The sequence below is a fragment of the Streptomyces sp. A0592 genome (genome assembly GCF_004795115.1).
Lineage (GTDB): Bacteria > Actinomycetota > Actinomycetes > Streptomycetales > Streptomycetaceae > Streptomyces > Streptomyces erythrochromogenes.
In genome coordinates this window covers 558,763-660,117 of sequence record NZ_SSBM01000001.1, presented here as the reverse complement: position 1 = coordinate 660,117, position 101,355 = coordinate 558,763, and the positions used below count along the sequence as shown (strand labels likewise).

The following is a 101,355-nucleotide window of genomic DNA, read 5'->3' as shown; positions in this document are numbered from 1 at the left end:
CTTCAACCGGCTCAAGCAGTGGCGCGGCATCGCGACCAGGTACGACAAGACCGCCCAGTCCTACCAAGCAGCCGTCACCCTCGCGTCGCTCCTGATGTGGGCGTGACACTTTGACGACAACTCCTAGCCGGTCGTAGACGGCGGCCAGCGCGGTCCTGGCGTCGGCGTGCGCGGGGTCGGCGAAGACGAGGTGGTTCAGGAGGGTGGCGGCGAAGCGCAGGTCCCCCGCTTCGGCGTACGCCGTCGCTTTGGCGAGCGCCTGCTGCGGGCCGCCGGCGATGTCGACGTACCGCTTGGCCTGTTCGACGGGCGGGTGCTCCCACAGGTGGGCCGGGTTGCCGTCGAACCAGCCGAGGTAGCGCTGGTAGACCGCCTTCACGTTGTGGGAGAGGGAACCGTAGTAGCCGCGGGTGTGCCAGGTACGCTCCAGCGCGGGCGGCAGCCGGAACTCCTCGGCGATCTCGGGTCCGGTGTGGCCTTCGTTGAGCAGGCGCAGGGTCTGGTCGTGCAGGTAGGCGTAGAGGTCGCGCTGGGCGGTGAGGAAGGCGACGGCGTCGGCGTGGCCCCAGGTGGGCCAGTGGTGGGAGGCGAAGGCGACGTCGTAGTCGTCGCCGAAGAAGTCGATGGCCTCGTCGAGGTAGCGCGACCAGATCCGCGCGTCGCGCACGACGGCGCCGCGCAGGGTCAGGATGTTGTGCATGTTGTGGGTGGCGTTCTCCGCCAGGCACAGGGCGCGCAGGTCGGGGAAGAGGAAGTTCATCTCGGCGGGGGCTTCGGTGCCGGGCGTGAGCTGGAAGACGATGCGGACGCCGTCGAGCGTCTCCTCCTGACCGGTGCGGGTGATGTCGAGGGTGGGCGGGATGAGGGTGATCGTGCCGGTGGAGGTGGTCATGCCCAGGCCGGCGCCGATCTGCCCGTCGGGCGCCTTCGGCAGCCGGTCCCCGTACATGAAGACCGCACGGCGCGTCATGGCGTTGCCGGCGTAGACGTTCTCGCTGACGGCGTGCTCCAGGAACCCGGCCGGGGCCAGGACGGGCACGCCGCCCTCGGTGCCGGGCGGGAGGACCCCGCGGGCACCGCCGAAGTGGTCTCCGTGCGAGTGGGTGTAGATCATGGCGGTGACCCGGCGGTCCCCGCGGTGCTGCCGGTAGAGGGCCAGGGCCGCGGCGGCGGTCTCCGCGGAGATGAGCGGGTCGATGACGATGACGCCCCGGTCGCCCTCGACGAGGGTCATGTTCGACAGGTCCAGGCCGCGCACCTGGTAGACGCGGTCGGTGACCTGGTACAGGCCCTGCCGGGCGCAGAGCCGGGCCTGGCGCCACAGGCTGGGGTTGGCGGTGTCGGGGCAGTCGGCCTCGAGGAAGGCGTAGGCGTCGTTGTCGTAGACCACGCGGCCGTCGGCCGCCTTGATCACGGCCGGCGTCAGGGCCGCGATGAAGCCGCGGTCGGCGTTCTCGAAGTCGGTCGTGTCCTCGAAAGGCAGTGCGCTACTCATCCGTGCCGTCCGTTCACAGGGGCGTGGCGGGCAGGACGACGAGCCGGCCGCCGCGGGAGCGGGTGCCGGTCGGCCGAACTCGTCGACGAGCCGCGACAAGGGCGTTAAGGCCACAATCTGGCATATACCCCCACGGATGCCCCGGAGCCACGTCCACCGAGGGGAGCCTCGGTCACGGCTCCGCTCGCGACAGGCGCGCGGGCGCCGCCGATGCTGCCGCGCGGCGGTGCTTGAGGTTGACGGCCGAAGCCTTGGCCACTGCCACGGGGTTCAGGAATCTCAGCGGCGAGATCAATCGGGATCCGAACAGGTGCATGTGCCGCGCCACCGCTTCGTCGCGCGCCGCCGCCGAGAACATCAGCCGCTCCAGGGGGTTGAACGGGCGGGCCCTGGCGAAGTCGGCGGCCAGGTACTGGTGGCCGCGCAGCCTGCGCCGGTGCCGGCGCGCGTACGCCGCCAGGGACGCGTCGAGGTTGCCCGGGTGGCCCGGGTTGCGCCGGTCGCCGCGGTCGCTCCGGCCGGTGAGGGCCGGGGCGACAGCCTCTGCCAGCCACTGCGCGGACTCCAGCGCCCACCCGCAGCCCACACCCCACAGGGGATCGCCGGTGAGGGCGGCGTCGCCGATGAGTGCGACGCCCGGCGCCTTCGGACTGCGGCTGTTCAGCTGGTAGTTGACAGTGCCGGTGATCTTCGTGACGCGCTCGGCGGAGTCGATGGGCGGCGCCTCGGGAAGGGCGCGGACGAACGCGAGGAAGCTGCCCTCCAGGTCGTCCCGGAAGGCCGGCAGCCACTTCTTGCCGGGGAGCACCGCGATCACGGTCACGCCGTCCTCGTTCGGGAAGGCGTACGCCATGTCGGGGTCGAGGAACCACGTGTGGCCGAGCCCGCCGTGCAGCGGGAGGTCGCGGAAGTGCGCGAAGTAGCCGAACCGCCCGTTCTCGTACTCCCGACCGGGCACCCCGGCGTACTTCGCGACGGCCGAGTCCTTGCCGTCGGCGCCGACCACCAGCCGGGCGCGGATCTCCCGCTCGCCCTGCGGCGTCGAGGCGCGCACCCCCACGGTTCGCCCGGTTTCCCGGACCAGCCCGGTCACCTGGTGGCCGAGGAGCAGGTCGACGCCCGGGGTCCGGCCCGCATGGGACCTGATCATCGGGTCGAGGGTGCTGCGCCGGATGTTGTACGCGTACGGCAGCTCGGGGCCGCCGGGCGCGGCCTTCGGCTCGATCCATCCCCAGCGGGTGTACCAGCGGGCCTTGTTGCGTACGGCTCCCGCCTTCTCGATGGCGGGGACGAGACCGAGCTCGTCCAGCACCGGGTGGGCGTTGGCCGTGATGGAGTGGGTGCACAGCACCTTGTACGCGTCGGGGTCCGAACGCCGTTCCAGCAGTGCGACGCGGACACCGCGCCGGGCGAGCAGGATCGCCGCGGCACTGCCGGCGAGGCTTGCCCCGCTGATGACGACGTCGTAGTCGTATCCCGTGCTCTCGGGCTGGGTCATGTACCGATCGCTCCCTTCGGGGTGTGGTGCCGTTCATGGGAGTGGCAGTGGTGCGGTGCCGTTGACGTCGGCACTGTCAGGCACATGACGAATTATGCGGTCCGCGGGCTCAGACGGAGTCCGTCCGCAGGGAGGCCAGGACCCGCCCCAGCGCGTCGTCGGGAGGCTGGGGGGCGCCGTCGGCGAATGCCGCCCGGGCGCGGTCGAGGTCGGCACGCCGGAAGGGTCGGGGCTCTTGCGGGCTCAGCCGGATGACCAGTGGAGACACCCCCTCCCGCTGGTACGCGGCGAGTTTGTGGTGCCCGTCGAGGAGATGGCCCACACCGCTCCCGGCGGTGGGGAACAACGCGACCAGGGCCGGCAGGGCCCCGCCGGCACGGATGCGGTCGCGGTAGCCGCGCACCGCCCGGTGGTCGCGGGGCGGCCAGGCGTCGGTGGTCACCAGCGCGAGCTCCTCCTCCGCGTACCAGCCGTGGACCTTGCGGGCCTGCGGACGGACCACCCGCAGGTGGTGCGGAGCGAGCCCGGCCGTCATCACGTACCGCCCGGGGGCGAGCAGGGACAGCAGCGGCCGCAGGCACTCCGGATCCGGCGGCTCGGCCTGGCCGGTACGGGGATCGGGCACGAGCCCGGGGGCGCCGAGCCACTCGGTGAGGTACTTGACCTCGGCGAGCCCGGGTCCGCCCGCGCCCGCGCGGGCCGCCAGCCAACCCATGCTGCCGCAGCGGTCGTTGGCCTCCAGGACCGCGGGGTCGCCCGCGAGGAGGAGCAGGCTGCCGCCTTCGTCGCCGATGACCTCGATGACGCCGTGCCCGTCGGGCACGTCGATGCATACGGAGCGGGGAGCGGGAGGCGGTCGTCCGATCATCTGCCGATCGTACGGAGGCCCGGCCGCCCAGCAGACCGGAGGGCGGCGGACCGCGTCCGTCAGCCGTGTGCCAGCAGGAGGTGGCGCTCGTCCGGGGTGAGGCCGCCGCGCACACCGTGCGGGACCCGGTCGGCCAGGGCCCGGCGGCGGCACGGGAGCCGAACCGGGCAGCGGCGGCACACCGCCTTGGCAGCCTCCTCGCGCTCCCGGGCAGCCGCGGCCTGCTCGTTGGCGCCCCGCTCGAAGACGTCCCGGGCCCCCGAGCGGCACGGTCCGTCGAACGGCGCGTCGTGGCGGGAGTCGAGGAGTGCGTCCGTACGGGAGGTGTCGGTCACGCCCGGGTTCCTTCCGGCAGCGGCGGTCCGTCGTGACCGCCTGTTCCCCCGCGTATCACCAGATTCCGAGCGTCCATGCATCGTCGCGGTCAAGCGGTGCCGTGTGCTCGTAGCCGCCGTCAGTCCCGCTTGTACCCGTCGCCGAAGTTCAGGGTGTGTTCGAGGACGTCTTCCATGGGGTCGTCGATCTGCCCGATGTTGATCAGTGCGACCACCGGCGCATCGCGAGACTGCCGGTTGTCGTCCGCCATGGCGGTACCTGCGGCAATGACGGTGAGGGCAGCCGCCAGGGCTCCCGTGATGATCTTCCTCATAACCCGGTAACGACACCGGCCCCGGGAGGATGCGGCCCCCAACCACCGCGGCCCGGGAGCCGCGGGGCTTCCACGGTCAGAGCCGCCAGTACGTCCCCGCACGGGAATCGACGTGCACCACGTGCCGGCCGACGCGGACCACGTGGTGGTCCGGGCCGGACCAGGAGCCGGCGCCGCCCTCCGCACCGGGCAGTGGGGTCCAAATCTCCAGGAAGGTACTGCCGTTCGGGTTGGTGCCCCGCTCGACGAGGTTCGCACCGTCCCACCGGAGGGTGCCCGTGTCGTCGCCGGGCTCTCCGGTGAGGTGGTGGAAGCGCACCTGGGAGCCGTCGAATGAGGTCGTTCCGGCGAAACCCCGGCTGTCGGCGTAGTACGGCCCGGCCTGGAGCCACACCACTTCGTCGTCCCGGTCCTCGACGAGCGCTCCGCCGTTGCGGCTGATGCCGCGGCGCAGCCAGGCTCCGCGCTCGGGCACCGCAACGCCGTCCCCCCGCTCCGGGCCCGGCTCCGGCTGCGGCTCCGGCTCAGGCGCGGTCATCGGAGGCGGGGCTGGTGGGGCCGTCCTGGTCGCCCTGGTCGTCCACGGCCAGCAGCGTCAGGGGTACGTTGCCGCGTACCGCCTGCGAGTACGGGCAGACCGCGTCCGCCCGGTGCAGCAGGGGCTGGAGGTCCGCCGCCCGCCACCCCGGCAGGCTGACGGTGACGGACACCGCGAGGCCGTATCCCGCGGGCGTGTCCGTCGTACCGAGCTCCACTTCGCACGCCACCCGCGCGGCGGAGGCGTCCGCTCCGAACTCTGCGGCGACCTCGGCGAACGCGGAGGTGAAGCAGGCGGCGAAACCGGCCGCGAAGAGCTGCTCGGGGTTGGTGGTACCGGGCACCTTCTTGCGCGGCGGCGCGAGGCGGACGTCCAGGCGCCCGTCCTCGGTGCGGACGGATCCGGTGCGGCCCCCGGCGGCGTGCGCGGTCGTCCGGTACAGGCTGCGGGTGAGTGGCACGGTCATGGCGTTCGGCCGATCTTGCTCGACGAGGACGCTGCCCGGGTGCGGACAGCGGGCGGTGCCGCTCGTGCGGCACCTCGCGCGTCGTCGTGCGTAACCGGGTACGGCGCATCTCGTCCGGGGCCTGGGATCCGGCCGCCGGACAATCTAGCACCGGGTACGGGCGGCCGGGTCCCCGCCCGCGGTGCGGTTCCTCACCCCGGGGACTCGGACCGGCACCGGCTGCGGTACGCACCCGGAGGCATGCCCTCCCACCGGGTGAAGGCCCGGACCAGGGCCGTCGCACCGCTCAGGCCGACGAGCGGGGCGATCCGGTCCAGGGGCAGGGCCGTGGTCTCCAACAGCCGCCTGGCCCGGCCGTGGCGGGCGGTGTCCAGGAGCGCACGCCAGGACGTGCCCTCCGCGTGCAGGGCCCTGCGCAGGGTCCGGACGCTGAGGTTGAGCTGCCCCGCGGGACCCTCGGGGCCCGCGTCACCGAGCGGGGCGCGCTCCAGCCACTGGCGGACGCGCTCGGCGACGGTCCCGGCCGCGGACAGCTGCTGCAGGAGGCGGTCGGCGTAGGCCCGGTGCAGGGCGTTGAGTGCCGGATCGTGGAGGGGGCGGCGCCTGTCGAGGTCCGCGTCGGCGACCGTGATCACGTTGTCCGGGGCGTCGAAGGTGACGGGGCAGCCGAAGAAGCGCGCGTAGGGCTCGGCGGAGCCGGCGCGGGGGTGGGCGAACGACACGGTCAGGGGCGTCCAGTCGTCGCCGGCGATCCAGCGGGCCGCGCGCACCATGCTGCTGACGACCGCTTCCACCTGCTGGGGGTGCATGGCGGGCGGGCCGACGGTCGGCCGGTAGCCGATCCGGCCGACGCCGTCGCGGCGGTCCAGGGCGACCGTGCCCGCCTGGCTGATCAGGGGGTGGTACCGCTCGGCCGCCTGCGCGGCGTCCGCGAGGCTGGCGCAGGTGAGGACGAGGTGGCCCAGGATGTGCAGGCCGTCGGGCCGGATGCGGTCGCCGACCAGGAGGCCGGTGTGCGGGCCGGCGTCCCGCGCGGCGAGCACCTCGTCCCACAGGGCGCGCATCTCGCCGTACTCCAGCCGGTCCGTGGGCAGGGCCCAGGGGCCGGACCCGCCGGTGCCCTCGGCGGTCGCGCTCAGGACGGCGAGGGCGTAGGACGCGGTGACGGATGGCGGCCGTTCGGTGGACACGGCCGTCAGTCAATGCGGGCGCACCACACCCGTCAAGGGCATCCGCGGGAGGTCCGCCGGGGCGGGCCGGGTCCGGGGAGTCAACTCGTTGGCCGCGGGGGTGAATGACGGCGCCGCGGGCGGCTCCTAGGGTCGTCCTTCGGACACCAGAGGAGTACGCCGTGATTCTCTTCCTGCTCCCCGCAGGCGACTACGACCCCACCGAGGCGGCGGTGCCCTGGGCGGCATTGCACGATGCCGGCTTCGAGGTGCGGTTCGCGACCCCGGGCGGGAAGGTCGCACTGGCCGACCCCCGGCTCACGGACCTCGGCTTCTCCTGGCTGTCACCCTGGCTGATGACCCGTCGCGCCGAGCTGGCCGCCTACCGGCGCCTCACCGGGGACCCGTCCTTCCTGGCCCCCTCCTCCTACGCGGAGGTCGACCCGACCGGCATCACGGGCCTCTTCGTACCGGGCGGCCACGCCCCGGGCATGCGGACGATGCTCGAGGACTCCACCGCCCAGCAGCTGTTCGCCCGGGCCATTCTCCAGGGGCTGCCGGTGGGGGCCGTCTGCCACGGCGTGCTGCTCGCCGCCCGGGCCGAGGATCCCGCCACGGGGCGCTCGGTCCTCCACGGCAGGCGGACGACGGCGCTGACCTCCTTGCTGGAGTTGACGGGGTGGAACCTCACCCGGTTCTGGCTGGGACGCTACTACCGGACCTACCGCACCACCGTGCAGCAGGAGGTCACGGCGGCCCTCGCCGACCCGCGGCACTTCCTGGCAGGACCGCCCCTGCCCGTCCGTGACACCGCGGCCCGGCCCGGGCGCGGCTTCACCGTCAGGGACGGCAACTACGTCTCGGCGCGGTGGCCGGGCGACTGCCACCGCCTCGCGGCCGACTACCTGGCCCTGGTCCGCTCGCATGCGGCGGCGGGAAGGGCGGACCGCTCGGCACGAGACCGCCCGGATGCGGGGGTCAGATCACTTGGGCGGGCGGAAGGATCCGGGTCACGCGGCACCGAGGACGTTGTCGAGGTGCGCGGCGAGTGAGGATCGCAGCTCTTCGGGAGACATCTTCCGCTCGTCGAGCAGGTGCGCCACGAGGTCGGCCCGGATGGCGGCCAGCAGTGCGTGGGCGGTGAACTCCGGGGCGTGGACGCCGGGAACCCGGTCGAGCGCCGTACGCAGGGTCTCGTGCCACCAGCCGTAGTGCTGGGCCTGGTACGGGCTGCTGATCCCGGCGTCCTCCGCGGCGGACATGAGGTTCCGGTTGTCGATCTTGAAGGTCAGGGCGGTGTCGAGGAGGTCCGCCACCTGCTGCCGCGGTGCGGAACCCGTTGCTTCCTGAACCTCCCGCACCGTGCGCCGGAGCGGTTCGAGGCGGGAGGTGATGACGGCTGCGATCAGGCCGGAGCGGTCGCCGAAGCGGCGGAAGAGGGTGCCCTTGCCCACGCCCGCGGCTGCGGCGATGTCGTCCATGGACACGCCGTGGGGGCTGCTGCTGGCGGCGAAGAGAGCGTCGGCGGCTGCCAGGACGGCCTCTCGGTTGCGCTGGGCGTCCGCGCGCTCGGTGCGCTCCGTACGCTCCGCTCGTTGGGCCACGGGTCCTCCTCGGTCTGCGGCCTCTCCGGCCCCCGGAATGATATTCGGCCGGGCGGTGTCAGTGACTCGCGGCCGCCGCCCGCACCTCCCGTTCGACGAAGGCGCGCAGGGTGCCCGGGGGGCGCCCGGTGAGGCGCTCGACGGTGTCCGAGGTACGGTCCTCGGCACCGTCGGCGATGGCGCGGTCCATGGCCGCCAGCATGGTGGCGAACTCCAGCGGTATCTCGGCCGCCCAGCGGTCGCGCAGCTCCTCGAAGGTCAGCTGCCGGTGCACGACGGGCAGGCCGGTGACGTCGGTGATGATCGCGGCGACGTCGTCGTAGCTCAGCGCCTGCGGCCCGGTGAGGATCAGGTCGGTGTTGGGGGCGTGTTCGTCGGTCAGGGCGTGTACGGCCACTGCGGCGATGTCCTCGGCGTCGATGAATCCGACGCGGCCGTCGCCCGAGGCCGTGAGGATGGCGCCGTCGTTCCGGATGGTGCGTGCGTGGGGGGCGGGACCGGCGAAGTTCTGCATGAACCAGGAGGGCCGCAGCACCGCCCACTCCTCGAACAGGTCGGGCAGTTGCTCGTGCACCCGGCCCACGGCAGGGCCGCCTGCGGGGATCGCCGACGAGCTGAGCAGCACCGCGCGGCGCACGCCCGCGGCGCGGGCCCGGTGGAGGAAGGGCAGCATGACCTCGGCGGGGTCCGGGGAGCCGGTGGGTGGGATGAGGTACACGCGGTCGACGCCGTCCAGTGCCTCGGTCCAGGTAGCTGGTTCGTTCCAGTCGAAGCGGACGGGCTGCGTGCCCGGCTGCGGGGCGGGGGTCCGTCCGGCGGCCTTGACGAGGTGGCCCCCCGCGACCAGTCCGGCGGTGACGCGACGGCCGGTGGTACCGGTGGCCCCGATGACGAGGGCGGCCCGGGGGCCCGGGGCGCCCTGGGTGGCCTGGATGGCCTGGGTGGTCGTCATCGGTTCGCTCCGGTGAAGTCGGCGCCCGGCTGGGACGCGGCGAGGGGGTTCCAGTAGTCGCGGTAGGAGGTGATGAGGCCGTCCTCGACCGTGACCACGGCGATGTAGGCCATGTCGTAGGGGGTTCCGCTCTTCACCAGCCGGCCGACCCCGCGCATCTCGACCACGATCGTTTCGGGGACGGTGCTCTGATGGATCGCCACCTCGGGGAAGTCGTGCAGGTCGACGTGGTCGGGGTAGTGGCGCATGTACGCGCCGACCGCGGCCTTGCCTTCGAGACGCTGCGGCCAGCCGTCGGGGGCGAAGGGGAATTCGAGGACACCGTCGGTGTGCCAGAGGTCGACCCAGGCAGGGATGTCCTTCGCCAGCAGGAGTTGCAGGCTGTGGCGGTACAGCTCCGCCGCCGTCATGGGGGTGGTCATGGTCAAGGCTTCCGTTCCGCTCGAAGTGGCAGCGATGCCGGGCGGCCCGCGAGAACGCGGCGACCGCAAGAAACGGACCATCGGTCCGTATGATCTCGAGCGTACGGACCGGTAGTCCGTTTAGCAAGCGCGAGACCCCGCCCGGCTGAGCGGACGCGGCCCGGGGTCCCAGCCGGACGCCGTGGCCGAACCGCATGAGGGATCGACCACGGCGCCCGCGCGCCCTCAGGAAGTGCGCTTCAGCGTCCAGGTGTTGGGGTTGAAGCTGGGAACGGCGGAGTAGCGACAGCCGCTGGAGTAGTAGGTGTTGGTGATGGTCCAGCCGGCGGGCGGCCACGTGGACGCACAGGCGTTGACCTGGGTGCCGACGGGGTAGCCTCTCAGGTCCTTGATCTGCTTCATGTTGGGCGTGAAGCCGGAGCCGCACCCGGCGCTGTTCCACCACTGGACGTCCACCCAGCCGTCCGGGGTGAGCGCGCTGGCGCACATGTTCACCGTGTCACCGGGCGCCGCCGAGACGGGACTTGCGGTGACGGCCAGCGCAGTGACGGCCATGGTGGCCAAGGCAACGGCGTAGCGAGTGCGGATCACTGGACGTTCCTTCCCGGCGCACTGGGATCGCCGCCGACGGTCGGCAGGCCGTGCCAGGCGCCGCGTCATTGCTATCCGACCGCCCAAGGCCGCAGAAAGTGACCTTTTGGGCATAACCCTGCGATCGTTTAGAGCCGTTGCCCGACCGAGGCGCCGGTGTTCTCGTCCGCCCGGACGGATCAGGCGGCGCGGCAGAGTTCAGCGGCGTTCGCCGGTGCCGCGGCGCGGGACACGGTCGCGGGCAGCGGGCGGGCACCGCCGGGGGCACCCGCGGCGCGCGAGCGGCTCCGGGCGAACACGACGAGGCGGAGCACCGCGAACCGCGCGACGCCCGCAAGGGCGGAGGCCGACAGGTAGACGGCCTGCTCCAGCACCGGATCGGGCGCCGCCACCAGCTGCCGCAGGGCCAGCATCGCCGTACAGGTCACGGCGTACGCGGCCACCGCCGACCCGGCCGACTGCGCGTGCTGGCGCCGGCTCGCGCGACCGCCCGCACCGAAGGTGAAACGGGCGTGGAGCTCCGTGGCGAGGAGCGTGGAGACCGCGGTGATCAGCGCGTTGGCCAGAATCCAGGGAACGAAGGAGGCGAGGGCACCCACGGCGAAGCCGGAGGCGAGTCCCACACCGCCCCCGCAGACCACGAAGCGGACGAAGGCGCTGATGGCGCCGGGCTGCGTCGCCCGCCGCCGACTCCGACTCCGACTCCGACTCCGGCTCCGTCTCCGCACTGTCACCATGATCCGCCCCCTCGACCACCCACCCGCGAACACGCCCACCAGGCCAGGCCGATGGGCGCGCCACCCATGACGCCATAATGGCTCATGAATGGCACCACGTCGAGCCGTGATTGACGCCACATTGGGTCGCGGCCGACGAAAGCGCAGGTCAGCAGGAGCGCCACAGCGGCCATGTTCTTGATGCCCGAGCCCGGTCGTGACCCAGATCCTGAGAGGTGGTCAGCCGTGCTCCTGCACCAGGCTGAAGAGGACCCGCCTGTTCTTGTCGGGGAAGGCGGGGTCGGCCCGTTCGAGTGTGACCCGGGCGCTCGCACCGAGTTCGAGGTCGACGGCGGCGGAGGTCACCCTGCCCAGCACGGCGGGCTCCGCCAGTTGAACCTGACCCTCCCTCGGGTTCGGCTGCGCCCGTTCCGCGTCCGTGTCGATGACCACGGCATCGAAAGTGCTGCCCACCCGGTCCATGAGCAGCGCCGCCTCCACCAGGTCGACGGACTGCCGGTCCGCCGCACTTCCCTTCGCCTTCTCCATCCTGGTCGGCAGGTCCCCCAGCGCCGCCAGCACCCACTCGGGCGCTTCCCGGTCCGCGCATACGGCCACGCACAGCTCGCCGGCGTAGCGGTCGACCAGGCGCCGCAGCGGGGCCGTGCAGTGCGTGTACGGTGCTGCGATCGCCGCGTGGACCGTCTCTGCGGGGATGTGGTCGTGGTCGGGGAAGGACTTGTAGACCGACTTCAGCAACAAGGCGCCGGCCGCCTCGTGGAGGAAGGCCGCGTGCTTCTGCCGGTGCGGGTCCAGGGAGCGGATCAGCTCGGCGTACGAGACGTGGTGCGGCCAGTCGATGCCGAGGCCCTGCGCGATGTGGTGCAGTCGCGTGACCTCGTGGGTCGGGGCCCGGTCCTGGGTCCGCAGGATGCCGGGGCCGCCGTCCAGCATCATCCTGGCCGCGACCATCCCGGTCATGAGGGAGATCTGTTCGTTCCAGCCGTCGACGGCCGACGCGGCCCGGTAGCTCAGCCGGAACGATCCGTCCTCGAAGGTGACCTCCTGGTCGGGCAGGCTGAGCGAGATGCCGCCCCGCTCGGCCTCGACGGCCTCGCGCAGGGTGCCGATGTCGCGCAGCAGGGCGACGGACTCCTCGGCGGTGCCGGAGTCGATGGCCTGCTGCACGCCCGCGTAGTCGAGTTTGGCCCTGCTGCGCACGAGGGCGCGGCTCACGGACGACCGGGTCACTTCGCCGTGGGCGTCGAGGTCGTGCTCCCACAGCAGGGCGGGGACCTTCTGGTCCGGCAGCAGGCTGGCCGCGCCCTCGGAGAGCACGGGCGGGTGGAGCGGCACCTTTCCGTCGGGGAAGTACAGGGTCACGATCCGCTTGCGGGCCTCGGTGTCCAGCGCGTCGCCGGCGGTGACGAAGGCGGCCACGTCGGCGATGGCGTAGTGGACGCGGAACCCTCCTCCGGGCCGCCGCTCCAGGTGCATGGCCTGGTCGAGGTCCTTCGAGCCGGGCGGATCGATCGTGAAGAGCGGCAGGTCGGTGGCGTCCTTGTCGGGGAGCCGGGGCGAGCGGGCCGCGGCTTCGGCCGCCGCGAGCACGGGCTCGGGGAAGCCCGAGGGGGCCTGCAGGTCGGTCCGTAGCTTCTGCAAGGCGGTGGCCAGCGCGGCCTTGGCCGCTTCGGACATGCGCATCGGGCGGCGTGGCATGCCCCGAGCGTAGGGCGGAGGGCGGTCACCGGCACGGCGGGCGGATCCGTCCGGGTGCCGCGGGGCCGGGCGCGCCGCCGCCGGGCTCCGGCCCGCGGCGGCGCGCCCGGCCCGCCCTCGTGGGCCTCGTAGACCGGGCAGGCCTGGCAGGGCCGGTCAGGCGCCCACGCCGAGGACGGTACGGATCAACGTCCGCTGGGCGTCGGACAGGCAGGGGTCCTGGAGGTCGAGCACCTCGTCGTCGACAGTGATCCGGTAGCGGTAGCCGTCGGGTACGGGGGCGACGGCCCGCTGGGCGAGCTCCTCCAGGTCCGCCGCGTCCGCGCGTCCGGTCGTGTCGACTGCGCTGAGCTTCTCCAGGCCGCCGGCGAAGCCTCCGGAGCGGGTGACCGTTATCAGCATGGCCGATCCTTCCTGTTCGCTGGTGTGTCACGCGGTCTGCGCGTCGCAGCCATTGCCGCGCATGCCCCGAACCGCGGCCCGCTGACACGGAGCGCGCCCCGGAGCGTACGAACGTCCGGAAAACGCCGCCGCGGGTCGGCCGCACGGCCCCATGGGGCCGGGGATCAGAGCGAGCGCTCGACGCGCGTGAGCCATTCGGCGAGCAGGGCGCGCAGGACGTCCGGCTGCTCGTGCGGCAGGGCGTGTCCCGCGTCGTCGACCACAGCGAGGGAGGCGTGCGGGTAATGGTGGACGAGGTCGACCGCGGCCGCGTGGCCGACCGTGGAGTCCAGCCGCCCGGCCACGACCACCACCGGCCCGGGGTACGCGGGCGCGGGCGGGCTCGCGGGGGTGAGCGCCCAGTGTTCGCCGATGCGCTCGAGCGCCGCCTCGTCGACGAGGGCCGCGGCCGGCGCCACGTAGCGTCGGTACCGTTCGAGCATCTCGGGTGTCTGGATGACGAAGTAGCTCCGGAAGACGTCGTCGCCGATGTCCCCCGATCCGACGACCACGCGGTGCTCCGGGACCTCGCGCACTGCGGGCAGCAACGGGCATACGAGCGCCAGGCCGGCGACCCGCTCCGGGCGCCGTGCAGCCATCGCCTGCGCGAAGTACGCGCCGGCCGAGTGGCCGACGAGGAGGTACGCGGTCCCGCCCGTGACCTCGTCGGCGAAGCGCAGCAGCGTGTCGACGACGTCGTCCGCGCTGCGCAGTGATGCGGGTGCGGGCGTCCGGCCCGTCCCGGGGAGGTCGGGATAGATCCGCCGCAGCCCCGCGACTCCGTCGAGAGCCGGCTCGAAGCACGCCTCGGCCTCGCGGTGGTCGACGCCGGCGCCGTGGAGCACCAGCACCGGCGGCCCCGCCCCGGCCCCGTGCTCCACGGCGTGAACCGCCACCTGGCCCACTCGAATCTCCATCCCCGCATGCTAGTGCTGTGGCCGGAAAGGTTCGCCGGGTCGCGGTGTCCGGTGCGGTGGATCGCAAGGCGGAGGGCCACGGCCCGTACCGGACGTACGTGCGTGGTCCGACAACGCGGCGAGGTGCCGTGCCGGGCGCCGCGACACGGTGAACCTTTCCGGCCACACCACTAGGTCCTGCCGTCACAGCCCCGGGAGCGGACGGTCCGTGGCCACTTGAACGGAATGGTGTCCTTCACGTTCTGAGTGCGTAACGGTCCCGAGGGATCAGGATTTCGGTCATTCCGCAGGGCAGAACCGAAACGTCGAACGCACCATTCAAGCCATGTGAAGGCACACGGGGGCCACCATGCGCACTGTCCGCAAGAGTTGGAAGACCTGCACCCTCGGGGCCGTGGCCGTCGCCGCGCTCCTTTCGTCCGCGGCCTGCGACTCCGGCGGCGCGGACCAGGGCAAGAGCACGACCGCGTCCGGCGCCGCCACCCCTTCCGGTACCCCGAGCCCTGCGGGAACCACTGCCCGGCCCGGTGGCAGCGAGGGTACGGCCGGCGCCTCTCAGAGCCCGGGCGGCGGCAGCACCGCCATCGCGGCCTGCAACGACAACGACCTCTCGATCGACACGTCGGGATGGCGCCAGGACTCGGGACAGCACCTCCTCATCACGGCCACCAACTTCACCGACAAGGCCTGCACGCTCTACCACTACCCGTATGTCCGCTTCGGCACCGACATCGGCGATCCGATCGCCCCGACGGACTCCAAGCCGCGGGCCGTCGCCACGATCGGGCCCAAGGAGAAGGCGTACGCGGGCGTGTCCGTCTTCCGGGCCGGCCAGCAGACGCGGACCGTCACGTCGTTCTCACTCGGCTACCAGGACCGCGCCCCCGGCAGCAACAGGGACGTGGCATCACTGGACATCCGGCTCTCGGACGAGGTCGGATCCCTGACCGTCGGCCCCAACCCCCGCGTGACGTACTGGAACACCGATCTCCGCGCCGTCGAGGACTTCCTCTTCAGGTCCGGCAACAGCTAGTGCTGTGACCGGGCGGCGAGCCGGCGGGCCGACGAGCCGGAGGGCGCCTTGCCCACCGTCCTCCCAGAACGTCTGGTTTTCGATCTCTCCCGGGGAACACCACGTGCACTCCGGTCAGTTCACCGGAGGGAACGGGGGCGAGCCCGCACCGCCCGTCCCCGACCGTCAGACCATGGGCAAGGAGAAACCGTGCGCGTACTCTTCACCGGTCCGGCCTCGGCCGGGCACCTCTTCCCGATGATCCCGACCGCGCAGGCCTTACGCGCCGCCGGGCACGAAGTGTTGTTCGCGGGCTCGCAGCCGCTGCACCAGCTGCGCCAGGCAGGATTCCCGGTCGTCGAGATAGGCGACGGCCGCACCATCCGGGACGTGTTCGAACAGTCATCGGGCGAGGAGGTGCGTTATGTCACGACCGACATGACGACCGACCAGATCCTCGACCGGGCGGCCAACGGCTTCGCGCTCCTGTCCCGTCCCACCGTGGACGGACTGCTGGACGTTGCCGAGAGCTGGGGCGCCGACCTGCTCGTCTACGACTCCTTCCAGGCCTCGGCCCCGCTGGTCGCGGCCAAGCTCAAGATTCCGTCCGTGATCCAGAACTTCGGCGTCACCTCCGGCCACGACATGGTCGGCCGGCTCGCCGCCAACTTCACCGAGGCGTACGAGACGTACGGGGTGGCCGGCCCCGCCGAGCCCACCGCGCTGAACATCGTCCCCGCCTCCCTCGGCGGCGACCCGAACGGCCTGCGGATGCGCTACCTCCCGTACAACGGCGGCGGGTTCGTCCCCCGCGAGCTGCTGCGCCGCGGCACCCGGCCGCGCGTGACCGTCACCCTGGGCACGGTGCTGACCGAGCTGGACGGCGTCCGCGCCATCGTCCGCCTGATGGAGGCCGCCGCGTCGGTGGACGCCGAGTTCCTGCTCGCCGTGGGCGACACCGACCTCGCGCCGCTCGGCACCCTCCCGGACAACGTGCGCCCGCTTCCCTGGGTCCCTCTCGCCGAGCTGCTGACCACCTCCGACGCGCTGGTCCACCACGGCGGTTCCGGCACCCTGCTCACCGCCCTCCAGGCCGGCCTGCCCCAGCTCCTCCTCCCCCAGGGCGCCGACCACTTCGCCAACGCCGACGCCCTCACCGCGACCGGTGCCGCCCTGCGCTCCACCTCCGACGACGTAGACTCCGCGCTCCTCACCCGGCTGACCGTCGACCCGGACCTGCGCGAGGCCGCCGATCGCCTCCGCGCGGAGAACGCGGCCCTTCCGACCCCGGCCGAGACCGTCCCCGCCCTGGAGGCCCTGGCCTCCGCCTGAGGCGGCCTCACGAGGCGGCCCGGGCACCGGACCTGGGGCCGGAGCCCGGACGGGTAAGCCCGTCCGGGCTCCGGCCGCATCCGCGGCGCGGCGCAACACGTCGATACGCCCCGAGCCTTCGGCACCGCGATCGGGTGGTTCTGCGGCCGGCACGCCGGCAGCGTCGAGCTCAGGCGCAGCCTAGGCCGCGCCCCCGGCCCGTCAGGCCGACACGGTGAGCGCGGCCAGCTCGCCCAGGACCCGGGCCGCCGGTGCCGGGTCGACCAGCCACTTCAGGTGGCTGCCGTCGAGGGTGCGGACGTCGTACGGGTTGTCCGGCGTCAGGGCATCGCCCTCGCGGATCAGCCGGTCCTGCAGGGCGAGCGGCAGACTCGCGTCGTCGGCCAGGCGTACGAAGGTCTTCGGGATGCGGCCCCAGGTCGCGGCCTGCGCCCGGTCGGCCGCGGTGCCGACGTCCAGGTTCTCGTCGGGCTGGAAGGTGTTGAGGAAGGTCAGGAACTCCTCGTCGGTGCCGTCGGCGAGGAAGGACGCCTTGAAGGCGGCGAGGGCCGCGGGGTCCGCCGTACGGAAGTTGACGCGCAGCAGGCCGAGTTCCGCGGGGTTGCCGGCCAGCGCCAGGCTCAGGGAGGCGGCATCGACCTTGGCCATCTCCGGTTCGGCGTAGTAGCCGCCGACCTCCAGGTCGACCGGGGCCCAGGCCGCGACGTAGACGATGCGGTCGATCAGGTCCGGCCGTGCGTTGGCGGCGGCGGTGGCCGTGATGCCACCGCGGCTGTGCGAGACGAGGATCACCGGCCCGTTCTGCTTGGCCCGTTCCAGTACGTCGATCAGGTGCGCGGTGTTGTCGGCGAGCGTGACACCGCGGATCGAGCCGGGCGCGGTGGCGAGCCCTCCGGGGTCCTGCGGCGCCTGGTAGGCGCGGTGGTAACTCGCCCCGAAACCGTGGCCGGGCAGGTCGACGGCTACGGAGCGGTGCCCGAGAAGGCCGAGTTCGGCCTGGAGCGGCGCGAAGGAGAAGGAGTTCGCAAAGGCACCGTGCACCAGCACGAAGGTCGGGATGGACTGCATCTGTCTGCTCTCTCACTCTCTGTCGGACATGAGGCTCCGACGGGACGTCGGTGGCGCGACAGTACGCAGAGAATGATCATCCAACCAATAGGTATGCCCAGTTCCGGTTGGCCGTTCGGCCGACGCCCGGTCAGGGCATCTCGTCCGGGTCGCAGCTGGCCCGCCGCAGGCCGATCGTGCGCAGGGCCCGCATCAGGGCGTCGAAGTCCCCCTCGCGCACGATGTGGACGGCCCCCTCGACCGCGAGGCCGGACACCGCGCGGGGCACCTGGACGGCGGGCGTCCGCAGCACCACTCCGCCCGGCGGGTCCAGATCCCGCACCCCGCGGAACACGCGGAGGACCGCCGGGTCCGCGTCGATGCTGTCGAGCCCGGCCGGCAGGGACATCACGGTGATGTCGGGCAGCAGGACGCGGGCGTGCGCGAGGGCGACGGCGGGGTCGTGGGCGTGCGATACGACCTGGAAGTGCGGGTTGCGCTGGATGCCCGAGCGCAGCAGTTCCAGTTGCTCGCCGTCGGGCACGCCGACCACCAGGACCGTCATCACCCTTCCCATCCTGCTGCGGGGTGCACCGCGGGGCGACCCGAGAGCGGTGGACCTCAGGAGTGGGCGGTCGGCACGGCGGCCTGAAGGTGCCGGGCCGCCTCGGCGGCGGTGTACGAGGAGGCGAAGGTGAAGGCGCGCGGGGACGGCCCGTGCGCCCGCAGGTCGCTCAGCCGTTCCAGGGCCTCCCCGACGGTCGGCAGGTGGCCGGCGGGGACCCACCAGAGCACCAGGTGCGCCTCGACGTGCCGCTCGAACCATGCGCGGCGCCGCCGCATCACCTCCAGGTGCCCGCTGCGGTAGGCGAAGTCCCACAGCGCCTCCCGGGTCTCCCACACGGACAGGTTGACGATGACGTCCTCGCCCGCCGGACGCAGGCCGGTGGCGTCGCCCTCGCCCTCCTCCACGAGGCGCCACACGAAGCCGGGCGCTCCGTCCGCGGCGGCGTTGACCGGAGCGAGCATCTCGACGAACGGCGCGATGCGCGGGTCGTCGAAGGGGTGGAGGAGCGTGGCGATGTTGAGCTGGGCGAGGTGGGCGGCGTGCGTGGGTTCGGTCATGGCCTCATCCCAGCACGGCCCGCTTTTCTATGTCAATGGTGATTGTTTTTAGAAGCTTCGATCACCACGCAGCACTCCCCCGGCCTGGCGTCCATGCGGGCGCGGACCGGCCCGTCGGTACCGATCAGCCCTTCCAGCAGCGCGAGGTTCATGCCGCAGACGAGCGGCGGGAAGCGTTCGGCGACGGCATGGAACGGGCAGTTGCGCATACGGACGACAGCCCCCCGGCCGGCCTCACCCTCCACCCCCTCTCCCCCCTCCTCCGCCTCCTCCAGGTGCGGTTCGTAGCCGCGGGCGGCCAGGAGCTCCACGGCTTCGTCGAGTCCGCCGCAGGGCGCCGCCCCGCCGCGCAGGGACTCGCCCCGGCGGCGCGCGGCGGCGCAGAGCCCGGCGTCCAGTCCGGCCTGCTCGGCGGCCTCGGCGAGCAGCTCGGCGGCGGTGCGGTAGTCACGGGCGGGCAGCGAAACCGACCGCTCGACCCGCGCCCGCGTGTACACCTTGGCCGGCCGGCCCGCCCCCGGCCCCGACCGCCCCGTCAGGCGGCGACTGCCGCTCTCCAGCAGCCCCGCCTCGGCCAGCCGGTCCAGGTGGTGCGCGGCGAGCGTGCGCGCCACTCCGGCCGCCTCGGCGGCCTCGTTGCGCCCGACCTCGCGCCCCTGGGCCGCCACGTACTCGTACAGTCGGCGGCGCACCGGATCCTGCAGCACCGCGATCACGTCGATGTCCTTCACCCGGCCATTCTAGAAACAACCCAGGTTGGAGATAGAAAAAGCACGCCGCCCGCATGCGACACCGCGCGCACCTGAGCTCCAAATCCCGATCGACAGCCCCGCCCGGAGGTCATGGGATCCACAGACGCCGACATCGACTTCACGTTCACGTGCCCGACCACCGTGCGCGACGTTCTGGACGCCCTGGCCGGGGCGGGGTGGTCGGCGCCGATGCCGCTCGAAGGCGTCTCGTTCTCGCCCCGGTTCGGCGGCGGGCGGAGCCGGCGGGTCAGCCGCCGTGCAGGCCCCACTCGTCAAGCCCGTCGTAGACGTGAGCTTCGAGGCATCGAGGTGCGTCAAGGGCGACGGCCTCGCCTCGGTCGACGGCGATGAGCGAGCCCGTCCCCCGCCACCAGTTGTCGGTCGGACCCCGCACTTCAGGCACCGGCTCGTACGCGTCCAGGTCCAGACCCTCCACGGCCTCCTCGCCGGTGATCCTCGTGACGGTCCTGGCCCAGCGTCTCGCGTGGGCGGCCAGTGCCGGCGATTCCACCCAACCGTTCACGCCGGCATGCAGGGGTGTCCAGCGGCCGGTGGCAGGGCGAGGCCGCTCCAGCGGTCCTGGAAGGCCTGCGCCCGATCGATCTGCCCAGCGGGGATGCCGGATCCGATCCACAGGTCGCGGTGGCGTCGGATGTCCGCCGCCGGGACACGTATGCCGTCCGTCTCGACGAACCGCCGGGCTCTGCGGGTCAGTCCGTCGGGCGCGGTGGGGATCGGGCTCGGCGGCACGCAGTTGTCCGCCCTCATCGCTGCGTGCCGTCGGCGGAATGGAGCACCGCCGCCGCGATCTCCCGTACGCGGTCCAGGGTGATCCCCGTGCGCTGTTCCACGGCGAGGGGGTGGTCGGTGGGTTCGAGCTCGACGTAGGGGCGCTCACCCACGGGGCGGGTGTGGACGTTGGTCTTGAGGTTGAGGGTCGTGGCCGAGTAGACCGGCAGGTCGGTGGTGAGCCAGCCGAAGTAGGGCTTCTCGCCCTCGCGGCCGGGCTCGTCCCACAGGTCTGCCGCCCGGGAGAAGTTCTCACGGCTGAGCGAGACCCAGACGCCCCAGGAGAACACGTCGTCGCTGCCGATGACCGGTATCTCGATCAGGCCCTTGACGAAGTAGTGCTGCCCGCGGACCACGCACTGGTCCGGCGAGAGCAGGCAGTCGTCCGCATCGGCGAAGGCCGGATCCCACACGGCAGGGGCCTCGGCCGTGTAGTTCATCGGCAGCTCGGGATGGTGGGCGCCGCAGCACGAGCAGGTGAACCCGAAATCACTGGTCATGGCCCCAGAGACTAGGCCGTCTCCTTCTGATCCTGTCGGCGCGGGCCCGGCAGGATCCGGAAGCAACGGCCTGGCGCGGCTCCGTTCGCGGCGAGCGTGATGGTTCTGCCGAAAGACGAAGGGCCCGACGTGCGCCGTTTCGCGGGGAAGGGTCGTGGGGTCGGTCGGTCGGTTGCGTTGACGTGTGTGGAGGTACCCGTGGGCCCGGACCTGAGCAAGGTGATGCGTTCTTCGCCGTACTGGCCCGTCATCAGTGACCCGACGCTGCGGCGGGTCCTCCCGGGCTTCGCCGTCTCGTCGCTGGGGGACGGCATGGCCGTGGTGGCCGTGAGCTGGCTGGCGATCGAGCTGGCACCGGCCGCGGACCGCGGCTTCTGGGTGGCGCTCGCGGCAGCCGCCTACACCCTCTCCGGGGCGGTGGGCGCTCTGCTGCTCGGCCGTTTCCTCCGCCATCGCCGTCCCAGCCAACTGGTCGGCTGGGACGCCGCGTTGCGGGCGGGCGCATTGGGGGCCGTCCCCGTGCTGCACGCCTTCGGCGCACTCGGCATCGAGGGGTACGTCGCGCTGCTGGCGGTCTCCTCCGCACTGCATTCCTGGGGGCAGGCGGGTGTCTGGACGCTGATCGCCAGGGTGCTGCCGGACCGCGATCACCTGGCGGGCAACGCCGTGCTGTCGGGGGTGGGGGCGATCTCCACGGTGCTGGGGCCGCCGCTCGCGACGCTGCTGATCGCGTTCGGGGGCCCCGCAACGGTACTGGCCGTGGACGCGGCAACGCGCGGTCACCTTCCTGGTCGCGGCCCCCCGGGACGCGGTCCCGGAGCCGGAGGACGACACGGCCTCGCGGACCACCGGATTCGCGGTGATCCGGCGCGTACCGGCGCTGTCCGGCCTGCTCGCGCTCAGCTTCGCGTTCTTCTTCCTCTTCGGCCCGGTGTACGTGGCCCTCCCGCTGCACGTGTCGGACGACCTGGGCTCCTCGGCCGGCCTGCTGGCGGCGTACTACACGGCCTTCGGTATCGGCGCCGTGCTGGGCTCGGTGATCACCGGCTTCCTCGGCCGGTGGCGGATGTGGCCGACAACCGTCGGCATCGTCATCTGCTTCGGTGCACTGATGCTCCCCCTGGGCGTGGGTGCCCCGACGGCCGTGTCGGTCGTCTGCTTCGGGGCGGCCGGACTGCTCTGGCCGCCCTACTCCTCGCTGTCGACCACCCTTTGCCAAAGCGCGGCGCCCGGTGCTCTGCTGCCGCAGGCCCTGGCGGCGAGTTCCGCGGTGCGGGTGCTGTCGGTGCCCCTGGGCACCGCGCTCGGAGGACCGCTGGTGACTGGCTTCGGCGCGGCCGGGGCTCTGCGCCTGTCCGGTGCGGGCATCGCGCTGGTGGGTCTGGTCGCCGCGGCCGCGCTGGCCCTGCGGGCCGCACGGACGCGCCATGCGCGGCCTACGGGCCGCACGGAACCGGCCGGCGCCGAGCCGCCGACGGGGACGGGAGCGGAGGTGGGGGCGCGGCCGTAGGCGAGCGGGCGCCCCGCCTCGCCCGCCGCACGTGCCTGCGGTGCCCCCGTCATCGCCACCCGCGGGCTCGGTGACGTACGGGCGGAACACGTCCGGCACCTCGTCCAGGACCGCCCGGTGCGCGATCGGGTGACCACCGGGCGCGCAACACGCCGTCGCTGTCCGGCAGGGCGGCGACGAACAGCGGGTGGCGTTCGTCGATGTACGCGGCGAGGACCGCGCCGACATCCGAGGTCAGGTCGGGCCGGACGGTCAGCAGGGCCCGCGGGCCGAGTCCGGCTCCGCCGGTTCCCGTTCGCCGAACTCCGCCGCGCAGGGGGAGGCCGTCAGCGGTTCCGGGAAGAGGCCGAGTGCACGGGTACGGGCCACCGCGTCCAAGCCCGTGACCGAGGGCTCGCGGATCTCGAGCCGGTCGATACCCGAGGCCTCCGCGAAGGCCGCGATCGCCGCCAGGTACGCCGCTTCCACCGGCCCGTGGTCACTGTCCGGGTCCTCGGTACCGGCGTAGTGGCCGCGCTCGTCGCGGTCGGCAGGGTCGTACTTGGTGATCCGGTGGACGAAGGCCCGCGGCACGCTGCTCCGTGCTCCCCCTCGGGCGGGGCGGAAGAAGCACAAGCGTTTCATGCCCGGAGCACACGGATGCCGGGAACGGCCCTCAGGACTCGCAATCGGCCCGATGGCGCTGCCGAGCGGAGTGCGACGGTGGTGGTCCTGTTAGGGCATCCCGCCTGCGGGTGAGAGATCAGTGGAGTCGCCCGTTCGCTCAAGGACCTGGAGGGCCTGGCATGAAGTACACCGTCTCGATCGAGGTGGCCCTGCCGCGGGAGAGGGTGGTCCAGCTGCTCGCCGACCCGGCCCACCTGCCGCAGTGGCTGCGGGGACTGGTGCTGCACGAGCCGCTGACCGGCGCGCACGGGCAGGTCGGCACCACGTCGCGAGTCGTGATGCAGATGGACAAGCGGACGATGGAGCTCACCGAGACCATCACGCGCCGCGAACCGCTGGACCTGCACGGGATCCCGAGAGGGAGCGTCGTTCACTTCGACCGCGAGATCGTCGGAGAGGGCATGTGGAGCGCCGTGCGCGACCGGCTGACCGAGGCGGGTCCGGGGGCGACGCTCTGGGTGAGCGAGAACGAGTACCGGTTCAGCGGCGTGCTGATGCGGCTGGTCGGACTCCTGATGCCCGGCGCCTTCCGCAAGCAGTCGCTGCAGCACATGCAGGACTTCAAGGCGTTCGCCGAAGAGGGGAAGGACGTCCGCGAAGCGACGGGCTGATCTGCTCCCGGTCCACCGACGGCGGGGCATGATCCGCGGGCGGATCCGCGCGCACATAAAATCGAACATGTGTTGGAATAGAGGAGTGAGGCCTTCATTCCGGTTCCCCGACGACCTGGTCGCGCTCCAAGAAGCGTGGCTGCGTACGTATGCCGAGCTGGCGCAGCTACCCGCCGAGGGCGGGACCACCGTGTTGCGCCGGCGGCTGATCGCCCTGTCCGGGCGCTTGTGCGCCCATCCCCACTGGACCGCTCCCGAGGGCTGGCGCGCCGGCGGCGTCGAGCTGCGGCGGGCGGCCCGCAGCCGGGCTCGGGCAGGGCGGGAGGCGGCCTGACCGGAGGCGGCCCGACGGCTTCTGCACCCGTTCGGGCGAAAGATCCGGTGAGACCCTGCCGCCCACCCCCCGACGCGGGCCATGGTCTGTCCGTAGACGGGGAAATCGGACGAAGGGTGTGGACCGTTGTACCTGAGGCGCATCGCAGCGATCTTGGCCGCAGCCGCACTGACCGTACTGGCCGTACCGGCCACCGCCGACGCCGCGGCGATCGCCTGCGGCGGCGGGACGTCGACCGGCCGGGTGGCCGTCAACGGGTGCATCAGCGCCGAGCGCGGATCCGCCGGCCGGTTCCCCACGCGCGAGATCACGGCGTACATCAAGGCGCGCAACACCGGGTCGAAGGGACTCAACGTCGCCTACGAGGCCTATTTCCGCGTCGTCGACGGCGGTCACTGGGAGAAGCTGGGCAGCGGGCGCACCCACGTCCGCGCCGGCGAGTCCGTCGGCCCACTCGAGGTGGGGAGCAGCACCCGGGTGTGCGGCCCCGTGAAGGTCGAGATCCGCGTGCACGCGAAGGCCGACGGTGCCGCCTGGAGCGGCTGGTCCCCCGCAGCGACCCGGCAGTGCCAGACCTGAGCGGCGCGCCTCAGCCGCGCCACATCGGCCAGAGGGTCGGCCCGCCGCCCGGGAGGCGGATCTCACCGGTGACGCGGAAGCCCAGTCCCTCGTAGAAGGGGATGTTGGTGATGTTGCTGGACTCCAGGTAGGCGGGTTGCCCGAGCCGGTCGCACTCGGCCAGTTGCTGGCGCAGCAGTGTCGAGCCGACCCCCATCCCCTGGAGTCCCCGGTCCGTCCCCACGGTCGGCAGGTACCAGTGCGGCGTGTCCGGATGGGCCTCGTGCATGGCGTTCTGGACCTCTCCGGCCCGCGGCATCCCACGGAGGCCGAAGACGCGCGCGTACTCGGGCAGCGCCGCCAGTTCCCGTACCGCGGAGACCTTCCAGCACCCGGGCCCCGACCACAGCGCCGCGCCCAGCAGCCGCCCCTCGCCCGTCGCGGCGACCCGGACGCCGCCCGGGCGCGGCCGCTGTTGGCGCTGGGCCAGCCGGAAGTAGCGGGCGATCCTGCGTTCCCGGTCGACGGCGGGGACCATCCATGCCATGACCGGGTCGTCGGCGAAGGCGCGGGCCAGGAGCGCGGCGATCGCCGCGGACTCGGTGGGCCGGGCGGGCCGGATGCCGTACCCGGCCAACGGCTCTGCGGGGCGTCTGCTCATGGGATCACGGTAGGCAGCCCGACCGGGCCGCCCCGGCCGTACGGCGGTGGACACGCCGTAGGAGCCACCCGCTCCGCGTGGAGCGGGCGCCCCGTACGGAGGGCCGCAGCCGTCAGAGGTGGTGGTCCGTCATGTGGGCCAACGACACCCGGGCGAGCGCGGCGAGGGTCTCCGGCGTCGCCTCCGGCGCGAGGGTGCGGAGCGACCGGGCGAAGGCGGCCGACCGCGTACTCAGCGTCCGTACCTCCAGCGCCTGGGTGAGGCGGGGGATCACTTCGTAGTGGCAGTCGGGGTGTTCGGACTCGATGAAGGCGAGCAGGCTCTCCTCGTAGGAGCCGTACTCGGCGTCGTACGCCCAGGAGTCCAGCCCGAACAGCAGGGGAAATCGGGCCCGTACCTCCCACGCCGCCAGCGGGACCTCCTCGTACGCGGCGAACCCCTGCCGGTCCGCGAGCCGCAGCAGCGCCGCGAGTCCGGTCATGAACTCCGGTACGGGCCGGGCCCCCGCGGCCGCGGTCCATGCCCGGCGGGCCTCGTGCGGGCACGTCGCGAAGAACTCCTCGCTGAACGTCGTGGCCAGGTGGTCCAGCCGGGAAGCGAGGCTCTGGGCTGTGTCCCGCCAGGTGGCGTCCCAGTAGTGGTCGGTCCGGATGGTCCGCGCGAGCCGCAGCACCTCCCACTCCAGCGCGTCGGTTCCGCCCGCCGCGAGCCCGACGAGGTGTGCGATGGGGCCGCTGGTGTAGACGCCCTCAGGATGCAGTGCCACTGCTCCCCCTCCCCCTGTGTGGTCCGCGGCTCATTCAACCGCCCCGTGGTGACCGCCGTTGTGGCGGGTGGGGTCAGCGAGGTGGGCGGGACGACGGCGGCCGGTCGGGGAGAGTCCGGCGGCCGTTCGGTGTGTCGGCGCGGCGCGTACGGCCGGGCTCCCTTGAATGGGCAGCCTCCTACGGAAACGGGCACCGTATGACCCTCCCCGCACCGCACCAGGCATCAGCACCGGCACCGGCACCTGCCTCGGCCCGGTACACCCGCCGGTCAGTCCTCACGGGCGCCTTCGCCCTGGCCACCGCGGCGGCCCTGCCCGTCGCCGCGGCCGGGCGCGCGTACGCGGCCGCCGGGCCGAACATCATCGGCTGCGCCGCCTGGGGCGCACGGGCCGCGTCCGAGCCCGTCGTCGTCCTCGCCAACCGCCCCGAGCGGATCGTCGTCCACCACACGGCGACGGCGAACGTGACCGACTACTCCAAGCAGCGCGCCTTCGCCCTGGCCAAGGCCATCCAGACGTACCACATGGACGCGCAGGGCTGGATCGACACCGGGCAGCACTTCACCATCAGCCGTGGCGCCTTCGTGATGGAGGGCCGCCACAACAGCCTGGCGGAGCTGAACACCGGTAGGCGCCAGGTGCGCGCGGCGCACTGCGTCGGGCAGAACACGGTGTCGATCGGCATCGAGAACGAGGGCACCTACACCTCGCAGACCCCGCCCGCGGCGCAGTTCGCGGCGCTGGCCGACCTGTGCGCCCACATCTGCAGCCAGTACGGACTGCCCGCGTCGGAGATCTACGGCCACCGCGACTTCAACGCCACGTCCTGTCCCGGCGACCGCCTGTACGCCCTGCTGCCGACCCTCCGCAGGGACGTCGCCACCCGGCTCGGCACGCCCCTGTCGGAACCGGAAGAGGATCCGGTGTGGGACCTGGTCCGCCAGGCCACCGGCCGCCCGGCCGACGCGTACGGGGAATACCTGCCCGCGGGACTGCTGCCCTGACGGAGCGTCCCGTACGACGACCGCGCCGCCCGGGCCCTCGGCCCGGACGGCTCCGCCCGGTTTCGGGCCGTCACATGTACCCCTCGCGCAGGGCGTACGCCACCGCATGGGCCCGATTGCGCAGGTGCAGGCGGGTGGTGAGCCCGTGCATCACGTTCTTCACGGTGCGCTCCGAGTAGGCCAGCTTCCCCGCGATCTCCTCGGTGCTCAGCCCGTCGGCTACCAGCCGTAGTACGTCGACCTCGCGCTGTGCGAGGCCGGAGGCCGGGGTGCCCGCCACTCCCTCGGCGCTGCGCTGCATGCAGCCGATCTGGGTGATCAGCCGGGCGATCAGGTCAGAGGGCAGGTCTCCGTCGCCCCGGGCGGCCGCGCGGACCGCCTGGAGGATCCGGTCCTCCGTCGCCTCCCGCCGCCAGACGATGGCGCGGACTCCGCATTCGACGACCTGGAGCAGGTCCGCCTCCCGCAGTGCACGCGCGACGATGACCACCCGGGTGCCCTCGGTGCGCGTGAGCCGCCGCAGACGCGACAGCGTCGTCTCGTCCAGTGCGTCGACGAGCAGGATCGCGACCGTCCCCGGGCGCCCGGCAAGCTCCTCGACGAGCTCGACCTCGGGCTGCCGGCGCAACTGGCCGGTCGCTCCGGCGAAGGAGAGCGGGTCCGATGCGTGGACCTCGACCGGGATCCTGGCGCGGGCACTCAGAGCCATGACCGAACATCCTTAAGTGAGCGGAGCGCGTGCAACACGCCGAACGAGCTTCGAGAATCGTCCTGTTGCGGTCGGTCCGCCGACAATCGTGGCTCACCACGAGATCAACCACGAGATCGACCACCAGATCGACCACCAGATCGCCAGGAGCGTGTGATGGCGTCCCTTTTCGAACGTGCAGACGCACTCGCCCTGTTGTCCTCCGAGGCAGAGCGCGCCCGGGCGGGCTCCGGGCGGCTGCTGCTGTTCCGCGGACCCACGGGGACGGGCCGCAGCGCACTCCTGAGGGCCTCCGTACGTCACGGCGCGGACCACGGCATGCGGGTGCTGACCGTCTCCTGCTCCCCGGAGGAGTCCGGCGAACCCCTCGCGCCCATACGCAAGATGCTGTGTCCCGCCGCAGGGTGCGTGCAGGAGGACGACCCCGCGACGGATCCGGACCAGCGCCGTCACGCCGACCGGCTCTGGCGGCTGCTGTGCTCGCGGGCGGTCGACGCCCCGCTCCTGCTCGCGGTCGACGACGTCCACCTCGCCGACCACGCGTCCCGGCGCTGGCTCCTCGACGCCGCCCGGCGCCTGGCCGCACTGCCCGTGCTGATGGTGGTGACCGAGCGCGTCCAGTACGACGTCACGCCGCCGGCTCCCGGCTTCAGCCACGGCCTGGCGCCCTCCCTCGTACGCGTCCACACCTGCGGCCCGCTCGGCCGGCCTGCCGCCGAGTCGATGGTCCACGACGTCTTCGGGCCGGACACGGACCCGGCCTGGACGGACGGGTGCGTCGCGGCGTCCGCCGGCCATCCGCTCCTGCTGCGGGCCCTGTTGGACGACCTCCGCGTCGTGGCCCCGGACGGCGGCCGTTCTGGGAGCGCTCTCCCAGACACCTGCGCCGATCTGTATCCGGGGGCCTTCGTGGCCGCGGTCACCTGGTGGCTCGACAGCGCGGGCCACGAGACCGCGACCGTCGCGCGCACCCTCGCCGAGGTGAAGGGGTGCGCCGGGCGGGCGGACGAACGTGACGTGCCCGGGCGGGAATGCCTGCTCGCCGCGGTCACGGGCTCCGGGCCGGCCCGGGTCCTCGGCTGGGCGACGGCGATGACCCGGCTCGGCCTGCTGCGGCCGGACCCGGTGCAGGGCGACCTGCGGTTCGCCCATCCCCTCCTGCGGGACGCCGTCCTCGACGGCTGGTCCCACGAGCGGCGCGAGGCCGTGCACCGTGCCGCCGCCGACTTCCGCTACCGCCGGGGAGACAGCGCCGAGGAGGTGGCCGGGCACCTGCTGCGGACCGGACCGGTCGGCATGCCTCGCTCGGCGGCCACCCTCCTGGACGCCGCCGCCGAGGCGGCCAGGGCGGGCCGCACCGGCGACGCCGCCGACTATCTGCGGGGCGCGCTGGACGAACCGCTGGCCCCCGCGCGACGCGCCGAGGCCCTCGTCGAACTCGCCACCCTGGAGACGGCCACCGAGCCCTCCGGCGGAGTCCCGCGGCTGACCGAGGCGTTGCGCCTGCGGGAACGTCCCCGCGACCGGGCGCTGACCGCGATCGCCCTCGGCACCGCCCTGACCCGCCGCGGGGAGAGCCGGGCGGCTCTCGACGTGCTGCGCGGTCTCGACGGCGTGCGGGAGGACCCCGTCCTCGCACGGACGGTTCTGGCGGCGTCCGCGCTCTTCGCCGAGCGGGACCCGGGCCTGCGCCGCAGCGTCCGCGCCGAGTTGGGCGCCGCCGGCCCGTCGAGTCCCACCGTGGAGGTCCTGCGCCTGCGGTACGAGGCGGCCGCCGGCCTGGTCTCGGCCGAGGAGGCCCTGCGCCGGCTGCGCAGCCTCACCACGACGCCCGAGGATCCGCTGTCGGCGCCGTACCTGCTGGGCGCCGCCGCCTGCGTGGCGCAGTGGGCCGACGCGCTGGACTGGGCGGACCAGCTCGTCGCGGCGGGCCTCGCCGGACACCGCGTCTCCCCGCTGCATCCCGCCCACGAACTGCTGCTCCACGTACGGATCGACACGGCAGCGGCCCGCGGGGACTTCTCGCGCGTGCTGACGTACGCCGAGGAGAACGGGCTGCCGGTGGACGGTGCGGGGCCCGCGGTCGCCGGCGATCTGGCCGCCCGGGCCGTCCTCGCCCTCGTCCGGACGGACCGGCTGGCCGAAGCCCGTCGCCTCGCCGACGGCGTCGGTGCCGGTGGGGGCGTCGGCGTGGGCGTGGGTATCGGTACCGGTACCGGTGTCGCCGCCGGCGGCGCGGAGGACGACGGGGAGGCAGCCGGCCGTTTCCGCTACGCGCGTGGAGTCCTGCGCGCCGCCTCCGGGGACCGGCACGGCGCCCTCGCGGACTTCCTGGAGTGCGGTCGGCGCGGGTTCGGCGGGGAGCCGGCCGGCCCCGCGATCACGCCCTGGCGGTCGGCGGCCGCCGAGGTCCAGTGGGCTCTGGGCCGCCCCCGGGAAGCCCTCGCGCTCGCCGACGCGGAGTACCGGCTCGCCACGGCCTGGGGAACCCCGCGGGTGGTGGGCCGCGCCCTGCGGGTACTCGGTGAGGTCACCGGCGGGCGTCGCGGCCTGGCGCTCACCGGGCAGGCCGTCGAACTGCTGCGCGGGGCCTCGCCCGCCCCGGGGGCGGTCCCGGAACCGGGGCTGGGGCTGGAACCGGGGTTGGGGCTGGAACTGGCCCCCGCCCTGCTCTCTTACGGCCGGCTGCTGACCGCGGCGGGCCATCCGCGCCGGGCGCGTCCCCTGCTCCGCGAGGCGTCCGTGATCGCGGAACGCCTGGGCGCCACCGGCCTGCTGACGCTGACCCAGGACATGCTGCGCGTCGGCGGCGCCCGCACCGGCTCCGCCCCACTCACCGGCGAGGCCTCCCTGACCGGCAGCGAACGCCGTGTCGCCGCACTGGCCGCTGACGGCCGGACCAACGCCGAGATCTCGGACCTCCTGCACCTGGCGAGACGCACCGTGGAGACCCATCTGACCAGCACGTACCGCAAGCTCGGCATACAGCGCCGCGCGGATCTGGCCGCTGCCATGACCACCGCGTCATCACACCGTGGGCCGGGCCGGTACGGCACGCCCTGACGCCACACGCCGGCGCCGCGATCTGCACGCCTGTCCACCGACCTCGACCACGTCGAGCCGCTGCGGACGGCACTCCGGGAGGCCTGTACCGCTCCCGGTGCCCCGGCACGGGTGGTCGTCGACCTCTCGCGACTCGACTTGTGCGACTCGGCGGGGCTCAACGCCCTCCTCCACGCGCGCTCGCTGTGCGAGTCGAACGGGCGGACGCTGACGCTCGCCGATCCCGCCGCGCAGGTCCACCGCCTGCTGTGCATCACGGGCGCCGACCAGGTGTTCGACCTCACCGTCTCCGGGGCGCCCGACGGACCTCCCGGCACGGGGTCCTGACCGTGGCCGCGGGCTGCTCGCCTCAGCCGGATCTGAGCGTGGCGGAGGGCGCCACGCCGTACTCCTGCCGGTAGGCGGCGGCGAAGCGGCCCTGGTGCGCGAAGCCCCAGCGCCCGGCGATGCCGGCGACGGTTGCGGCGCCCGACGGGTCGGCGGACCGGAGGTCGGCATGGGCGCGGGCCAGCCGGACCCGGCGGAGGTGGCCGAGCGGCGTCGTGCCGGCGTGCCGGGTGAAGGCGTACTGCACCGCGCGCGGCGTGACGGGGACCGAGGCGGCGATGTCGGCGAGCGTGATGTCGCGGTGGGCGTTGGCCTCGATGAACGCGACGGCGCGGCGCAGGGTGTCGCTGTGTGCGTCGCGCGTGTCGCGCGGGGCGTCCGCGTCCTCCCGGGCGGTGTTGGGCAGCGTGCGCAGCACCGTTGCCGCCAGGTGCTGGGCGGCCGTGGAGACCAGCAGCCCGTCGGGGTCCCCGGATGCCGCGTCGTCGTCGAGGACATGGTCGCGGAGGTAGGCGACGGCCGCGCCGAGCCGGCGGTTCTCGGCGGGGCCGACGGCCCGGGGTCCGGTGATGCGTACCGCCCTGCCGGCGGGGGCCGCGGCGACCCGGCCCAGCAGGCGGGGGTCGAACATCGTGATCGTGTACCGGGCTTCGCGCACCCGGCCCTCGTACGGCCGGTCGGGAGGGGCGAGGAGGAAGGTCTCGCCGGGGCCGAAGACCTCCTCGCGTCCGCCGGTGGTGTCCACGATGGTGCCGCTGTGCATCGTCACCAGGCACACCTTGTTGAGGCAGCCCGCGTCGTAGCCCATCGTGTAGCCGAACGACAGCCGGTCCACGCTCAGACCGCCGACCGCGGTACGGGAGATCCGCGCCCGGGTGTCCGCGGGGCGTCCGCCGATCCGCATCGGGGTGTAGGCGGCGGACAGGAACGCCTCCGTGGCCTCCAGGTTCCCGCTCTCGAAGAAGAGCTTCGTCATCAGGCCCTCCCTCGCCCCACCCGCACCCCCGGCACGGCTGCCGGCGACAGGCGCCTCCAGTATGCCGCGACCGGGCTGCCGGGGCTGCTACGCACCGGGGTCGAAGGTCACGGGGAGACTCAGGGGACCGCGCAGTCCGCCCGGCCGCCAGCGGATCCCGTCGGGCTCCACGGCCAGGGCGAGCCCGGGCAGCCGGCGCAGCGCGGTGCCGATCGCGATGTGCCCCTCCAGTCGGGCCAGCGGCGCGCCCAGGCAGTAGTGGACGCCGTGGCCGAACGCGAGGTGGGCGTTGTCCTGCCGGGTGATGTCGAGCCGGTCGGGGTCGGGGAACCGTGCCGGGTCGCGGTCGGCGATGGCCGATGCGATCAGGACGGTCGCGCCGCGCGGGACGGCCGTACCCGCGATCTCGACGTCCTCGCGGGCGAAGCGGGCGATGCCGGGGCTGACCGGGCCGTCGTAGCGGAGGAACTCCTCGATCGCGCTGCCCAGGAGGCCGGGGTCGGAGCGCAGGAGGTCGAGCTGGCCGGGGTGGGCGAGGAGCATGGCGATGCCGCCGCTGATCAGGTTGACCGTGGTGATGTAGCCGGCCGCGAGCAGCAGGAAGACCATGGCGATGAGTTCGTCCTCGCTCAGGCGCCGTTCCTCGTCGCGGGCGGCGATCAGGCCGCTGAGCAGGTCGTCCCCGGGGGCTGCCCGCTTGTCGCGGATGAGGCCGGTCACGTAGGCGCGCATGTGCTGCCACGCCTCGTTCACCACGGCGGGGTCCGGCGGCTCCGCGCCCCGCGTGATCATGCGGTCGGTCCAGCGCTGGAAGTCGAGGCGGTCGTCCGCCGGTACGCCGAGCAGTTCGCCGATGACGGCGACGGGCAGCGGAAGCGCGAGGTCCGCGACGAGGTCGGCGCGGCCGGCGGGGGCGATCGCGTCCAGGAGGCCGTCGGTGAGGGCCTGGATCCGGGGCCGCATCTCGGCGACCCTGCGGGCGGTGAACGCCTTGGAGACCAGGCGGCGCAGGCGGGTGTGGTCGGGCGGGTCGCTGCGGAGCATGTTGCTGAGCATCGACTCGCGTTCCGTTCCGGGCAGCTGGGCCAGGAGCCGGGGGTCCGAGGCGTCGCGTACGTCGCTGCTGAGGCGGGAGTCGGACAGGGCCGCGAGTCCGTCCTCGTAGCGGGTGACGAGCCAGACGTCCAGGCCGCCCGCGGCGACCACGCGGCGTACGGGGCCTTCCTCGCGCAGTTCCCGGTACAGCGGGAAGGGGTCCGCGAGGAAAGCCGGGTCGGCGTAGGGAAGAAGGACCGGCCGCTCACTCATCGTGCCTCCAGGAGTACGACGCCTCTGCCATGGGAAGTGAGGATATGCGTCCGAGTCTCCGCGAATGCTGCTTTTCGGTCATGGCGGACGAGCCGCCTCCCGCTACGACGGCCCGTCAGTTCTCGGTATCAATGGCAACCTGATGGCCTGTCGATTTCCGATGGACGCGTGATCTGGGCCGAGGCCCACTCCGGAAAGTATGATCAAGAAATGGCTGACATGACCGAAACTACGCCAGGCTGGCTGACCAGTGACGAGCTGGACGCGGCCAGGGCCCAGATGCCGATCCTGTACGTCGAGGCCGTTCCCGTGCGCGTCGACGAGACCGGCGAAGTCACCAGCATCGGACTGCTCCTGCGGATCGGCGCGGACGGAACGATCAGCCGGGCCCTGGTGTCCGGCCGTGTCATGCACCACGAGCGGATCCGTGACGCGCTGCTGCGCCACCTGGAGAAGGACCTGGGGCCGGTGGCCCTTCCCCTGGTGCCGGCCTCCCTCCAGCCCTTCACGGTGGCCGAGTACTTCCCCACGGCCGGGGTCACCCCGTTCCACGACCCCCGCCAGCACGCGGTGTCCCTCGCCTACGTCGTACCGGTGACGGGCGACTGCCGCCCGCGGCAGGACGCCCTGGACCTGGTGTGGTTCAGCCCGCAGGAGGCGGCCTCACCCGCTGTGCAGGGCGAGATGCCGGGCGGCCACGCGGTGCTGCTGAAGCAGGCCCTGGCGCACGTGGGACGCGCCTACTGAGGCGCGGCGGCCGCCCCCGCGCGCACGGCCTACGGGGTCTGCGCCGGGGTGAGCCGCGTGAGGATCAGCAGGGTGTCCACGAGGTCCTCGGCGGGTGCCCCGGTGGCCAGGCGGCGCAGCTGCTGCCCGAAGACGAGGGCGACGGCCACGCCCGCCAGCCGTTCGGGGTCCGGGACGCCCAGTTGGGTCAGGATCCGGGTGGCCAGCAGGTCGTAGGCGGCGAAGCAGTCGGCCGCGGCGGCCCGTAGCCGTTCGTCGCGGCCGGCCTGGACGTAGAGCTCGAAGGGCGCTATGTGGCGGCTGTCGAAGGCGTTGCCCCCCGCGACCTGTGCCACCACCTCGGCGGCCTGGCCGATGTCGAAGTGCTCGTCGGAGCACTCGTCGGCCAGTGCCGTGAAGTGCCGGGTCTCCTCGGCCACGAAGTGCAGCAGGCTCTCGCGCAGCAGCTCGTGCTGGGTGGCGAAGTGGTAGGTGACGGAGCCGAGGGAGACCTCGGCCTCTTTGGCGATCCGCCGGTTGGTGACGGCCGCGATGCCGTCCTGCCCGATGATCCGCAGTACGGCGTCGATGATGATCTGGCGGGTGGCGGATGCGTGGGGCATGTCCGCATTCTGCCCCATCGACCTGCGTGGTCGCCCCTGCGGGGGCGGGAGTTGGGGACCGCCGGGGTGTGGACAAGCAGGGACGCGGTCCCTACTGTTCGTTCGAACGAACAGTAGAAGAAGGCCGCAACGCCGCACGGGAGTCGTCGTGGAGATGTCCGGATCGAACGTTCTGCTCACCGGGGCCACCGGAGGCATCGGCTCCACCCTGGCCGCGCGGCTGACCGCGCAGGGGGCCCGCCTCACCGTCACCGGCCGGCAGGAGGCCGCCCTCAAGAGCGCCGCGGACGCCTGCGGCGCCCGGGCCGTGATCGCCGATCTGGCGGTCCGGGCCGACGTCGTGCGCCTCGCCGAGACCTGCGCCGAGACGGACGTCCTCGTCGCGAACGCCGCACTGCCCGCCAGCGGCGACCTCCTGGACTACACGGAGGAGCAGCTCGACCGCGCCCTCGACGTCAACCTGCGGGCACCCGTCCTGCTGTCCCGGCTGCTCGCGGAACGCATGGTGGCCCGCGGCCGCGGCCACATCGTGCTGGTCGGTTCCATCTCCGGCAAGGCGGCCACCAAGTCGACCTCCCTGTACAACGCGACGAAGTTCGGGCTGCGCGGGTTCGCCCTCGCCCTGCGCCAGGAGCTCCGGGGCACGGGCGTGGGGGTGTCCCTGGTCCAGCCCGGCTTCGTCCGTGACGCCGGGATGTTCGCGGCCACCGGCGCCTCGACACCGAACGGCATCAGGACCGTCACGCCCGGCCAGGTCGCCGACGGCGTCCTGCGGGCCGTCCGCCGCGACCTGTGCGAGGTCAACGTCGCCCCGCTGGAGCTGCGGCTGCTCAGCGCCATAGCAGGGCAGTTCCCCGGCTTCGCCGAGCGGATCCAGGCCCGGGCGGACTTCGACGGCTCCGTGCGGCAGATCGTCGACTCCCAGCGCTCCCGCCGCTAGGCCGTCTCTCGACCGTGGCCGGCGGCGGTCCCCCGCCGACGGGACCGCCACCCCCGCCCGCCGCCCCCGCCCGCGGCCACCGCTCCTCGCTCTTGTTCGTCGCTCTTGTTCGTCCTCGCACCTGCACGCCTTCCATGCCACCCATGTGAACGGAGAGCACGGCTGTGCCGAGTGAACACCTTCCGAGCGGCGGGCCCGAACCCGGCCCGCAGGTCGAGCGCAGGTCCCTGCTCCGATGGGGGGCCCTCCTGGCCGCGGGCGGGGCCGCCGAACTGGTACCCGCACCGGTCGCGCACGCCGCGACGCGGGGCCGGGGCACCGACACGGTGACCACCACCTACAAGGGCCGCTCCCCCTACGGCAACGACCAATGGGCGTACGTCGCCTTCGACGTCGCCGCCGGAGTGCAGCGGATCTCCGTCTCCGCCGCCCACGACGCCTCCGCGGGCATCCTGGATCTCGGCATCTTCGACCCGGCCGGCTTCCGCGGCTGGTCCGGCGGCGCGCGGACCGGCTTCACCCTCGCCGCCTCGGACGCGACCCCCGGCTACGTGCCCGGTCCCGTCGGGCCCGGCCGCTGGTCCGTCATCCTGGGGCCCATGGTCGCCAGCCCCGGCGGGATGGACTGGCAGGTCGACGTCACCCTCCACCAGGGAGCCCCGCTGCCCCCGGTGCCGTACGACATCCTGCCCGCCGCGGTCGCCGGACGCGGCCCCGGCTGGTACCGCGGCGACCTGCACCTGCACTCCTGGCACTCCGACGGGCAGCGCTCGGTGGACGAGATCGTCGCGGCCGCCCGCCAGGAGGGGCTGCACTTCATCGCCACCTCCGACCACAACACCAGCTCCACCGGCGTGACGTGGAACGGGAACGTCCCGACCGACCTGCTGGTGATCAACGCCGAGGAGGTCACCACGCGGCACGGCCACTGGCTGGCCGTCGGCCTGCCGCAGGGCGAGTGGGTGGACTGGCGCTACGGCCCCGCGGACCAGGGGGTGTTCGAAGGGCACACCCGGCGCGTGCACAGCCTCGGCGGGCTGACGATCGCCGCCCATCCGCTGACGCCCGCGCCGGGATCCTTCTGGGAGTTCGGCCTGGACCGCGTGGACGCGCTGGAGGTGTGGAACGGCCCGTGGACCCTGGACGACGCGGCCAACATCGCCGCCTGGCACGTCATGCTCTGCCTCGGCAAGCGGGTCGCGGCCGTCGGCAACAGCGACGCCCACAGCCCTGCGGACGCCGTCGGCCGGCCGCACAACGTGGTGCGCGCCGCCGCCCTGTCGACCCCTGCCGTACTGGACGCGCTGCGCACGGGACGCTCGTACGCCGTCGAATCCGCGGCCGTGACCCTGGACTTCACGGCCCGCGCCGGCGCGGCCGTCGCGGGGCCCGGTGAGGAACTGCCCCTGTCGTTCTTCGACGCCGTCGACGTGACCCTGAACGTGACGGGCGCCCCGGACAGCATCGCCACGCTGTACACCGAGTGGGGCATCATGGCCGCGACCGGCATCGACAGCAGTGGCCGGGGGCAGCTGAGGTGGCGCGGCTGGGGCAGGGCCTCGATGTTCGCCCGGGCGGAGGTGCGCCGGCCCAAGCCGGCCTCCACGACGCTGGACCAACTGGTCGCCATCACCAACCCGGTGTGGTTCTACTCCCCTCAACTGCCCCCGTACGACGTGGAGCGGCGCGTGCTGTTCCACACCGAGCGCCGTCCCGACGGGTCGTGGAGCGACATGCGTCCGCTGCCGGGTGCCGCCGGCGCCGCCTCGTTCGCCGGGGTGCAGAGCGCCGCGGCGGGGCTGGCGGACGGCTCGGTGGTGGTGCTGGGCATCGCGCCCGACAACGGCCTGTGGCTGACGACTGCGCGGGGTACGGTCACGCTCCGGCCGTGGCAGCGCGTCGCGGGGCCGGACGGCTCGACCGGGTTCACCGTGCGGGAGGCGGACATCGCGGCCTTCCCCGACGGCACCTGCCAGATCGTGGCGACGGCCATGGACGGCACCACGTACCACCAGCTGCGGCGCGCCGACGGCGGCCTGACCGGGTTCAGGGCGCTGCCGGGCTCCCCCGCGGCGAGCCGCTGGGGTGCGACGAAGGTGGCGATCGCCGCACTGCCCGACGGGTCCGCCCAGTTGCTCAGTTACGGCACGGACGGTGCCATGTACCACTGCGTCCGCGGGCGCACGGGTGCGTGGACGCCCTGGGGCAGGCCGGCCGGCCACGGCGGGGCCCCGGCCTTCGCCGGCCCCGCCCTGGCGATCACCGGGATGCCCGACGGGTCCTCGCAGGTCCTGGCGATCGGACTCGACGGGATCGTGTACCACCAACTGCGGCGGCCGGACGGCTCCTGGACCGGCTTCCGGGCCCCGCGGGGCGTCACCACCGCCACCATGGGGGCCAGCGCCATCGGTATCGCGGGAACGCCCGACGGCTCGGCGCAGGTCGTGGCGGTCGGGCTCGACGGAAAGGTCTGGCACAACGTCCGGAGGCCGGACGGCTCCTGGAGCCCGTTCGGCAGGATCCCCGGCCCGAACGGGAGGGACCCCTTCCCCGCGGGCCAGGTCCGTATCACCGCCCTGCGCGACGGCACCACGCACGTGACGGCCGTCAGCGCGGGCTAGACCGTCTCTCCCGGGGCCGCCCCGCTCTCCGCGCCGCTGTCACCGGGGCGGTGCGGGTCGGTGGAGTGCGGGCGGTGGAGTGCGGGGCGGGACCAGGGGGCGTCGGCTTCGGCGGCCGGTTCCGGGCGCAGGCCCAGTTCACCGAGCGCGTTGAGCGCCATCATGGCGGTGAACACCGGGTTGGGGTTGGCGCCGCCCACCCCGAGCTCGGTCATGGCCTGCGCGTAGCGGGCGGCGAACGCGCTCGGGACGATCGGCCCGCCCCCGCCGGTCAGCCCGAGTGCCGCCTCCTGCAGGGCGGTGGCCTGCTCCAGCAGCCCGTCCAGATGGGACACCGCCTCGGCGCCTCGGCGCAGGGCGAAGGTGTGCCCGTCGGTGAGGATCGCGGCCTCCCCCTCCTCGAAGAGGCCCGCGACGGCGCCGAGCACGGTCTGGATCTTGAGCTGATCGGCGTCGTACATCGCACCGCAGGCGCCGTTGCCCTCGTCGGACAGGTGCAGGACGCCGCAGTCCCTCAGGTGCACGATCACGTGCCCGGCGCAGTGGCCCTGGCTGCGCAGCACCCGGACCGCGCCGTCGGCGAAGGTCCAGCCGGTGAACCGGTGCGAGCCGGTCCGGATCAGCTCCAGCGGCCGTTCCTCGTAGGTCCGGGTCGTCGCGGCGAAGGGCCGCATCGGCGTGAAGAGCGACACCACCCGGGCGGCCAGGGCGGGCGCGGGCAGCGGCGCCGCCCAGGCGATGCGCTCGAAGGACCGCGCCCAGTAGGAATCCGGGTCCCGCATCTGGTCGAGGTCGCGGGCGGGGACGTAGTGCTCGGCGGGTACGCCCAGCTCGTCGGCCAGCTCGTCCGCCAGGTCGTTGTTGCCGACGTGGTCGGGGTGGCCGTGCGTGGTCAGGACCAGCACCCGGGACCAGGGCCCGACACGGTCGGCCGCCGTCCGCAGCGCCGCGCGGAAGGCCGTCGTGACGCCGGTGTCGACGAGCACCAGCGTGTCGCCCGCCCGGTGCACCAGGGCGTTGCCGACGTCCGGCTGATCGTGCGCGAAGTCCAGTTCCCGGCCGAGGACCAGCACGGTCCTGTCGTCGATCCCGATCAGGTCACCCAGCGCGGTCATGGATCCTCCCGCGGTCCGCTCCGGGCCGGTCGGGGCCGGAGCCGCTGCTCAAGGCCGTCCAGCACCAGTCTGCCGCCGCCGGGCGGGCGCCGCACCAGCGCCCCCGGGTGCCCGGAGCGCCCCCGCCGGGCCGCTGAGCGCCCCGGCGGGAACCTCCCTACGCTGGGAAGGGGTACCGGATGGGGTGAAGCCATGGCAGCGCAGCCCGCAGCAGGAGGAGCGCCGCGCCCGGCCCGCCGGATCCGATCCCTCGCCACCGTCCTCGCCGTGGCCTGCGCCTGCCTGGTGTCCGGGTACCCGGATCCGGCCCGGGCGGCGGCCGTGGCCCCGGCCGCCGACTGCGGGACCGCGCTGCCGGACAGCTTCTGGCGTGCGCCCGTGGACACGCTTCCCGTGCACCCCGACTCCGCCCGGTACGTCTCCTCGATCGGCGCCGCGGAGCCCCTGCACCCCGACTTCGGCTCGGGCCTCGTCGACGGCCGGCCGATCGGCATTCCGATCACCGTCTCGGACACGACGGTGCCGGAATCGAAGGTCTCCTTCGACATCGCCGAGGAGAGCGACCCGTCCGGGTACCGGATCCCGCAGAACGCCAGGATCGAGAACGGCCCGGCGAGCGACGGCGACCGGCACGTCATCGTCTGGGACCGCGTCCTGTGCAAGTCCTACGAGCTCTGGAATGCGAAGCGGCAGGGCGGCAACGCCTGGCACGCCGGCGGGGGCGCGGTCTTCGACCTGCGGAGCAACGCGCTGCGGCCCGACGGGTGGACGTCGGCCGATGCGGCCGGACTCGCCATCCTGCCGGGCCTGGTGCGCTACGACGAGGCCGCGTCGGGGCGGATCGACCACGCGATCCGCATCACGGTGCCGCGCTCGGACCAGAGCTACGTGTGGCCCGCGCGGCACCAGGCGGGCGCCGCGGCGGACCCCGCCCTGCCCCCCATGGGGCTGCGGCTGCGCCTCAAGAGCTCCGTCGACACCTCGCAGCTGGCCCCGCAGGCCAAGGCGGTCGCCGAGGCCCTCAAGAAGTACGGTGCCATCGTCGCCGACAACGGCTCGGCCTGGTTCGTCTCCGGTGAGGAGAACTCCCGCTGGGACAACGACCAGCTCGCCGGGCTCAAGGGCTTCAAGGGGTCCGACTTCGAGGCGGTCGACGCGTCCGGGCTGCAGCAGTCGCCGGACTCCGGTGCCGTCGCGCCGAGGTGAACCACCCCCAGGTCGACCGCCCCGCCGGATCCTTCCCCTACTCCTGTCGCAGGGTCGTGACCAGATCGCGCGGCAGACCGTGGGTGTCGTGGAGGTAGTGGAAGTCCTCCTCGGTCAGCAGGCCCCGGAACCGGGGGCGGACAAGCACCTGCCGGCCGCGCTCCAGGAGGCGGCGGAACCGCTGTTCCTCCTCGACCAGGTGGCGAAGCACATCGCCCGGCGGCATGTCCTGCCGGAAGTGGTCCAGGGTGTGCCGGACCAGCTCCTCCGGGAGGTCCCCGACGCCGCGCGAGGGCTCGTCCCGCCACAGCAGGGTGAGCACCCGCCGCACGAGCCGCCGCAGCACATAGCCGCGCCCCGTGTTGGCCGGGCGCACGCCGTCGCCGAGCACGACGACGGCCGAGCGCAGGTGGTCGCAGACGATGCGCAGCGAGGTCTCGTCCAGGTGCCACAGGGGTGGTACGAGGCGCCGCCAGGGATCGAAGACGTCGCACTCGAACACGGACGGCTTGCCCTGGAGCAGGGAGGCCAGCCGCTCCAGGCCGAGTCCGGTGTCGACGTTGCGCCGGGGAAGGGGAACGAGGGAGCCGTCGTCGAGGCGGCGGTGGCTCATCGTCACGTGGTTCCACACCTCGACCCAGCGGTCGTCGCGGGTGGGCGTCGACCGGGGCGGGCCTTCGCCGCTCCACAGGAAGATCTCCGAGTCGGGGCCGCAGGGGCCGACGGGGCCGTTGGACCACCAGTTGTCCTCGCCGGTGAGTTCGACGGGGACCCCCTTGTCCTGCCACAGCCGGAGGGAGGCGGTGTCCTGACCGGTCTGGTCGTCGCCGGCGTGGACGGTGGCGTACAGCAGGCCGGGATCCACGCCGAGCCCCTCGGTGAGCAGCCCGTATCCCCAGTCGAGGCTCAGCGGTCCGTCGTAGTCCCCGAGTGACCAGGTGCCGAGCATCTCGAAGACCGTCAGGTGGGTGGCGTCGCCGACCTCTTCCAGGTCCGTGGTGCGCAGGCAGCGTTGTACGTTGACCAGTCGACTGCCCAGCGGATGGGGGCGGCCCTCCAGGTACGGGGTGAGCGGGTGCATGCCGGAGGTGGTGAACAGCACGGGGTCGCCGGGTGGCGGCAGGAGCGTCGAGCCGACGATCCGGCGGTGTCCGCGCTCCTCGAAGTACTCGACGAACGTGCTCAGTACGCGTTCGGTGTTCATGGGGTGGCTCCTTCGCATCACAGCGGGAAGGGGCGCCGGAGAACGGACCGGGCGATTCTGCGGCCGGGCGGTGACGCCACGGCATGGCCGACGGACCGTTTTCCGGTCGCCGGGGAGAGGGGAAGGTCAGGCGGCGGCAACCGGCGAGCTGGTCGCTCGCGCGGTCGCGGTGGTGCGGGGGCCGTTGACGTTCATGCGGGCAACGGTAGCGCGACCGTGCCTGCCGGGGCACGTGGATTTCGCGGGGCCGCTCGTCGCGCCGGCGGCCCGCCCGCCGTGGCGGGGCTCACGCCCGGATCCGTGTACGGGGCTCCTCCGCCCGCATCAGGAGGTGGCCGCGGCGGAAGCGCTCATCGGGGCCGGGCTCCCGCAGCATCCGCCCGACCTCGGCGAACCCGGCCTCGCGGGCCGTCTCCGCGAGGTCGTCGATCGGCCATCGGTAGGCGGTCGTCACCTTGTGGTCGAACGCCGCGACGGGCCCGCCCTCGGCCTCGAAGAAGGCGAGCAGGAGGTGCCCGCCCGGGGCCAGCACGCGGCGGAACTCCGCGAAATAGGCAGGGAGTTCCGGCGGTGGTGTGTGGATCACCGAGTACCAGGACACGATGCCGCCCAGCACGGCGTCCGCAAGGTCCAGGGCGTCCATGGAACCGACGTCGAAGCGCAGGCCGGGGTGGGCCCCTCGGGCGAAGTCGATCATGGCCGGCGAGAGGTCGACGCCGAAGACGTCCAGCCCCAGGTCGCGCAGGTGCGCCGTCACGTATCCCGGACCGCATCCCAGCTCGGCCACGGGCCCGGCACCGGTGGTGCGGGCGAGATCGGCGAAGGCGGCGAGAACCGAGCGGTCCAGCGGAACGCCGTCGAGATAGTCGCGGGCGAGGTCCGCGTAGAGGACGACGACGGCGTCATAGGCGTCCGACGTCGCGCGGAGGTGGGCGGGGAGTTCGGTCACGGGGAACCACCTTGGAGCGTCACGGGACCCGGGGTCCACTACTGGCCGGCGGCGGTCTCCTTGACCGCCCATGCCAGGTACTGCTCCGAGGTCGCGGCGGCCGGGAGCACGATCCACTGGGGCACGTCGTGGGGGTGGCGCTCGTGCACCCACGCCTCCAGGCCCGCGACGGCGTCCGTGGTCGTCGTGAAGAAGACGCGGTATCCGCGTTCGTGGCGGAGGGCGTCGTTGTTCCAGTGGAAGAGGGTCATCCGGGCCTCGACGTCGGCGGCGGCCGCCAGTCTGGCCTCCACCGCGCCCTGCGCGATCTCGTAGGCCTTCGTCTCGTCGTTCACGGTCGTCAGCGCGATCACCACGTTTGCCACTCTGGTCCTCCTCGATCGGTTTCCCCAACCCTACGGCGGGAGTTCGCGTGCACCGCGCGGCAGGGCAGCTTCGTGCTCATGAAACAGCGGAGCGACAGCGCCACCGACCAGGCACCCGCTGATCCGGCCGCCACCGACGACACGCTGACCGGCTGGCCCGTCGGCTGTTGGACCGGCCGCGCGCATACGGCCGCTGGGAGCCGAACCGGGTCAGCGGCGGGCCGGCGGCACCGGACCGTGCGGAAGTGGTCGCGCGCAGCTCACCCTGCTCGCCGACGGGCCCCGCGAGATCGCCCGGGTCGTCGACCGGTTGCTCCACCGCGGCAGGCTCCGGGCGGACGCCGCGCAGCGCCTGCACCTCACCGACACCGGCGAGGCCGCCAGGATCCGACTGCGGGCGCTGGTGACCGAGGTGCGCGAGGTGCACGCGGTCGTCACGGACGAGGAGTACGTGGCCGCACTCAAGGTGCTGCGCACGATGGTCGCCAACGTCGAGGGCAGCGGGCACGCGCAGTCGGGGCGGAGACGAGGGGGCGGTGCCGCGGTCGCCGCGGTCGCCTCAGCCGGCCAGCGCGACCAGCCTCCGGTACGCCAGTTGGTCCGCGCGCCGGGCGGTCAGGTGGACGTGGACGTCGGCGAGGTACTCCTTCAGGGCGGTGTACCCGGCCGTGTAGGCCTCCTCCTGCTCTTCGGCCGCCGGCGGCATCCAGAGGATCAGCAGGAGCTCGTTCCTCCGCGACCCTTCCGGGCTGGCGAAGGAGAGCTCGTGGACGACCAGCCGGGGCTCGTCCGAGGGGAGGCCCTGCACCAGCTCGTCGTGGGTCAGATTGCCCTCCAGCTCGGCGACCACGACGTCCGGGGGATCCCCGAGGCGGAGCACCGCGGTGTTGACCTCCCGCTGCTCCCTGAGGTGCCGGATCGCGGCGAGGCAGCCTTCCGACAGGCCGATCGCGCTGCTCATGGGGTCTCACCCCTCCGTGCTGGTCGGGTCCGGGCGCCGGCGAACGTCCGCCGGTCGCAGTCCACGACGCCGACCGGCCCGTGCATCCTCACGCCGACGCGCGTGCGGTGCGGCGTACCGGGCCGCGGTACGGGCAGAAGTCACCCGGCCGGCCGCACGCGCCCCCGCGACGCGGTGCCCAGGGTGCGGGGCGCGCGGTTCGACCGTACAGCTGTGCCGAGTCCCGAAGCTGGGTAGGGAGCTGTCTGCCGCGGCGGGCCGAACCTGCCGCACCGGCCGTACGGTTCAGGGGGGACTGTGGCACTGCTCGATCAACTACCCGCGCTCTTGGGCGTCGTGGTCGGTTCACTCGGCTCCTACGCCGTGCAGACGCTGACCGAGCGCCGGAGGTGGACGCGGCAGCGTGAGGAGCGCTGGGACGAGAAGCGCTTCGAGACGTACGGCCGTTACGCCAACGCCCTCAAGGCTCAGCTCCGCCTGACCCAGCGCATCGGCGCCTCGCTCGGGTACTCGGACGTGGTGGACCCGCTGGCCCCCGCCGAGGGCCTGCCGCTGCTCGCCGACGCGGAGTCCCACCGTGCGACGGAGTGGGAGGCCGTCCTCCTCGTGGGGGACGCGGCGACGGTCGCGGCGGCGCGGCGCTGGCACGAGACGATCTGGACCATTCAGCTGCTGATACGGGAGGACTCGGTCGACGGCGAGATGTGGACCAGGGCGCACCGGCTGGCGAGCGCGGCGCGCGACGCCTTCTACGAGAGCGCGCGGCGCGACCTCGGTATAGAAGGCGCTCCCCCGCCGCCGGGGCAGTGGCCGCGGGAATGGCGGGCCGAGCTGTCCGGGTGAGCGTGTTCCGGCCACGTTGCGCGGCGGTTCGCAGAGCGGTCCGTGCCCCCCGCAGCCGTCTCGTCCGCATCGCCCGTCACCCCCGTATCCCGCGTTGTAGCTGCATCGGAGCCGTGCCGGGAGAGGTCGGCAAAAGGCTGCAGCACCCCTGGTCGCATCACTAGAATTCGGCCAAACCGGGCGCTGGGTGGGGGGTCGAGTGGAGGCATTGGTTCCGGGTAATCCCGTGAGGGTCGGGCCGTACCGCGTCGTGGCGCGGCTCGGCAGCGGGGGCATGGGGCGGGTCTATCTGGCCCGGACGCCGGGCGGGCGCAGCGTGGCCGTGAAGGTGGTGCATCCGGAGCTGGCACGGGATCCGGGATTCAGACTGCGGTTCGCCCGCGAGGTCGCCGCCGCACGGGCGGTGGACGGACGGTTCACCGCGCAGGTCCTCGATGCCGGGGTGGATGACCCGACGCCGTGGCTGAGCACCGTGTTCGTACCCGGGATGTCCCTCGCGGAGGCGGTGGCCGAACACGGCCCGTTCCCCGAGGAGTCGGCGCTCGCCCTGGCCCGCGGCCTGGCCGCCGCGCTCGCCGCGGTGCACGCGGCCGGTCTGGTGCACCGGGACCTGAAGCCCTCGAACGTGCTGCTCGGCCCCGACGGACCCAGGGTGATCGACTTCGGCATCTCGCGGGCCACCGGGGCGAGCGCCCTGACCCGGACCGGGACGACCGTGGGGTCGCCCGGCTTCATGTCTCCGGAGCAGGCCGGCGGGGGCACGGTCGGTGCGGCCTCCGACGTGTTCTCGTTCGGTACGGTGCTGGCCTTCACGCTGACCGGTGAGAGCCCTTTCGGGACCGGTGCCACTCCGGCGCTGCTGTACCGGGTGGTCCATGCCGAGCCGCGGCTGGAGGGCCTCTCGGGGGGGCGCGCTGGACCTCGTACGGCGTTGTCTGGCCAAGGATCCCGCCGGTCGGCCGACGACGGCGGCCCTGGTGGCGGAGCTGTCCGCGGGTTCGGGCGGGTTGGGCGGTGCGCGGCCGGACGGTTCGGCGTGGCTGCCGCCCGCCGTCGCGGGCAGCCTGCTCGTGCGGGCCTCTTCGGCGCTCGAAGCGGACACGGGCCCCACCGGCTACGAGCCGACCCGCGTGGACCCCGCTCCGGTACCGGGCCCGGCCGGCGGGCCGAGGGAGCAGGAGCCCCCGGGTACGCCGTCCACCGGGCCGGACGGCCGCACGCCGCGCCCGGCGGGGCCCCGCGCGCGGCTCCGGACGGCGCCCGTCCTGGCTGCCGCCGCCGTGGTGGTGGCCGCGGCGATCGGGGCCCTGGCGTACACGGCCGGCTAGCAGGAGAGGGGGCCCGACCCGGCGTACGCCTCCCAGGACGACAGCGGTGAGAGCCCGTCGGACGACACCGCTGCGCCGGAGGAGACGAGCCCGGAGGCGAGCACGGAGCCGGCCGACGGCGGGACGACGCCCGAGGAGCCCTCCCCCGAGCCGACGGACCCGTTCGACGGCTGGTCCCTGGCCGACGAGGCGGACGTACGGCTGCCCACCGGTCACGGCCTCGATGCCGCGGACTTCAAGGACGCCAGGTCGGGGAGCGGCTTCGACGTCGACCTGCACGAGAACGGGGACCTCGCGGGGGCCGACATCCTGCTGCTCAAGGACGGGGACTCCGAAGTGAACAGCGACTGTCTCGCGGACGAGCGGGCCTCCGGCTACGGAACCCTCGTGGAGGACGCCGAGTGGGACACCGGCGACAGGATCTGCGTCCGCTCCTCCTCCGACGTGCTCCTCGTCCTCCAGGTCACCGACGTCGCGAACGGCCAGGACGGCTCCATGGAAGCCCGCGCCGAACTGTGGAAGCGGCCATAGGCACCCGCTAGGGGGCGGTGGGGCCGGCCTCCAGTTGCGACTTCAGGTTGCGCAGGGTGGTCCGGATGTTCTTCCGCTGGAACTCGGCGAAGGTGTGGCCCCTCGTGGCGAGCCTGTCGAACGTGTTGGCCAGCGGGTCGGGCCAGCCGCGGCGGTCGTCGGTCCATGTCTCCGTCACCTCGGTGCCACCGGGCACGGCGGCGAAACGGTACTCCCACGTGGCGATCGGGCCGGGCAGCCACGGGCGGCGCAGGCCGATGGCGTGGACCCTGAACCGGAAGAGCCGGTCCGGGTCGGCGGCCGTCACCGTGCAGCGGGTCGTCCAGCGCAGCGGTCCGCGCTTGTTGCGGCCGTCGAAGACCATCCCGACCCGGGTCGCGGTACCGGGCCCTTCGGCCGGGGTGGCGCCCAGGTTCTCCGGGCTCCAACGGCCCATCAGGGCGGGGTCGGAGACGTGCTGGTAGACCGTCGACGGGTCGGCCTCGACGAATACGGTGTCGTGGACGCTGAACGTGCGGGGCATGGGGCTCCCTCCTCGGAGCACGACGGTAGCGGTCGCCGTCCCGCTCCCGACCGGCGCCCCTGCCGCCCGCGCCCCGGCATCCGTCAGGCCCGTTCCAGCATGCGCCGCCGCAGGGTGTCGTAAAGGGGTGCGCTCCCCAGCCGGTCGGCCGTCACGGCCGCGGCGAAGCAGGCCGTCAGCAGGGGCAGCAGGAGCACGCCGGCGCCGGTCATCTCCGTCACCAGGACGATGCCGGTGAGCGGTGCCCGCACCACGCCGGTGAAGACGGCGGCCATGCCCACCACGGCGAACGCGGCCGGACCCGCGTCACCGGCCGGCAGCAGAAGGGAGGCGAGCCCGTGGGCGAGCGTCCCCCACAGGGCTCCCAGGGCCAGCAGCGGAGCGAACAGCCCGCCGGGAGTCGCGGCCGCGTAGCTGAGCGGGCCGGCCACGAACCGGACGGCGAGGCATACCGCCAGCGCCGCGGCGCTCAGGCCCCCGCCCGCCAGCAGGCGCTCGCTCAACTGGTCGCCGCCGCCCGTAAGGAGCGGGTCGAAGGCCATCAGCGCACCGACCAGGGCCCCGATGACGGCCGCCCGGACGACGAGGGGCACACGGGTCAACCGGTCGCACGCCTCCAGGGTCCCCACCACCAGCGCGCTGTACGCCGCTCCCAGCGCCCCGGCGGTCACCCCGCACAGCAGGAAGACCGGCAGCATCCACAGCGGTGGGGCGGGGAGGGCCGACAGGGGAAGGACGAGCGCGTCGCCCACGATGAGCCGGGAGGAGGCCACCGCGGTGACCGTGCCGACGAGCGTCAGCAGCACCAGGCGGGGCCGTACGGTGCCGGTCACCTCCTCGCAGACGAACACCAGCCCGCCCAGCGGGGCGGTGAACGCCACCGCCAGACCCGCCCCACCGAGCGCGGAGTGCAGCATGCGGGCGTCCTCGGCGCCCAGCCGTCCGCGCCGGCCCGCTCCGGACCCGATCGCGGCACCCATGTGGACGATCGGCCCCTCCCGGCCGAGGACCAGGCCGGAGCCGATCGCGACGAGCCCGCCCACGAACTTCGCCGGCAGCAGCCAGGCCGACCGGACCTCGGCCTCCTGCCGCCACACGGCCTCCACGTGCTGGATCCCGCTGCCCGCGGCGTGCGGGACCCGTCGGGCGATCGCGCAGGCCACCGCCGCGCCCGCCGCGGTGAGGGCGACGGGGATCAGCCGGCCCGCCCCGCCCAGCCCGGCGGCCGCCTCCAGAACCGAGGCCCGCAACAGGTCGGCGTGCTCCAGACACCACCGGAAACCACCGCCGACCAGCCCGACCAGGCACCCCGCCAGCGCCGCGGCCACGAAGGCGCGGCCGTCTCCCCACCTCCGCCCGGGAGACACCCGCTAGTGCTGGGGCAGGTGGGTCTTGGCGTCCTCGTACGTCCCTTCGCCGGGTGCGGCGGCCACGGCGTAGAGGAGGTTCAGCACACCGGTCCGGAAGATGTCGGCGGACAGCAGCTCCAGCGGGACCGGGGCCGCCTCCCGCTCGAACAGGCGCATGCCGCCGCGCACGGCGATCGGGTGCAGCAGGAGGTTCAGTTCGTCCAGGAGCCCGGCGGCCATCAGCTGGCGTACGACGGAGACCGAGCCGCTGATCCATACGGGCGCGTCCGTGCCGGGCTCCTCCTTCAGGGCGGCGACCCCCGCGGCGAGGTCGCCGCCGAGCTGTTCGGAGTTGCGCCAGGTGAAGGCGAGCGGGCTGTTCGAGACCACGATCTTGCGGGCGTCGCCCAGCACCCCGGCGAACGGCGCGTCCTCCCCGCCCGCCGCTTCCCGCTCCGGCCAGGCGCCCGCGAAGCTGTCGTACGTCCTGCGCCCCAGCAGCAGGGTGTCGGCCCGGCCGAGGGTGGCGTCGACGGCGGCTCCCATCTCCTCGTTGAAGTAGGGGAAGTGCCACTGGTCGGGCGCCTCGACGACCCCGTCGAGCGAGATGAACAACTGCGCCTTGATCTTCCTCATACCGGTCTCCGGGAGCTGGTCGTCGGGTCGTCGGGTCGTCGGAGTGTTCCGTCCGCGTACGGGCCCATCCAAGGCACCCGGCGGCCGGTACCCGGTGCATTCACCCGCACGGCGGCTGCGTCGCGCGCCCCGGACCGCGCAGGTCACCGGCGACTCGCGATCGACTGCGAAGAAGTGCAACCCGATCGGGTCCTCGGCCGGAAGTGGGGGTGAGGGACCGGCGTGGTCGGGCCCCTCGGCATGGATGCTGTTCGTCCGCCCCACTCACACGACACGGCCAAGGACTCTCATTGAGAAACGCACCGCGCTGGGCCCGCTGGATCGTTCCGCTCGCGCTGCTGCTCGTATGGCTCGGCATCGGCGGGACGCTCGGACCGTACGCGGGCAAACTGCGCGAGGTCGCCACGAACGACCAAGCGGCGTTCCTGCCGCGCAGCGCCGAGTCGACGAAGGTCCTCGAAGCCCGCAAGGCGTTCGAGGGGGCGCAGTCCGTCCCGGCCATCGTGGTGTGGACGTCCAACGGGGCGCGGGTGACCGTCGGGCAGCAGGAGGCAGCCACGCGGGCCGTCGGGGACCTCGCCGGCCGGCCCGGGATCACCGCCCCGCCGTCGCCGGCCGTCGTCTCCGACGACGGGCTGGCCGTGCAGGCCGTCGTACCGCTCGCACCCGACCTGGGCGAGGAACTCCCGGCGGTCCTGGAGGAGGTGCGGCGGGCGGCGCAGCAAGTGCCGGGCACCTCGGTCGGGATCGCCGGTCCGGCGGCCACCCAGGCGGACCTGTCCGACGCGTTCGCGGGGATCGACGGGCTGCTGGTGGGTGTGGCCCTCGGAGCGGTGCTGTTGATCCTGCTGCTGGTCTACCGCAGCGTGCTGCTGCCCCTGGTGATCATCATCAGTGCGGTGTTCGCCCTGGGCCTGGCCTGTGCGGTGGTCTACGCGCTGGCGGCCCGGGGTGCCGTCCGCGTGGACGGCCAGGTCCAGGGGATCCTGTCGATCCTGGTGATCGGCGCCGCGACCGACTACGCCCTGCTCGTCGCGGCGCGCTTCCGCGAGGAGCTCGCCGTACGCGGCGACCGGGCGGACGCGGCGCTGGCCGCCGTGCGCCGGTCGGCCGGAGCGGTCACCGCCAGTGCGGCGACCGTGGCCCTGGGGCTGCTGGCCCTGCTGGCGAGCGACCTGACGAACAACCGGGCGCTCGGGCCGGTCGGCGCGATCGGGATCGTCTGCGCGGTGCTGAGCTCGCTGACCTTCCTGCCGGCCGTCCTGGTCCTGCTGGGCCGCACGGCGTACTGGCCCGCGGTGCCCGGGCCGGCGGACGCCGCGGCCGAGGGGCACCGCGTGTGGCGCCGGGTCGCCGCCCTGATCGACCGGTCGCCGCGCCGTGTGTGGATCTCCACGTCCGTCCTGCTGGTGGTGCTGGCCGGCTTCTCCCCCGCGCTGACGTCCAAGGGCGTGCCGCTGGACGAGATCTTCGTCAATGACGCGCCCTCGGTCGGCGCGCAGCAGACCCTCGCCCGGCACTTCCCCGGCGGGTCGGGCAATCCGGCCGTCGTCATCGCGAACGCCGACCGGGCCGCCGAGGTGCGGGCGGCGGCCGAGGGCACGGGCGGCGTCGCCGCGGTCGTACCGGTCACCGCGGGCGGCGGCCGGCCTGGGGCGGGGGCTCCGGTCGTCGTGGACGGCCGCGTGCGTCTGGACGCCACGCTGGAGGCGGCGGCGGACAGCGACGACGCGAAGGGGACCGTCCAGCGGCTGCGGGAGCGCGTGCACGCGGTGCCGGGTGCCGACGCGCTGGTCGGGGGTTACACCGCCCAGCAGTTCGACACCCAGCAGACGTCGGCCCGCGACCGCACCGTGATCGTCCCCGTCGTTCTGGGCATCATCCTGCTGATCCTGATCGCGCTCCTGCGGTCGGTGATCGTGCCCGTCCTGCTGGTGGCGACGGTCGCGCTGAACTTCCTCGCCACGCTGGGGGTTTCCGCGCTCGTCTTCGAGAACCTGCTGGGCTTCAGCGGAACCGACGCGTCCGTGCCGCTCTACGGGTTTGTGTTCCTGGTCGCCCTCGGCGTCGACTACAACATCTTCCTGATGTCCCGTGTCCGCGAGGAAACCCTCGCTCTGGGCACCCGCGAGGGCGTGTTGCGGGGGCTCGTCACCACGGGCGGCGTCATCACCTCCGCCGGCGTGGTCCTCGCCGCGACCTTCGCCGCGCTGATGGTGATCCCGCTGGCCTTCCTCGTCCAGATCGCCTTCATCGTCGCGTTCGGCGTCCTGCTGGACACTCTCGTCGTGCGTTCCCTGCTGGTGCCGGCGCTCATCCTCGACATCGGCCCGCGCGCCTGGTGGCCCAGCGCGCTGGCCCGCCCGGGCAAGGGAGCCGGCCCTCGGACCGCATCGGCCGCGCGGGCGGGGTGATCACCACTGCGGCCCCGGCGGTCCGATCGTGCCCCCGTCGAGGCCGGCGGGGCCGCCGAGGCCGTCGGGGAACGGGGCGAGTCCGAGGAGTGCCGCGGCGGCCCCGGCCGTGATCCGGTGCCACAGGCCCGCGTCGCCGATCATGGCGTGGCCGCCGCGGGGCATCCTGACGCCGCGGACCCGGGCTTCGGCCTCCCGGGCGCGCGCCAGGTAGGCCCAGGTGTCCGCCGCCCGGGTGACGCGGTCTCGCTCGTCGTGGAGGGCGACGACCCCGCGAGCGCGCAGATGGGCGGTGGGTTCGCCCGAAGGGCACCAGGGGGCGAGCGCGACGACTCCTTCGACCTGCGGGTCCTCGGCGGCGCGCAGGGCGGCGCGGCCGCCCATGGAGTGCCCGACGAGGACGACGGGTATGGGTCCGGCGACGGCGCGGAGTTCGTCCAGGGCGCGGCGGACGTCGGCGACGGGATGCGCGTGGTGGCCGTTCCAGCCCCGGTACCGGTAGCGGACGTGGGCGACCAGCACGTCGTCGTGGGCGGTGGCGCGCGTGACGGCCGTCGCGAACGGCCGCATGCGCAGGGCGGGCAGGTTCATACGGGGCGGCGGGCTCAGGGCGTCCGCCCGGCCGCCGTGCAGCAGCAGGACCGCGGCGGTCGCCCCCTGCGACATCCGGTGCCCGGAGGCGGGGACCAGGGCGGCCTGCACGGGCGGTTCCCGGTCCGTGTCCCCGCCGCGGTCGTCGACGGCTTCGGGTGACGGGTTCACACATCAACTCCTGCGTTGCGAGGGGTGGCGGCGGGGTGGGAGAGGGAGGAACCCGCTCGTGCGGGCGGCGTACTCGGGGTAGCCGGGGCGGTCGGCCATGTGCTTCTCCAGCAGGCGTTTGCCGCTGCCGACGGTCAGCAGCAGCGTCATGACGACCGGGGAGACCAGGCTCAGGCCGGCGGACGGCCAACTGGTGCAGGCGAGCAGGTACAGGCCCCACCAGACGAGGCTGTCGCCGAAGTAGTTGGGATGGCGGGTCCATCCCCACAGGCCCCGGTCCATGATGCGGCCCCGGTTGGCCGGGTCCTCCTTGAACCGGGCCAGCTGGCGGTCGCCCACGGCCTCGAAGCCGAGTCCCGCGGCCCACACGATCAGCCCGAGCACGCCGAGGATCCCCAGCGGTCCGGCCGCGTACGAGGCCACCTGGACGGGCAGGGAGATCAGCCAGACCAGGGCGGCCTGGAGGAGGTAGACGGTGCGCAGCGCGTACCAGGTCCGGTTCCCCCGCGCCTTGTCGAGGAGCGCGGTGTAGCGGGGGTCCTCCCCGTGGCCGCGGGAGCGCCATGCGATGTGCGCCGACAGCCGCAGCCCCCACACGACGGTCGCCGCGGCGGCCAGCAGCCGCCTTTCGGGGTCTCCGTGTCCGGCCGAGAGCAGGTAGGTGGCGGTGGCGACGGCGCTGAAGGAGACGCCCCAGGCGATGTCGACGACGCGGTGCAGGCGCAGGCGTGTGCCGACGGCGAACGCGGCGAGCAGTACGGCCGTCGAGACGGCCGCACCGACCGCGAGGTTGGTGCCGAGGGCGGCCCAGGCCGTGCCGTTCACGTTCCCTCCCGGGCCGGGGCCGCGGCGGTGTGCCCGGCGGATCTCATCGCAGGGGCCCGTCGGTGAGGACGATCTGGCGGACGTCCAGGTAGCGGGAGCGGAACCCGGCTTCGGAGTAGGCCAGGTAGAACTCCCACATCCGCTGGAAGACGGTGTCGAAGCCCAGTTCGGCGACGGTTCGGCGGCTCGCTGTGAACCGTTCGCGCCACAGGCGCAGGGTCTGTGCGTAGTGCTCGGCGAATCCCAGGTCGGACTCGGTGCGCAGGCCGGCCGCCGCCGCGTGCTCGGTGATGGCGCGGCGGGAGGGGATCAGGCCGCCGGGGAAGACGTACTTGCTGATCCACGTGTGGGTGGCGGCGGTGTTCAGCATCTGGCGGTGTCCCATGGTGATGGCCTGGAGGGCGACGCGCCCGCCGGGGTGGAGCGCGCCGCGCAGGGCGTCGAAGTAGGAGGGCCAGTATTCGGCGCCGACGGCCTCGATCATCTCGACGCTGACCACGGCGTCGTACCGGCCCTCGACGTCACGGTAGTCGCACAGCCGGACGTCGACGCGGTCGCCGAGCCCGGCGTCGTCGATCCGGGCGCGGGCGAGTTCGGCCTGTTCGGCGGAGAGGGTGAGGGTGGTGACGCGGGCGCCGCGGGCGGCGGCGCGCAGGGCGAGCTCCCCCCAGCCGGTGCCGATCTCCAGCAGTTCGGTGCCGTCCGTGACGTGCGCGAGGTCGAGGAGGCGGTCGATCTTGCGGTGCTGGGCTGCGGGGAGGTCCTCGAACCGGGCGGGGAAGCCGGTGAAGACGGCGGAGGAGTAGCTGAGGGTCGGGTCGAGGAAGGACGCGAACAGGTCGTTGGACAGGTCGTAGTGGCGGTGGATGTTCTCGCGTGCGCCGTGCCGGGTGTTGCGGTCACGGCCGGGGCGGGCGGACACCCACAGCGCCCGGAGGCCTCGCAGGGGGGCCGGGACCAGGTCGTCGACGTGGGTGGCGAGGACGGTCAGCAGGCCGGGCAGGTCGTCGCTGTCCCATTCCCCGGCCATGTAGGACTCGCCGAAGCCGATCAGGCCGTCGCGGCCGATGCGCAGGTAGAAGGCGTCCGGGTCGTGGATGGTGATGTCCGGGCGGCCGGTGGTGCCGGCTTCGGGTGCCGTGCGGTCACGCACCTCCAGGGTCAGCCTCTTGAAGGCTCCGCCGACCAGGTGCGCGGCGACGGCGGTCCGGGCCGGGCTCGCGGCCGGGAGCCGGGCCACGTCCGGCCAGCGGGCGGGGTCCGCCCGCCCGAGGGTCCCGTCGGCGCCGGCGGACGTCCGGGGCCGGGGGTCCGGCGGCAGCGCCCGGTGGTCGGGCCTGCGCGGCTGGTCGCCGGTCGTGGTGGTCGTGGTGGCCTGGCGGGTCACGGAACCATTCCCTTCTGCGGGGTGTGCCGGGGGCGGGGCTGTACGGGCAGGCCGCGCAGGAGCAGGCGGACGCCGTGGAAGCGGATCCCGGCCCAGACTGCGACGGTCGACCAGGGCCTGCGGGCGGCGGCCCGCAGGAGGGCGCGAGGGGTGGCGGGGCGGGCGCGTCCCCGCACGGTGGCGGTGAACGGCCGGCCGGCCGCGGTGTCGAGGTGCACGGTCAGGTCGAGGCGCTCCGCGGGAAGCGGCAGGCGCATCCGGTAGTGGCCCTCGACCGGGAAGAACGGCGAGACGTAGAACCGCTTCTCGGCCCGCGCCCGGCCGCCGGCGTCCGGGTGCAGCAGGTAGCAGTGCCGCTGCCCGTAGGTGTTGTGGACCTCCGCCACGACGCACACCAGGGCCCCGGAGGCGTCGTGGCACCAGTAGACGCTGAGTGGGTTGAAGACGAACCCGAAGACGCGGGCGTGGGCGAGCATCACGACGCGCCCGCCCGCGATGTCTATGTCGCGGGTGGCGAGGAACTCCTCGAGACCGGCACGGATCGTGGGGGCGCGGCCCGCGAAGTGGTCACGCGGGTCGAACCGGGCGAGCGGGCGCAGCGGGCGGGGCAGGACCGGCAGCCGGTCGAGGTCCACACACCACAGGTAGGTGCGGTGCCGGACGTCGTGGCGCAGCGGCGCGGTACGGGTGTGGACGACCAGGCACTCGTACAGTGCGGCGGAGGGCGCCGCCTCCCCGGTCACCAGAGCACGCCCAGGGCGCGGGCGGCCGCCGCACCGGAGCGGCAGCCGTCCTCGTGGAAGCCCCAGCCGTGCCACGCTCCGGCGTAGGCGGTCACGCCGGTGTTCAGACGCGGCAGCTCCTTCTGCGCGGCGACCGAGGCGGGGGTGTAGACGGGGTGCTCGTAGAGCATGCGGCGGACCACTCGGCGCGCGTCCACGCGGTCGTCGGCGCCCAGGCTCACCACGTAGTCGGCGCCCTCGGGCAGGTTCTGCAGGCGCCGCATGTCGTAGCTGACGCGGACGGCCTCGGCGGAGGGGTCGCAGGCCGGCAGGTGGTAGTTCCAGCAGGCCCGGGCGCGGGGTGAGCGGGGCAGGAGGCGGGTGTCGGTGTGCAGGACCGTGGGGTTGGGCGCGTACGTGAAGGCTCCCAGGAGCCGCCGTTCGTCCGGGGTGGGGTCGGCGAGGAGGCGGAGGGCCTGGTCGGGGTGGGTGGCGATGACGACGGCGTCATAGGCCTCGGTGGCGCCGTCGCCGGTGGTGACGCGCGCGCCGTGGCCGGTCCGCCCGACCGCTTCCACGGGGCTGGCGGCAAGGACCCGGTGCACGCTCTTGGCCACGGCGTCGACGTAGGCGGCCGAACCGCCGGTGACGGTCTTCCACTGCGGGGATCCCGTGACCGACAGGAGGCCGTGGTGGTGGAGGAAGGTGAAGAGGTGGGCGGCCGGGTAGGACAGCGCGGTGCGTGCGGGGCACGACCACACCGCGGAGACCAGCGGGAGGGCGAAGTGGCTGACGAAGTACGGGGAGAACCGGCCCTCGCGGAGGAAGTCGCCCAGGGTGACGTGGTGGGAGGGCGGGTCGGCGAGCAGCCGCCGGGCCCTGCGGTGGAAGACCGGCACCTGCGCGAGCAGGTGCAGGTAGCGGCCCCGCAGCGCCGCCCGGCCGGTGAACAGGCCGGCCGGGCCGCGGGCGCCCGCGTACTCCAGGCCGCAGCCGTCGCACCGTACCGACATGCTCATCTCGGCGTCCTGGGTGGCGATCCCCAGCTCGCGGAAGAGCCGCAGCAGGTTCGGGTAGGTGCGCTCGTTGTGGACGATGAACCCCGAGTCCACGCCCATGGGCCGCCCGTCCGGGCCGGGCAGCTCATGGGTGTGGGCATGGCCGCCGAGGCGGACGTCGGCCTCGTAGAGGGTGACCTCGTACGAACGCGCCAGGACGTGGGCGGCCGTCAGGCCCGCGATCCCGGCCCCGATCACCGCTGCTTTCCGGTCTTGCACCTCGGCACTCCCGCCACTCGACGCGCCGCTGGGTGCGGTCGCTCACCCGTACTTCGCAGCGGACGGGTGGGCGGATTGGTGGCGGTGGGATCGTAGTTCTGTACGGGCGGGGACGGCCCGTCCTCAGGTGGGCAGGGCCATCAGGAGGAGGGGGGCGGTGGTGGGGCGGCGGGAGCCTCCGGCGGGTTCGAGGGTGAGACCGACGGCGCCGGCCCCGGCGGTGTCCCCGTCGATGAGGACGGTGCCGTCCTGGTGGATGAACCCGGCCGGGCGCATGGTGCCGTCGTGGTCGAGCCACAGCTGGTACGTCTTGCCGGGGGCGGGCGCCGGCAGTCCGGCGGCGGTGAAGGCGGCCCTGTTCTGCCGCTCCGAGGCGACGACCGTGGTGGCCGCTCCGTTGCTGGCCCGGCCGTGCACCGTACGGGCGTCGGGTGCGGCCAGGACGGCGCTGACGTCGTCGAGACGCTGTTCGGCCTGGTTCGCCCGCTGCCGGTACTGCTCGCTCTGCTGGCTCTGCCAGGCGGCGACGCCCGCGAACGACGCGGCCGCGACCACGCTGGCGGCCAGCGCGAGGGGTACGGCCCGGCGTCGCAGGGCGCTGCCGAAGCCGGCGGTCGGTGCGGTGTCGGTGACCCGCGGCGGCAGCTGGCGGACACCGTCTACGGCGGCCATGACGTGGTGCTTCATCGCGGGCGGCGGGGTCTGGGCGGCGGCGTCCGCCAGGCGCGCGGCGGTGGCCTCGAAGTCCGCCACCTCCTCACGGCACGTCTGGCAGTGCGGCAGGTGGTCGGTGAACGCCCTGCGCTCGGCGGGGTCCAGGGCGTTGAGGGCGTAGGCGGCGGCGAGGGTGTGGATGTCGGAGTGGTGTTGCTTCATGTGGTCACCCCCATGCAGTCGCGGAGCCGGATCAGCCCGTCGCGCATGCGTGTCTTGATGGTCGGAAGCGGTGTGCGCAGGGCTTCGGCGACCTCACGGTAGGTCAGGCCACGGTAGTAGGCCAGGGTCACTGCCTGGCGCTGGAGTTCGGTCAGGCCGCGCATGCAGCGGCGTACCTGCTCGCTCTCCAGACGGGTCTCGACCTGCTCGGAGACCTCGTCGAAGGCCGTCTGGTGCTCGCGGGCGGCCTGGGCCTGTTCCCGGTCGGCGGACGCCTGGGCGGAGCGGACCCGGTCCACCGCCCGCCGGTGGGCGATCGTCGACGCCCACGCGGCGACGCTGCCCTGGTCGGGCCGGTAGCGGGCGGCCTGCCGCCACAGGTCGATCATGACCTCCTGCGCGACCTCCTCCGACTGGGACCGGTCGCGTACGACTCTGACGACGATGCCGAAGACCATGGGGGCGAGGGCGTCGTAGAGGGAGGAGAAGGCCTGTTTGTCTCCATGGGCGACCTTGTCCATGACCTCGGCGAGGTCGCTGCGGCCGGCGTGGCTCGCCCTGCCGGCGCGCCCTGGCCCGAACGGGAGTGGTTGGTTCACCGGGCGGGCTCCGGCTGGGGCGACAAGGCGAACGGGCAGCCGAGGCCGGCCGTCCGGGGGCGTGGTGTCCATCGCATGGTGGTCCTTGTCCTTGTCCATGGTCTTGTTCGCGGCGCAGGGCCGAGTGGCGTGTGGCGTGTGCGAGGTGTCCGACGTGTCCGACGTTCGTCGGGGCTGTCGAGTGCTCGGGGTTCTTCGCGTTCCTTCGCGTCTTTCGCGTTCCTCGGGTTCTTCGTAGCGGACGTGCGTACGGATGGCCGGACATTTGGCAAAAGGAGCAGATGGACGTGTCGGCGGAGCCGGGGCGGGCCGCTCGGCGGCATACCGTCCCCCGCCCGTGCGGCGGGTCAGTTCTCGGGCCAGGTGACCACCGCGATGACCTGCTTGCCGAGGGGCGCGGGGCTGACGAAGAGTTCGGCGCCGAGGGCGCGGATGATCTCCAGCCCGCGCCCTCGGGTGGCGAGGGGGCCGCGGGCGTCGTGCTGCCGGGGCAGCGCGGGAGAGGCGTCGCTGAGGGCGATGCCGGCCCGGCCCGGCTCCACGCTGAGGGTGAGGGCGTAGGGCGGCCTGGCGTGCCGGATGGCGTTGGACGTCAGCTCGGAGACGATGACGAGGATGTCCTCGGTGGTGTCGTGCGGGCAGGCCGCAGGGTGGACGGCGAGCAGCCACGCGGTGATGCGGCGGGCTTCCCGGGCGGCCTGCGGCCCTGATGGCAGGGGGTGGTGCACCGTTGACGGCCGCGTGTGGGGTGCGGTGGCGAGTGCGGTGTCCATGACGGTTCCTGGTTTGTGGTGGTGGCGCGTGAACCGGCAGGGGTTCCGGGGCCCTGGCCCCGGAACCCCCGCCGTGCCCGGGCCGGTGCTACCACTTGTTGTGGCAGTTCCAGTGCCCGGGGACCCAGTGGTTCACCGAGTGGCCGGGCACCCAGTGCTGCTTCCAGTAGCCCTTGCTCCACCAGCCGTCGTGCCACTTGCCGTGGTGGTCGCGGTAGCCGTGGTGCCAGGTGCCCTGGTGCCACTTGCGCTCCCAGTGGCCCTTGCTCCACTTGTCGGTGGCCCAGTGGCCCTTGACCCAGGTGCACCGATCATGGTTGCGGCGGTCCCAGCGGTCGTGCCGGTTGTCGCGGTCGCGGTCGCGGTTGCGGTTCCAGTCACGGTCGCGGTCGTTGTCGCGGTCGCTGGTGAGCATGGAGTTCGCCGTTGCCGGCGCTGCCGCGGGGGCGGCGCTCGCCGTACCGGACAGGCCCAGCAGCGAGCCACCGGCCAGCAGCCCTGCGGATGCGACTCCGACGACCAGGCGCCTCATGTGCTGCGAAGCGGTCATCGGGCTCACCTCCTCCCTTTCATCAGGTTCATCAAGCATTCGGCTTCGTCTGCTCCTTCACCATCTGGAGCGTCATCACAGATTCGTGACGAACGGGGTGAAGGATTGGCAAGAGAGTCAAACCGTCATATCTCTCTCCCTTCGGAGTGCGTGCCGTGAACCCTGTCGACCCTGCTCGGACCATGTCGCGCGCGGCGCCGGGTCGGAGTGCGGGTCCGGGTCCGGGTCTGGATCCGGGGGCGGCCGCGGCCTTGGCCGCCGCACCGGGCGGGCTACCTGAGCAACGGCTCCCCCTCCCGGCTCCCCGAACCTTCGGATCGGCCCAACTGCCCCTGGGTGCCGGCTTGTTCGGGAGCACCCTGGCCGCGGTCGGTCCCCCGCCGGCTGTTGGGCTCCCGCCCGGTCCCCTGCCCCGTGTCCCGGCCGCCCGTACCGGACTGCCGGTGCCCCGTTCCCCCGCCGGGCCCCTGCCCCTCGGACTGAACCCGTCCGCTGCCGGCGCCCTGGCCGGGCACGCTGCCAGTACCGGTTCCGACGCCCTGGCGGGACCCCTGCGCCGCGCCCTGGCCGGACCTCTGGGCGGCGCCCTGGTCGGACCCCGCCCCCGTCTCCTGGCCGGGAGCCTTGCCCGTGCCCTGACCGGACCCCTGACCCGGCGGCTTGCCCGCACCTTGGCCGGACTCCTGACCGGGAGGCTGGCCCGTGCCCTGGCCGGGCCCCTGACCGGGAGGCTGGCCCGTGCCCTGCCCAGGGGCCCTGCCCGTGCCCTGACCGGGAGCCTTGCCCGTACCTCCGCCGGACTGCTGACCCGGAGCCCTGCCCGTGCCCTGACCCGACCCCTGACCCGGCGGCTTGCCCGTACCTTGGCCGGACTGCTGATCGGGGGCCTGGCCCGCGCCCTGACCGGGAGTCTTGCCCGTGCCTCCGCCGGACTGCTGACCCGGAGCCTTGCCCGTGCCCTGACCCGACCCCTGACCGGGAGCCTTGCCCGTGCCGTGGCCGGAACCCCGCCGCCGCTCCTGTCCGGAGCCCTGGCCCGGCGCCTTCCCCGTGCCCGTGTCCGCCCCCTGACCGGACCCGTCGCTCTGGCCGGACCCGTTGCCCGTCTTCCGTCCTGGCGCCTTGCCGGTGCCGTTGCCGTTGCCCGAGCCCTCGCCGGCCTCCCGGCCTGGGCCCTTGTCCGGCACGCCACCAGGCTCATGCGGCACCGTCACGGGTGCTCGGCCCGACCCCGGCGCCTTCTCGGGGGGCTTGCCCTGGCCCGTGCCCGAGTCCTCACCCGGCCCCTTGCGGGTGCTCTCGCCGGACTTCTGACCTGGCACCTTGTCCGGTTGTCCAGGCTCGCGCGGCACCGACCCCGGCGCCTTGTCGGACCCGTTTCCCGTGCCGGGCTCCTGCCCCGGCGCCTTGCCCGGGCTGCCGTCCGGCACGTCGCCCTTGCCCTTGTCCGGTACCGTCGCGGGCGCCTTTCCCCGGTCCGCACCTGACTCTTTGCCCGGCACTTCGCCGGGGGACTTCTGCTGACCTGTGCCCGGTACGTTCGCCGGGTCGTGGCCCTGGCCCGTGCCCGGCTTCTTGTCTGGGGCCGGCTCGGGCGCCCTTTCCGGGTCCTTGCCCGGGCCCGTACCCGAGTCCTGACCCGGCACGTTCGCAGGGTCCCTGCCCGGCTCGCCGCCAGGCTCCTTGGCCGGTGCCTTTCCAGGCTCCTTGCCCTGGCCCGTGCCTGACTCCTGCCCCGGCGCCTTGCCCGGTACATTTCCAGGCTCCTTGCCCTGGCCCGTGCCTGACTCCTGCCCCGGCGCCTTGCCCTGACCGGTCCCCGACTCCTTGTCCGGCACCTTCTCCGGCTTCTTGTCCTGGCCCGCGCCCGGATCCCTGCCCTGGCCCGTGCCTGACTCCTGACGCGGCGCCTTGCCCGGCACCTTCGCAGGGTCCCCGCCCGGCTCCCGGCCCGGTGCCTTCTCCGGCTTCTTGTCCTGGCCCGCGCCCGGATCCCTGCCCTGGCCGGCTCCTGACTCCTGACGCGGGGCCTTGCCCGGCTCGGTGCCCGGTTCCTTGCGCTGGACCGTACCTGGCTCCTTGGCCGGGTCGCGGTCGGGGCTCGTGCCCGACTCCTTGTGGGGCGGGTCGGCGGGGGCGGAGCCCGGGTCCTTCGCGGGGGGCTTGTCCGGGGTCCCGTCGGGCTGCCGCCCGGGGTCCTTCTGCGGCTCCTGGGCCGGCCGCTGCTCCGTGTCCACGCCCGGGCTCGTCCGGACCGAACCCTGGTGGGCCGGCGGCAGGGCCGGGTACGGCGAGCCCGCCGGCCGGCCCGGCGGCGGCTCGACCTCGCGGTCGGCCTGCGCCCGCGCCGCGCCGCTCGGGCGCTCGTACCACGCCTTGCGTCCCCGGTCGAAGACCGTGACGGCCTTCACCGGCTTCGCAGCCGGCTTGACCGCCACCAGCTCGGCGGACCGGAACGAGGACCACTCCTGACCGCTGAGCCTGGCCCCGCCCTGGACCGCGACCGGCGGCGTCAAAGGATTGCCGCACGCGCACCGGACCCGCGGTACACCGCGGCCGTCGACCAGTACGGACGTACCGGCCTGCAGGATCGCCTGGTAGCCGGTCGGCGCGTTGTTCCTGTACCCGTGGTTGGTGACACGGGTGTCCCAGCCCAGCCGGACCGGTGTGAGCGACCGCAGATAGGCGGGGACCCCGGCCTGCCGGACACCCAGCGTGGCGGCGAAGGCGTTCCCCTTGTCCGGGTGCTCCGTGAGGAACTTGATCTGCTTCTCCACGTCACAGCTCGCGACGTTCCGCGTGCCCCCGTAGAGCCCCGGGTGGCCGCCGTCGACCTCCAGGGTGCGCGCGCCGCTCGTGGCGCCCTGCACCGTCCCGGTGGTCCCGGGCGGGGCGGCGGGCTCCTCGGGCCCCGTGGCCGTCGAGGGGGTGAACGGATCGGGCCCGGCCGCCGCGGCGGCCTCCAGGAAGACCTCCCCGCCGGCCGCGGTGTTGCCGCCCAGCACGGTGAAGCCGACGACCACCGACGCGACCACGACCGCCGCCGTGCTCGCACTGACCACGGTCCTGCGCGACCGCCAGCGCCGCTTCGGCCGCCCTCCCCCGCCGTCGGCCGGCGGCACCGGGGACGCCGACGGGTGGGACGGGGGCGGAGGCGGGGGCACCGGCGGCGGAGCCTCCGGCACGGGCGCGGGCTGCGGTTGCGAGCCCTTGCCCGACAGCGGACCGGGAGGGGGGCCTGAAGGATGCTCGGACGAGGAAGACAGGGAACTCATGACGCTCGCCCCCTGACACGTGGCACCGGGAAAACGATGGTGACTCGCATGTGCTCGCTCCTTCTGGCCGTCAACGCCTCCACATCCCGGAGGGGAAACCTCACAACCGGTGCCGTGAACCAGAAGCCGGCGAAGGGGCGGTCCCGCACTGGCGGGGGCCCGTCTCTTCACCGGCGACACCGATGGGGCCACGCAGTGGGTGTGAGCCCGTCCCTTGAGTAAGCCCCCCGCGCCCGTGCCGCGTCATGTCGCGACCATTCGGGACTTGACACCCCCGCCAGGAGACTCGCTAGGGAGCCTCGGGGGCCGCCCCCGACAGGGACGCGGCGCGGTTCGCGACCAGGCGGACCGCCGCGATCGTGAGGTCCGGGTCGTGGATCTGGACGTAGTGGTCGCTGCCGGTCGCCAGCAGGTGGGGGGTCTGCGGCCGCAGGGCCACGAGCGCCCGCTGGGCCTCGGGCCAGGCCGTCTCCAGCTTCGCCAGGAGGCCCTTGGACATGGTGGCCGGCGCGGCGAAGGGCTCGGTCTTGCTGAGCACCGCGACGGGTACGGGCGGGAGCGGGCCGCCTCGGTCGATGGCGGTGACTCCGCCGTCGATGTCGACCTGCTCGAACGCCGGGTCGGCGTCGAACGGCGTACCGGGGTGCCGCAGCGCTTCGACGTACGCCGGCCAGTCCGCCCCCATCGCGGGCTTCAGCGCAGGCCCCAGCGCGTCGACGAGGACCAGCCCGCGCGTGCGCTCCGGGTGCTCCTGGGCGTACCGCAGGGCGAGCATCCCGCCGAAGGAGTGCCCCACCAGCAGGTACGGGCCCGGCACGCGGGCGGCGGTCAGCAGCCGGTCGAGGTCCTGGACCATGGCGGGCACCGTGCGGGTCCCCTGCACGGGCGTGCTGCGGGTGGTGAGCGTGGGCGGCTGCGTGTAGCGGATGGTGCCGGGGCGGTCGTAGGTGCACACGCGGGTGAAGGCGGCGACGCCCGGTAGCACGGCGGGGGCCTTAGGAACGGGCGGGGTGGTGTCGGTCAGCGACCACGGGTCCGAGGCCTCGTGCAGCCCGGGGATCAGCACGACGGTCGGGCTTCCGGTGCCGGAACAGTGCAGGTAGAGGGACCGGCCGCCGCCGATGTCCACGCGCTGCCGGGTGTCTGCGCCGCCAGTCGGCCCCGGTGTGCCGGCGACCAGCAGGACGGCTGCCATCGCGGCCACCACCGCGCCGGGGACACGCCATCGCATGCCCTCAGCTTCCCGCGCCGCCCTTCACCCCGCCAGCCTGGCGGGCCGGGCATCGGCAACAGCACCGGCACCGGCACCGGCACCGGCACCGGGCACGTCACCGGTCACCCGGCTCCGAGGTAGAAGAGGAACCAGACGAGCGGCGCCAGGATCGCCAACGTGCCGAGGAGGACCCCGGTACGGGCCCGTATGGGGCTGGAGTCCTCGGTGCCCCATGCCCGCCAGAGGTCGGGAAGTCCCCAGACGACGGCGCAGATTCCCAGAGGGAGGACGAGGTAGAGCGGCAGGTAGCGGACCATGGGCGGGAGGGCTTCGGGCAGGAACGGGAAGCCGAACGCCCCGACGGCGATGACTCCGAGGACCAGCGATCCGGTGCCCCTGCTGTCGCGCGGCTCTTCCTGCAGCTTCGGCTCGGTGGCCTGGTTCGCGGAACTCATGGACGGCAGGCTACGCGGAGGCCCTGAGCAGCCGTGTGAGTGGGAGTACTCATCCCCGCGTGAGTACCGGACGGTCGGCGGCGACCGACCAGGGCCTCCACGGAGCCCGGGCATTGACAGCCGAAAGTGTGAGTGGTTTATTACTCACATGAACACGGAACGACGACGCCAACTCTCCTCGGCCGAAGAGCGCCGCGAGACCGTCCTGCGGACGGCCATCGGGGCCTTCGCCGCTCGCGGCTACTTCGGCACGACGACCACCGAGGTGGCCAAGGCCGCCGGAATCTCCCAGGCCTACGTCTACCGGTTGTTCCCGAACAAGGAGGCACTGTTCACCGCGGTCGTCGAGCGGTGCTTCGCCCGGGTCCGGACCAGCCTCGAAGAGGGTGCCGCCCAGGCGCAGGGCAGCAGCCCCGAGGCGGTGCTGCACACCATGGGCGACACGTACGCCCACCTGATCGCCGACAAGGACCTGCTGCTCGTCCTGACCCACGCTCAGGCGGCGGCCGTGTCCGAGGCCGCGGTACGCGAGGCCGTGCGGGCCGGTTACGCCCGCATGGTGGAGTACGTGCGGGGCGCTTCGGGCGCGGCGGAGGCCGACGTCCAGCAGTTCTTCGCAACGGGGATGCTCTGCCACCTCCTCGTGTCGCTGGACGCGCACGAGGTGGACGCACCCTGGTCCCGGACCCTCTCGGCCGGCATCCGACACTACTGACGGACGACGGCCGGGCGGACCCGCTCGGTCCGCCCTCCTTCCGGGCCAAAGAGTGAGTGGTCAACCACACACAGGAGAACGCGCATGTACGCCACACCGCCCCCACGACACTCCGCCACGGCGACCCTCGCGGCGCTGGCCGCCGCCCAGTTCGCGGTCACCCTGAGCACCTCGATCGTGAACGTCGCCCTTCCCGCCGTGCGCGACGGGGTCGGGCTCTCGGACGCGGGCATGTCCTGGGTCGTCAACGCGTACGGCCTCGCCTTCGGCGCCCTGCTCCTGCTCGGCGGCCGGGCGGCCGACCTCCTCGGGCGGCGCCGCGTGCTGACGGCCGGCCTCGCCGTCTTCACCGCGGCCGCCGTCGCCGCCGGACTGGCGAGCACCCCCTGGATGCTCGTCACCGCCCGCACGGTCCAGGGCGTCGGCGCAGCCGCGATCGCGCCCGCCGCGCTCTCCCTGGTCATGCGGCTCCATCCGCCCGGCCCCGCCCGCGCCAGGGCCCTGGGCGTCTGGGGGGCCGTGTCCGGCGCGGGCGGCGCGGCCGGGGTCCTGCTCGGCGGGATCCTCACCGAAGGACCCGGCTGGCCCTGGGTGTTCCACGCCTCCGGCATCGGCGCGGCGGTGGTCCTGGCCGCCACGCTGCGCCTCGTACCGGCCGACCCGAAGGAGGCCGACGGACCCCGCCCGCGGCTGGACGTCGCCGGATCCCTCACCGTCACCACCGGCCTGGTCGCGCTCGTCTACGGGCTCACGGCCGCGGGCCGCTCCGGCTGGGCCGACCCCGTGGTACTCGGCTCCTTCGCCGCCGCGGCAGTCCTCCTCGCCCTCTTCGCGCTCGTCGAACGCCGACACCCGGCCCCGCTCCTGCCGTCGAGGCTCCTCAACCGCGGCGCCGTGGGCCCCGCCAACCTCGTCATGGCGCTGCTCGGCGCGGTCTGGGTGGGCCTGTTCTTCTTCCTCCCCCTCTACCAGCAACAGGTCCTCGGTGCGGGCCCCCTGGAAGCCGGGCTCTCCCAACTGCCGCTCGCCGCGGCGAACATGCTCGGCTCCGGACTGGCACCCGTACTGGCCCGCCGCATCGGCCCGCACCGGACCCTCCTCGCCGGGCTGGCGACCCAGGCCGCCGGATTCCTGTGGCTGGCCCGGATCCCGGCCGACGGCACCTTCCTCGTCCACCTGCTGGGTCCCGTACTCCTCGTCGGAGTCGGCCTCGGCGTGGCCTTCGTCCAGCTCACCGGCTCGGCCGTGAGCGGGGTGGAGCCCGCCGACGCGGGACTGGCCGGCGGACTGGTCAACACCACCCGACAGATCGGCGGCGCCGTCGGCCTCGCCGTACTGGGGACCCTGGCCGCCGCCCGCACCGCCGCCGCCCCGCCCGGCCTTGCACACGCCGCCGCCCTCACCGAGGGGTACCGCAGCGCCTTCCTCCTCTCCGCCGCCGTCCTGCTCCTCGGAGCGTTCCTCACCCCGCTGCTCGCCCGCCGAACCCGGCCGGTGCGGGAGAGCGTCCCCGCTCCCCCGCCGCTGAGCCCGCCCTGCCCGTCCCACCGCACCCGCTGATCACCTCACCGAAGGAGCACCTCCCATGACCACGCACCCCACCACCGTCGACACCGGAGCCCCGGTCGTCGTCCGCCTCGAGACCACCATGCACGCCCCGCTCGCCACCATCTGGGACCTGCACACCGACATCGCCGCCTGGGCCGACTGGAACACGGACGTGGACCGGGTGGAGTACGCCGGTCCGCTGGCGCCCGGCACCGCTTTCCGCTGGCTGACCCACGGTCTGGACATCACCTCCACCGTCCACCAGGTCGTACCCGAAGAGCGGATCGTCTGGGGCGGTCCGGCGCACGGCATCGACGGCATCCACGTCTGGACGTTCCAGGAGACGGCGCCGGGCACCGTGACGGTCCGCACCGAGGAGTCCTGGAGCGGTGAGCCCGTCGCGGCCCGCAGCACGGAGATGGAACAGGTGCTGCGGCAGTCGCTCGAAGCCTGGCTCGCCTCCCTGAAGGCCAAGGCCGAGGCCGTGGCGGGCACCGCCGCTGCCGCCGAACGGCACTGACCGCACCCGCCCCTTCACGCACCGCTTCCCGCCCTTTCGCCCAGCCGCCCCAGCGTCGAGGACATCCCATGACCAGCACCGCCAAGCCCTACCTGACCGGCCACTACACCCCCGTCGCCGACGAGATCACCGCCACCGGCCTCACCGTCGAGGGCACCATCCCGCCGGAGCTGACCGGCCGCCTCATCCGCAACAGCCACAACCCGAAGCCCGGCATCACGCCGACCCACTGGTTCAAGGGCAGCGGCATGGTCCACGGCATCCGGCTCCAGGACGGCCGCGCCGAGTGGTACCGCAACCGCTGGGTCCACACCCCGGCCCTGGACGGCGCCCCGTACATGACCGAGAAGGGCCCCGACCTGACCGCCAGCACGGCGGGCACCCACGTCATCGAGCACGCCGGCCGGCTCCTCGCACTGAGCGAGGCGGCCCTTCCCTTCGAGCTGACGGCGGATCTGGAGACCGTCGGGGCCTACGACTTCGGGGGCAAACTGACCTCCGCGATGACCGCCCACCCGAAGGAGGACCCGGTCACCGGCGAGCTCCACTTCTTCGCCTCCTCCCCCTTCCCGCCGTACCTGATCCACCACGTCGCCTCCGCCGACGGGAAGGTGCTGGAGAGCCAGGAGGTGCCGGGCGCGACCGCGGCGCTCAAGCACGACTTCGCGATCACCGAGCACTACGTGGTGTTCCTGGAGGGCTCCGTGACCTTCGACCCGGCCGAGCACTCGGGCATCCCGTACAGCTGGAACGACGAGCAGATCTCCCGGATCGGCGTCATGCCGCGCACCACGGCTGGGGCGGGCGGCCGGGCCCGCGAGATCCGCTGGTTCGAGATCGGGCAGGGCTACGGCATGCACTTCGCCAACGCCTACGAGGACGCGTACGGCCGGATCGTCGTCGAGGGCCCGACCGTGGGCCGGGACGGCTGGCAGCGCTCGTGGAACTGGTGGGTCGGCGCCGAGGACCGCGGGGCCGAGCCCAACTCCGGTTCGCGCAGCACCCGCTGGACCATCGACCTGGCGGCCGGATCGGTCAAGGAGGAGCTGACCGACGACCTCACCGTGGAGTTCCCGACCATCAACGAGGCCTTCCTCGGCATCGAGCACCGCTACCAGTACGCCCTGGCCTTCCCCGACGACCTGGGGATCGCCGCCCACACCCTCGTGAAGTACGACCGCACCACCGGCGCCCGGCAGCTGCTGCCCTTCGGTGCCGGCCGGCTCCCGAGCGAGGCCGTGTTCGTACCCGCGGAGGGCGCGGGCGCCTCGCAGGAGGACGCCGGGTACCTGCTGACCGTGGTGAGTGACCTGAAGGCGGACGCCTCGCAGCTGCTCGTCCTGGACGCCTCCGACCTGACCGTCCCGCCGGTCGCGACCATCCACCTGCCGCGCCGGGTCCCGGCGATGATCCACGGCTCCTGGATCCCCGACGCCGCCTGATCCGCCTCTCCCGGCGGCCCCCTCACGCCCCCTCACGAAGCCCCGAGTGCGCCAGCAGACGCGCTCGGGGCTCGCGGCGTTCGTCCCCCGCTGCCGCCCCACCCGCCGCCCGCACCGGGTGAGCCGCGTCTCACCTGGAGGCCGCCGCTTGTCTATGCAACGAGTTGCATAGCAGGATCGGGGTATGGCGCTCGAACATGCGATCCTCGTCTCCCTGCTGGAGAAGCCGGGTTCCGGCTATGAGCTGGCCCGCCGGTTCGAGCGGTCGATCGGCTACTTCTGGACCGCCACGCACCAGCAGATCTACCGCGTGCTCAAGCGTATGGAGAGCGACGGCCTGCTCGCCGTCCGTACGATCCCGCAGCAGGGCCGGCCGGACAAGAAGGAGTATTCGGCCGCGGGTCCCGGCCGGTCCGCACTCGCCCGGTGGCTGCACGAACCCATCGAACCGGAGAGCCTGCGCCACGACCTCGCCGTGAAGATCCGCGGGGCGGCCTTCGACGACCCGGCCTCCCTGATCCGCGAGGTCGAACGGCACCAGCAGGCCCACCGGGACCGCCTCGCGCGCTATCTGGCCGGCGAGCTGCGCGACTTCACCGGACCAGACGCCCCCGCACCGCTCGACGCCGGTCAGGAACTCCAGCACGTCGTGCTGCGCGGCGGGATCGCGCAGGAGCGGATGACGATCGCCTGGCTCGACGACGTCCTGGCCACCCTCCACCGGCTGGGCCGCCCGGCGCCGCCCGCGACCGACTGAGCCGCAACCGGGCCGCCCGCCCTCCTCCCTCTTCCCTCCCTCCGCGCAGCCGCGCGAACCTCGACTCCGACCCCTCGGAAGGTGATCCGCCGTGTCCGACCCTCTGCTGTTCCACCCGCACACCTACGACCCCGCCCACTTCGACCCGGAGACGCGCAGGCTGCTGCGCGCGACCGTCGACTGGTTCGAGGCCCGCGGCAAGCGGCGGATCATCGAGGACTACCGCACCCGTGCCTGGCTGGCCGACTTCCTCGCCTTCTCCGCCAAGGAGGGGCTCTTCGCGACCTTCCTGACCCCGGCCTCCGCCGCCGGGGAGGACGAGCCGGACAAGCGCTGGGACACCGCACGGATCGCGGCCCTCAACGAGATCTTCGGCTTCTACGGCCTCGACTACTGGTACGCCTGGCAGGTCACCATCCTCGGCCTGGGCCCGGTCTGGCAGAGCGACAACGCCGCCGCCCGCGAGCGCGCCGCGGGGCTCCTGTCGGAGGGTGAGGTGTTCGCCTTCGGCCTGTCCGAGAAGACGCACGGCGCCGACATCTACTCCACCGACATGCTGCTGGAGCCGGCCGCCGACGGTTCCGGCGGTTTCCGCGCGAGCGGCTCCAAGTACTACATCGGAAACGGCAACGCCGCCGGGCTCGTCTCCGTCTTCGGCCGCCGCACCGACGTCGAGGGCCCCGACGGCTACGTCTTCTTCGCCGCCGACAGCCGCCACCCGGCGTACCGGCTCGTGAAGAACGTCGTCGACTCCTCCAAGTACGTCAGCGAGTTCCGCCTGGAGGACTACCCGGTGGCCGCCGAGGACGTCCTGCACACCGGGCGGGCCGCCTTCGACGCCGCGCTCAACACCGTCAACGTCGGCAAGTTCAACCTCTGCACCGCCTCGATCGGCATCTGCGAGCACGCGATGTACGAGGCCGTCACGCACGCGCACAACCGGATCCTCTACGGCCGGCCCGTCACCGCCTTCCCGCACGTGCGCCGCGAGCTGGCCGACGCCTATGTCCGCCTCGTCGGGATGAAGCTGTTCAGCGACCGCGCCGTCGACTACTTCCGCTCCGCCGGTCCCGACGACCGCCGTTACCTGCTCTTCAACCCGATGACCAAGATGAAGGTCACGACGGAGGGCGAGAAGGTCATCGACCTGATGTGGGACGTGATCGCCGCCAAGGGCTTCGAGAAGGACAACTACTTCGCCCAGGCGGCCGTCGAGATCCGCGGGCTGCCGAAGCTGGAGGGCACGGTCCACGTCAACCTCGCCCTGATCCTCAAGTTCATGCGCAACCACCTGCTGGATCCGGCCGACTACGCGCCCGTGCCGACGCGGCTCGACGCGGCCGACGACGACTTCCTGTTCCGGCAGGGACCGGCCCGCGGTCTGGGCTCCGTACGCTTCCACGACTGGCGCCCGGCGTACGACGCCTACGCCGCCGTGCCGAACGTCGCCCGGTTCCGCGAACAGGCCGACGCGCTGGCCGAGTTCGCGGCCACCATCGCGCCCGACGAGGCGCAGGGCCGTGACCTGGACTTCCTCCTCTCGGTGGGGCAGCTGTTCGCCCTGGTCGTCCACGGTCAGCTGATCCTGGAGCAGGCCCGCCTGACGGACCTGGACGAATCCGTGCTGGACGAGCTGTTCTCGGTGCTCGTGCGCGACTTCTCCCAGCACGCCGTCGAACTGCACGGCAAGGACTCCAGCACGCCGGAGCAGCAGGCCTGGGCCCTGGCCGCCGTCCGCCGCCCGGTCGTCGACGAGGCCCGCGCGGCCCGCGTCTGGGCCCGCGTCGAGGCCCTCTCCGGCGCCTACGAGATGGCGCAGTAGCCACCCCCGCCCCTCGGCGGTCCGCACGCCACCGGTGTGCGGACCGCCGTGCGGACCTCAGGGGGCACGCGGCGGGCGTACGCGTCGGGCCGCGGCCCCGCCGGTCAGCGCAGGGATTCGGCCGGGGGGCGCTCGCGGAGGGCGCCGTAGGCGATGAAGTACGCCGGGATGCGGTTCAGCCATCGGGATTCGGTGACCAGTTCCGTCATCCGCTGGGCGCGTCGGGGGTTGCCGAAGGCGGTGCGGCCGGCGAGGAGCGGTTCGAAGACCTGGGTGTGGGCCAGGCGTTGCAGGCCCTGTGTCGCCACGGTGGTGGGCCAGCGGCGGGCCTGGACGCGGCGTACGTCGTGCAGCCCCACCGTGCCCTCGCGCAGCGGGCGCACGAGGTGGCGGGCCGCGGCGACCGCGTCCTGCACGGCGAGGTTGATGCCGATGCCGCCCACGGGCGACATCGCGTGGGCGGCGTCGCCGATGCACAGCAGGCCGGGGCGGTGCCACCGGCGCAGGCGGTCCAGTCGTACGTCGAGCAGTTTCACCTCGTCCCAGGAGGTGACGGCGCGGCGGCGGTCGGCCAGCCAGGGGGCGGCCTCCGCGAAGCGGGCCATGAAGCGCTCCAGGCCCTCGGCGCGGCGCTCGGTGTCGGTTCCCTTGGGGATGAGTGCCGCGCACTGCCAGTAGTCGCCCCGGTCGATGAGCGCGGTGAAGAACCGGTCGCCCAGGCCGCCGACGAGCCCGCTGGGGTCGTCCTGGTGGCGGGGCAGGCGGAACCACCAGGCGTCCATCGGGCACGGGAAGTGCTCCAGGCCGAGTTCGGGCAGCGCCCTGGCCAGTGAGCCGCGGCCGTCGCAGGCGACGGTCAGGGTGGCCCTGAGTTCGCCGGTGGCGCCGTCCGCGGTGCGGTGGCGCACGCCGCGCACGCGGCCGCCCTCGATGAGGAAGCCGGTCGCCTCGGTGTCCATGCGCAGGCGGAAGGAGGGTTCCCGGCCCGCTTCGTCGGCGAGGAGGTCGAGGAGGTCCCACTGGGGCACCATCGCGATGTAGTTGTACTTGCCGTGCAGCGCGCCGATGTTCCCGACGGTGACCAGTGACCGGTCCGGCCCGATGGGCAGCTGCACCGTGGTGACGCGGCGCTGCGGCAGCCGGGCGAAGCGCTCGGCGAGGCCGATGTCGTCCAGGAGCGACAGGGTGCTGGGGTGCACGGTGTCACCGCGGAAGTCGCGCAGGAAGTCCCCGTGTTTCTCCAGGACCGTGACCTCCACCCCGGCGCGGGCCAGCAGGAGCGCCAGCACCATTCCGGCCGGGCCGCCCCCCACGACGCAGCAGGTCGTTCGCTCCACGGCGCACCGCTCCCTTCGCAAACATCGGGGACCGGGCGATCCCCAGGGACGTCATACCGCACCGGCGGCGAGGGCCCGGGCAGGACACCCCCGGGTCGCGCGTAGGCTCGACCCGTGCCAGCCTCTCGTCTCCACCGCGTCGCCGTCCTCGTCCTGGAGGGCGCGAAGCCGCTCGACGTCGGCATCCCTGCGCAGGTCTTCACGACCCGCGCGAGCATGCCGTACGAGGTGCGGGTGTGCGGTGCGGCGCCCGGGCTCGTGGCCGGCGGTGACGGGCTGTCGTACCACGTGACGCACGGGCTGGACGCCCTGGCGTGGGCCGACATCGTCTTCGTTCCCGGCTACCGCTTCCCGGACCGCGAGGACCCGCCGCGGCCCGTCATCGACGCGCTGGTCGCCGCCTACGAGCGGGGCGCGCGGCTCGCCGCCATCTCGACGGGGGCGTTCGCGCTCGCCGCGACCGGCCTGCTCGACGGCAGGCGCGCCACGACGCACTGGCACTACGCCCGGGCCCTCGCGGCCAAGCACCCGCTCGTCCGGGTCGACGAGAACGTCCTGTTCGTCGACGAGGGCAGCGTCCTCACCTCGGCGGGCGCCGCCTCCGGCATCGACCTGTGCCTGCACATCCTGCGCAGCGACCTGGGTGTGGCCGCGTCCAACCACGCGGCGCGGCGCCTGGTCGCCGCCCCGTACCGCAGCGGCGGCCAGGCGCAGTACGTGCCGCGCAGCGTGCCCGAGCCGCTCGGTGAGCGGTTCGCCGCCACCCGGGAGTGGGCGCTGATCCGGCTCGGCGAGCCGCTCACGCTGGAGTCGCTGGCCCGGCACGCCGGGGTGTCGCCCCGTACGTTCTCGCGGCGGTTCGCGGAGGACACCGGGTACACGCCGATGCAGTGGGTCATGCGCGCCCGCGTCGACGTGGCCCGGGAGCTCCTCGAACGCTCCCAGCGCGGCGTCGAGCAGATCGCCGCCGACGTCGGCCTGGGTACGGGCGCGAACCTGCGGCTGCACTTCCAGCGGATCCTGGGCACCACCCCGACCGAGTACCGGCGCACCTTCACGAAGGGCGAATAGGCCGGTGGAGGGCCTGTGAGGAGCTCGCCACCCTCTTGGCGAGATCCTTTTGAACAGTGGCGATCACGCCGCTGTCGTGGGCGGGCGCGGGCGGCGAACCTGATGGCGAACGAAAGGGACTCGCTCATGACTCGCATCGCCATCAACGGATTCGGCCGCATCGGACGCAACGTGCTGCGCGCGCTGCTCGAACGCGACAGCGACCTCGAGGTCGTCGCCGTCAACGACCTCACCGAGCCGAAGGCCCTCGCACGGCTGCTGGCGTACGACAGCACCTCGGGCCGGCTCGGCCGCCCGGTGACCGTCGACGGGAACACCCTGGTCGTCGACGGCCGCCGCATCACGGTGCTGGCCGAGCGGGAGCCGGAGCAGCTGCCGTGGGCCGAGCTCGGCGTCGAGATCGTGCTGGAGGCCACCGGCCGCTTCACCTCGGCCGAGGCCGCTCGCGCCCACCTCAAGGCGGGCGCCAAGAAGGTCCTGGTCAGTGCGCCCTCGGACGGTGCCGACGTCACGCTGGCGTACGGTGTCAACACCGACGCCTACGACCCGGCCGTGCACACCATCGTCTCGAACGCGTCGTGCACGACCAACGCGCTGGCCCCGCTGGCCGCCGTCCTGGACGAGCTCGCGGGCATCGAGCACGGCTTCATGACGACGGTGCACGCCTACACGCAGGAGCAGAACCTGCAGGACGGTCCGCACCGCGACCCCCGCCGCGCCCGCGCCGCCGGTGTCAACATCGTCCCGACCTCGACGGGCGCCGCGAAGGCGATCGGCCTGGTGCTGCCGCAGCTCGACGGCAAGCTGCAGGGCGACTCGATCCGCGTGCCGGTACCGGTCGGTTCCATCGTGGAGCTCAACACGACGGTCGCCCGCGAGGTGACGCGCGAGGAGATCCTGGAGGCGTACCGCGCCGCGGCCGCAGGCCCGCTGGCCGGCGTGTTGGAGTACTCGGACGACCCGCTGGTGTCGTCGGACATCACCGGCAACCCCGCCTCGTCGATCTTCGACTCGGAGCTCACCCGCGTCGACGGCCGCCACGTCAAGGTCGTCGCCTGGTACGACAACGAGTGGGGCTTCTCGAACCGCGTGATCGACACCCTCACCCTCCTGGCCGCGGGCTGAGCAGCCGCCCCGCCGTCAGTGACCCGCGCTCCGGCCGGCCCCTCGGGCCGGCCGGAGCGTGCCGTTTTCAGAAGTCCCCGTAGCGCATGCGGCCGAGGGCCGTCATCGGCCGGTCGTGGGCGGCTACCGGGGCGGGCAGGCACGTGGAGCCCGTGAGGTAGCGGTCCACGGCGGCGGCCGCCGCCCGGCCCTCGGCGATGGCCCACACCACGAGCGACTGCCCACGGCCCGCGTCGCCGGCGACGAAGACCCCCGGTGCCCGCCCGCCGCTCGCCGCGAAGCCGGCGTCCCGCGCGTAGTTGCCGCGCTCGTCGTACTCCAGGCCCAGCTGGTCGCGCAGGCCGCCCGCCCGCTCGGGGCCGCAGAAGCCGAGGGCGAGCAGGACCAGCCCGGCCGGTACGACCCGTTCCGTGCCCGCCAGGGGGCTGCGGCCCACCGGCTCGACGGCTGTCAGGTGCAGGGCCCGTACCCGGCCCGAGGCGTCCCCCTCGAAGCGCAGGGTGGCGCAGGCGAACAGCCGCGGGTCGCGGCCCTCGCGCCCGCGGGCCTCGTGGTGGGCGTGGGAGATCCGGTACGTCTTCGGGTAGACGGGCCAGGGTTCGTCGTCGGTGCGGCCCGGGCCGGGTTCGGGGTTGATGTCGAGCTGGACCACGGAGATCGCGCCCTGCCGCAGGGCCGTCCCCATGCAGTCGGACCCGGTGTCTCCGCCTCCGACGATGACCACGTGCCTGCCTTCGGCGGTGATGGGCGACCGGGACCAGTCACCCTCCCTCACCCGGTTGGCGCAGGTCAGGTACTCCATGGCCTGGTGGATGCCGTGGAGCTCGCGGCCGGGGACGGGCAGTTCCCTGCGCTCGCCGGCTCCGATCGCGACGACGACGGCGTCGCAGCGGCCGCGCAGCGCGGCGGCATCGGCATCTCCCGCGGCGGGCGTGCCCTCGGTGCCTCCCACGTCGTGTCCCGTGACGAACACCGTGCCCTCGGCCCGCATCTGCTCGATCCGGCGGTCCAGGTGCGCCTTCTCCATCTTGAACTCGGGGATGCCGTAGCGCAGCAGGCCGCCGATCCGGTCGGCCCGCTCGTGGACCGTGACCGCGTGCCCGGCCCGGGTCAGCTGCTGCGCGGCGGCCAGGCCGGCCGGCCCGGAGCCTATGACGGCCACGGTCTTGCCGCTGTGCCGCGCCGGCGGGCTCGCCGCCATGTAGCCGCGGCGCAGGCCCTCGTCCACGATGGCCTGCTCGACGTTCTTGATGGTCACCGGGTCGGCGTTGATCGTGAGGACGCAGGCGTCCTCGCAGGGGGCCGGGCAGAGCCTTCCGGTGGCCTCGGGGAAGTTGTTGGTCGCGTGCAGCCGGTCGTACGCCGCGCGCCAGTCGGCGTGCGCGGCGTAGGCGTTCCACTCGGGTATGAGGTTCCCGAGGGGGCAGCCGGTGTGGCAGAAGGGGATCCCGCAGTCCATGCAGCGGTCGGCCTGCCGGGAGACGAGCGGGAGCAGGGCCTGGCCGGCGTGGACCTCGCGCCAGTCGCCGAGCCGTTCCTCGACGGGCCGGGCCGGGACGGGCTCGCGGGGGATCCGGAGGAAGCCGAACGGATCGGTCACTCGCCGCCTCCCTGGATCGTTCGCGGCGGGGTGTACGGGGGTGCGCACCGCGGTCCCGGCGCGCGCGTGAAGTGGCGGTCCGACCAGGTTACGCCGCCGCGGTGGCGGGTGCGCGGGGCCGCGCGCGGCCCTGCGCACCCGCTGGGGTCACCCGCGCAGCAGGGCGCAGACGAAGTCCTCCTGGACCTCCCGGACGCGCGCGAGCAGCTCGGGGTTGTTGGTCAGGGACGTCTGGGTGGTGATCGTGAAGGTCAGCGAGCGCTTTCCGTCCGCCGTGGCCGCCGCCAGCTGCGTGTAGCCGGGCGTGTTGCCGGTGTGGCCGTACACGGTGCCGCAGCGGGTGGTGTAGCGGTAGACGGCCAGGCCCGCCGCGGTGCGGCCGGGGCCGGGGGGCTGGGACAGCGCGCCGGGGATGAAGCGGAACTGCTCGCGGCGGGTGCGGTCCGAGAAGAGGGCGCCGCCCGCGTAACCGCGGATGAAGGCGGTCAGGTCCTTGGGTGTCGAGACGATGCCGCCCGCCGCCCAGGCCCCCGAGGCGCTCACGGCCTCGCTGACGTCGACGGGCTCGTCCTGCGGGTCGATCTGGTAGCCGTGGAGGAAGGGTTCGGGGAGCCGGTAGCCCTGGGGCAGGCTGGTGGCGGTCAGGCCGAGCGGCCGGTACACGAGCTCGCGCAGCAGGGTCTCGTAGCGGCGTCCGGTGACGGCCTCGGCCATGAGGGCGACGGCGATGTTGTCGGAGTTGGAGTACTCGTAGCGGCTGCCCGGCCGGAACGCGAGGTCCTCGTCGGCGACGAAGTCCAGCAGGCGCCGGGAGTCGAAGTGGTGGCGGGGGTCCTCGGAGATGATGTCGATGAACCCCTGCGACGCCGAGTAGTCGGGAACTCCGCTGGTGTGATTGAGGAGTTGGCGCAATGTCACTTCGTGCCACCGGTCGGGCTGATCGGGCAGTACCTCGCCGATCGTGTCGTCCAGGCGCAGTCGCCCGCGGTCGACGAGGCTCAGCGCCACCGCTCCGCTGAAGGCCTTGGCGACGCTGGCGATCCGCATGTGGTCGGTCGCGCTCGGCGGCCTGCCGCTCTCCACGTCGGCCACGCCCGCGCGGTAGACCTCCCTGCGGTCCCCGTCGCGCAGGACGGCGATGACTCCGGGGGGCCCGTCGGGGCGCTCGACCAGTGCGCGGAGCTCCTGGCGGAGGGCCGCTCCGCGGTCCGGCGGTGGGTTGCGGTCCGCCGCCGCCTGCGCGGGCAGTACGGCGGCGCCCAGCAGGGCGCCGCACACGGCGGTGGCGGCGGCCAGGCGCAGCGGGGGGCGGATCCGGCGGGCGCGGCCGTACGGGCGTGGGGACACGGCGGAACCTCCAGGGGAGAGACGGGGCGCGGGGCCCACGATGGCAGGGGGCCCGCTGTTGGCGGCGCTGACGCGCCCGCGCCCGGCGGGCCGTGGCCCATCCGGCCCTGGCGGGCGCCCTCGATGAGGGTCCGCCCCGACTCTCCACGCCGGACCTTCCCTTCATTGCACATTCATGAACAGAACCTCACATTCGAAGGTCGGAAGGCGAATTCGATCTACGATCCATCCATCCCTTCCTCTGGCTCTTCCTCTGCACATGGATCACACAATGATTTCTGCACTGCCGCGCCGACGTACCCTGATCGCCGCTTCCGCCGCCACCGTCCTCGCGCTCCTCGTGTCCGGCTGCGGCGCCGGCGGAGGGGAGACCCACCGCATCCGGGTCGGGGTGTCCGGTGACTCGCCGGAGTGGGACGTCCTCGCGAAGGAGGCCGCGAAGGAGGGCCTCACCGTCGAAACGGTCGTCTTCGACGACTACTCACTGCCCAACAAGGCGCTCAGCGCGGGCGACATCGAGCTCAACGCCTTCCAGCACCTGGTCTTCCTGGCCCAGTCGAACACCGAGAACAAGACCGACATCGCCCCCATCGCGGCGACCACCGTGGTCCCCCTCGGCCTCTACTCCCGCAAGCACAAGCAGCTGGCCGACCTCCCGGACCGGTCCGAGATAGCCGTGCCCAACGACCCGGCCAACCAGGGGCGCGCCCTGCGCGTGCTGGAGCAGGCGAAACTCGTCGAACTGCGCCCCGAGGCAGGCCTCTTCGCCACGCCCGACGACATCACCGCCAACCCCCGGCACATCAGGCTCACCCCGGTGAACGCCCAGCAGACCCCCCGCACCCTCCAGGACGCGGACGCCGCCGTCATCAACGACGGCGTCGCCGAACTCGCCGGCATCAAGGCCGACACCGCGCTGTACAAGGACGACCCCGCCGCCCCGCAGTCCGTCCCCTACCTCAATGTCATCGCCGCCCGGGCGGACCAGAAGGACAACGAGGACTACCGGAAGATCGTCGAGCTCTACGCCTCCCAGGCCGTGCAGGACGAGGTCCGCCGCACCAGCAACGGCACCGCGCACCACGTCGAGCTGCCCGCCGCCGCCCTCCAGGCCGAGGTCGGCCGCATCCAGAAGCAGCTGAAGCGATGACCGCCGCTGTGGAACTGCGCGACGTCGCCAAGGAGTTCCCGGGCGGAGCGTGCGCCGTCGACGGCGTCAGCCTCTCCGTCGAGGCGGGCACGGTCTTCGGGGTCGTCGGCCACAGCGGCGCGGGGAAGTCCACGCTGCTGCGCCTGGTCAACGGCCTGGAGGAGCCGACCTCGGGCAGCGTCCTGGTGGACGGACAGGACCTCTCGGCCCTCGGCGAGCGCCGGCTGCGTCCCGTCCGGCGCGAGATCGGCATGATCTTCCAGCAGTTCAACCTGTTCCGCTCGCGCACCGTGCTCGGCAACGTGCTCTACCCGCTGCGCCTGGCCGGCACGGACCGTTCGCAGGCCCGGGCCCGCGCCGAGGAGACCCTCGAATTCGTCGGCCTGGCCGGCCGCGGCGCGCGCTACCCCGAGCAGCTCTCGGGCGGCCAGCGCCAGCGCGTCGGCATCGCCCGGGCCCTCGCCACCCGCCCGAAGGTCCTCCTCTGCGACGAGGCGACCTCCGCCCTCGACCCGCAGACCACGGGAGAGGTTCTGGCCCTCCTCGGCCGTGTCAACCGGGAGCTGGGGGTCACGATCCTCCTGATCACCCACGAGATGGAGGTCGTACGGACCCTGTGCGACCGCGTCGCCGTCATGGAGGACGGCAAGGTCGTCGAGAGCGGCGAGGTGTACGAGGTCTTCGCGCGGCCCCGGCACGCGACCACCGCCGCCTTCGTCCGCTCCGAGCGGCACAGTGAGCCGGACTCCGCACTCCTGGAGCGGCTGCGCGCCCGCCACCCGGGACGCCTGGTCACGCTGCCCGTCGTCGACGGCAGCCCCGCGCTGGACGGCCTCTCGGAACTCCTGCAGCTCCACGGGGTCGACTTCACCCTCGTCCACGGCGGCGTCGGGGAGGTCCGGGGACGGCCCCTGGGCAGCGTGACCCTGGAACTGCGCGGGAAACCCGCCGCGGTCGAGGCCGTCGTCGCCGGGCTCCGCGTACCCGGCCGGGTGGAAGCGGGTGTCCGGTGAAGGCGGACTGGAGCACGTTCTGGCCCAAGGTCCTCGACGCCACCGGCGAGACCGTCTACATGGTGCTGATCACCCTGGCACTGTCGACCGTCGGCGGACTGGCCGTAGGGCTCACGCTGTACGCCACCCGCAAGGGCGGTGTGCTGCCCAACCGGTTCGTGCACGCGGTCCTGGGCACGCTCATCAACGTCATCCGGCCCGTGCCGTTCATCATCGCGATCGTCGCGCTCGCGCCGGTCACCCGCGGGGTCGTCGGCACGATGATCGGCACGAACGCCGCCATCTTCCCGATGACGGTCGTCGCGACCTTCGGTGTCGCCCGCATCGTGGAGTCCAACCTGCTCGCCGTCGAACCCGGGGTGATCGAGGCGGCACGGTCGATGGGCGCGAGCCCGCTGCGGATCCTGCTCACGGTCCTCGTCCCCGAAGCGCTCGGTCCGCTGGTCCTGGGCCTGACCTTCATGCTCGTGGCGCTGATCGACTTCTCCGCGGTGGCCGGCACCGTCGGCGGAGGAGGCGTCGGCAACCTGGCCATGACCTACGGCTACCTGCGCTTCGACACCTCGGTGATGGTCGTGACCGTGCTCGTGCTGATCGCGCTCGTCCAGACGGCCCAGCTGCTCGGCAACCTGGTGTCCCGCAAGGTGCTCCGCCGCTGACAGCGGGCTACGGTCGGGATGTTTCAGGTCGCGGCGAGCGAGCAAGCGCCAGGTGACCGGAACCCGATCGAGGAGGCACGCGGAATGGCGGACGAGGGCAAGGGCCAGGACGTGGTCGCGGTGATCCTGAAGGACCACCGGACGATGGAGGAGCTGTTCCGCCGGATGCGGAGCATCGAGGCCGACCGCGAGGCCGCCCGGGACCAGTTCTCGGCGCTGCTCATCGCCCACGGCGAGGCCGAGGAGACCAAGGTCTACGGCGCGCTCAAGCGCTTCAGGGACATCGACGACGACGAGGTGGAGCACGGCGAGGAGGAGCACGCCGAGGGCAACGAGGCGCTGCTGAAGCTCATGGAGGTCGACGACGTCGGCTCCGACGAGTGGGACGAGCGCCTGGAGGACCTCGTCAAGGCGGTCACCCACCACCTGGACGAGGAGGAGCGGACGATCCTCAACGGCGCCCGGGAGAACGTCCCGGACGAGCGCCGGGCCGAGCTGGGTGCCGCGTTCCTGGAGGAGCGGAGGAAGCAGCTGGCTTCGGACTGCGGCAGCATCGAGAACGTCCGCAGGATCGTGGGGAAGTGACGGCCCCCGGCCGGGACGTCAGAGGGCGAGGCCCTCGATGAGTTCCGCGCCGGGGAGCTGCGCGAACAGCGTGCCGGGGGCGATCAGTCTGCCGCGGCGGCGACCACTGCCGACGAGCACGTACGGCATGTCGACGACCACCGGACTGATCAGGAGCGGCCAGCTCTCCGGCAGCCCCAGCGGGGTGATGCCGCCGCACTGTGATGCCGCCGCACTCCATTCCCGTCAGCTCGACCGCCGTGCCCATCGGCGCGAGGCGCGAAGGACACCTTGCGCGCGCCAAGGTGGCGCCGGACGGCGCCGTTGACGTCGATCCGGCCGGCCGAGGGGACCAGGCAGGCCGCGAGGGTGGTCGCACCGCCGCGCTTGGCGGCGACCACCACACAGTTCGCCGACTGGCCGAGGAGGTCCTGCCCGGAGTGCGCGACGAAGGCTGCGGTGTCCGCGGTGTCGGGGTCGGTGTCCACGTAGAGGATCTGGTCGGCGGGGACGTCACCGGCCCAGCCCGCGACCGCCCCGGCCACGGGCGGCACGAGTTCCGCGAGGCAGTCGGGAGCCGGCACGGCGTGGTCGAAAGGCGCTGGGGGAGCCCGTATGTCCGCACGTTAACACCGCCCGCCGTCCGCCTGTACCGAGAGGGAGCGCGGGGTGACCGGCGGCGGCGCGGGCAGCCGGAGCGGGCTGCTGCCCGGGGTGACCGCCCCCAGGACGCGTGGGCCCGCGGCGCCGGTGCAGCCGGGCGCGTTGCCCGGGAGGCCGTGCAGGGTGAGGTATCCGAGTACGGCGAACGCGTACGCCTCCTTGGCCGCGGCGGGCAGCCCGAGCTCCTCCGAGGTGCGCAGCGGCGTGCCGGCCAGCTCGGCTCGGAGCATCGCCGTGAGCGTCGGGTTGCGCACCCCGCCTCCCGAGGCGAAGACCTCGGTGGCTCCCAGGGGCCGCAGCGCGTCGGCGACGGTCCGGGCGGTGAGGCGCGTGAGCGTGGCGACGACGTCCTGGGGCGGGACCTGCCCGAACTCCGCGAGTCGGGACCGGAGATACCCCGCGTGGAAGAGTTCCTTGCCGGTGGTCCGGGGCGCGGGCAACCGGTAGTACGGCTCGGTGAGCATCCGCCGCAACAGCCCATCGTGCACGCGTCCGGCGGCCGCGAGCGCGCCGTCCTCGTCGTACGCGAGGCTCCCGCCGGTGAGTTCACGTACCGCGGCGTCGATCAGCGCGTTGCCCGGGCCGGTGTCGAAGGCCACGGGGTCCGCGTGCCGGGGAACGACGGTGACGTTGGCGATCCCCCCGATGTTCAGGGCGGCCGGTACGCCGGGGCGGCCGCGCAGCAGCATCAGGTCGATCAGGCTGACCAGTGGCGCGCCCTGCCCGCCGGCCGCGACGTCGCGCGGCCGGAAGCCGGAGACGACCGGGCGGCCGGTGGCCTCCGCGATCCAGGCGGGTTCGCCGAGCTGCAGCGTGCCGTGGACCTGTCCGCCCGCGGCCCAGTGGTACACGGTCTGCCCGTGCGAGGCGATCAACTCCGCTTTCCCCTTGCACAGTTCGCGGTCGGCCCGGACGGCGAGCCGCCCGAAGGCCTGCCCGATGCGGGTGTCGAGCCGGCACACGTCGGCGAGTGTGGTGCGGGCGGGCGGCAGGGCCGTGGCCAGCTCGGTGCGCAGCTCGGCCGGGTAGGGCTCGCTGACCATGCCCAGCGGGGTGAGGCGCAGTGCGCCGTCGTCCCCGGGCCGGTGTACGAGGTCACAGGCCGCGGCGTCCACGGCGTCGTACGAGGTCCCGGACATCAGGCCGATCACCCTCATCGCAGCGGCTCCCGGTGGTCGTTGCCGCGCAGGGTCAGCAAGGCCGGCACGCTGAGGGCGCAGGCCGCGGCGGCGTACTGGGCGGGGGCGGCCGTGTTGCCGGTCCGTGCGGCGAGTGCGGTGATGAAGAGCCCCGCGCAGCCGGAGAAGACGGCGTTGGCGAGGGCGTAGGAGAGCCCGAGGCCGGTGCAGCGGACGCGCCTTGGGAACATCTCGGCGAGCATGGCCGGTCCCGGTCCGGCGAGCAGGCCGACGAGCGCGCCCGCCGTCAGCACGGCCGCGACCCGGACCTGCGTGGCGGTACCCGGCGACTGGAGCAAGTCCAGGAGGGGGAGGGCGAGTACGGCCACCCCGAGCGCACCGCAGAGCATGACGGGACGCCGGCCGACGCGGTCGCTGAGCAGTCCCGCGGGCAGGATCGACGCGGCGAATCCGAGGTTGACGAGGGTCGTGGCCAGCAGGGCGTCCCGGAACGACGCCCCCAGCGCGGACTGGAGATGCGACGGCAGCACGACGAGGAAGGCGTATCCGGCCGCCGACCAGCCCATGATCCGCCCGATGCCGAGGACGACGGCACGGGCCTGCTCCCGTACGCCGGTTGGCCCGGCCGGGTCCGTCGCGCCGGTCGCGGTCCCGGACGCGGCCGGGGGCGGGGACGGTGGTTCCGCCAGCGCCGTGCGCAGCCACAGCGCGACCGCACCGAGGGGCAGGGCCAGCAGGAACGGGATGCGCCACCCCCAGGTGTACAGGGCCGCGGCGGGCAGGACCGTCGCCAGGGCCGCGGCCGTGGCGGCTCCGGCCAGTAGGCCGAGGGCGACGGTGAAGGACTGCCATGCGCCGTAGAGACCACGGCGGCCGGGCGGCGCGTACTCGGCCATCAGGGAGACCGCACCCCCGAACTCGCCGCCTGCGGACAGCCCTTGGAGTACGCGCAGGAAGGTGAGCAGCCAGGGGGCCGCGGCGCCGATGTCGGCGCGCGTGGGAAGGAGCCCGATCAGCGTGGTGGCGAGCGTCATGAGCCCGATGACGAGGACGAGGGTGGGGCGTCGGCCGAACCGGTCGCCGATGCGCCCGAACAGGAGGGCGCCGACGGGCCGGAAGAAGAAGGCGAGGGCGAACGAGGCGTAGGTGGCGACCAGCGCTTCGGCGCCGCCCTGAACTGCCGCCCCCGCGACCGTTCCCGCAGCCGTTCCCGCCTGCGGGGTGAAGAAGTTGGCCGCGATGACGGTGGCGAAGCAGCCGTAGACGCCGAACTCGTACCACTCGACGAGGTTGCCGGCCGAACCGGCGAGCAGGGCCCGGCGGGCTGCGGCGTGCGGCGGCGGCGCCGGGGGCAGGTCGGTCGTGGTCACCCGTGCTGCGTGCCCGTTCGGAAGCGGGCCGATGCCTGTCGGCATCCCGATTCAGCACATCGGCGGTGGCGCCGTCGTCGCGTCGTCACGGTATGTAAATCATCCATGCCTATCATCTCGAATCGAACGCAAAATCGGGACAAATCACATCGTGTCCGAAGCGGCCGGGGCAGGACGTCCGGGAAAACTGGTCCGCCGTCAGAGCCAAGACGACTGCCACCGAGAACAGGACCAGGCCGCTGATCTGAATTTGTCGCCCGCCAACCGATTGCGGAGGTGTCACGATGTCCTGCTCCAGGACCGACTTCCGAAAGGCCCTCAAGGGCACTTCTCCGATGTGCTGTTGCCCGCGAGTGCGTGCGGTCTTCTTCATACTGCTCCTCGCGGCCGGCGCCCTGACCGGCCCCACGGACCCGGCTCACGCGGCACCGTCGTACGGCGAGAAGGCCGTCGCGGTGGCCGCCTCCAAACAGGGCTCGCCGTACGCCTACGGCGCCACAGGCCCCAAACGCTTCGACTGCTCGGGCCTCACCCTCTACGCCTTCAAGAAGGCCGGCAAACGCCTTCCGCGCACGGCCGAGCAGCAGTACGAACACACACGCCACATCCCCAAGGCCGATCGCACGGCCGGTGACCTGGTCTTCTTCCCCCGAGGAGGGACCATGGGCCACGTCGGCATCTACGCCGGCGACAACAGGATCTGGCACGCTCCCCGCCCCGGCACGACCGTGCGCCTGGAGCGGATCTGGAGCGAAGCGGTCCGCTACGGACGCGCCACCTGATCAGCAACCTTCCGCGTCCGCGCTCGCGCCCGCGCTCGCGCCCGCGCTCACCGCCGGACCGGCGGTGGCAGCCGCACGCACGCGTGCACGTCGGCCGAACCCGGGTCACCGATCCCTTCTCGGTGGCACACGTGACCCGGAAGCGGGCGACGGCACCGCGCAGCCGCCCGGCACGGCCTCGGGCACAAGCCCAGGCCCAGGCCTAATGCAGCCGCCAGGTGAGCTTCCCGCCGCCGACCCAGCGGACGGCGTCCGGATCGTCGAGGTCGTGGATGGTGATCCCCGCGTCCGCGGCCGCCAGGATCACATCGGTCATGGATGTCGCCATGCGGACCATCTCCCCGTCGATCTCGACGATCCGGAAGGGCGGGTCGCCGGGCTGCACCCCCAGGACGGTGACTCGCGGCGAGGACATGTACGGGCTCATGCTCTCTGTCATGCGGAGATCGTTCCATGCCGGACCCCGTGTCCGCTCGATTGGGCAGCGCGTCGGACACCCGCAATGACACACCCGCGGGTGCTGTCGGTGCGCTCGTGCGCGATCGACACATGACACCGCCGTCTCCTCTCCCCCGACGACACCCCCCGGTGGCGGGACGGCTCGGCGGGCTGCCGGACCTGCCCCTCGACGCGCCCTGGCCCGAATGGCAAGGGCACGGCCCGCTGGGCGGCCGGCGACAGCGGCCTCGCCCTGGCCCGCCTCCGGCGGGCGCCTCGAAGACGAGGACTGCATGGTCTACCCGAGTGACCCCGAGACCCGGCCCTGGCGGCGAGCCGCTCCGAGGAGGCCGTGTTCGATCTGAGTACGCGTACTGAGTACGTGCGCTCTGACGCGGCCGGCCGAACGGCACCACGATGGTGATCACCAAGGCCCCACGGCCGACCCACCCGGGCATCACGAGGAGTCCCATGCGTTCAGGACCGGTGCGTACCTTCGCCGGAACCACCTTCGGCAACTGGCTTTCGCGGGCCTACCTCGGCTCGGCCGTGCTCCTGCTGCTGATAGGCGCCGGGGACGGCGGCAACCAGGCGGCCGGGGTGTTCGCCCTGATGCTGGCCGTCCCCACCGGGGCCCTGCTGCTGTCGGTGGTCAATTCGCTGGGAGCATGGGCACAGACCGACGCGAGCATGTGGTGCATCCTGGCGTTCTCGTACGTCTTCCAGGCCTGGCTGCTGGGCCTGGTCGTCCGCGCGGTCCGCCGGGGGCCGCTCCGCGCGGACCTCTGACCGCACCGGCGCGGGCGGAATTCGCCGAGGTCAGAGCCTCGCGGATGCGGTCCGGTCGATCATCGGCAACCCTGGCCGTGGGGGACGGACGCAAAGGAGACCGTCGTGTCGATGATGGACAAGCTCAAGCAGATGCTGCGCGGCCACGAGAGCCAGGCCGACCAGGGCATCGACAAGGCCGGCGACTTCGTCGACGGCAGGACCCAGAACAAGTACAGCAGCCAGGTCGACACCGCCCAGGACAAGCTCAAGGAGCAGCTGCGCCGCGACCAGGGCAACCCCCCGCCGCCCCAGGCCTGACCCTCGGCTCCCGTCCCGCGGCTCCCGCCGGGGTGGCCGGTTACGGCGGCGGCTTCGGTGCGGGCCGGTAGCAACGCAGGGCCCGCCGGGGTGGCCGGGTTTCCGCTGGGCGGGATGGAACGGGTGGGGCGGTGCCCCGCCGGAGTATCTCCTCGGCTCGCGCGGTTCGGCATGTCGCGGCTGTACCCGGCGGTGCGCGCTCGTCCTGCGGGGACACTCCGCCGTGTCCCCACCCCACGCCAGCGCTTCGGTGTCCCCGGAACCGGGCTCGTACAGCTGGAGCGGGGACGGGGAGGGGTGTCCCCGCAGGACGAGCGCGCAACCACCCCCCACAGCCGCGAAGTGCCCGCCAGGCGCGAGCCGAGGAGATACCCCTCGGCGGCACCGCGACCGACCCCCACCGCGACCGGATCCCGCCCCGCCGCCCCGCCAGGGGTACGGGACCGCGACCGGATCCCGCCCGGCCCCCCGCGAGGGGTACGTCACCCTGACGACGAGGCGCTGGTCGCCGGAGGAGTCCTCGCGCGGCACGCCGGCTCGGGAGCACGCACGGGCGTGGTGACCACCACATGGGCAGCTGATACGCCTCGCGCGTCCGAACTCGCCGACGCCGTAAGGATCCTCGGGGCAGGTGTGCCGCGCATGCTCGGCCATGCCGACGCCCGTGTTCCCGCGTCGGCGCCCGGGCGGGCGCGCCTGCTGGACGTCCCGCTCGACGATGTCGTCGGCGAAATCGTTCGGCATACAAGGGAGTTCCGGCCCGAAGTCATCGTCACCCACGACGCCTACGGGCAGTTGATGGGCCATCCGGATCACGTCCACACCCACCGGGTGACGCTCCTCGCCGCACACGCCGCAGGCCTCCCGCACCTGTACCCCGAGGCCGGTGAGCCGTGGCAGCCCGCGGCCCTCCACCTGGCCACGCATCCGGAGTCGGGGGTGGGGGAACTCGGGCCGCTCCTGTCCCGGGTCGGCGAGAAGCTGCTCAGCGTGCCGGACGCCCACGTCGACGCGACCGTGGACGTGGGGCCGTGGCTCCGGCAGAAGTGGGCCGCCATCCTCGCCCACCGCAGCGAGGCGGCGCGGGAGCGCTCGCTGCCCGGCATCCTGGCCCGCCTGCCCGCCGAGACCCGCAGGCGGATCATCTCCACCGAGTACTTCACGCGCCTGGAGCTACGGCCGTGAAGCGGTGACCCGGTGCGCCGCGGAGCCTGCCGGGCGGCAGCCTGCGGCCGAAGGCGAGCAGGAGGAGGTCCTGGGCCGCACCGAGGACGGGCGCCCCGGAGCCGTACGACCAGTCCAGGTCCTCGGCGCGCAGCTGCACACCGTCGATGTCCACGCCGAAGAACCTCAGTCCGCCGGGCCGGATTCCGGCGAGCAGCACGCGCAGCCGGTCCTCGGGGACTTGCCGGTCGAGGCCGAGGGCGACCGTGATGTCGAGTCCGTGCACCACGTCGTGGCCGAGGGCGGCCGCGAGCCCGCCGACCGGCGGTGTCCACGGGTGGTGGGCCCCGTCCCGCAGGAACCCGGCGAGCTCGGCGGGGGCATGGGCGGCCGCGTCCCTGCGTGCGACCCGGTCGGTCATCCGGTGCAGGTTCCCGCGCGCCCGGGCCAGTTGGCCCACGGTCGCGGGCAGGGAGAGCCGGAACCCCATCGACATGTGGGCCGCGACCTCACGGACCCGCCAGCCCGCGCACAGGCTGGGCTCGTCCCACTGGTCGTCCCGTAGGCCGTCGAGCAGATCGGCCAACTCCTGGCGTTCCGCCGCGATGAAGGTCCTGAGCTCGTCCTTGTGCCCCTGCCGAGAACTCGTGTTCGCCATGCGGTCCAGCCTGGCGGCAACGGGCCCATACCTCCAATAGATTGATGTGCTGCGCATTAGAATCGGCGGTTATGGAACTCCGCCAGTTGCGCTATCTCGTCGCCGTCGTCGACGAGGGCGGATTCACCCGTGCCGCCGCCCGGCTGCATCTGGCCCAGCCCGGGCTCAGCGCCCAGATACGGCAGTTGGAGAAGGAGCTCGGGCAGCCGCTGCTCGACCGGTCCGGCCGGTCGGTGACGCCGACCGAGGTGGGCCGGGCCGTGCTGCCGTACGCGCGGGCAGCGCTGGCCGCCGCGGACGCCGTGCGGCAGACCGTGGACGAGCACACCGGCCTGCTGCGCGGGAAGGTCACGCTCGGGCTGGTCTCCGGCGCCACCGGCCATGCTTTCGACGTCGCCGCGCTCCTCGCGGACTTCCACGCTTCCCATCCCGCCCTGGAGATCGCGCTGACCGAGGACACCTCGGAGCGGATGCAGGCCGCCCTCCTGGCCGGCGAGATCGACATCGCCCTCCTCGGGCCCACGACGGAGGAGCCTCCTCCGGGGCTCTGCTACCGGACGGTCATCGACGCTCCGCTCGGCGCGGCCGTCGCACCCGGGGACCCGCTGCTCGGCCCCGCCGACCGCACCGCGGTGCCTCTGGCCGAGCTGCGCGACCGGCCGTTGATCTGTCTGCCGCGCGGAACCGGCGTACGGGCGGCACTCGAACGGGGCTGCGCCCGCGCGGGGTTCCGGCCCCGGGTCGCCTTCGAGGCGGCGTCCCCGCAGGTCCTCGCGCAGCTCGCCGCCCGCGGCCTGGGCGTGGCCGTACTGCCGCTCGGGGAGGAGGGGTCGGGCGTCGGTGACGGGCTGCGCGCCCTGCGCCTCGTGGGGGCCGGCCTGCGGGCCCGTATCGTCCTCGCCCGGCCGGGGACCGGGCCTACGAGCCCCGCGGCGCGGGCCCTGCTGGACCGACTGGAGGACGCGCTGCCCGATGTCTGCGACAGCGCCGGCGCGGGGGCGGGATCACCCGTCTGACCATGTGGTCGTACCCGTGCCCAGGCCGATCACGGCCCGGGGCCGCATCGGCTCGTCGCCGCGGCGGGAGAGCAGCACGACCTCGTCGACCCGTGCCGCGGTGCTGCCGAGGCGGGCCGCGCACTGTACGGCCAGGCTCCGCGGGTCGTGGGTGCGCCCGAGCGAGAGGTGCGGTGTGAACGCCGGGAAGCGGCCGCGGCATCCCGGGAAGGGTTCCGCCAGGCGCTCCTGGAGCGCCGTCCACGGGGCGGGGCCGGCCGCGGCGGGGTCCAGCCACACGGTGGCGTAGGCGCGGTGCCGGAAGGCGCGGACCCCGCCGAGCCTGATGTCGAAGGGCTCGATACCGGTCGCCGCGGCGGCCAGCAGCGGGGCCGCCCGGTCGAAATCGGACTCCGGGACGAAGCCGAAGACCAGGTTCACGTGCGGTGGCCAGCGGCGGATCTGCGGGTCGTGCTCGGCCCGGATGCTCTGGATCGCAGGCCACAGCCCGTCCGGAGGAAGCCACACGACGGCGGTCCGGGGCGTGGCGGCCACCGTGAGGAAGCCGGGGGCGCCGGCTCCGCCGTCGGCGGTCGGGGGCGCGTTCACACGGTCATCATGCCCCCGGACACCCTGCCGACCGCCGCTCCGGCCTCCTTTTCGCTCAGCCGGTGAAGGATCCGTGGCGGCCGGCTCCTGCCGCGAAGCGGTCGGCGCCGGCCTGCGTCTCGCCGGCGGTGAGCGGTACGAGGCCGTGCCGGTACTCGGCGGCCAGGGCCTCCCGCTCGCCGAGACCGTGCTGTTCCCGCACGGAAAGCCGGTCGTGCCGCAGGCACAGCTGCGGGAACCCGGCGATCTCGTGGGCGAGGCGTTCCGCCGCACGGCGGGCTTCGCCGGGCGGTACGAGGCGGTTGACCAGCCCGATCGCGTGCGCCTCGGCGGCGGTCACGGGGCGGCCGGTGAGGATGAGGTCCATGGCGCGGCTCTCGCCGACCAGGCGGGGCAGCCGCACCGTACCGCCGTCGATCAGCGGCACGCCCCAGCGGCGGCAGAACACGCCGAGTGTCGCGTCCTCCTCGGCCACCCGCAGATCGCACCACAGGGCCAGTTCGAGGCCGCCGGCCACCGCGTGACCGCTGATCGCGGCGATCACCGGCTTGGTCAGGTCCATCCTGGTGGGTCCCATGGGCCCGTCGCCCTCGGCCGTCACCCGGTTGCCGCGGTCGGTCCCGACGGCCTTCAGGTCCGCGCCGGCGCAGAACGTACCGCCCTCGCCCCACAGGACTGCGACGGACGCGTCCTCGTCCGCTTCGAACGCGCGGAAGGCGTCGGCGAGCCGGGCCGCGGTCGGGCCGTCGACCGCGTTGCGGGCGCCCGGGCGGCCGAGGATCACCGTCGTGACGGGACCGTCCCGTTCGATCCGGACGGAGTCCGGTTCTGCGGGCGGGGCGGAGGGCGTAGCCCCTGCAGGTTCGGAGGTCGTGGCCACGGGAGATCTCCATGGGTCGAGTGGTGTCGTCGGATGCGCGGGAGGTACGAACGAACACTCTGGAGCACTCACGGCCCCGGCACGAGACGGGCCCGGCACGAGAGGGGCCCGGACCGCGGGAGGGCCCCGGACCGCGGGACCCCCATCGGCCCGGACACGCACGTTCGGACCAGGCCGAACGGGGTAGACGCCCTGTCCAGATCCGATGACGAGACCCGATCGGTGATTCCCGAGATGTCCCAGTGCAAGATCCCCGACTACCGCACCGGCCACCGCGGCCGCCACTGGACCCACGCCCTGCGCAGTGCCCAGCGGGCCGGGGCCGTGATCGTCACCGACGACACCCGTGAGCCGGTCACCTACGTCCCCGACGGCACCGGGCCCGGCCGCTTCCGGCCCTGGCTCACGGCCGCCGGAGACCGCTACGACAGCCACGACGTCCACCCCGAGTGGTAGTCCCCTCGGGATCTTGCCGCCGACGGCCGCCACCGCCCGCGGACGCCCGGCACCTCCGCCTGTTCAGGGGCCGGGCGGACCGGCCGTACAGGAGGGGCACAGCCCGCGGTAGACGACCTCGACCTCGGACACCGCGAAGCCGAACCGCTCCTGGTCCGGCAGGCCGGCCAGGGGGTCGCCCGTCGGGTGCACGTCGCGGATGAGCCCGCAGCCGGAGCACACCAGGTGCTGGTGCGGCTGGTGTGCATTGGGGTCGTAGCGCTTCGCCCGCCCGTGAGCGGAGAGCTCCGCGACTTCACCGAGGGCGACCAGCTCGCCCAGCGTGTTGTAGACGCTCGCCCGGGAGATCTCCGGCAGCCGCACGGCCGCACGGACGTGCACCTCGTCGGCGGTGAGGTGCACGTGCTCGCCGTCGAGGACCTCCGCGACGACACGCCGCTGGGAGGTCATGCGCCAGCCGCGCCCCCGCAGCCGCTCCAGCAGGTCGCTCATTTCCGCTCACCAGTTCACGTTCGGCAGGACACAAGGACTTCGGCGGACCCTGCCACGGGCCCGAAAAAGCGAGCTACAGGTTACCCGGCGGGGAATGGCGGCCGGGGCTTTCCCACGGGCGAAGCGATAACGATGATCGCACGATCTCTCGCTTTCTCTCCTTTCCCGTGCGGGCCGGGTACCGGGAATGCTGGTTGGGCGGGCGTGCCCTGCGTGTTCTCTCCGCCACGCGGTCCGCGGTGCGCGACCATACGGACGCTGTCAAGAGCGAGCAGCCAGCCGATGGAAGCACCGAGACAGGAAGAAGGACGGACGTGTCCGGCAGCGAAAGCGAGAACCCCGCAATCCCCTCCCCGACACCCGAGCCCACTCGTCCCAGGACGAACCGGGACTGGTGGCCGAATCAGCTGGACCTTCAGGTTCTCCACCAGAACTCGCCCCAGGCCAGTCCGATGGGCGAGGACTTCGACTACGCGGAGGAATTCGCGACCCTCGACGTCGACGCGCTGAAGCGGGACGTCTTCGAGGTGATGACCACGTCGCAGGACTGGTGGCCTGCCGACTACGGCCACTACGGGCCGCTCTTCATCCGGATGAGCTGGCACGCCGCGGGTACCTACCGCATCGCCGACGGCCGCGGCGGCGGCGGTTCCGGTGCGCAGCGCTTCGCCCCCCTCAACAGCTGGCCGGACAACGCGAGTCTGGACAAGGCCCGCCGTCTGCTCTGGCCGGTCAAGCAGAAGTACGGCCGGAAGATCTCCTGGGCCGACCTGCTGGTGTTCGCAGGGAACTGCGCAATGGAGTCGATGGGGTTCAAGACTTTCGGATTCGGCTTCGGGCGGGAGGACATCTGGGAGCCCGAGGAAGTCTTCTGGGGGTCAGAGGACACGTGGCTGGGAGATGCTCGCTACAGCGGTGACCGGGAACTCACCGGTCCTTTCGGCGCCGTGCAGATGGGGCTGATCTACGTCAATCCCGAGGGTCCCAACGGAAATCCGGATCCGATCGCCGCCGCCAGGGACATTCGCGAGACGTTCGCGCGCATGGCGATGAACGACGAGGAGACGGTCGCGCTCATCGTCGGCGGCCACACCTTCGGCAAGTGCCACGGGGCGGTCGATCCCGAGTACGTCGGTCCGGAGCCGGAAGCCGCCCCTCTGGAGCAGCAGGGCCTCGGCTGGCACAACTCGTACGGCAGCGGCAGCGGCGTCGAGGCGATCACCAGCGGGCTCGAGGGCGCGTGGACGACCGAGCCGACCAAGTGGGACAACGGGTATCTGGACAACCTGTTCGCGTACGAATGGGAGTTGACGACGAGCCCCGCCGGGGCGCAGCAGTGGACCCCCAAGGACCCTGCCGCCCAGGGCACGGTGCCGGACGCGCACGATCCGTCGAAGCGGCACGCCCCGATGATGCTGACGACGGACCTCTCGCTGAAGCTGGACCCGGTCTACGCGCCGATCTCGAAGAGCTTCCACGAGAACCCGGACAAGCTCGCGGAGGCGTTCGCCAAGGCCTGGTACAAGCTGCTGCACCGCGACATGGGGCCGATCTCGCGGTACCTGGGCCCGTGGATCCCCGAACCTCAGCTGTGGCAGGACCCCGTTCCCGCGGTCGACCACGAGCTGGTCTCGGCCGGGGACGTGGCCGCCCTCAAGGGCCGGATCCTCGCCTCCGGGCTGACCGTCTCCCAGCTGGTCGCCACGGCGTGGGCGGCTGCGGCCAGCTTTCGCTCCACCGACAAGCGCGGCGGAGCGAACGGCGCCCGCATCCGGCTGGCGCCGCAGAAGGACTGGGAGGTCAACGACCTGCCCGAGGTGGCCCAGGTGGTGCAGGCCCTCGAAGGGATCCAGCAGGACTTCAACGGCTCGCAGGGCGGCGGAACCAAGATCTCGCTGGCCGACCTGATCGTCCTCGGCGGGTGCGCGGCGATCGAGCAGGCGGCGAAGAACGCCGGGCTCGACATCACGGTCCCGTTCGCGCCGGGGCGCACGGACGCCACGCAGGAGCAGACCGACGTGGAGTCGTTCGCCGTGCTCGAACCGCGGGCCGACGGGTTCCGCAACTACCTCCCTGCGGGCGAGAAGCTGTCGCCGGAGACCCTGCTGCTGGACCGCGCGAGCATGCTGGACCTGACGGCGCCCGAGATGACGGTGCTGATCGGCGGCATGCGGGCCCTGAACACGGGCTTCCGGCAGTCCCGGCACGGCGTGTTCACCGACCGGCCGGAGACCCTGACGAACGACTTCTTCGTCAACCTGCTGGACATGGGTACGCAGTGGAAGGCGTCGGCCACGGACGAGAATGTGTTCGAGGGCCGGGCCGGCGGCACGGGCGAGCCCCGTTGGACCGCGACCGCCGTGGACCTCGTCTTCGGTTCGAACTCCCAGCTCCGGGCTCTTTCGGAGGTCTACGCCTCCAAGGACGCACGGGAGAAGTTCGTCCGTGACTTCGTGGCGGCCTGGGACAAGGTGATGAACCTCGACCGGTTCGACCTCGCCTGATGCGGACGTCCCGGCCGGCCGCTCGTGGCGGCCGGCCGGGACGCCGGACGGCGTGTCAGGAAATGTGTCAGAGCGCGCTCTTCGACGCCGTGGAGACGACGCACTCCTTGTACTCGCTGCCGTCGCCCTTGCCGGTGTACGGCGCGGTGGCCTCGGTCTGCTGGGACGCGCCGGCCTTGACCTTGAGGCTGTTCACCCGGGCCGTGGCCGCGACCGCGCTCGACCCGGCGGCCGGGTTGAACTTCATGGTGACGTTGTAGGTGTAGTCCACCGAACCGCTGTTGGTGACGGTCAGGCGGGCGACCAGGTTCTTGCCGGTGCTGTCCAGCTTGCAGCTGTCGATCTTGATGTCGCGCTCGGCCTTGTCTCGGCCGGAACCGCCCGTGGTGGTGGTGCCGCCGGAGGTGCTGCTCGTACCGCTGGTACCGCTGGTGCTGTCGCTTCCGCTGGTGCCGCTGCTGGTGCCACCGCTGCTGCCGCCGGAGCTGCTGGAGCTGGAGTGGCTGCTTCCACCGCAGCTGCCGCCGTGGGAGCCCCGGGCACCGGTGAGCGCGACGATGGCGATACCGAAGACGGCTATCGCGCGGACATGACGAAACTTCACGTTCTACCCCGTTGGTGTGTCAGGAACCGAGATGCACCCGCCTTGACGGGCACACGTCACCCTAACAGCGCATTCGGACAACTCGATTCCCGCCACGCCCACGCGCGACCGGGCGACGGGACGGCCTCAGCCGGGGTCGACGACGAGGTCGGCGCGGTGCCGGCCGGCGGCGACGAGGCGGGCGTTCGCCTCGTCCGAGCGGGCGACCCAGGCGCGGGCGCAAGCCGGTTCCCTGCCGTGGCGGACATGCCGTTCGACCAGGCGCCGGACCCGCGTGTCCTCGTCCGGAGCGCAGTACCACGCCTCGTCCAGCAGCGGCCGTACTGCGGCCCACTCCCCCGCATCGTGCAGCAGGTAGTTGCCCTCGGTGATGACGAGCGGTACCTCCGGCGGAACGGGAATGCTGCCCGCGATCGGCTCCTCGACGGAACGGTCGAAGGCGGGCGCGTAGACCGTGGCACCGCCGGGTCCGGATGCGCGCAGCCGGGCCAGCAGGGATACGTAGCCGGCCGCGTCGAAGGTGTCCGGGGCGCCCTTGCGGTCGGCCCGTCCCAGCCGGTTCAACTCGGCCTGGGCGAGGTGGAATCCGTCCATGGGGACCACCACGGCCTTTTGCGGGCCGAGCTCTTCGGCGAGCCGGGCGGCCAGGGTCGACTTCCCCGCGCCCGGCGGCCCGGCCACGCCGAGGATCCGCCGACCGCCACGGCCGGCCAGCCCGGCCGCCCTCTCCACCAGCTCCGTCGTCGTCTTCACGTGCGTATCCTGCCCGAGGATCATGTGGCGGGGGGCCGGGCGGCGGCGCCGCGGTCGTCGCGTACTGCTGCGCGCTCCGCCGCCGCCCGGTGTGTTCAGCGGTGCGGTGTGTTCACTGGTTCGGCGTGTTCAGTGGTTCGGTAGGCCGGGGGTCAGCAGCGGGGGCAGGCGTCGCGGATCACGCGCCAGGTGAAGGTGACCGAGGCCGAGGCGCCCGCGGCGTCCCTGGCGGTGACGGTGACGGTACGGGTTCCGCTGCCGCGCAGGACGCCCGAGATCAGGCCGGTCGAAGCGTTGATCGACGTGCCGAGGTGCAGGTTCGAGGCCGACCAGGTGTACGGCTTCACGCCGCCGGTGGCCGTCATCTGCAGGTGGGCGCTCTCCCACTGGAGGCCGTACTGGTTGCCGGGGTTGGCCACGACCGGTGCGGCCGCGGCGCCATGGATCGCGGGCGCGGCAGCGGCCTGCGGCGCGGCGAGGGCCGGGCCGGCCGGTGCGGCCAGGAGCGCTGCCAGGCCGATGGCCAGGGCCGCCAGTCTGCGCGGGGTGCGTAAGTGTGTGCTCAAGAGGACCTCCGAACTCGTCGGGTGGCGCGGGCGGTTCCGGCATGGGTCCCGGAAGCCGTCAACACCCGTACTGGGTAGGTGTGTTCGAGGTGCGATGGGGCGTCGGAATCATAGGCGGCCGGGGCTGCGGCGTCGATGCCGCCGCACGGGGCGTTTCGCCCGGGAACGCTCCGCTACCGGGACGGCTTCCAGCCCCAGGCCGTGAGCATGCCGGGTGACAGTCCGGTGCACCCGGGCGAATCCAGGTAGGCCACGGCTTCGTCCAGCTCTCCGTCGTCCACGAGGCCGGTTCCCACCATCGCCCCGCGGGCCCGCTCCCACGTGTCGGCCCAGAACCTGCTGATCGGGCTTCCCGGCAGGAGGGGCGGTACGTGGATCTCGGCCGCCACGGATTCCAGCCCGGCCTCCCGCAACAGCTCCGGGTGCCGGGGGACTTGGGAGACGTCCGTGCCGATGCTCTCGCGCAGCCCCTGCCACATGGCCTGCATGGCGCGGGTGTACGGCGTGCGGGGCGCGGAGGCCGTGGTGAGGTCGACCGCGTCGCTGACGACGAGTACGCCACCGGGGGCGAGGAGGCGGCTCAGCCTGGCGGCCATGTGCTGCGGGGAGGGCAGGTGCATGAGCACGAACCGCGCGTGGACCAGCCGGAAGGGGCCGGGGGCGAAGTCGTCGGCGGTCACGTCGGCCTGGAGCACGGCCAGTCCGGTCACGGGGTGCGCCGCGAGGAACCGTACGTCGCGGTCCACGGCGAGGACCTCGGCGACGCCCGCTTCTGCCAGCAGGCGGCGGGCCACCGTGCCCGTTCCCGCTCCCACCTCCAGACAGGTCCATCCGGGGCCCACCCCCAGCGCGCGGAGCCGGGCCATGGTGGTGTCGTCGTACGTGAGGGCGCCGAGGTCGATCCGGTCGCCCTCGCCTCCCCGGTCGGGCCGGAAGACCCGCTCGCCGTAGCGCCCCTCGCCCGGGGAGCCGGCGCCGTCCGACGACAGCCCTGAGTCAGCCATGGGGCAATTGTCCCCTCGATCGGCCGATGGCGCGTGGCGTCGGACCCGGCCGGGCGCAAGCCGGCGTCGGGCGGAGGTGTCAGGATCCGCCGACCCGGGTCGACAACGACGTGCGCCAGGCCGGGGGCTCGGCGGCGGGCTCCGGCGCGGCCCGCCTGCCGCCCGTGGCGAAGAACGCCGACAGCGGGAGCGTGGCCGCGCCGACCGTGACCGCGTCCGGTCCCAGCGCGCCGAGGCCCACCGTGACCCGTCCGGCCGGGTGGCGCAGGGAATAGCGGGTCGTGTGCTCCCGGACGGAGGGCAGGATGTACGGGCCGAGCAGCAGCCCCGCCCAGCCTCCGATCAGGATCCGCTCCGGCTGGAACAGGTTGACCAGGTCCGAGAGGCCGGCGCCCAGGTACTCCGCCGTCTCCTCCAGGAGCTCCACGGCGACCGGATCCGCCGCGCGCGCCGCCGCGAGGAGCTGCGAGAGGCCCTCTTCCTCGTCCACCGCCCGGGGCCGCGCCGGACCGCCGCCGCGCTCCGCCCAGCGGGCCAGCAGCGACTCCGCGCCGGTATAGGCCTCCAGGCAGCCCAGCGCGCCGCAGCGGCAGCGCCTGCCCCGTACCGAGACGGTCAGGTGTCCCCATTCCAGGGGGGTGCCCTCGGTGGTCCCGCCGTCCGGTGAGCCGTCGGTGATCAGGCTCGCGCCGACGCCCGAGCCGAAGAGTACGACGACCGCGTCCTTGGCCCCGCGTCCGGCACCGAACCACATCTCCGCCTGCCCGAGGGTCCGCGCGCCGTTGTCGATGAGGTAGGGGACCTCGTCGGGCAGCACCCCGGTGGCGCGCAGCAGCCGCTCCAGCGGGACGGCGTCCCAGCCGATGGTCTGGCCGTGCACCACGGAGCCGCCCGGTGCGTCGTGGTCCACGATGCCGGGTACGCCGACACCGACGCCCAGCAGCCGGTCGGCGCCGATCCCGGCGTCGCCCAGCACGGTGGTGATGCCGGCCGCGACGTGGTCGACGATCGGACCGACGTCGTAGCAACCGCGGGGCAGCAGCGGCATCTCGGTACGCGCGAGTTCGGTCAGGGCGAGGTCGAAGAGCTCGACGCGGACCCTGGTCTCGCCGACGTCCACGCCGATCATGTGCGCACTGCCGGGGCGGACGCGCAGCAGGGTGCGGGGACGGCCGCCGTCCGAGTCGACGACGCCGGCTTCCTCCAGCAGCCCGTCCGCGACGAGCTCGCCGACGACGTTGCTGACGGATCCGGAGCTGAGCCCGGTCGCGGGTCCGAGTTCCTGGCGGCTCATCGGTCCGCCGAAGTACAGCCGCTGGAGCACGGCGCTGCGGTTGCCGCGCCGCAGGTCCCGTACCGTGCGCCCGCCACGAGCTGTCGTCATCTGGCCCCTTCCGCCGTCACGCCTGCGTGACTCCGCTCGCAACATACCCTTGCGCGACCACTTGACGCGACCCTTCCACACCGCTTAACTCACGTCCTAAATTAAGGCCTGGACCAACGGTCGGTCCAGCACATCAGGCATTTCCGCAGGGACACCGCGGCCCGGGCCCACCTCGCCCGCGGCCCCGCCCGCCGACCCGATCGACCCGCCCACCGGCCTTCCTCCCGCCCCGCCGAAAGGGACCGAGCCGTCATGCGCAGATCCACAGCAACAGCCACGACCGCAGCCGTCACCGTCGCCGCCCTGCTCGCCACCGCCACCGGGTGCGGCGGCGGATCCGCCGACGGCGCCGGCTCGAACTCGGCCCCCGGCGAGCTCACCTACTGGGCCTCCAACCAGGGCGCCGACATCGCCGCCGACCAGGCCGCCCTCGGCCCGGAGCTGAAGAAGTTCGAGGAGCGGACCGGCATCAAGGTCAAGCTGGAGGTGATCCCCTGGTCCGACCTGCTGAACCGGATCCTCGCCGCGACCGCCTCCGGGCAGGGCCCCGACGTCCTGAACATCGGCAACACCTGGTCCGCGTCGCTCCAGGCCACCGGGGCGCTGCTGCCCTGGAACGCCGAGAACTTCGAGGCCGTCGGGGGCCGGGACCGCTTCGTGGCGTCCGCCATCGGCTCGGCCGGGGCCGCCGGCCAGGACCCGGCCGCGGTCCCCCTCTACTCGATGGCCTACGCCCTCTACTACAACAAGAAAATGTTCCGGGAGGCCGGCATCGACAAGCCGCCCGCCACCTGGGACGAGCTCGTCGAGACCGGCCGGAGGATCAGCGGCGACGGCAAGAACGGCAAGTGGGCGCTGGGCGCGGAGGGCGCCAACCTCGCCAACAACATCCACCAGGTCTTCGTCCTGTCCCGGCAGCACGGCGGGTCCTTCTTCGACGCCGCCGGCAGGCCCACCTTCGACACCCCCGCCAACGTCGCCGCCGTCAAGCAGTACGTCGACCTGATGGCCGAGGCCCGGATCGTGGCGCCGGGCAATGCCGAATACGACAAGAACCAGTCGCTCCAGGACTTCGCGGGCGGCCGGACCGCCATGGTGCTGTGGCAGAACGCGGCCAGTACCTTCAAGGCCCACGGCATGAAGGAGGGCGACTGGGGCACGGCCCCCGTCCCGGTCCCGGTCGGCGCCGCCCCGGGCACCGGCACCGACACCGGCACGGGCGTCAACTCCATGGTCGCCGGCATCAACATGGCCGTCTTCAAGAACACCGACAACCTCGACGGCGCCCTGAAGTTCGTGGGGTTCATGACGAGCGACGAGGAGCAGAGGATCCTCAACAGGACCTACGGCTCCATCCCTCCGGTCAAGGCGGCCCAGAGCGACCCCGCCTTCGCGGACCAGGACCTCACCGTCCTGCGCGACACCCTCGCCACCAGCGCCGCCCCGCTCCCCCAGGTGCCCGAGGAGTCGCAGTTCGAGACGACCGTCGGCACGGCCGTCAAGGAGCTCTTCGCCGACGCCGCGGCGGGCCGGCCGGTGACCGCCGAGTCGGTCAGGGCCGGACTCGCCAAGGCCCAGCAGCAGATGGCGAACTGAGCCGCCGGCCATGACCTCCGCGCCCAGTACGGTCCCGCCCGGGGCCGGCCCGCCCACCGGCTCCCCCGCCGGCTCCGCCACCGGGACCGCCGCGCGCGGGACCGGAGGCGTCCTCGTCCGCGTCCGCCGGCCCGGCGGCGGCTCCCGCCGCCCCGGGCGGGCCCGCCGCAGCGCCCTGCCCTACCTGCTCCTGCTGCCCGCCCTGCTGCTCGAACTGCTCGTCCACCTGATCCCGATGGTGATGGGGATCCTGATGAGCTTCCGCAAGCTCACCCAGTTCTTCATCCGGGACTGGTCCCGGGCCCCGTGGACGGGCTTCGACAACTACGAACTCGCCGTCGACGTCAACCGGCCCGTGGGCCGGGCACTCCTCGACTCCTTCGTCACCACCTGCCTGTTCACCTTCCTGTCCGTCGCCCTGTGCTGGCTGCTGGGCACCGCGGCCGCCGTCTTCACCCAGCACTCCTTCCGCGGCCGCGGCCTGCTGCGCGCACTGTTCTTCGTCCCGTACGCCCTGCCCGCCTACGCGGCCGTCATCACCTGGGCGTTCATGTTCCAGCGGGACAACGGCCTGGTGAACCACGTCCTGCACGACCAACTGGGCCTCGGCGGAGCCGAGAACACCTTCTGGCTGATCGGCGACAACAGCTTCTGGGCGATGCTGACCGTCTCCGTGTGGAAGAGCTGGCCGTTCGCCTTCCTCATCGTGACGGCCGCCCTCCAGAACATCCCGGGGGACCTGTACGAGGCGGCGGCCCTCGACGGCGCGGGCGTGTGGCAGCAGATCCGCCGCATCACGCTGCCCTCGCTCGGCGCCGTCAACCAGGTCCTGGTCCTCGTCCTGTTCCTGTGGACCTTCAACGACTTCAACACCCCCTTCCTGCTGTTCGGCAGATCCGCCCCCGAAGCCGCCGACCTCGTCTCCATCCACATCTACCAATCGAGCTTCGTCACCTGGAACTTCGGCAGCGGTTCGGCCATGTCCGTCCTGCTGCTGCTCTTCCTGCTCCTCGTCACCGCCGCGTACCTCCTCCTGACCGGTCGCGGCCGGAAGGACGCCGATGCCCGCTAGTCCGTACTCCCCCAGGGGCGGCGGCAGCCGCGCCCGCGGCCCGCTCGCTCCGCCGGCCTCGTTCCGGGCCCTGCGGGCCGTCTTCCTGACCCTGCTCGCCGCGTTCACGCTGCTGCCCGTCTTCGTGATGGTCACCAGCTCCCTCAAACCGCTCCAGGACGTCGCCGGACGGTTCCGGTGGATCCCGAGCGGGCTCACCCTGCGCCCCTACACCGACATCTGGCACACGGTCCCGCTCGCCGAGTACCTGGTGAACTCGCTGATCGTGGCGGGCACCGCCACCCTCGCGTCCGTCGTGATCGCCGTCTTCGCGGCCTATGCGGT

At 73.2% G+C, this 101,355-nt stretch carries 103 protein-coding genes, 6 pseudogenes and 1 riboswitch (1 of these 110 only partly in view); of the genes and pseudogenes, 43 read left to right on the top strand and 66 right to left on the bottom strand.

Translation table 11 applies throughout. The annotated features are described in order from the left end of the window. Positions 1-106: pseudogene (locus E6U81_RS40770) on the top strand (IS5/IS1182 family transposase); the annotation flags it as partial. A gap of 15 nt (positions 107-121) precedes the next feature. On the opposite strand, the pseudogene E6U81_RS03135 reads toward E6U81_RS40770, so the two are convergent. From E6U81_RS03135 to E6U81_RS03100, 8 genes and pseudogenes are all read right to left on the bottom strand, one after another. Further along, positions 122-1,495 (bottom strand): annotated as a pseudogene (locus E6U81_RS03135) (alkyl sulfatase dimerization domain-containing protein); the annotation flags it as partial. Positions 1,496-1,667: 172 nt separating this feature from the next. Beyond that, positions 1,668-2,993: an NAD(P)/FAD-dependent oxidoreductase gene (locus E6U81_RS03130; RefSeq protein WP_136228463.1), complete on the bottom strand. Its 1,326-nt coding sequence runs from the start codon at positions 2,991-2,993 to the stop codon at positions 1,668-1,670. A gap of 109 nt (positions 2,994-3,102) precedes the next feature. Further along, a complete protein-coding gene (locus tag E6U81_RS03125; RefSeq protein WP_136228462.1) occupies positions 3,103-3,861 on the bottom strand; it encodes a hypothetical protein in 759 nt (252 codons plus the stop codon). Positions 3,862-3,920: 59 nt separating this feature from the next. After that, positions 3,921-4,196, bottom strand: coding sequence for a WhiB family transcriptional regulator (locus E6U81_RS03120; RefSeq protein WP_240803586.1), 276 nt, complete (start codon positions 4,194-4,196; stop codon positions 3,921-3,923). A gap of 119 nt (positions 4,197-4,315) precedes the next feature. After that, positions 4,316-4,510: a hypothetical protein gene (locus E6U81_RS03115; RefSeq protein ID WP_136228461.1), complete on the bottom strand. Its 195-nt coding sequence runs from the start codon at positions 4,508-4,510 to the stop codon at positions 4,316-4,318. 76 nt (positions 4,511-4,586) lie between these two features. Next, positions 4,587-5,048, bottom strand: coding sequence for a hypothetical protein (locus tag E6U81_RS03110; protein ID WP_136228460.1), 462 nt, complete (start codon positions 5,046-5,048; stop codon positions 4,587-4,589). Continuing rightward, the gene (locus tag E6U81_RS03105; RefSeq protein WP_136228459.1) at positions 5,035-5,514 is read right to left on the bottom strand and encodes an Ohr family peroxiredoxin; all 480 of its coding nucleotides are present in this window, start codon (positions 5,512-5,514) and stop codon (positions 5,035-5,037) included. Before E6U81_RS03105 ends, E6U81_RS03110 begins: the two co-directional genes overlap by 14 nt. Before the next feature lie 75 nt (positions 5,515-5,589). Beyond that, positions 5,590-5,651: riboswitch (guanidine-III (ykkC-III) riboswitch) on the bottom strand. A gap of 54 nt (positions 5,652-5,705) precedes the next feature. Next, entirely contained in the window at positions 5,706-6,704 is a 999-nt protein-coding gene (locus E6U81_RS03100; protein WP_136228458.1) for an AraC family transcriptional regulator, read from the bottom strand. Between the two features lie 161 nt (positions 6,705-6,865). Between E6U81_RS03100 and E6U81_RS03095 the strand changes: the two genes are divergently transcribed. Continuing rightward, a complete protein-coding gene (locus E6U81_RS03095; protein ID WP_136228457.1) occupies positions 6,866-7,735 on the top strand; it encodes a type 1 glutamine amidotransferase domain-containing protein in 870 nt (289 codons plus the stop codon). Here the strand turns inward: E6U81_RS03095 and E6U81_RS03090 are convergent. The 8 genes from E6U81_RS03090 to E6U81_RS03055 form a co-directional block, all read right to left on the bottom strand. Then, the gene (locus E6U81_RS03090) at positions 7,694-8,287 is read right to left on the bottom strand and encodes a TetR/AcrR family transcriptional regulator (protein WP_136228456.1); all 594 of its coding nucleotides are present in this window, start codon (positions 8,285-8,287) and stop codon (positions 7,694-7,696) included. The genes E6U81_RS03095 and E6U81_RS03090 overlap by 42 nt on opposite strands. 58 nt (positions 8,288-8,345) lie before the next feature. After that, positions 8,346-9,239, bottom strand: coding sequence for an NAD(P)H-binding protein (locus E6U81_RS03085; RefSeq protein WP_136228455.1), 894 nt, complete (start codon positions 9,237-9,239; stop codon positions 8,346-8,348). Next, a complete protein-coding gene (locus E6U81_RS03080; RefSeq protein ID WP_136228454.1) occupies positions 9,236-9,661 on the bottom strand; it encodes a nuclear transport factor 2 family protein in 426 nt (141 codons plus the stop codon). Before E6U81_RS03080 ends, E6U81_RS03085 begins: the two co-directional genes overlap by 4 nt. A 225-nt stretch (positions 9,662-9,886) precedes the next feature. Beyond that, the gene (locus tag E6U81_RS03075; RefSeq protein WP_240803585.1) at positions 9,887-10,252 is read right to left on the bottom strand and encodes a hypothetical protein; all 366 of its coding nucleotides are present in this window, start codon (positions 10,250-10,252) and stop codon (positions 9,887-9,889) included. Positions 10,253-10,431: 179 nt separating this feature from the next. After that, entirely contained in the window at positions 10,432-10,989 is a 558-nt protein-coding gene (locus E6U81_RS03070; protein WP_136228453.1) for a hypothetical protein, read from the bottom strand. A 219-nt stretch (positions 10,990-11,208) separates the two neighbouring features. Continuing rightward, complete coding sequence (locus E6U81_RS03065; protein ID WP_136228452.1) at positions 11,209-12,687, bottom strand: RNB domain-containing ribonuclease; 1,479 nt, start codon at positions 12,685-12,687, stop codon at positions 11,209-11,211. Between the two features lie 156 nt (positions 12,688-12,843). Beyond that, the gene (locus E6U81_RS03060; protein WP_136228451.1) at positions 12,844-13,089 is read right to left on the bottom strand and encodes a protealysin inhibitor emfourin; all 246 of its coding nucleotides are present in this window, start codon (positions 13,087-13,089) and stop codon (positions 12,844-12,846) included. Between the two features lie 164 nt (positions 13,090-13,253). Then, positions 13,254-14,045 carry an alpha/beta hydrolase gene (locus E6U81_RS03055; protein WP_136228450.1) on the bottom strand — a complete coding sequence of 264 codons (792 nt, stop codon included), beginning with the start codon at positions 14,043-14,045 and terminating at the stop codon, positions 13,254-13,256. A gap of 349 nt (positions 14,046-14,394) precedes the next feature. Here E6U81_RS03055 and E6U81_RS03050 point away from each other — a divergent pair, with 349 nt between their 5' ends. Continuing rightward, a complete protein-coding gene (locus E6U81_RS03050; protein ID WP_136228449.1) occupies positions 14,395-15,078 on the top strand; it encodes a DUF4232 domain-containing protein in 684 nt (227 codons plus the stop codon). 189 nt (positions 15,079-15,267) lie between these two features. Then, positions 15,268-16,389 carry a nucleotide disphospho-sugar-binding domain-containing protein gene (locus tag E6U81_RS03045; RefSeq protein ID WP_136228448.1) on the top strand — a complete coding sequence of 374 codons (1,122 nt, stop codon included), beginning with the start codon at positions 15,268-15,270 and terminating at the stop codon, positions 16,387-16,389. Between the two features lie 201 nt (positions 16,390-16,590). Here the strand turns inward: E6U81_RS03045 and E6U81_RS03040 are convergent, their stop codons facing one another. The 6 genes and pseudogenes from E6U81_RS03040 to E6U81_RS03015 form a co-directional block, all read right to left on the bottom strand. Then, on the bottom strand, positions 16,591-17,457 hold the full coding sequence (locus tag E6U81_RS03040; protein ID WP_136228447.1) for an alpha/beta fold hydrolase: 867 nt from the start codon (positions 17,455-17,457) through the stop codon (positions 16,591-16,593). 130 nt (positions 17,458-17,587) lie between these two features. After that, positions 17,588-18,001 carry a response regulator transcription factor gene (locus E6U81_RS03035; RefSeq protein WP_136228446.1) on the bottom strand — a complete coding sequence of 138 codons (414 nt, stop codon included), beginning with the start codon at positions 17,999-18,001 and terminating at the stop codon, positions 17,588-17,590. Positions 18,002-18,057: 56 nt separating this feature from the next. Then, the gene (locus E6U81_RS03030; RefSeq protein ID WP_136228445.1) at positions 18,058-18,561 is read right to left on the bottom strand and encodes a DUF3291 domain-containing protein; all 504 of its coding nucleotides are present in this window, start codon (positions 18,559-18,561) and stop codon (positions 18,058-18,060) included. A 32-nt stretch (positions 18,562-18,593) separates the two neighbouring features. Further along, positions 18,594-19,292, bottom strand: coding sequence for a helix-turn-helix domain-containing protein (locus E6U81_RS03025; RefSeq protein WP_136228444.1), 699 nt, complete (start codon positions 19,290-19,292; stop codon positions 18,594-18,596). 268 nt (positions 19,293-19,560) lie between these two features. Then, a pseudogene (locus tag E6U81_RS03020) lies at positions 19,561-20,081 on the bottom strand (hypothetical protein). Next, positions 20,078-20,542, bottom strand: a complete 465-nt coding sequence (locus E6U81_RS03015) for a DUF2199 domain-containing protein (RefSeq protein WP_240803600.1) — start codon at positions 20,540-20,542, stop codon at positions 20,078-20,080. The pseudogene E6U81_RS03020 and the gene E6U81_RS03015 overlap by 4 nt, the downstream one beginning before the upstream one ends. Before the next feature lie 847 nt (positions 20,543-21,389). Between E6U81_RS03015 and E6U81_RS40410 the strand changes: the two genes are divergently transcribed. Next, positions 21,390-22,112 carry an MFS transporter gene (locus E6U81_RS40410; RefSeq protein ID WP_240803599.1) on the top strand — a complete coding sequence of 241 codons (723 nt, stop codon included), beginning with the start codon at positions 21,390-21,392 and terminating at the stop codon, positions 22,110-22,112. Positions 22,113-22,364: 252 nt separating this feature from the next. Here the strand turns inward: E6U81_RS40410 and E6U81_RS03005 are convergent, their stop codons facing one another. Next, a complete protein-coding gene (locus E6U81_RS03005) occupies positions 22,365-22,736 on the bottom strand; it encodes a hypothetical protein (RefSeq protein ID WP_240803584.1) in 372 nt (123 codons plus the stop codon). A gap of 161 nt (positions 22,737-22,897) precedes the next feature. Here E6U81_RS03005 and E6U81_RS03000 point away from each other — a divergent pair, with 161 nt between their 5' ends. From E6U81_RS03000 to E6U81_RS02990, 3 genes are all read left to right on the top strand, one after another. Next, positions 22,898-23,389 carry an SRPBCC family protein gene (locus E6U81_RS03000; RefSeq protein ID WP_136228442.1) on the top strand — a complete coding sequence of 164 codons (492 nt, stop codon included), beginning with the start codon at positions 22,898-22,900 and terminating at the stop codon, positions 23,387-23,389. An 85-nt stretch (positions 23,390-23,474) separates the two neighbouring features. Continuing rightward, the gene (locus tag E6U81_RS02995; RefSeq protein WP_240803583.1) at positions 23,475-23,723 is read left to right on the top strand and encodes a hypothetical protein; all 249 of its coding nucleotides are present in this window, start codon (positions 23,475-23,477) and stop codon (positions 23,721-23,723) included. A gap of 153 nt (positions 23,724-23,876) precedes the next feature. Further along, entirely contained in the window at positions 23,877-24,302 is a 426-nt protein-coding gene (locus tag E6U81_RS02990; protein ID WP_240803582.1) for a hypothetical protein, read from the top strand. Between the two features lie 10 nt (positions 24,303-24,312). Here the strand turns inward: E6U81_RS02990 and E6U81_RS02985 are convergent, their stop codons facing one another. Both E6U81_RS02985 and E6U81_RS02980 read right to left on the bottom strand, forming a co-directional pair. Further along, on the bottom strand, positions 24,313-24,942 hold the full coding sequence (locus E6U81_RS02985; protein ID WP_136228440.1) for a GNAT family N-acetyltransferase: 630 nt from the start codon (positions 24,940-24,942) through the stop codon (positions 24,313-24,315). 112 nt (positions 24,943-25,054) lie between these two features. Continuing rightward, the gene (locus tag E6U81_RS02980; protein ID WP_136228439.1) at positions 25,055-25,708 is read right to left on the bottom strand and encodes a hypothetical protein; all 654 of its coding nucleotides are present in this window, start codon (positions 25,706-25,708) and stop codon (positions 25,055-25,057) included. Between the two features lie 197 nt (positions 25,709-25,905). On the opposite strand from E6U81_RS02980, the gene E6U81_RS02975 reads away from it, so the two are divergent. Further along, positions 25,906-26,712: a peptidoglycan recognition family protein gene (locus tag E6U81_RS02975; RefSeq protein WP_136228438.1), complete on the top strand. Its 807-nt coding sequence runs from the start codon at positions 25,906-25,908 to the stop codon at positions 26,710-26,712. Between the two features lie 70 nt (positions 26,713-26,782). Here the strand turns inward: E6U81_RS02975 and E6U81_RS02970 are convergent, their stop codons facing one another. Beyond that, entirely contained in the window at positions 26,783-27,421 is a 639-nt protein-coding gene (locus E6U81_RS02970) for a response regulator transcription factor (RefSeq protein WP_136228437.1), read from the bottom strand. A gap of 156 nt (positions 27,422-27,577) precedes the next feature. On the opposite strand from E6U81_RS02970, the gene E6U81_RS02965 reads away from it, so the two are divergent. Together E6U81_RS02965 and E6U81_RS02960 are read left to right on the top strand one after the other, a co-directional pair. Continuing rightward, on the top strand, positions 27,578-30,484 hold the full coding sequence (locus E6U81_RS02965) for a LuxR family transcriptional regulator (protein ID WP_136228436.1): 2,907 nt from the start codon (positions 27,578-27,580) through the stop codon (positions 30,482-30,484). Between the two features lie 30 nt (positions 30,485-30,514). Next, positions 30,515-30,811 (top strand): STAS domain-containing protein, encoded by a 297-nt coding sequence (locus tag E6U81_RS02960; protein WP_136228435.1) that lies wholly within the window; start codon positions 30,515-30,517, stop codon positions 30,809-30,811. Positions 30,812-30,833: 22 nt separating this feature from the next. Here E6U81_RS02960 and E6U81_RS02955 read toward each other — a convergent pair whose 3' ends face one another. Both E6U81_RS02955 and E6U81_RS02950 read right to left on the bottom strand, forming a co-directional pair. Continuing rightward, positions 30,834-31,787 (bottom strand): AraC family transcriptional regulator, encoded by a 954-nt coding sequence (locus E6U81_RS02955; RefSeq protein WP_136228434.1) that lies wholly within the window; start codon positions 31,785-31,787, stop codon positions 30,834-30,836. Between the two features lie 87 nt (positions 31,788-31,874). After that, positions 31,875-33,095 (bottom strand): cytochrome P450, encoded by a 1,221-nt coding sequence (locus E6U81_RS02950; RefSeq protein ID WP_136228433.1) that lies wholly within the window; start codon positions 33,093-33,095, stop codon positions 31,875-31,877. 219 nt (positions 33,096-33,314) lie between these two features. Between E6U81_RS02950 and E6U81_RS02945 the strand changes: the two genes are divergently transcribed. Further along, the gene (locus E6U81_RS02945) at positions 33,315-33,842 is read left to right on the top strand and encodes an NUDIX hydrolase family protein (RefSeq protein ID WP_168714529.1); all 528 of its coding nucleotides are present in this window, start codon (positions 33,315-33,317) and stop codon (positions 33,840-33,842) included. A gap of 29 nt (positions 33,843-33,871) precedes the next feature. Here the strand turns inward: E6U81_RS02945 and E6U81_RS02940 are convergent, their stop codons facing one another. Then, positions 33,872-34,444: a TetR/AcrR family transcriptional regulator gene (locus E6U81_RS02940; protein ID WP_136228431.1), complete on the bottom strand. Its 573-nt coding sequence runs from the start codon at positions 34,442-34,444 to the stop codon at positions 33,872-33,874. Between the two features lie 148 nt (positions 34,445-34,592). On the opposite strand from E6U81_RS02940, the gene E6U81_RS02935 reads away from it, so the two are divergent. Both E6U81_RS02935 and E6U81_RS02930 read left to right on the top strand, forming a co-directional pair. Next, the gene (locus E6U81_RS02935; protein ID WP_136228430.1) at positions 34,593-35,384 is read left to right on the top strand and encodes an SDR family oxidoreductase; all 792 of its coding nucleotides are present in this window, start codon (positions 34,593-34,595) and stop codon (positions 35,382-35,384) included. 164 nt (positions 35,385-35,548) lie between these two features. Next, positions 35,549-38,005: a CehA/McbA family metallohydrolase gene (locus E6U81_RS02930; protein WP_136228429.1), complete on the top strand. Its 2,457-nt coding sequence runs from the start codon at positions 35,549-35,551 to the stop codon at positions 38,003-38,005. Here the strand turns inward: E6U81_RS02930 and E6U81_RS02925 are convergent. Then, positions 38,002-39,120, bottom strand: a complete 1,119-nt coding sequence (locus tag E6U81_RS02925; RefSeq protein WP_136228428.1) for an MBL fold metallo-hydrolase — start codon at positions 39,118-39,120, stop codon at positions 38,002-38,004. The genes E6U81_RS02930 and E6U81_RS02925 overlap by 4 nt on opposite strands. A 192-nt stretch (positions 39,121-39,312) precedes the next feature. Here E6U81_RS02925 and E6U81_RS02920 point away from each other — a divergent pair, with 192 nt between their 5' ends. Then, entirely contained in the window at positions 39,313-40,326 is a 1,014-nt protein-coding gene (locus tag E6U81_RS02920) for a hypothetical protein (protein WP_136228427.1), read from the top strand. A 37-nt stretch (positions 40,327-40,363) separates the two neighbouring features. On the opposite strand, the gene E6U81_RS02915 is transcribed toward E6U81_RS02920, so the two are convergent. The 3 genes from E6U81_RS02915 to cutA all read right to left on the bottom strand — a co-directional run bounded on the left by E6U81_RS02915 (position 40,364) and on the right by cutA (position 42,844). After that, positions 40,364-41,530 (bottom strand): alanine--tRNA ligase-related protein, encoded by a 1,167-nt coding sequence (locus E6U81_RS02915; protein ID WP_136228426.1) that lies wholly within the window; start codon positions 41,528-41,530, stop codon positions 40,364-40,366. 286 nt (positions 41,531-41,816) lie between these two features. Then, complete coding sequence (locus E6U81_RS02910) at positions 41,817-42,479, bottom strand: class I SAM-dependent methyltransferase (protein ID WP_206309813.1); 663 nt, start codon at positions 42,477-42,479, stop codon at positions 41,817-41,819. A gap of 38 nt (positions 42,480-42,517) precedes the next feature. Continuing rightward, on the bottom strand, positions 42,518-42,844 hold the full coding sequence (gene cutA, locus E6U81_RS02905) for a divalent cation tolerance protein CutA (protein WP_136228424.1): 327 nt from the start codon (positions 42,842-42,844) through the stop codon (positions 42,518-42,520). Positions 42,845-42,922: 78 nt separating this feature from the next. On the opposite strand from cutA, the pseudogene E6U81_RS40765 reads away from it, so the two are divergent. Beyond that, positions 42,923-43,352: pseudogene (locus tag E6U81_RS40765) on the top strand (MarR family transcriptional regulator); the annotation flags it as partial. A 51-nt stretch (positions 43,353-43,403) separates the two neighbouring features. Here E6U81_RS40765 and E6U81_RS02895 read toward each other — a convergent pair. Continuing rightward, the gene (locus E6U81_RS02895) at positions 43,404-43,805 is read right to left on the bottom strand and encodes a cofilin family protein (protein WP_136228423.1); all 402 of its coding nucleotides are present in this window, start codon (positions 43,803-43,805) and stop codon (positions 43,404-43,406) included. Between the two features lie 297 nt (positions 43,806-44,102). Between E6U81_RS02895 and E6U81_RS02890 the strand changes: the two genes are divergently transcribed. From E6U81_RS02890 to E6U81_RS40755, 3 genes and pseudogenes are all read left to right on the top strand, one after another. Further along, a complete protein-coding gene (locus E6U81_RS02890; protein WP_240803581.1) occupies positions 44,103-44,648 on the top strand; it encodes a hypothetical protein in 546 nt (181 codons plus the stop codon). A 274-nt stretch (positions 44,649-44,922) separates the two neighbouring features. Next, positions 44,923-45,477: pseudogene (locus tag E6U81_RS40760) on the top strand (serine/threonine-protein kinase); the annotation flags it as partial. Positions 45,478-45,523: 46 nt separating this feature from the next. After that, entirely contained in the window at positions 45,524-45,976 is a 453-nt protein-coding gene (locus tag E6U81_RS40755) for a hypothetical protein (protein ID WP_240803601.1), read from the top strand. Here the strand turns inward: E6U81_RS40755 and E6U81_RS02880 are convergent. Then, the gene (locus E6U81_RS02880; protein WP_136228421.1) at positions 45,973-46,185 is read right to left on the bottom strand and encodes a hypothetical protein; all 213 of its coding nucleotides are present in this window, start codon (positions 46,183-46,185) and stop codon (positions 45,973-45,975) included. The genes E6U81_RS40755 and E6U81_RS02880 overlap by 4 nt on opposite strands. 127 nt (positions 46,186-46,312) lie before the next feature. On the opposite strand from E6U81_RS02880, the gene E6U81_RS02875 reads away from it, so the two are divergent. Then, the gene (locus tag E6U81_RS02875; RefSeq protein ID WP_136228420.1) at positions 46,313-46,507 is read left to right on the top strand and encodes a hypothetical protein; all 195 of its coding nucleotides are present in this window, start codon (positions 46,313-46,315) and stop codon (positions 46,505-46,507) included. Positions 46,508-46,514: 7 nt separating this feature from the next. Here E6U81_RS02875 and E6U81_RS02870 read toward each other — a convergent pair whose 3' ends face one another. From E6U81_RS02870 to E6U81_RS02860, 3 genes are all read right to left on the bottom strand, one after another. After that, positions 46,515-47,030, bottom strand: coding sequence for an SRPBCC family protein (locus E6U81_RS02870; protein WP_136228419.1), 516 nt, complete (start codon positions 47,028-47,030; stop codon positions 46,515-46,517). Positions 47,031-47,113: 83 nt separating this feature from the next. Beyond that, complete coding sequence (locus E6U81_RS02865; RefSeq protein ID WP_136228418.1) at positions 47,114-48,358, bottom strand: ClC family H(+)/Cl(-) exchange transporter; 1,245 nt, start codon at positions 48,356-48,358, stop codon at positions 47,114-47,116. A 42-nt stretch (positions 48,359-48,400) separates the two neighbouring features. Further along, positions 48,401-49,015: a dihydrofolate reductase family protein gene (locus E6U81_RS02860; RefSeq protein WP_136228417.1), complete on the bottom strand. Its 615-nt coding sequence runs from the start codon at positions 49,013-49,015 to the stop codon at positions 48,401-48,403. 290 nt (positions 49,016-49,305) lie between these two features. Here E6U81_RS02860 and E6U81_RS02855 point away from each other — a divergent pair, with 290 nt between their 5' ends. Continuing rightward, positions 49,306-51,429 carry an MMPL family transporter gene (locus E6U81_RS02855; protein ID WP_136228416.1) on the top strand — a complete coding sequence of 708 codons (2,124 nt, stop codon included), beginning with the start codon at positions 49,306-49,308 and terminating at the stop codon, positions 51,427-51,429. Here E6U81_RS02855 and E6U81_RS02850 read toward each other — a convergent pair whose 3' ends face one another. From E6U81_RS02850 to E6U81_RS40750, 12 genes are all read right to left on the bottom strand, one after another. Next, positions 51,430-52,095, bottom strand: coding sequence for an alpha/beta hydrolase (locus E6U81_RS02850; RefSeq protein WP_136228528.1), 666 nt, complete (start codon positions 52,093-52,095; stop codon positions 51,430-51,432). 99 nt (positions 52,096-52,194) lie between these two features. After that, positions 52,195-53,016 (bottom strand): DUF1295 domain-containing protein, encoded by an 822-nt coding sequence (locus E6U81_RS02845; protein ID WP_136228415.1) that lies wholly within the window; start codon positions 53,014-53,016, stop codon positions 52,195-52,197. Positions 53,017-53,059: 43 nt separating this feature from the next. Further along, positions 53,060-54,337 carry a cyclopropane-fatty-acyl-phospholipid synthase family protein gene (locus E6U81_RS02840; RefSeq protein WP_136228527.1) on the bottom strand — a complete coding sequence of 426 codons (1,278 nt, stop codon included), beginning with the start codon at positions 54,335-54,337 and terminating at the stop codon, positions 53,060-53,062. Positions 54,338-54,399: 62 nt separating this feature from the next. Next, entirely contained in the window at positions 54,400-55,146 is a 747-nt protein-coding gene (locus tag E6U81_RS02835) for a DUF1365 domain-containing protein (RefSeq protein WP_136228414.1), read from the bottom strand. Further along, the gene (locus tag E6U81_RS02830; protein WP_136228413.1) at positions 55,143-56,402 is read right to left on the bottom strand and encodes an FAD-dependent oxidoreductase; all 1,260 of its coding nucleotides are present in this window, start codon (positions 56,400-56,402) and stop codon (positions 55,143-55,145) included. Before E6U81_RS02830 ends, E6U81_RS02835 begins: the two co-directional genes overlap by 4 nt. Before the next feature lie 123 nt (positions 56,403-56,525). Beyond that, positions 56,526-57,278, bottom strand: coding sequence for an anti-sigma factor (locus E6U81_RS02825; RefSeq protein ID WP_136228412.1), 753 nt, complete (start codon positions 57,276-57,278; stop codon positions 56,526-56,528). Then, a complete protein-coding gene (gene sigK, locus E6U81_RS02820) occupies positions 57,275-57,949 on the bottom strand; it encodes an ECF RNA polymerase sigma factor SigK (protein WP_136228526.1) in 675 nt (224 codons plus the stop codon). The genes E6U81_RS02825 and sigK overlap by 4 nt, the downstream gene beginning before the upstream one ends. A gap of 275 nt (positions 57,950-58,224) precedes the next feature. Then, positions 58,225-58,650, bottom strand: a complete 426-nt coding sequence (locus E6U81_RS02815) for an ATP-binding protein (RefSeq protein ID WP_136228411.1) — start codon at positions 58,648-58,650, stop codon at positions 58,225-58,227. Positions 58,651-58,738: 88 nt separating this feature from the next. Further along, positions 58,739-59,200: a hypothetical protein gene (locus tag E6U81_RS02810; RefSeq protein ID WP_136228410.1), complete on the bottom strand. Its 462-nt coding sequence runs from the start codon at positions 59,198-59,200 to the stop codon at positions 58,739-58,741. Between the two features lie 272 nt (positions 59,201-59,472). Beyond that, positions 59,473-62,262 carry a DUF6777 domain-containing protein gene (locus E6U81_RS40405; protein ID WP_206309812.1) on the bottom strand — a complete coding sequence of 930 codons (2,790 nt, stop codon included), beginning with the start codon at positions 62,260-62,262 and terminating at the stop codon, positions 59,473-59,475. A 502-nt stretch (positions 62,263-62,764) separates the two neighbouring features. Continuing rightward, the gene (locus E6U81_RS02800; RefSeq protein ID WP_136228409.1) at positions 62,765-63,706 is read right to left on the bottom strand and encodes an alpha/beta hydrolase; all 942 of its coding nucleotides are present in this window, start codon (positions 63,704-63,706) and stop codon (positions 62,765-62,767) included. A 104-nt stretch (positions 63,707-63,810) separates the two neighbouring features. Next, on the bottom strand, positions 63,811-64,143 hold the full coding sequence (locus tag E6U81_RS40750; RefSeq protein ID WP_240803580.1) for a hypothetical protein: 333 nt from the start codon (positions 64,141-64,143) through the stop codon (positions 63,811-63,813). A 148-nt stretch (positions 64,144-64,291) separates the two neighbouring features. On the opposite strand from E6U81_RS40750, the gene E6U81_RS02790 reads away from it, so the two are divergent. The 6 genes from E6U81_RS02790 (at position 64,292) to E6U81_RS02765 (ending at position 70,947) form a co-directional block, all read left to right on the top strand. Then, entirely contained in the window at positions 64,292-64,858 is a 567-nt protein-coding gene (locus E6U81_RS02790; protein ID WP_136228408.1) for a TetR/AcrR family transcriptional regulator, read from the top strand. Positions 64,859-64,942: 84 nt separating this feature from the next. Then, positions 64,943-66,418 carry an MFS transporter gene (locus E6U81_RS02785; RefSeq protein WP_136228407.1) on the top strand — a complete coding sequence of 492 codons (1,476 nt, stop codon included), beginning with the start codon at positions 64,943-64,945 and terminating at the stop codon, positions 66,416-66,418. 25 nt (positions 66,419-66,443) lie between these two features. Beyond that, the gene (locus E6U81_RS02780) at positions 66,444-66,926 is read left to right on the top strand and encodes an SRPBCC family protein (RefSeq protein WP_136228406.1); all 483 of its coding nucleotides are present in this window, start codon (positions 66,444-66,446) and stop codon (positions 66,924-66,926) included. Between the two features lie 68 nt (positions 66,927-66,994). Then, entirely contained in the window at positions 66,995-68,368 is a 1,374-nt protein-coding gene (locus E6U81_RS02775; protein WP_136228405.1) for a carotenoid oxygenase family protein, read from the top strand. Between the two features lie 184 nt (positions 68,369-68,552). Further along, positions 68,553-69,125, top strand: coding sequence for a PadR family transcriptional regulator (locus E6U81_RS02770; protein WP_136228404.1), 573 nt, complete (start codon positions 68,553-68,555; stop codon positions 69,123-69,125). Between the two features lie 91 nt (positions 69,126-69,216). Beyond that, positions 69,217-70,947 (top strand): acyl-CoA dehydrogenase family protein, encoded by a 1,731-nt coding sequence (locus E6U81_RS02765; protein ID WP_136228403.1) that lies wholly within the window; start codon positions 69,217-69,219, stop codon positions 70,945-70,947. Positions 70,948-71,051: 104 nt separating this feature from the next. Here the strand turns inward: E6U81_RS02765 and E6U81_RS02760 are convergent, their stop codons facing one another. Beyond that, positions 71,052-72,284 (bottom strand): FAD-dependent oxidoreductase, encoded by a 1,233-nt coding sequence (locus E6U81_RS02760; RefSeq protein WP_136228402.1) that lies wholly within the window; start codon positions 72,282-72,284, stop codon positions 71,052-71,054. 114 nt (positions 72,285-72,398) lie between these two features. Here E6U81_RS02760 and E6U81_RS02755 point away from each other — a divergent pair, with 114 nt between their 5' ends. Together E6U81_RS02755 and gap are read left to right on the top strand one after the other, a co-directional pair. After that, a complete protein-coding gene (locus E6U81_RS02755; protein WP_136228401.1) occupies positions 72,399-73,355 on the top strand; it encodes a helix-turn-helix domain-containing protein in 957 nt (318 codons plus the stop codon). A gap of 126 nt (positions 73,356-73,481) precedes the next feature. Next, positions 73,482-74,480, top strand: coding sequence for a type I glyceraldehyde-3-phosphate dehydrogenase (gap, locus tag E6U81_RS02750; RefSeq protein ID WP_136228400.1), 999 nt, complete (start codon positions 73,482-73,484; stop codon positions 74,478-74,480). 67 nt (positions 74,481-74,547) lie between these two features. Here gap and E6U81_RS02745 read toward each other — a convergent pair whose 3' ends face one another. Both E6U81_RS02745 and E6U81_RS02740 read right to left on the bottom strand, forming a co-directional pair. Then, positions 74,548-76,080 (bottom strand): glutamate synthase subunit beta, encoded by a 1,533-nt coding sequence (locus tag E6U81_RS02745; protein WP_136228399.1) that lies wholly within the window; start codon positions 76,078-76,080, stop codon positions 74,548-74,550. A gap of 147 nt (positions 76,081-76,227) precedes the next feature. Further along, positions 76,228-77,427, bottom strand: coding sequence for a beta-lactamase family protein (locus E6U81_RS02740; RefSeq protein ID WP_240803579.1), 1,200 nt, complete (start codon positions 77,425-77,427; stop codon positions 76,228-76,230). Positions 77,428-77,698: 271 nt separating this feature from the next. Between E6U81_RS02740 and E6U81_RS02735 the strand changes: the two genes are divergently transcribed. The 4 genes from E6U81_RS02735 to E6U81_RS02720 all read left to right on the top strand — a co-directional run bounded on the left by E6U81_RS02735 (position 77,699) and on the right by E6U81_RS02720 (position 80,834). Beyond that, the gene (locus E6U81_RS02735; protein WP_136228397.1) at positions 77,699-78,577 is read left to right on the top strand and encodes a MetQ/NlpA family ABC transporter substrate-binding protein; all 879 of its coding nucleotides are present in this window, start codon (positions 77,699-77,701) and stop codon (positions 78,575-78,577) included. After that, positions 78,574-79,590, top strand: coding sequence for an ATP-binding cassette domain-containing protein (locus E6U81_RS02730; RefSeq protein WP_136228396.1), 1,017 nt, complete (start codon positions 78,574-78,576; stop codon positions 79,588-79,590). Before E6U81_RS02735 ends, E6U81_RS02730 begins: the two co-directional genes overlap by 4 nt. Beyond that, positions 79,587-80,249: a methionine ABC transporter permease gene (locus tag E6U81_RS02725; protein WP_136228395.1), complete on the top strand. Its 663-nt coding sequence runs from the start codon at positions 79,587-79,589 to the stop codon at positions 80,247-80,249. The genes E6U81_RS02730 and E6U81_RS02725 overlap by 4 nt, the downstream gene beginning before the upstream one ends. 84 nt (positions 80,250-80,333) lie before the next feature. Then, the gene (locus E6U81_RS02720) at positions 80,334-80,834 is read left to right on the top strand and encodes a hemerythrin domain-containing protein (RefSeq protein WP_136228394.1); all 501 of its coding nucleotides are present in this window, start codon (positions 80,334-80,336) and stop codon (positions 80,832-80,834) included. An 18-nt stretch (positions 80,835-80,852) separates the two neighbouring features. Here the strand turns inward: E6U81_RS02720 and E6U81_RS02715 are convergent. The 3 genes and pseudogenes from E6U81_RS02715 to E6U81_RS02705 all read right to left on the bottom strand — a co-directional run bounded on the left by E6U81_RS02715 (position 80,853) and on the right by E6U81_RS02705 (position 83,985). Then, positions 80,853-81,430, bottom strand: a pseudogene (locus tag E6U81_RS02715) (YbaK/EbsC family protein). A 9-nt stretch (positions 81,431-81,439) separates the two neighbouring features. Continuing rightward, complete coding sequence (locus E6U81_RS02710) at positions 81,440-82,633, bottom strand: anhydro-N-acetylmuramic acid kinase (RefSeq protein ID WP_136228393.1); 1,194 nt, start codon at positions 82,631-82,633, stop codon at positions 81,440-81,442. Continuing rightward, the gene (locus E6U81_RS02705; RefSeq protein ID WP_240803578.1) at positions 82,630-83,985 is read right to left on the bottom strand and encodes an MFS transporter; all 1,356 of its coding nucleotides are present in this window, start codon (positions 83,983-83,985) and stop codon (positions 82,630-82,632) included. The genes E6U81_RS02710 and E6U81_RS02705 overlap by 4 nt, the downstream gene beginning before the upstream one ends. A gap of 353 nt (positions 83,986-84,338) precedes the next feature. On the opposite strand from E6U81_RS02705, the gene E6U81_RS02700 reads away from it, so the two are divergent. Next, the gene (locus E6U81_RS02700; protein WP_240803577.1) at positions 84,339-84,767 is read left to right on the top strand and encodes a C40 family peptidase; all 429 of its coding nucleotides are present in this window, start codon (positions 84,339-84,341) and stop codon (positions 84,765-84,767) included. A gap of 202 nt (positions 84,768-84,969) precedes the next feature. Here E6U81_RS02700 and E6U81_RS02695 read toward each other — a convergent pair whose 3' ends face one another. Further along, on the bottom strand, positions 84,970-85,206 hold the full coding sequence (locus E6U81_RS02695; protein ID WP_136228390.1) for a hypothetical protein: 237 nt from the start codon (positions 85,204-85,206) through the stop codon (positions 84,970-84,972). Positions 85,207-85,676: 470 nt separating this feature from the next. Here E6U81_RS02695 and E6U81_RS02690 point away from each other — a divergent pair, with 470 nt between their 5' ends. The 3 genes from E6U81_RS02690 to E6U81_RS02680 all read left to right on the top strand — a co-directional run bounded on the left by E6U81_RS02690 (position 85,677) and on the right by E6U81_RS02680 (position 87,479). Beyond that, the gene (locus E6U81_RS02690) at positions 85,677-85,994 is read left to right on the top strand and encodes a hypothetical protein (RefSeq protein ID WP_136228389.1); all 318 of its coding nucleotides are present in this window, start codon (positions 85,677-85,679) and stop codon (positions 85,992-85,994) included. A 105-nt stretch (positions 85,995-86,099) separates the two neighbouring features. Further along, positions 86,100-86,294: an antitoxin gene (locus E6U81_RS02685; RefSeq protein WP_136228388.1), complete on the top strand. Its 195-nt coding sequence runs from the start codon at positions 86,100-86,102 to the stop codon at positions 86,292-86,294. A gap of 453 nt (positions 86,295-86,747) precedes the next feature. Then, on the top strand, positions 86,748-87,479 hold the full coding sequence (locus tag E6U81_RS02680) for a PIG-L family deacetylase (RefSeq protein ID WP_240803596.1): 732 nt from the start codon (positions 86,748-86,750) through the stop codon (positions 87,477-87,479). Here E6U81_RS02680 and E6U81_RS02675 read toward each other — a convergent pair. Beyond that, positions 87,454-88,116 carry a maleylpyruvate isomerase family mycothiol-dependent enzyme gene (locus E6U81_RS02675; RefSeq protein WP_136228386.1) on the bottom strand — a complete coding sequence of 221 codons (663 nt, stop codon included), beginning with the start codon at positions 88,114-88,116 and terminating at the stop codon, positions 87,454-87,456. The two genes, E6U81_RS02680 and E6U81_RS02675, sit on opposite strands and share 26 nt — an antisense overlap. Positions 88,117-88,187: 71 nt before the next feature. On the opposite strand from E6U81_RS02675, the gene E6U81_RS02670 reads away from it, so the two are divergent. Further along, positions 88,188-89,132 carry a LysR substrate-binding domain-containing protein gene (locus tag E6U81_RS02670; RefSeq protein ID WP_136228385.1) on the top strand — a complete coding sequence of 315 codons (945 nt, stop codon included), beginning with the start codon at positions 88,188-88,190 and terminating at the stop codon, positions 89,130-89,132. On the opposite strand, the gene E6U81_RS02665 is transcribed toward E6U81_RS02670, so the two are convergent. Both E6U81_RS02665 and E6U81_RS02660 read right to left on the bottom strand, forming a co-directional pair. Next, complete coding sequence (locus tag E6U81_RS02665; RefSeq protein ID WP_136228384.1) at positions 89,121-89,720, bottom strand: 2'-5' RNA ligase family protein; 600 nt, start codon at positions 89,718-89,720, stop codon at positions 89,121-89,123. The genes E6U81_RS02670 and E6U81_RS02665 overlap by 12 nt on opposite strands. 55 nt (positions 89,721-89,775) lie before the next feature. After that, positions 89,776-90,531 (bottom strand): crotonase/enoyl-CoA hydratase family protein, encoded by a 756-nt coding sequence (locus tag E6U81_RS02660; protein WP_240803595.1) that lies wholly within the window; start codon positions 90,529-90,531, stop codon positions 89,776-89,778. A 303-nt stretch (positions 90,532-90,834) separates the two neighbouring features. On the opposite strand from E6U81_RS02660, the gene E6U81_RS02655 reads away from it, so the two are divergent. Beyond that, positions 90,835-91,056, top strand: coding sequence for a hypothetical protein (locus E6U81_RS02655; RefSeq protein ID WP_136228382.1), 222 nt, complete (start codon positions 90,835-90,837; stop codon positions 91,054-91,056). A 63-nt stretch (positions 91,057-91,119) separates the two neighbouring features. Here the strand turns inward: E6U81_RS02655 and E6U81_RS02650 are convergent, their stop codons facing one another. Next, on the bottom strand, positions 91,120-91,548 hold the full coding sequence (locus E6U81_RS02650; protein WP_136228381.1) for a Fur family transcriptional regulator: 429 nt from the start codon (positions 91,546-91,548) through the stop codon (positions 91,120-91,122). Between the two features lie 314 nt (positions 91,549-91,862). On the opposite strand from E6U81_RS02650, the gene katG reads away from it, so the two are divergent. Next, a complete protein-coding gene (katG, locus tag E6U81_RS02645) occupies positions 91,863-94,052 on the top strand; it encodes a catalase/peroxidase HPI (protein WP_136228380.1) in 2,190 nt (729 codons plus the stop codon). A 67-nt stretch (positions 94,053-94,119) separates the two neighbouring features. Here the strand turns inward: katG and E6U81_RS02640 are convergent, their stop codons facing one another. The 5 genes from E6U81_RS02640 to E6U81_RS02620 all read right to left on the bottom strand — a co-directional run bounded on the left by E6U81_RS02640 (position 94,120) and on the right by E6U81_RS02620 (position 98,363). Beyond that, complete coding sequence (locus E6U81_RS02640) at positions 94,120-94,656, bottom strand: hypothetical protein (RefSeq protein ID WP_136228379.1); 537 nt, start codon at positions 94,654-94,656, stop codon at positions 94,120-94,122. Between the two features lie 126 nt (positions 94,657-94,782). Beyond that, positions 94,783-95,409 carry a nucleoside/nucleotide kinase family protein gene (locus tag E6U81_RS02635; protein ID WP_240803576.1) on the bottom strand — a complete coding sequence of 209 codons (627 nt, stop codon included), beginning with the start codon at positions 95,407-95,409 and terminating at the stop codon, positions 94,783-94,785. 152 nt (positions 95,410-95,561) lie between these two features. Beyond that, positions 95,562-95,975, bottom strand: a complete 414-nt coding sequence (locus E6U81_RS02630) for an Ig domain-containing protein (RefSeq protein WP_136228377.1) — start codon at positions 95,973-95,975, stop codon at positions 95,562-95,564. A gap of 173 nt (positions 95,976-96,148) precedes the next feature. Then, complete coding sequence (locus E6U81_RS02625; protein WP_136228376.1) at positions 96,149-96,979, bottom strand: class I SAM-dependent methyltransferase; 831 nt, start codon at positions 96,977-96,979, stop codon at positions 96,149-96,151. Between the two features lie 79 nt (positions 96,980-97,058). Then, on the bottom strand, positions 97,059-98,363 hold the full coding sequence (locus E6U81_RS02620) for an ROK family transcriptional regulator (RefSeq protein WP_136228375.1): 1,305 nt from the start codon (positions 98,361-98,363) through the stop codon (positions 97,059-97,061). Between the two features lie 252 nt (positions 98,364-98,615). Here E6U81_RS02620 and E6U81_RS02615 point away from each other — a divergent pair, with 252 nt between their 5' ends. The 3 genes in view from E6U81_RS02615 to E6U81_RS02605 are tightly spaced (at most 10 nt apart) and all read left to right on the top strand, a layout consistent with a single transcriptional unit that may run on beyond the window. Further along, complete coding sequence (locus E6U81_RS02615) at positions 98,616-99,959, top strand: sugar ABC transporter substrate-binding protein (protein ID WP_136228374.1); 1,344 nt, start codon at positions 98,616-98,618, stop codon at positions 99,957-99,959. Between the two features lie 10 nt (positions 99,960-99,969). Beyond that, a complete protein-coding gene (locus tag E6U81_RS02610) occupies positions 99,970-101,031 on the top strand; it encodes a sugar ABC transporter permease (protein ID WP_136228373.1) in 1,062 nt (353 codons plus the stop codon). After that, positions 101,021-101,355, top strand: partial view of a carbohydrate ABC transporter permease gene (locus E6U81_RS02605; RefSeq protein WP_136228372.1) — the 5' end (the start) only. It continues 559 nt past the right edge of the window; 335 of the gene's 894 nt are visible here — the first part of the coding sequence; it begins with the start codon at positions 101,021-101,023; the stop codon falls past the right edge of the window. Before E6U81_RS02610 ends, E6U81_RS02605 begins: the two co-directional genes overlap by 11 nt.

What these genes read in the sequence shown, in the direction of transcription:
- E6U81_RS03130 (WP_136228463.1), bottom strand. Translation starts at nt 2,993, where the DNA reads ATGACCCAGCCCGAGAGCACGGGATACGACTACGACGTCGTCATCAGC.
- E6U81_RS03125 (WP_136228462.1), bottom strand. Translation starts at nt 3,861, where the DNA reads ATGATCGGACGACCGCCTCCCGCTCCCCGCTCCGTATGCATCGACGTG.
- E6U81_RS03115 (WP_136228461.1), bottom strand. Translation starts at nt 4,510, where the DNA reads ATGAGGAAGATCATCACGGGAGCCCTGGCGGCTGCCCTCACCGTCATT.
- E6U81_RS03110 (WP_136228460.1), bottom strand. Translation starts at nt 5,048, where the DNA reads ATGACCGCGCCTGAGCCGGAGCCGCAGCCGGAGCCGGGCCCGGAGCGG.
- E6U81_RS03105 (WP_136228459.1), bottom strand. Translation starts at nt 5,514, where the DNA reads ATGACCGTGCCACTCACCCGCAGCCTGTACCGGACGACCGCGCACGCC.
- E6U81_RS03085 (WP_136228455.1), bottom strand. Translation starts at nt 9,239, where the DNA reads ATGACGACCACCCAGGCCATCCAGGCCACCCAGGGCGCCCCGGGCCCC.
- E6U81_RS03080 (WP_136228454.1), bottom strand. Translation starts at nt 9,661, where the DNA reads ATGACCACCCCCATGACGGCGGCGGAGCTGTACCGCCACAGCCTGCAA.
- E6U81_RS03070 (WP_136228453.1), bottom strand. Translation starts at nt 10,989, where the DNA reads ATGGTGACAGTGCGGAGACGGAGCCGGAGTCGGAGTCGGAGTCGGAGT.
- E6U81_RS03065 (WP_136228452.1), bottom strand. Translation starts at nt 12,687, where the DNA reads ATGCCACGCCGCCCGATGCGCATGTCCGAAGCGGCCAAGGCCGCGCTG.
- E6U81_RS03060 (WP_136228451.1), bottom strand. Translation starts at nt 13,089, where the DNA reads ATGCTGATAACGGTCACCCGCTCCGGAGGCTTCGCCGGCGGCCTGGAG.
- E6U81_RS03055 (WP_136228450.1), bottom strand. Translation starts at nt 14,045, where the DNA reads ATGGAGATTCGAGTGGGCCAGGTGGCGGTTCACGCCGTGGAGCACGGG.
- E6U81_RS03050 (WP_136228449.1), top strand. Translation starts at nt 14,395, where the DNA reads ATGCGCACTGTCCGCAAGAGTTGGAAGACCTGCACCCTCGGGGCCGTG.
- E6U81_RS03040 (WP_136228447.1), bottom strand. Translation starts at nt 17,457, where the DNA reads ATGCAGTCCATCCCGACCTTCGTGCTGGTGCACGGTGCCTTTGCGAAC.
- E6U81_RS03035 (WP_136228446.1), bottom strand. Translation starts at nt 18,001, where the DNA reads ATGACGGTCCTGGTGGTCGGCGTGCCCGACGGCGAGCAACTGGAACTG.
- E6U81_RS03030 (WP_136228445.1), bottom strand. Translation starts at nt 18,561, where the DNA reads ATGACCGAACCCACGCACGCCGCCCACCTCGCCCAGCTCAACATCGCC.
- E6U81_RS03015 (WP_240803600.1), bottom strand. Translation starts at nt 20,542, where the DNA reads ATGAACTACACGGCCGAGGCCCCTGCCGTGTGGGATCCGGCCTTCGCC.
- E6U81_RS03005 (WP_240803584.1), bottom strand. Translation starts at nt 22,736, where the DNA reads ATGAAACGCTTGTGCTTCTTCCGCCCCGCCCGAGGGGGAGCACGGAGC.
- E6U81_RS03000 (WP_136228442.1), top strand. Translation starts at nt 22,898, where the DNA reads ATGAAGTACACCGTCTCGATCGAGGTGGCCCTGCCGCGGGAGAGGGTG.
- E6U81_RS02985 (WP_136228440.1), bottom strand. Translation starts at nt 24,942, where the DNA reads ATGAGCAGACGCCCCGCAGAGCCGTTGGCCGGGTACGGCATCCGGCCC.
- E6U81_RS02975 (WP_136228438.1), top strand. Translation starts at nt 25,906, where the DNA reads ATGACCCTCCCCGCACCGCACCAGGCATCAGCACCGGCACCGGCACCT.
- E6U81_RS02970 (WP_136228437.1), bottom strand. Translation starts at nt 27,421, where the DNA reads ATGGCTCTGAGTGCCCGCGCCAGGATCCCGGTCGAGGTCCACGCATCG.
- E6U81_RS02965 (WP_136228436.1), top strand. Translation starts at nt 27,578, where the DNA reads ATGGCGTCCCTTTTCGAACGTGCAGACGCACTCGCCCTGTTGTCCTCC.
- E6U81_RS02955 (WP_136228434.1), bottom strand. Translation starts at nt 31,787, where the DNA reads ATGACGAAGCTCTTCTTCGAGAGCGGGAACCTGGAGGCCACGGAGGCG.
- E6U81_RS02950 (WP_136228433.1), bottom strand. Translation starts at nt 33,095, where the DNA reads ATGAGTGAGCGGCCGGTCCTTCTTCCCTACGCCGACCCGGCTTTCCTC.
- E6U81_RS02945 (WP_168714529.1), top strand. Translation starts at nt 33,315, where the DNA reads ATGACCGAAACTACGCCAGGCTGGCTGACCAGTGACGAGCTGGACGCG.
- E6U81_RS02940 (WP_136228431.1), bottom strand. Translation starts at nt 34,444, where the DNA reads ATGCCCCACGCATCCGCCACCCGCCAGATCATCATCGACGCCGTACTG.
- E6U81_RS02925 (WP_136228428.1), bottom strand. Translation starts at nt 39,120, where the DNA reads ATGACCGCGCTGGGTGACCTGATCGGGATCGACGACAGGACCGTGCTG.
- E6U81_RS02920 (WP_136228427.1), top strand. Translation starts at nt 39,313, where the DNA reads ATGGCAGCGCAGCCCGCAGCAGGAGGAGCGCCGCGCCCGGCCCGCCGG.
- E6U81_RS02915 (WP_136228426.1), bottom strand. Translation starts at nt 41,530, where the DNA reads ATGAACACCGAACGCGTACTGAGCACGTTCGTCGAGTACTTCGAGGAG.
- E6U81_RS02895 (WP_136228423.1), bottom strand. Translation starts at nt 43,805, where the DNA reads ATGAGCAGCGCGATCGGCCTGTCGGAAGGCTGCCTCGCCGCGATCCGG.
- E6U81_RS40755 (WP_240803601.1), top strand. Translation starts at nt 45,524, where the DNA reads ATGCCGAGCCGCGGCTGGAGGGCCTCTCGGGGGGGCGCGCTGGACCTC.
- E6U81_RS02870 (WP_136228419.1), bottom strand. Translation starts at nt 47,030, where the DNA reads ATGCCCCGCACGTTCAGCGTCCACGACACCGTATTCGTCGAGGCCGAC.
- E6U81_RS02860 (WP_136228417.1), bottom strand. Translation starts at nt 49,015, where the DNA reads ATGAGGAAGATCAAGGCGCAGTTGTTCATCTCGCTCGACGGGGTCGTC.
- E6U81_RS02850 (WP_136228528.1), bottom strand. Translation starts at nt 52,095, where the DNA reads ATGTCGCAGGGGGCGACCGCCGCGGTCCTGCTGCTGCACGGCGGCCGG.
- E6U81_RS02825 (WP_136228412.1), bottom strand. Translation starts at nt 57,278, where the DNA reads ATGAAGCAACACCACTCCGACATCCACACCCTCGCCGCCGCCTACGCC.
- sigK (WP_136228526.1), bottom strand. Translation starts at nt 57,949, where the DNA reads ATGGACACCACGCCCCCGGACGGCCGGCCTCGGCTGCCCGTTCGCCTT.
- E6U81_RS02815 (WP_136228411.1), bottom strand. Translation starts at nt 58,650, where the DNA reads ATGGACACCGCACTCGCCACCGCACCCCACACGCGGCCGTCAACGGTG.
- E6U81_RS02810 (WP_136228410.1), bottom strand. Translation starts at nt 59,200, where the DNA reads ATGACCGCTTCGCAGCACATGAGGCGCCTGGTCGTCGGAGTCGCATCC.
- E6U81_RS02800 (WP_136228409.1), bottom strand. Translation starts at nt 63,706, where the DNA reads ATGCGATGGCGTGTCCCCGGCGCGGTGGTGGCCGCGATGGCAGCCGTC.
- E6U81_RS40750 (WP_240803580.1), bottom strand. Translation starts at nt 64,143, where the DNA reads ATGAGTTCCGCGAACCAGGCCACCGAGCCGAAGCTGCAGGAAGAGCCG.
- E6U81_RS02790 (WP_136228408.1), top strand. Translation starts at nt 64,292, where the DNA reads ATGAACACGGAACGACGACGCCAACTCTCCTCGGCCGAAGAGCGCCGC.
- E6U81_RS02785 (WP_136228407.1), top strand. Translation starts at nt 64,943, where the DNA reads ATGTACGCCACACCGCCCCCACGACACTCCGCCACGGCGACCCTCGCG.
- E6U81_RS02780 (WP_136228406.1), top strand. Translation starts at nt 66,444, where the DNA reads ATGACCACGCACCCCACCACCGTCGACACCGGAGCCCCGGTCGTCGTC.
- E6U81_RS02775 (WP_136228405.1), top strand. Translation starts at nt 66,995, where the DNA reads ATGACCAGCACCGCCAAGCCCTACCTGACCGGCCACTACACCCCCGTC.
- E6U81_RS02770 (WP_136228404.1), top strand. Translation starts at nt 68,553, where the DNA reads ATGGCGCTCGAACATGCGATCCTCGTCTCCCTGCTGGAGAAGCCGGGT.
- gap (WP_136228400.1), top strand. Translation starts at nt 73,482, where the DNA reads ATGACTCGCATCGCCATCAACGGATTCGGCCGCATCGGACGCAACGTG.
- E6U81_RS02735 (WP_136228397.1), top strand. Translation starts at nt 77,699, where the DNA reads ATGATTTCTGCACTGCCGCGCCGACGTACCCTGATCGCCGCTTCCGCC.
- E6U81_RS02730 (WP_136228396.1), top strand. Translation starts at nt 78,574, where the DNA reads ATGACCGCCGCTGTGGAACTGCGCGACGTCGCCAAGGAGTTCCCGGGC.
- E6U81_RS02720 (WP_136228394.1), top strand. Translation starts at nt 80,334, where the DNA reads ATGGCGGACGAGGGCAAGGGCCAGGACGTGGTCGCGGTGATCCTGAAG.
- E6U81_RS02710 (WP_136228393.1), bottom strand. Translation starts at nt 82,633, where the DNA reads ATGAGGGTGATCGGCCTGATGTCCGGGACCTCGTACGACGCCGTGGAC.
- E6U81_RS02695 (WP_136228390.1), bottom strand. Translation starts at nt 85,206, where the DNA reads ATGACAGAGAGCATGAGCCCGTACATGTCCTCGCCGCGAGTCACCGTC.
- E6U81_RS02690 (WP_136228389.1), top strand. Translation starts at nt 85,677, where the DNA reads ATGCGTTCAGGACCGGTGCGTACCTTCGCCGGAACCACCTTCGGCAAC.
- E6U81_RS02675 (WP_136228386.1), bottom strand. Translation starts at nt 88,116, where the DNA reads ATGGCGAACACGAGTTCTCGGCAGGGGCACAAGGACGAGCTCAGGACC.
- E6U81_RS02670 (WP_136228385.1), top strand. Translation starts at nt 88,188, where the DNA reads ATGGAACTCCGCCAGTTGCGCTATCTCGTCGCCGTCGTCGACGAGGGC.
- E6U81_RS02655 (WP_136228382.1), top strand. Translation starts at nt 90,835, where the DNA reads ATGTCCCAGTGCAAGATCCCCGACTACCGCACCGGCCACCGCGGCCGC.
- E6U81_RS02650 (WP_136228381.1), bottom strand. Translation starts at nt 91,548, where the DNA reads ATGAGCGACCTGCTGGAGCGGCTGCGGGGGCGCGGCTGGCGCATGACC.
- E6U81_RS02625 (WP_136228376.1), bottom strand. Translation starts at nt 96,979, where the DNA reads ATGGCTGACTCAGGGCTGTCGTCGGACGGCGCCGGCTCCCCGGGCGAG.
- E6U81_RS02620 (WP_136228375.1), bottom strand. Translation starts at nt 98,363, where the DNA reads ATGACGACAGCTCGTGGCGGGCGCACGGTACGGGACCTGCGGCGCGGC.
- E6U81_RS02615 (WP_136228374.1), top strand. Translation starts at nt 98,616, where the DNA reads ATGCGCAGATCCACAGCAACAGCCACGACCGCAGCCGTCACCGTCGCC.
- E6U81_RS02610 (WP_136228373.1), top strand. Translation starts at nt 99,970, where the DNA reads ATGACCTCCGCGCCCAGTACGGTCCCGCCCGGGGCCGGCCCGCCCACC.